Source organism: Agromyces indicus, from assembly GCF_031432295.1.
In the GTDB taxonomy this organism is placed as follows: Bacteria; Actinomycetota; Actinomycetes; order Actinomycetales; family Microbacteriaceae; genus Agromyces; species Agromyces indicus.
Genome location: NZ_JAVKGS010000001.1, coordinates 225480 through 340822, shown reverse-complemented (window position 1 = coordinate 340822; position 115343 = coordinate 225480). Strand labels below are relative to the sequence as shown.

General features: G+C 71.1%; 109 protein-coding genes, 1 tRNA gene and 1 pseudogene (1 of these 111 only partly in view). 75 read left to right on the top strand and 36 right to left on the bottom strand.

Going from position 1 to position 115343, the window contains the following annotated elements:
• The 6 genes from gyrA to dnaA form a co-directional block, all read right to left on the bottom strand.
• Positions 1-1326 carry the 5' portion of a DNA gyrase subunit A gene (gyrA, locus tag RH861_RS01570; protein WP_374760954.1) on the bottom strand. It extends 1197 nt beyond the left edge of the window, so only the first 1326 of its 2523 coding nucleotides appear in the window; it begins with the start codon at positions 1324-1326; the stop codon falls past the left edge of the window.
• A gap of 82 nt (positions 1327-1408) precedes the next feature.
• A complete protein-coding gene (gene gyrB, locus RH861_RS01565; RefSeq protein ID WP_310519449.1) occupies positions 1409-3403 on the bottom strand; it encodes a DNA topoisomerase (ATP-hydrolyzing) subunit B in 1995 nt (664 codons plus the stop codon).
• Between the two features lie 123 nt (positions 3404-3526).
• A complete protein-coding gene (locus RH861_RS01560; protein ID WP_067947547.1) occupies positions 3527-4006 on the bottom strand; it encodes a DciA family protein in 480 nt (159 codons plus the stop codon).
• Positions 3999-5225, bottom strand: a complete 1227-nt coding sequence (recF, locus tag RH861_RS01555; protein ID WP_310519448.1) for a DNA replication/repair protein RecF — start codon at positions 5223-5225, stop codon at positions 3999-4001. Before recF ends, RH861_RS01560 begins: the two co-directional genes overlap by 8 nt.
• Before the next feature lie 62 nt (positions 5226-5287).
• Entirely contained in the window at positions 5288-6442 is a 1155-nt protein-coding gene (gene dnaN, locus RH861_RS01550) for a DNA polymerase III subunit beta (protein WP_310520262.1), read from the bottom strand.
• 476 nt (positions 6443-6918) lie between these two features.
• Entirely contained in the window at positions 6919-8385 is a 1467-nt protein-coding gene (gene dnaA / locus RH861_RS01545; RefSeq protein ID WP_310519447.1) for a chromosomal replication initiator protein DnaA, read from the bottom strand.
• Between the two features lie 408 nt (positions 8386-8793).
• Here dnaA and rpmH point away from each other — a divergent pair, with 408 nt between their 5' ends.
• The 8 genes and pseudogenes from rpmH (at position 8794) to RH861_RS01505 (ending at position 17085) form a co-directional block, all read left to right on the top strand.
• Entirely contained in the window at positions 8794-8931 is a 138-nt protein-coding gene (gene rpmH / locus RH861_RS01540; protein ID WP_067947540.1) for a 50S ribosomal protein L34, read from the top strand.
• 7 nt (positions 8932-8938) lie between these two features.
• Entirely contained in the window at positions 8939-9346 is a 408-nt protein-coding gene (gene rnpA / locus RH861_RS01535) for a ribonuclease P protein component (RefSeq protein ID WP_374760940.1), read from the top strand.
• A pseudogene (gene yidD / locus RH861_RS01530) lies at positions 9309-9641 on the top strand (membrane protein insertion efficiency factor YidD); the annotation flags it as partial. The gene rnpA and the pseudogene yidD, both read left to right, overlap by 38 nt.
• Positions 9642-9866: 225 nt before the next feature.
• Positions 9867-10826: a membrane protein insertase YidC gene (yidC, locus tag RH861_RS01525; RefSeq protein WP_310519446.1), complete on the top strand. Its 960-nt coding sequence runs from the start codon at positions 9867-9869 to the stop codon at positions 10824-10826.
• Positions 10827-10831: 5 nt separating this feature from the next.
• A complete protein-coding gene (locus RH861_RS01520) occupies positions 10832-11329 on the top strand; it encodes a Jag family protein (protein ID WP_248599836.1) in 498 nt (165 codons plus the stop codon).
• Positions 11330-11357: 28 nt separating this feature from the next.
• Positions 11358-12014 (top strand): 16S rRNA (guanine(527)-N(7))-methyltransferase RsmG, encoded by a 657-nt coding sequence (rsmG, locus tag RH861_RS01515; protein WP_310519445.1) that lies wholly within the window; start codon positions 11358-11360, stop codon positions 12012-12014.
• 3224 nt (positions 12015-15238) lie between these two features.
• Positions 15239-16111, top strand: coding sequence for a ParA family protein (locus tag RH861_RS01510; RefSeq protein ID WP_231878575.1), 873 nt, complete (start codon positions 15239-15241; stop codon positions 16109-16111).
• Positions 16111-17085, top strand: coding sequence for a ParB/RepB/Spo0J family partition protein (locus tag RH861_RS01505; RefSeq protein ID WP_310519444.1), 975 nt, complete (start codon positions 16111-16113; stop codon positions 17083-17085). Before RH861_RS01510 ends, RH861_RS01505 begins: the two co-directional genes overlap by 1 nt.
• 30 nt (positions 17086-17115) lie before the next feature.
• Here the strand turns inward: RH861_RS01505 and RH861_RS01500 are convergent, their stop codons facing one another.
• The 6 genes from RH861_RS01500 to RH861_RS01475 form a co-directional block, all read right to left on the bottom strand.
• Positions 17116-18075, bottom strand: a complete 960-nt coding sequence (locus tag RH861_RS01500) for a D-alanine--D-alanine ligase family protein (RefSeq protein ID WP_310519443.1) — start codon at positions 18073-18075, stop codon at positions 17116-17118.
• Between the two features lie 17 nt (positions 18076-18092).
• On the bottom strand, positions 18093-19415 hold the full coding sequence (locus tag RH861_RS01495; protein WP_310519442.1) for an aminotransferase-like domain-containing protein: 1323 nt from the start codon (positions 19413-19415) through the stop codon (positions 18093-18095).
• A gap of 214 nt (positions 19416-19629) precedes the next feature.
• A complete protein-coding gene (gene trxA / locus RH861_RS01490; RefSeq protein WP_067947531.1) occupies positions 19630-19953 on the bottom strand; it encodes a thioredoxin in 324 nt (107 codons plus the stop codon).
• Positions 19954-20026: 73 nt separating this feature from the next.
• Entirely contained in the window at positions 20027-21034 is a 1008-nt protein-coding gene (gene trxB, locus RH861_RS01485) for a thioredoxin-disulfide reductase (RefSeq protein WP_248599832.1), read from the bottom strand.
• Between the two features lie 128 nt (positions 21035-21162).
• The gene (gene murJ, locus RH861_RS01480) at positions 21163-22785 is read right to left on the bottom strand and encodes a murein biosynthesis integral membrane protein MurJ (RefSeq protein ID WP_310519441.1); all 1623 of its coding nucleotides are present in this window, start codon (positions 22783-22785) and stop codon (positions 21163-21165) included.
• On the bottom strand, positions 22778-25045 hold the full coding sequence (locus RH861_RS01475; RefSeq protein WP_310519440.1) for a DUF6049 family protein: 2268 nt from the start codon (positions 25043-25045) through the stop codon (positions 22778-22780). The genes murJ and RH861_RS01475 overlap by 8 nt, the downstream gene beginning before the upstream one ends.
• Before the next feature lie 165 nt (positions 25046-25210).
• On the opposite strand from RH861_RS01475, the gene RH861_RS01470 reads away from it, so the two are divergent.
• The 11 genes from RH861_RS01470 (at position 25211) to RH861_RS01420 (ending at position 35872) form a co-directional block, all read left to right on the top strand.
• A complete protein-coding gene (locus RH861_RS01470; protein WP_310519439.1) occupies positions 25211-26644 on the top strand; it encodes a CCA tRNA nucleotidyltransferase in 1434 nt (477 codons plus the stop codon).
• A 210-nt stretch (positions 26645-26854) separates the two neighbouring features.
• On the top strand, positions 26855-27856 hold the full coding sequence (locus tag RH861_RS01465) for a hypothetical protein (RefSeq protein ID WP_310519438.1): 1002 nt from the start codon (positions 26855-26857) through the stop codon (positions 27854-27856).
• A 251-nt stretch (positions 27857-28107) separates the two neighbouring features.
• A complete protein-coding gene (gene rpsF / locus RH861_RS01460) occupies positions 28108-28491 on the top strand; it encodes a 30S ribosomal protein S6 (RefSeq protein ID WP_067947518.1) in 384 nt (127 codons plus the stop codon).
• Between the two features lie 5 nt (positions 28492-28496).
• Entirely contained in the window at positions 28497-29018 is a 522-nt protein-coding gene (locus tag RH861_RS01455) for a single-stranded DNA-binding protein (protein WP_067947516.1), read from the top strand.
• 73 nt (positions 29019-29091) lie between these two features.
• Positions 29092-29352: a 30S ribosomal protein S18 gene (gene rpsR / locus RH861_RS01450; protein ID WP_067947514.1), complete on the top strand. Its 261-nt coding sequence runs from the start codon at positions 29092-29094 to the stop codon at positions 29350-29352.
• 11 nt (positions 29353-29363) lie between these two features.
• Entirely contained in the window at positions 29364-29816 is a 453-nt protein-coding gene (gene rplI / locus RH861_RS01445) for a 50S ribosomal protein L9 (RefSeq protein WP_067947512.1), read from the top strand.
• 520 nt (positions 29817-30336) lie between these two features.
• Positions 30337-31710: a replicative DNA helicase gene (gene dnaB, locus RH861_RS01440; RefSeq protein ID WP_067947502.1), complete on the top strand. Its 1374-nt coding sequence runs from the start codon at positions 30337-30339 to the stop codon at positions 31708-31710.
• Between the two features lie 170 nt (positions 31711-31880).
• Positions 31881-33446: a Re/Si-specific NAD(P)(+) transhydrogenase subunit alpha gene (locus tag RH861_RS01435; RefSeq protein ID WP_310519437.1), complete on the top strand. Its 1566-nt coding sequence runs from the start codon at positions 31881-31883 to the stop codon at positions 33444-33446.
• 37 nt (positions 33447-33483) lie between these two features.
• A complete protein-coding gene (pntB, locus tag RH861_RS01430) occupies positions 33484-34896 on the top strand; it encodes a Re/Si-specific NAD(P)(+) transhydrogenase subunit beta (protein ID WP_374760939.1) in 1413 nt (470 codons plus the stop codon).
• 86 nt (positions 34897-34982) lie between these two features.
• Positions 34983-35588: a DUF308 domain-containing protein gene (locus tag RH861_RS01425; RefSeq protein ID WP_310519436.1), complete on the top strand. Its 606-nt coding sequence runs from the start codon at positions 34983-34985 to the stop codon at positions 35586-35588.
• Complete coding sequence (locus RH861_RS01420) at positions 35585-35872, top strand: ABC transporter ATP-binding protein (protein WP_310519435.1); 288 nt, start codon at positions 35585-35587, stop codon at positions 35870-35872. The genes RH861_RS01425 and RH861_RS01420 overlap by 4 nt, the downstream gene beginning before the upstream one ends.
• A gap of 25 nt (positions 35873-35897) precedes the next feature.
• On the opposite strand, the gene purB is transcribed toward RH861_RS01420, so the two are convergent.
• Both purB and RH861_RS01410 read right to left on the bottom strand, forming a co-directional pair.
• Positions 35898-37295 (bottom strand): adenylosuccinate lyase, encoded by a 1398-nt coding sequence (gene purB / locus RH861_RS01415; protein ID WP_310519434.1) that lies wholly within the window; start codon positions 37293-37295, stop codon positions 35898-35900.
• Positions 37292-37819 carry a low molecular weight protein-tyrosine-phosphatase gene (locus RH861_RS01410; protein ID WP_310519433.1) on the bottom strand — a complete coding sequence of 176 codons (528 nt, stop codon included), beginning with the start codon at positions 37817-37819 and terminating at the stop codon, positions 37292-37294. Before RH861_RS01410 ends, purB begins: the two co-directional genes overlap by 4 nt.
• 177 nt (positions 37820-37996) lie before the next feature.
• Here RH861_RS01410 and RH861_RS01405 point away from each other — a divergent pair, with 177 nt between their 5' ends.
• Both RH861_RS01405 and RH861_RS01400 read left to right on the top strand, forming a co-directional pair.
• The gene (locus RH861_RS01405; RefSeq protein WP_310519432.1) at positions 37997-38299 is read left to right on the top strand and encodes a hypothetical protein; all 303 of its coding nucleotides are present in this window, start codon (positions 37997-37999) and stop codon (positions 38297-38299) included.
• Positions 38296-39801 carry an alpha/beta fold hydrolase gene (locus RH861_RS01400; RefSeq protein ID WP_310519431.1) on the top strand — a complete coding sequence of 502 codons (1506 nt, stop codon included), beginning with the start codon at positions 38296-38298 and terminating at the stop codon, positions 39799-39801. The genes RH861_RS01405 and RH861_RS01400 overlap by 4 nt, the downstream gene beginning before the upstream one ends.
• A gap of 43 nt (positions 39802-39844) precedes the next feature.
• Here RH861_RS01400 and RH861_RS01395 read toward each other — a convergent pair whose 3' ends face one another.
• The gene (locus RH861_RS01395; protein WP_067947486.1) at positions 39845-40225 is read right to left on the bottom strand and encodes a phage holin family protein; all 381 of its coding nucleotides are present in this window, start codon (positions 40223-40225) and stop codon (positions 39845-39847) included.
• A 52-nt stretch (positions 40226-40277) separates the two neighbouring features.
• Here RH861_RS01395 and RH861_RS01390 point away from each other — a divergent pair, with 52 nt between their 5' ends.
• The 4 genes from RH861_RS01390 (at position 40278) to RH861_RS01375 (ending at position 45051) form a co-directional block, all read left to right on the top strand.
• The gene (locus RH861_RS01390; protein WP_310519430.1) at positions 40278-41387 is read left to right on the top strand and encodes a histidinol-phosphate transaminase; all 1110 of its coding nucleotides are present in this window, start codon (positions 40278-40280) and stop codon (positions 41385-41387) included.
• A gap of 16 nt (positions 41388-41403) precedes the next feature.
• Positions 41404-42537 carry a thiamine pyrophosphate-dependent dehydrogenase E1 component subunit alpha gene (locus RH861_RS01385; RefSeq protein ID WP_310519429.1) on the top strand — a complete coding sequence of 378 codons (1134 nt, stop codon included), beginning with the start codon at positions 41404-41406 and terminating at the stop codon, positions 42535-42537.
• A 92-nt stretch (positions 42538-42629) separates the two neighbouring features.
• Entirely contained in the window at positions 42630-43589 is a 960-nt protein-coding gene (locus RH861_RS01380) for an alpha-ketoacid dehydrogenase subunit beta (RefSeq protein ID WP_310520260.1), read from the top strand.
• A gap of 31 nt (positions 43590-43620) precedes the next feature.
• The gene (locus RH861_RS01375; protein WP_310519428.1) at positions 43621-45051 is read left to right on the top strand and encodes a dihydrolipoamide acetyltransferase family protein; all 1431 of its coding nucleotides are present in this window, start codon (positions 43621-43623) and stop codon (positions 45049-45051) included.
• 7 nt (positions 45052-45058) lie between these two features.
• Here the strand turns inward: RH861_RS01375 and RH861_RS01370 are convergent, their stop codons facing one another.
• Positions 45059-45556, bottom strand: coding sequence for a GNAT family N-acetyltransferase (locus RH861_RS01370; protein ID WP_310519427.1), 498 nt, complete (start codon positions 45554-45556; stop codon positions 45059-45061).
• Positions 45557-45683: 127 nt separating this feature from the next.
• Here RH861_RS01370 and RH861_RS01365 point away from each other — a divergent pair, with 127 nt between their 5' ends.
• The 16 genes from RH861_RS01365 to RH861_RS01290 all read left to right on the top strand — a co-directional run bounded on the left by RH861_RS01365 (position 45684) and on the right by RH861_RS01290 (position 59199).
• Positions 45684-46805, top strand: a complete 1122-nt coding sequence (locus RH861_RS01365) for a metal ABC transporter substrate-binding protein (RefSeq protein ID WP_310519426.1) — start codon at positions 45684-45686, stop codon at positions 46803-46805.
• A 4-nt stretch (positions 46806-46809) separates the two neighbouring features.
• Positions 46810-47583 carry a metal ABC transporter ATP-binding protein gene (locus RH861_RS01360; protein ID WP_067945707.1) on the top strand — a complete coding sequence of 258 codons (774 nt, stop codon included), beginning with the start codon at positions 46810-46812 and terminating at the stop codon, positions 47581-47583.
• A 37-nt stretch (positions 47584-47620) separates the two neighbouring features.
• On the top strand, positions 47621-48523 hold the full coding sequence (locus RH861_RS01355; protein ID WP_310519425.1) for a metal ABC transporter permease: 903 nt from the start codon (positions 47621-47623) through the stop codon (positions 48521-48523).
• Positions 48523-49365, top strand: coding sequence for a metal ABC transporter permease (locus RH861_RS01350; protein ID WP_310519424.1), 843 nt, complete (start codon positions 48523-48525; stop codon positions 49363-49365). The genes RH861_RS01355 and RH861_RS01350 overlap by 1 nt, the downstream gene beginning before the upstream one ends.
• On the top strand, positions 49362-49760 hold the full coding sequence (locus RH861_RS01345; protein WP_067945714.1) for a Fur family transcriptional regulator: 399 nt from the start codon (positions 49362-49364) through the stop codon (positions 49758-49760). Before RH861_RS01350 ends, RH861_RS01345 begins: the two co-directional genes overlap by 4 nt.
• 362 nt (positions 49761-50122) lie before the next feature.
• Positions 50123-51577 carry a quaternary amine ABC transporter ATP-binding protein gene (locus RH861_RS01340; protein ID WP_310519423.1) on the top strand — a complete coding sequence of 485 codons (1455 nt, stop codon included), beginning with the start codon at positions 50123-50125 and terminating at the stop codon, positions 51575-51577.
• Complete coding sequence (locus tag RH861_RS01335) at positions 51574-52563, top strand: ABC transporter permease (protein WP_310519422.1); 990 nt, start codon at positions 51574-51576, stop codon at positions 52561-52563. The genes RH861_RS01340 and RH861_RS01335 overlap by 4 nt, the downstream gene beginning before the upstream one ends.
• A gap of 216 nt (positions 52564-52779) precedes the next feature.
• Positions 52780-53676: a glycine betaine ABC transporter substrate-binding protein gene (locus RH861_RS01330; protein ID WP_310519421.1), complete on the top strand. Its 897-nt coding sequence runs from the start codon at positions 52780-52782 to the stop codon at positions 53674-53676.
• A 237-nt stretch (positions 53677-53913) separates the two neighbouring features.
• Positions 53914-54180, top strand: a complete 267-nt coding sequence (locus RH861_RS01325) for a hypothetical protein (RefSeq protein ID WP_310519420.1) — start codon at positions 53914-53916, stop codon at positions 54178-54180.
• A complete protein-coding gene (locus RH861_RS01320) occupies positions 54180-54821 on the top strand; it encodes a hypothetical protein (protein WP_310519419.1) in 642 nt (213 codons plus the stop codon). The genes RH861_RS01325 and RH861_RS01320 overlap by 1 nt, the downstream gene beginning before the upstream one ends.
• A gap of 188 nt (positions 54822-55009) precedes the next feature.
• Positions 55010-55246, top strand: coding sequence for a 50S ribosomal protein L28 (gene rpmB / locus RH861_RS01315; protein ID WP_067945718.1), 237 nt, complete (start codon positions 55010-55012; stop codon positions 55244-55246).
• Positions 55246-55413, top strand: coding sequence for a 50S ribosomal protein L33 (rpmG, locus tag RH861_RS01310; protein WP_021760158.1), 168 nt, complete (start codon positions 55246-55248; stop codon positions 55411-55413). Before rpmB ends, rpmG begins: the two co-directional genes overlap by 1 nt.
• Positions 55414-55416: 3 nt before the next feature.
• Complete coding sequence (gene rpsN / locus RH861_RS01305) at positions 55417-55722, top strand: 30S ribosomal protein S14 (RefSeq protein WP_067945720.1); 306 nt, start codon at positions 55417-55419, stop codon at positions 55720-55722.
• A 295-nt stretch (positions 55723-56017) separates the two neighbouring features.
• The gene (locus RH861_RS01300; protein ID WP_067945722.1) at positions 56018-56305 is read left to right on the top strand and encodes an HU family DNA-binding protein; all 288 of its coding nucleotides are present in this window, start codon (positions 56018-56020) and stop codon (positions 56303-56305) included.
• Between the two features lie 404 nt (positions 56306-56709).
• Positions 56710-58650, top strand: coding sequence for a bifunctional copper resistance protein CopD/cytochrome c oxidase assembly protein (locus tag RH861_RS01295; RefSeq protein ID WP_374760953.1), 1941 nt, complete (start codon positions 56710-56712; stop codon positions 58648-58650).
• Positions 58651-58653: 3 nt separating this feature from the next.
• Positions 58654-59199 carry a gluconokinase gene (locus RH861_RS01290; RefSeq protein ID WP_310519417.1) on the top strand — a complete coding sequence of 182 codons (546 nt, stop codon included), beginning with the start codon at positions 58654-58656 and terminating at the stop codon, positions 59197-59199.
• Here RH861_RS01290 and RH861_RS01285 read toward each other — a convergent pair.
• On the bottom strand, positions 59192-60244 hold the full coding sequence (locus RH861_RS01285; protein ID WP_310519416.1) for a hypothetical protein: 1053 nt from the start codon (positions 60242-60244) through the stop codon (positions 59192-59194). The two genes, RH861_RS01290 and RH861_RS01285, sit on opposite strands and share 8 nt — an antisense overlap.
• A 183-nt stretch (positions 60245-60427) precedes the next feature.
• Here RH861_RS01285 and RH861_RS01280 point away from each other — a divergent pair, with 183 nt between their 5' ends.
• Positions 60428-61744 carry an ATP-dependent DNA helicase gene (locus tag RH861_RS01280; RefSeq protein ID WP_310519415.1) on the top strand — a complete coding sequence of 439 codons (1317 nt, stop codon included), beginning with the start codon at positions 60428-60430 and terminating at the stop codon, positions 61742-61744.
• A gap of 90 nt (positions 61745-61834) precedes the next feature.
• Here the strand turns inward: RH861_RS01280 and RH861_RS01275 are convergent, their stop codons facing one another.
• Together RH861_RS01275 and RH861_RS01270 are read right to left on the bottom strand one after the other, a co-directional pair.
• On the bottom strand, positions 61835-62368 hold the full coding sequence (locus tag RH861_RS01275) for a hypothetical protein (protein ID WP_310519414.1): 534 nt from the start codon (positions 62366-62368) through the stop codon (positions 61835-61837).
• Positions 62369-62378: 10 nt separating this feature from the next.
• Complete coding sequence (locus RH861_RS01270) at positions 62379-62786, bottom strand: DUF4383 domain-containing protein (protein ID WP_310519413.1); 408 nt, start codon at positions 62784-62786, stop codon at positions 62379-62381.
• A 198-nt stretch (positions 62787-62984) separates the two neighbouring features.
• Here RH861_RS01270 and RH861_RS01265 point away from each other — a divergent pair, with 198 nt between their 5' ends.
• From RH861_RS01265 to RH861_RS01225, 9 genes are all read left to right on the top strand, one after another.
• A complete protein-coding gene (locus RH861_RS01265) occupies positions 62985-64316 on the top strand; it encodes a serine hydrolase domain-containing protein (protein ID WP_310519412.1) in 1332 nt (443 codons plus the stop codon).
• Positions 64317-64438: 122 nt separating this feature from the next.
• Complete coding sequence (locus RH861_RS01260; protein WP_310519411.1) at positions 64439-65278, top strand: class II glutamine amidotransferase; 840 nt, start codon at positions 64439-64441, stop codon at positions 65276-65278.
• Positions 65253-66965, top strand: coding sequence for an MFS transporter (locus RH861_RS01255; protein ID WP_310519410.1), 1713 nt, complete (start codon positions 65253-65255; stop codon positions 66963-66965). The genes RH861_RS01260 and RH861_RS01255 overlap by 26 nt, the downstream gene beginning before the upstream one ends.
• Entirely contained in the window at positions 66962-68398 is a 1437-nt protein-coding gene (locus tag RH861_RS01250) for a DUF2252 domain-containing protein (protein ID WP_310519409.1), read from the top strand. The genes RH861_RS01255 and RH861_RS01250 overlap by 4 nt, the downstream gene beginning before the upstream one ends.
• A gap of 90 nt (positions 68399-68488) precedes the next feature.
• On the top strand, positions 68489-70096 hold the full coding sequence (locus RH861_RS01245) for a sodium-dependent transporter (RefSeq protein WP_310519408.1): 1608 nt from the start codon (positions 68489-68491) through the stop codon (positions 70094-70096).
• A complete protein-coding gene (locus tag RH861_RS01240; RefSeq protein ID WP_248599303.1) occupies positions 70093-70260 on the top strand; it encodes a methionine/alanine import family NSS transporter small subunit in 168 nt (55 codons plus the stop codon). The genes RH861_RS01245 and RH861_RS01240 overlap by 4 nt, the downstream gene beginning before the upstream one ends.
• Positions 70261-70269: 9 nt before the next feature.
• Positions 70270-71109, top strand: a complete 840-nt coding sequence (locus RH861_RS01235; protein WP_310519407.1) for a phosphatase PAP2 family protein — start codon at positions 70270-70272, stop codon at positions 71107-71109.
• Positions 71099-71869, top strand: coding sequence for a phosphatase PAP2 family protein (locus RH861_RS01230; protein ID WP_310519406.1), 771 nt, complete (start codon positions 71099-71101; stop codon positions 71867-71869). Before RH861_RS01235 ends, RH861_RS01230 begins: the two co-directional genes overlap by 11 nt.
• Positions 71862-73625 carry a SulP family inorganic anion transporter gene (locus RH861_RS01225; RefSeq protein WP_310519405.1) on the top strand — a complete coding sequence of 588 codons (1764 nt, stop codon included), beginning with the start codon at positions 71862-71864 and terminating at the stop codon, positions 73623-73625. The genes RH861_RS01230 and RH861_RS01225 overlap by 8 nt, the downstream gene beginning before the upstream one ends.
• Here the strand turns inward: RH861_RS01225 and RH861_RS01220 are convergent, their stop codons facing one another.
• Positions 73626-74408 carry an SDR family oxidoreductase gene (locus tag RH861_RS01220; protein ID WP_310519404.1) on the bottom strand — a complete coding sequence of 261 codons (783 nt, stop codon included), beginning with the start codon at positions 74406-74408 and terminating at the stop codon, positions 73626-73628. It lies immediately after the preceding gene.
• Positions 74409-74542: 134 nt separating this feature from the next.
• Here RH861_RS01220 and RH861_RS01215 point away from each other — a divergent pair, with 134 nt between their 5' ends.
• From RH861_RS01215 to RH861_RS01180, 8 genes are all read left to right on the top strand, one after another.
• Positions 74543-74926 (top strand): SHOCT domain-containing protein, encoded by a 384-nt coding sequence (locus tag RH861_RS01215; protein ID WP_067949772.1) that lies wholly within the window; start codon positions 74543-74545, stop codon positions 74924-74926.
• The gene (locus tag RH861_RS01210) at positions 74926-76602 is read left to right on the top strand and encodes an ABC1 kinase family protein (RefSeq protein WP_310519403.1); all 1677 of its coding nucleotides are present in this window, start codon (positions 74926-74928) and stop codon (positions 76600-76602) included. The genes RH861_RS01215 and RH861_RS01210 overlap by 1 nt, the downstream gene beginning before the upstream one ends.
• A gap of 81 nt (positions 76603-76683) precedes the next feature.
• Positions 76684-76872, top strand: coding sequence for a hypothetical protein (locus RH861_RS01205; protein ID WP_310519402.1), 189 nt, complete (start codon positions 76684-76686; stop codon positions 76870-76872).
• 55 nt (positions 76873-76927) lie between these two features.
• The gene (locus tag RH861_RS01200; protein ID WP_310519401.1) at positions 76928-78595 is read left to right on the top strand and encodes an FAD-dependent oxidoreductase; all 1668 of its coding nucleotides are present in this window, start codon (positions 76928-76930) and stop codon (positions 78593-78595) included.
• A gap of 70 nt (positions 78596-78665) precedes the next feature.
• The gene (locus RH861_RS01195) at positions 78666-78827 is read left to right on the top strand and encodes a DUF8730 family Cys-rich protein (RefSeq protein ID WP_310519400.1); all 162 of its coding nucleotides are present in this window, start codon (positions 78666-78668) and stop codon (positions 78825-78827) included.
• A gap of 4 nt (positions 78828-78831) precedes the next feature.
• Positions 78832-79158 (top strand): hypothetical protein, encoded by a 327-nt coding sequence (locus RH861_RS01190; protein WP_310519399.1) that lies wholly within the window; start codon positions 78832-78834, stop codon positions 79156-79158.
• A 68-nt stretch (positions 79159-79226) separates the two neighbouring features.
• A complete protein-coding gene (locus tag RH861_RS01185; RefSeq protein WP_310519398.1) occupies positions 79227-79877 on the top strand; it encodes an RNA polymerase sigma factor in 651 nt (216 codons plus the stop codon).
• A gap of 1 nt (position 79878) precedes the next feature.
• On the top strand, positions 79879-80631 hold the full coding sequence (locus RH861_RS01180; RefSeq protein WP_310519397.1) for a hypothetical protein: 753 nt from the start codon (positions 79879-79881) through the stop codon (positions 80629-80631).
• Positions 80632-80694: 63 nt separating this feature from the next.
• On the opposite strand, the gene RH861_RS01175 is transcribed toward RH861_RS01180, so the two are convergent.
• Together RH861_RS01175 and RH861_RS01170 are read right to left on the bottom strand one after the other, a co-directional pair.
• A complete protein-coding gene (locus RH861_RS01175; protein WP_310519396.1) occupies positions 80695-82284 on the bottom strand; it encodes a PxKF domain-containing protein in 1590 nt (529 codons plus the stop codon).
• Positions 82285-82413: 129 nt separating this feature from the next.
• Positions 82414-83184, bottom strand: coding sequence for a DUF8692 domain-containing protein (locus RH861_RS01170; RefSeq protein WP_310519395.1), 771 nt, complete (start codon positions 83182-83184; stop codon positions 82414-82416).
• A gap of 165 nt (positions 83185-83349) precedes the next feature.
• Between RH861_RS01170 and RH861_RS01165 the strand changes: the two genes are divergently transcribed.
• Together RH861_RS01165 and RH861_RS01160 are read left to right on the top strand one after the other, a co-directional pair.
• Entirely contained in the window at positions 83350-85722 is a 2373-nt protein-coding gene (locus RH861_RS01165; RefSeq protein ID WP_310519394.1) for a molybdopterin oxidoreductase family protein, read from the top strand.
• Positions 85719-86180 carry a hypothetical protein gene (locus RH861_RS01160; protein ID WP_310519393.1) on the top strand — a complete coding sequence of 154 codons (462 nt, stop codon included), beginning with the start codon at positions 85719-85721 and terminating at the stop codon, positions 86178-86180. The genes RH861_RS01165 and RH861_RS01160 overlap by 4 nt, the downstream gene beginning before the upstream one ends.
• 9 nt (positions 86181-86189) lie before the next feature.
• Here the strand turns inward: RH861_RS01160 and RH861_RS01155 are convergent, their stop codons facing one another.
• Complete coding sequence (locus RH861_RS01155; protein WP_310519392.1) at positions 86190-86432, bottom strand: hypothetical protein; 243 nt, start codon at positions 86430-86432, stop codon at positions 86190-86192.
• 91 nt (positions 86433-86523) lie between these two features.
• A complete protein-coding gene (locus RH861_RS01150) occupies positions 86524-86904 on the bottom strand; it encodes a PPOX class F420-dependent oxidoreductase (RefSeq protein ID WP_310519391.1) in 381 nt (126 codons plus the stop codon).
• A gap of 163 nt (positions 86905-87067) precedes the next feature.
• Here RH861_RS01150 and RH861_RS01145 point away from each other — a divergent pair, with 163 nt between their 5' ends.
• Complete coding sequence (locus RH861_RS01145) at positions 87068-87928, top strand: universal stress protein (protein WP_310519390.1); 861 nt, start codon at positions 87068-87070, stop codon at positions 87926-87928.
• Between the two features lie 36 nt (positions 87929-87964).
• Here RH861_RS01145 and RH861_RS01140 read toward each other — a convergent pair whose 3' ends face one another.
• The 5 genes from RH861_RS01140 to RH861_RS01120 form a co-directional block, all read right to left on the bottom strand.
• On the bottom strand, positions 87965-89485 hold the full coding sequence (locus RH861_RS01140) for a SulP family inorganic anion transporter (RefSeq protein ID WP_310519389.1): 1521 nt from the start codon (positions 89483-89485) through the stop codon (positions 87965-87967).
• A gap of 151 nt (positions 89486-89636) precedes the next feature.
• Complete coding sequence (locus RH861_RS01135; RefSeq protein ID WP_310519388.1) at positions 89637-90785, bottom strand: sensor histidine kinase; 1149 nt, start codon at positions 90783-90785, stop codon at positions 89637-89639.
• On the bottom strand, positions 90782-91525 hold the full coding sequence (locus RH861_RS01130; RefSeq protein ID WP_310519387.1) for a response regulator: 744 nt from the start codon (positions 91523-91525) through the stop codon (positions 90782-90784). Before RH861_RS01130 ends, RH861_RS01135 begins: the two co-directional genes overlap by 4 nt.
• Positions 91515-92255, bottom strand: coding sequence for a cytochrome c biogenesis CcdA family protein (locus RH861_RS01125; protein WP_310519386.1), 741 nt, complete (start codon positions 92253-92255; stop codon positions 91515-91517). The genes RH861_RS01130 and RH861_RS01125 overlap by 11 nt, the downstream gene beginning before the upstream one ends.
• A 4-nt stretch (positions 92256-92259) precedes the next feature.
• Positions 92260-92790, bottom strand: a complete 531-nt coding sequence (locus RH861_RS01120; RefSeq protein WP_310519385.1) for a thioredoxin family protein — start codon at positions 92788-92790, stop codon at positions 92260-92262.
• Positions 92791-93009: 219 nt separating this feature from the next.
• On the opposite strand from RH861_RS01120, the gene RH861_RS01115 reads away from it, so the two are divergent.
• The 4 genes from RH861_RS01115 (at position 93010) to RH861_RS01100 (ending at position 97974) form a co-directional block, all read left to right on the top strand.
• Positions 93010-93618 carry a DUF305 domain-containing protein gene (locus RH861_RS01115; protein ID WP_310519384.1) on the top strand — a complete coding sequence of 203 codons (609 nt, stop codon included), beginning with the start codon at positions 93010-93012 and terminating at the stop codon, positions 93616-93618.
• A 101-nt stretch (positions 93619-93719) separates the two neighbouring features.
• On the top strand, positions 93720-95636 hold the full coding sequence (locus RH861_RS01110; RefSeq protein ID WP_310519383.1) for an alkyl/aryl-sulfatase: 1917 nt from the start codon (positions 93720-93722) through the stop codon (positions 95634-95636).
• The gene (locus RH861_RS01105) at positions 95633-97306 is read left to right on the top strand and encodes a SulP family inorganic anion transporter (protein ID WP_310519382.1); all 1674 of its coding nucleotides are present in this window, start codon (positions 95633-95635) and stop codon (positions 97304-97306) included. Before RH861_RS01110 ends, RH861_RS01105 begins: the two co-directional genes overlap by 4 nt.
• Positions 97303-97974 (top strand): GAP family protein, encoded by a 672-nt coding sequence (locus tag RH861_RS01100; RefSeq protein WP_310519381.1) that lies wholly within the window; start codon positions 97303-97305, stop codon positions 97972-97974. The genes RH861_RS01105 and RH861_RS01100 overlap by 4 nt, the downstream gene beginning before the upstream one ends.
• A 312-nt stretch (positions 97975-98286) precedes the next feature.
• Here RH861_RS01100 and RH861_RS01095 read toward each other — a convergent pair whose 3' ends face one another.
• On the bottom strand, positions 98287-98910 hold the full coding sequence (locus RH861_RS01095) for a TetR family transcriptional regulator (protein WP_310519380.1): 624 nt from the start codon (positions 98908-98910) through the stop codon (positions 98287-98289).
• Between the two features lie 78 nt (positions 98911-98988).
• On the opposite strand from RH861_RS01095, the gene RH861_RS01090 reads away from it, so the two are divergent.
• Complete coding sequence (locus RH861_RS01090) at positions 98989-99462, top strand: GNAT family N-acetyltransferase (RefSeq protein WP_310519379.1); 474 nt, start codon at positions 98989-98991, stop codon at positions 99460-99462.
• 29 nt (positions 99463-99491) lie between these two features.
• Here RH861_RS01090 and RH861_RS01085 read toward each other — a convergent pair whose 3' ends face one another.
• Complete coding sequence (locus RH861_RS01085; RefSeq protein WP_310519378.1) at positions 99492-100529, bottom strand: TerC family protein; 1038 nt, start codon at positions 100527-100529, stop codon at positions 99492-99494.
• A 198-nt stretch (positions 100530-100727) separates the two neighbouring features.
• Entirely contained in the window at positions 100728-101381 is a 654-nt protein-coding gene (locus RH861_RS01080) for a TetR/AcrR family transcriptional regulator (protein WP_310519377.1), read from the bottom strand.
• A 78-nt stretch (positions 101382-101459) separates the two neighbouring features.
• Here RH861_RS01080 and RH861_RS01075 point away from each other — a divergent pair, with 78 nt between their 5' ends.
• From RH861_RS01075 to RH861_RS01060, 4 genes are all read left to right on the top strand, one after another.
• Entirely contained in the window at positions 101460-102908 is a 1449-nt protein-coding gene (locus RH861_RS01075; protein ID WP_310519376.1) for a purine-cytosine permease family protein, read from the top strand.
• A complete protein-coding gene (locus tag RH861_RS01070) occupies positions 102905-104515 on the top strand; it encodes an amidohydrolase (protein ID WP_310519375.1) in 1611 nt (536 codons plus the stop codon). Before RH861_RS01075 ends, RH861_RS01070 begins: the two co-directional genes overlap by 4 nt.
• Positions 104516-104578: 63 nt before the next feature.
• Entirely contained in the window at positions 104579-105022 is a 444-nt protein-coding gene (locus tag RH861_RS01065) for a VOC family protein (protein WP_310519374.1), read from the top strand.
• 13 nt (positions 105023-105035) lie between these two features.
• Positions 105036-107270 carry a winged helix-turn-helix domain-containing protein gene (locus RH861_RS01060; protein WP_310519373.1) on the top strand — a complete coding sequence of 745 codons (2235 nt, stop codon included), beginning with the start codon at positions 105036-105038 and terminating at the stop codon, positions 107268-107270.
• Positions 107271-107282: 12 nt separating this feature from the next.
• Here the strand turns inward: RH861_RS01060 and RH861_RS01055 are convergent, their stop codons facing one another.
• Positions 107283-107594 carry a carboxymuconolactone decarboxylase family protein gene (locus tag RH861_RS01055; protein WP_310519372.1) on the bottom strand — a complete coding sequence of 104 codons (312 nt, stop codon included), beginning with the start codon at positions 107592-107594 and terminating at the stop codon, positions 107283-107285.
• Positions 107595-107809: 215 nt separating this feature from the next.
• On the opposite strand from RH861_RS01055, the gene RH861_RS01050 reads away from it, so the two are divergent.
• Positions 107810-110155 (top strand): arylsulfatase, encoded by a 2346-nt coding sequence (locus RH861_RS01050; RefSeq protein WP_310519371.1) that lies wholly within the window; start codon positions 107810-107812, stop codon positions 110153-110155.
• Between the two features lie 430 nt (positions 110156-110585).
• Here RH861_RS01050 and RH861_RS01045 read toward each other — a convergent pair whose 3' ends face one another.
• Positions 110586-111173, bottom strand: a complete 588-nt coding sequence (locus RH861_RS01045; RefSeq protein WP_310519370.1) for a hypothetical protein — start codon at positions 111171-111173, stop codon at positions 110586-110588.
• A gap of 351 nt (positions 111174-111524) precedes the next feature.
• Between RH861_RS01045 and RH861_RS01040 the strand changes: the two genes are divergently transcribed.
• The 3 genes from RH861_RS01040 to RH861_RS01030 all read left to right on the top strand — a co-directional run bounded on the left by RH861_RS01040 (position 111525) and on the right by RH861_RS01030 (position 113637).
• Complete coding sequence (locus RH861_RS01040; protein WP_310519369.1) at positions 111525-111881, top strand: YciI family protein; 357 nt, start codon at positions 111525-111527, stop codon at positions 111879-111881.
• 144 nt (positions 111882-112025) lie between these two features.
• Complete coding sequence (locus RH861_RS01035) at positions 112026-112376, top strand: YciI family protein (protein ID WP_310519368.1); 351 nt, start codon at positions 112026-112028, stop codon at positions 112374-112376.
• Between the two features lie 13 nt (positions 112377-112389).
• Positions 112390-113637 carry an RNA polymerase sigma factor gene (locus tag RH861_RS01030; protein ID WP_310519367.1) on the top strand — a complete coding sequence of 416 codons (1248 nt, stop codon included), beginning with the start codon at positions 112390-112392 and terminating at the stop codon, positions 113635-113637.
• A 184-nt stretch (positions 113638-113821) separates the two neighbouring features.
• Here the strand turns inward: RH861_RS01030 and RH861_RS01025 are convergent.
• Both RH861_RS01025 and RH861_RS01020 read right to left on the bottom strand, forming a co-directional pair.
• A tRNA-Ser gene (locus RH861_RS01025) sits at positions 113822-113894 on the bottom strand.
• Positions 113895-114027: 133 nt separating this feature from the next.
• Positions 114028-115218 carry a Fic family protein gene (locus RH861_RS01020; RefSeq protein ID WP_310519366.1) on the bottom strand — a complete coding sequence of 397 codons (1191 nt, stop codon included), beginning with the start codon at positions 115216-115218 and terminating at the stop codon, positions 114028-114030.
• Positions 115219-115343: the final 125 nt, after the last annotated feature.

Here is a 115343-nt window from a genome sequence, read left to right as displayed (position 1 = left end):
CTGGTACTCGGCGATCTGCTCCTCGAGCTCGGCGAGGCGGTCGATGATCTTCTGCCGCTCGAGGGCCGCGAGGCGACGCAGCTGCATGGCGAGGATCGCGTCGGCCTGGAGCTGGTCGACGTCGAGGAGCTGCATGAGTCCGGTGCGGGCCTCGTCGACGTCGGGCGACCGGCGGATGAGCGCGATGACCTCGTCGAGCGCGTCGAGCGCCTTCACGTACCCGCGCTGGATGTGCGCCTGCGCCTCGGCCTCCTTGAGGAGGTACCGGGTGCGCCGGACGATGACCTCGATCTGGTGGTCGACCCAGTGGGCGATGAAGCCGTCGATCGGCAGCGTGCGCGGCACGCCGTCGACGATCGCGAGCATGTTCGCGCCGAAGTTGTCCTGCAGCTGCGTGTGCTTGTACAGGTTGTTGAGCACGACCTTGGCCACCGCGTCGCGCTTCAGCACGATGACGAGTCGCTGGCCGGTGCGTCCCGACGACTCGTCGCGGATGTCGGCGATGCCGCTGAGCTTGCCGTCCTTCACGAGGTCGGCGATCTTGATCGCCAGGTTGTCGGGGTTCACCTGGTACGGCAGCTCGGTGACCACGAGGCACGTGCGGCCCTGGATCTCCTCGACGTTGACCACGGCGCGCATCGTGATCGAGCCGCGGCCCGTGCGATAGGCGTCGAGGATGCCGCGGGTGCCGAGGATCTGGGCGCCCGTCGGGAAGTCGGGCCCCTTGATGCGCTGGATCAGCGCCTCCTGCAGCTCCTCGCGCGTGGCATCCGGGTACTCGAGGTACCACTGGGCGCCGGCCGCGACCTCGCGCAGGTTGTGCGGGGGGATGTTCGTCGCCATGCCGACCGCGATGCCGACCGAGCCGTTGACGAGCAGGTTCGGGAAGCGCGACGGCAGGATCGTCGGCTCCTGCGTGCGACCGTCGTAGTTGTCGCCGAAGTCGACGGTGTCCTTCTCGATGTCGCGCACCATCTCGAGCGCGAGCGGAGCCATCTTCGTCTCGGTGTACCGGGGCGCCGCCGCGCCGTCGTTGCCGGGCGAACCGAAGTTGCCCTGCCCGAGCGCGAGCGGGTAGCGCATCGACCACGGCTGCACGAGGCGGACGAGCGCGTCGTAGATCGCCGTGTCGCCGTGCGGGTGGAACTGGCCCATGACGTCGCCGACGACGCGCGAGCACTTCGAGAACGCCTTGTCGGGCCGGTACCCGCCGTCGTACATCGCGTAGATGACGCGGCGGTGCACGGGCTTCAGGCCGTCGCGCACGTCGGGCAGCGCGCGCCCGACGATGACGCTCATGGCGTAGTCGAGGTACGACCGCTGCATCTCGAGCTGGAGGTCGACCTGGTCGATGCGACCGTGGATGCCGTTGCCCTCGCCGTTCTCGTCGGCGCCCGGGTTCACGATGTCAGATGTCAAGGAAGCGCACGTCCTTCGCGTTCTTCTGGATGAAGCTGCGGCGCGACTCCACGTCGTCGCCCATCAGGGTCGAGAAGATCTCGTCGGCCGCGGCGGCGTCGTCCATGGTGACCTGCAGGAGGGTCCGGGTCTCCGGGTTCATCGTCGTGTCCCAGAGCTCCTGGTGGTTCATCTCGCCGAGACCCTTGTAGCGCTGCACCGCGTTGTCCTTCGGGATCCGCTTGCCCTGAGCGAGCCCGTCCTCGAGCAGCGCGTCGCGCTCGCGGTCGGAGAAGACGTACTCGTGGTCGGCGTTGGACCACTTGATGCGGTACAGCGGCGGCTGCGCGAGGTACACGTAGCCGAGCTCGATGAGCGGCCGCATGTAGCGGAAGAGCAGCGTGAGCAGCAGCGTGGTGATGTGCTGGCCGTCGACATCCGCGTCGGCCATGAGCACGATCTTGTGGTACCGGACCTTCTCGGGGTCGAAGTCCTCGCCGAGCCCGGCGCCGAAAGCCGTGATCATCGCCTGCACCTCGGCGTTCGCGAGGGCCCGGTCGAGGCGCGCGCGCTCGACGTTGAGGATCTTGCCGCGGATCGGGAGGATCGCCTGCGTCTCGGGGTTGCGGCCCTGGACGGCCGAGCCGCCGGCCGAATCGCCCTCGACGATGAAGATCTCGGAGATCGACGGGTCCTTCGACTGGCAGTCCTTCAGCTTGCCGGGCATGCCGCCCGACTCGAGCAGGCCCTTGCGCCGGGTGGCCTCGCGCGCCTTGCGCGCCGCCAGCCGCGCGGTGGCCGCCTGCAGGGCCTTCCGGATGACCTCCTTGGCCGCGTTCGGGTTGCGGTCGAACCAGTCGCCGAGCTGCTCGCTCGTCACGCGCTGCACGTACGACTTGGCCTCGGTGTTGCCGAGCTTGGTCTTGGTCTGCCCCTCGAACTGCGGCTCGGAGAGCTTGACCGAGATGACGGCGGTGAGTCCCTCGCGGACATCCTCGCCGGAGAAGTTCGCGTCCTTCTCCTTCAGGAGGTTCTTCTCGCGCGCGTACCGGTTCACGAGCGTGGTGAGCGCTGCGCGGAAGCCCTCCTCGTGGGTGCCGCCCTCATGGGTGTTGATCGTGTTGGCGTAGGTGTGCACCGACTCCGTGTAGGCCGTGGTCCACTGCATCGCGACCTCGAGGGCGATGTGGCGCTCGGTGTCCTCCGCCTCGAACGAGATGATCTCGTCGTTGACGAGGTCGGTCTTCTTGGAGCGGTTGAGGTACTCGACGTAGTCGACCAGGCCGCGCTCGTACAGGAAGCTGTCGTGGCGGTGGCCCTGCTCGTCCTCCTCGCCGTCCGAGAGCTGCGAGATCTCGCGCAGGTCGGTGAGGTTGATGCGGAGCCCCTTGTTGAGGAACGCGTACTGCTGGAAGCGCGCGCGGAGCGTCTCGTAGTCGAACTCGACGGTCTCGAAGATGTCCTCGCTCGGCCAGAAGGTGATCGAGGTGCCCGTGGCATCCGTCGTCTCACCCTGCTCGAGCGGCGCGTCGGGCACACCGACCGTGTAGGACTGGCGCCACACGTGGCCCTGGCGCTTGACCTCGACCTGGAGGCGCGACGAGAGCGCGTTGACGACCGACGAGCCAACGCCGTGGAGGCCGCCGGAGACCGCGTACCCGCCGCCGCCGAACTTGCCGCCGGCGTGGAGCACCGTGAGCACGACCTCGACGGTCGAGCGCCCCTCGGTCTTGTGGATGTCGACCGGGATGCCGCGGCCGTTGTCGACCACGCGGACCCCGCCGTCGGCGAGGATCGTGACGTCGATGGTGTCGCAGTGGCCCGCGAGCGCCTCGTCGACCGAGTTGTCGACGATCTCGTACACGAGGTGGTGCAGGCCGCGGGGACCCGTCGAGCCGATGTACATACCCGGCCGCTTGCGGACCGCTTCGAGGCCCTCGAGAACCTGGATCGCGTCGGCGCCGTATTCCGGCGTCTGCTGGGCCTTCGTCGGTTCCGCTGTCATGGGTGAATCGGGCTCCAAACCGTCGTTCTGGCGACCCTTGATCCTATCAACAACGCGACCGGTCCAAGGCGCTCCGCGCCGATCTGCGGCCTCGTGAGCGCCCGAGTGACCGATTTTGCCCTCTCAACCGTAGGTGTCGCGCGGACCACGCCCTGGAACCGATCTGGGACCCCTTTTCCAGGTGGGGGCGTCCGGCCCTTGGAAGCGGATGTTCTCCACACCCGCGTTCGGGTACCGCTCGGCGATCGCGCGGAGCAACTCCGATCGCATCATCCGCAACTGGGTCGCCCACGCCGTCGACTCGCAGCGCACCTGCAGCATCCCGCCCTCGATCGCGATCGGCTCGGAGTGCTGCGCGATCTCGGGCCCGGCGATGTCGGGCCAGGTCGCGAGCAGCTCGTGCTGCGACAGCGGACCGCTCCAGCCGAGCTGCGCGGTGAGGGCGTCGATCGTCGCACCGAGCGGCTTCGGGTCGCGTCCGGGCGCGAACGGCTCGCTGCCGGCGGCCTCGCGCTGGCGCGTGCGCGCGCGGCCCGGCCGGATCCGCGGCTCGCCGCCGAAGATCTCGCGGAAGTGCTGGTAGGTGCGCGCCGCCTCAGACACCGGACGCCTCCGCTTCGAGCGTGACGTCGGCGCCCGGATCGGTCGGCGCACCGACCACGCGGCCCGCGTCGATCTGGATCACGCGACCCGCCAGGGGTTCGGGCACGTCTTCCAGCACGGCCGCGGTGATCAGCACCTGCTCGTACTCGCCGATCGCCGCCGCCAGCCGCTCGCGCCGGCGACGGTCGAGCTCGGCGAACACGTCGTCGAGCACGAGGACCGGATCGCCCGTGGCCGAATCCCGGCGGAGCAGCTCGGCCGACGCGAGCCGGAGCGCGAGCGCGAACGACCAGGACTCGCCGTGGCTCGCATACCCCTTGGCGGGCAGGCCGTTGAGCAGCAGGAGCACGTCGTCGCGGTGCGGACCGGCGAGGGTGACCCCGCGCTCGAGCTCGCGGCGCCGCAGCGCCGTGAGCGCGGCCGCGAACCGCTCGGCCGTGCCGGGTCGGTCGGCGGCGGCATCGAGGGCCGTCGTGGTGCCGCCGGATGCGGCATCCGTCGTCTCGTCGTCGGGATCGGCACCGTCGATCGACAGGACGGGCTGGAGTTCGGGGCGGTGGTCGGCGTCGACGATCGAGCGGTAGGCGGCGGCGAGCGGCTCGCGGAGCTCGTCGACGAGCTCGAGGCGGCGATCGATGAGCTCGGCGCCGAGGCCGACGAGGCGCTCATCCCAGATGTCGAGCGTCGTGAGCTGCGCTGCGGCGAGGCCGCGGGCGCGGGCGCTCTTCAGCAGCGAGTTGCGCTGCTTGAGCACGCGCTCGTAGTCGGCCATGACCCCCGCCAGGCGCGGGATGCGCTGCACGAGCAGGCCGTCGAGCATGCGGCGGCGCACCGACGGCTCGCCGCGGACGATCGCCAGGTCCTCCGGAGCGAACAGGACGGTGTGGGCGTACCGCGGCAGGTCGCGCGGCTTGGCCGCGGCGCGGTTCACCTGCGCCCGGTTCGCTCCCTGCCGGTTGAGCTGCAGCTCGAGGAGCACCTCACGACCGCCGTGCGCGAGGACGGCGCGCACCACCGCCGCGTCGGCACCCGCGCGGATCAGCGCCTGGTCGCTCGAGACCCGGTGCGAGCCGAGCGTCGCGAGGTAGCCGATCGACTCGACCAAGTTCGTCTTGCCCTGGCCGTTGCGGCCGACGATGACCGTCGCGCCCGGCTCGAAGGCGAGCTCGGCCGTGCGGTAGTTGCGGTAATCGGTGAGCGAGAGCCTGGCGACGTGCACGATGCGGCTCCCTTCCTGCGAACCACCACGCTACCCGGCCCCGCGGACATCGCCGCCGGCGGTCAGCGCAGGAGGAGGTTCGGCTGCAGCAGGTAGCGGTAGCTGTCGGCGCCCGCCTGCTCGCGCGAGGTCTGGCTCGTGATGAGCACCGGACCGGGCTTGTTCGGGTTCTCGGTCTTCGTGAACGAGATGCGCACGAACTCGCTCGGCACCGCCTGCAGGCCGTCGAGCAGGAACTGCGGCTTCAGCGAGACGACGGTCTCGTCACCGGTGAGGATCGCGTCGATCGACTCCGACGCCTGGGCCTGCTCCGAGCCGATCGCCTCGAGCGTGAGGCCGTCGGCCGTGAAGGTGTAGCGGAGCGCGGCCTCGCGCTCGAGCACGAGCGCGACGCGTCGGGTCGCCTCGATGAGCTCGGCCGTGTTCATGACGGCGTAGTTGTCGACGGTCTCGGGGAACAGTCGGCGCACGGGCGGGAAGTTGCCCTTGATGAGCAGGCTCGTGACGGTCTTCCGGTCGGCCGAGAACGCGATGAGCTCGCGGTCGTCGCGGCTCGTGATGGCGATGGAGAGGTTGCCCGAGTGGCCGAAGGTCTTGCCGACCTCCTGCAGCGTGCGTGCGGGCACGAGCGCGGTCAGGGCGTCGACGCCCTCGCCGGCCACGCCGCCGCCGTCCCACTCGATCTCGCGGATCGCGACCCGGTACCGGTCGGTCGCGACGAGGCTGACGTTGTTCTCGCGCACCTCGAGCTGCACGCCGGTGATGACGGGGGTCACGTCGTCGCGCGACGCGGCGACCGCGACCTGCGAGACGGCCGAGGCGAACTCCTCGGCCGGCACGAGCCCGGTCTGCTCGCCGATCTCCGGGATCGAGGGGTACTCCTCGACCGGCATCGACAGGAGGGTGAAGCTCGCCGAGCCGCACGTCACCGAGATGCGCGACTCCTCGGTCGACACCTTCACCGGGGCGTTCGGCAGGCGGCCGGCGATCTCGGCCAGCAGCCGCCCGGAGACCAGGACCGTGCCGGGCTCCTCGACGTCGGCCTTGATCTCGGTGCGCGACGACACCTCGTAGTCGAACGAGGAGAGGACGAGGCCGTCGTCGTTCGCCTGGATCAGCACCCCCGACAGGATCGGCAGGGTCGTGCGCTGCGGGAGCAGCTTGACGGCGAAGGACACGGCCTCACTGAAGACGTCGCGATTGACCTGGAACTTCACGGTTCTCCCGTCGTGGAGGTGCTGGATGGCTCCCATGCTATCCGCACGGTCACTCCGGACGCGGGGCATTTCCGCACGCACGCGCCCGAAGCGGAGCGCCGCCGTCCGAGGTTGTCGGACGCCTCGGACTAACCATCTGTCTCTTAACGGTGTTAACCGGTGTGGAAACTGTGGATGGCGTTCGGAGATGCCCGGAACGACGGGCCGAGCGGCCCGTCCGGGCTGTGCACGGTGTGTGGAGATCCCGGTGGCGAGGGCCCGACGTCTCCGACGCGTGTTCGGAGTTCTGCACAGGTCGACGCACGGTGTGCACAGTCGCGACGGGGTTGCTCGTTAACAATCCACAGATTGTCCACACCTGTGTGGAATTGGCTCAGGCGTTTCGCAGGTACGCCGAACGGGCCCCGTTCGACCCCGCTCGTCCGGCGGGGTCGAGGGGCGAGCGGATGCCGCCGGCATCCGCTCTACGGACGCGATCAGCGGAAGCGGGCCTGCTGCTTGATGCGGGCGGTGAGCTCGGTCACCTGGTTGTAGATCGAGCGACGCTCCTTCATGAGCTCCGAGATCTTCTTGTTCGCGTACATCACCGTCGTGTGGTCGCGGTTGCCGAACAGCTGCCCGATCTTCGGCAGGCTCAGGCTCGTGAGCTCGCGGCAGAGGTACATCGCGATCTGCCGCGCCGTCGCGACCGCCTGGGACCGGCTCGACCCGTACAGGTCGTCGACCGTGAGCTTGAAGTACTCGGCCGTCGCCGTGATGATGTCGACCGGCGCGACGACGTTGTCGGTGTCATCCGTGATGAGGTCCTTCAGCACCGTCTGCACGAGCGGCATGTCGACCGGCGTGCGGTTCAGGCTCGCGAACGCCGTCACCCGGATCAGCGTGCCCTCGAGCTCGCGGATGTTGCTCGACACCTTCGACGCCATGTACTCGAGGATGTCGTCGGGCACCTGGAGGCGCTCGTTCTGCGCCTTCTTGCGCAGGATCGCGATGCGGGTCTCGAGGTCGGGCGCCTGCACGTCGGTGATGAGGCCCCACTCGAACCGGCTGCGCATGCGGTCCTCGAAGCCGGTCAGGTGCTTCGGCGGCACGTCGCTCGTGATCACGACCTGCTTGTTGTGGTCGTGCAGCGTGTTGAACGTGTGGAAGAACGCCTCCTGCGTCTCCGCCTTGCCCTGCAGGAACTGGATGTCGTCGATCAGCAGGATGTCGATGTTGCGGTAGCGCTGCTGGAAGAGTGAACCGCGGTTGTTCGCGATCGAGTTGATGAAGTCGTTCGTGAACTCCTCCGACGACACGTACCGAACGCGGATGCCGGGATAGAGGCTCATCGCGTAGTGGCCGATGGCGTGCAGGAGGTGCGTCTTGCCGAGACCCGAGTCGCCGTAGATGAACAGCGGGTTGTAGGCCTTCGCGGGGGCCTCGGCCACGGCGACCGCCGCGGCGTGTGCGAAGCGGTTCGACTGGCCGATGACGAAGCTGTCGAACGAGTACTTCGGGTTCAGGCGCGCATCGCGCGGCCGGTCGGGGTTCGTCGGGCTGTCGAACACCGACTGGTGCGACGCCGGCAGCTCCACCGGGTCGGGCAGGCCGTCGGATGCCACGCCCCCGAGCCCCGCGCCATCTCCGAGCGCTCCGCCCGGGCCGGCGTGGTCCCCCGACGGGCGCGCATCCTCCAGCTCGGGATTCACGACGACGTAGAACGAGGTCACCGGCGACGGCGCGTCGATCGCGCTCATCGCGGAGAGGAGGGAGACCCGCATGCGCTGGTTGAGCATGCTCGCCGTGAAGTCGTTCGGGACCTCGAGGTAGAACGTGCCCGCCGCGATGCCCTTCGGCTCCACCAGGTTCAGGAAGCCCTGGAGCATCGGCGTGATCGCCTCATCTCCCGACAACCGGTCGAGGACCGTCGCCCACGTGTCGGAAATGGGCTGTTCTGTCATCGCTCCCCGCAATCTCGCACCGTCGTCCGGCCGCTCGTCGCTCCCCCGAACGACAGGTGGAGCGGCCCGAAGGCTCTGTTCACAGCGTTCTCCACGGCCTGTGAGCGAAGTTGCGAGAAGCGCGAGATTCCGCCGCACAGGCTGGGGATAACTGGGTTCACACGCTAGCGAATGCGAGTGCCCCCGACAAATGCCGATCGGCGGATCCACGACGCGCGGGCGTGTCGTTCCGCGTGGCAAGCTGGGGATCGGTGGAGAATATCCGGTTCGGGGTGCGCTCGGTTTGACCGCCGCATCCGCAGGCCGTAGTTTTAATCAGTTGACCGCAGCCCTTTCGGGCACCGAGTTTTCCCGCCGGCGCACCGTTGACGCGCCCGTCGAGGAGATCCCTGAAGCCGGAGAAGAAGAATGAGCAAGCGTACGTTCCAGCCCAACAACCGCCGCCGCGCCCGCAAGCACGGCTTCCGCGCCCGCATGCGCACGCGCGCCGGCCGCGCCATCCTGTCGGCCCGCCGCGCCAAGGGCCGCACCGAACTCTCCGCGTAAGCGATCGGTGCTCGCCAAAGCGAATCGCGTCACGAGCGCCGATGACTACCGGTCCATCGTGCGCCGTGGTGCGAAGGTCGCCGGTGCCCACACCGTGAGCTACCTCCGCTCACGGGAGTCGGGCGCCGACGCGCGCTTCGGCTTCATCGTCTCCAAGAAGGTCGGCTCGGCCGTGCGGCGCAACCTCGTGCGCCGCCGGCTGAAGGCCGCGTGCCGCGAGCTCGTCGACGGCGGCGTCTCCGCCGTCGACGTCGTCGTGCGCGCGCTGCCCACGGCGGCCGACGCCGACTTCCACGCCCTCCGGGCCGACGTGGTCTCGGCACTCCACGTGCACGAGCGGCGGTCCGCCTCCCGCTCGCGACCCGCCATCGCAGCGGATGCCGCAGCCCACCCCCTCGCAGCGAAAGACGCGTGACGTGCGAGACCTCGCCTGGTTCGTCTGGCTCCTGCCCCGCAACGTGGGCGTCGTGTTCATCCGCGCCTACCGCGCCGTGGTCTCGCCCCTGTACGGCGACGTCTGCCGCTACTACCCGTCGTGCTCCGCGTACGGACTGGGCGCGGTGCAGCACCGCGGACTCGTGATCGGATCCGCCCTCACCGCCTGGCGGATCGTCCGCTGCAACCCGTGGTCGCGCGGCGGCGTCGACGACGTGCCCATGCCGCGCGTGCGTCGGTTCCGCCTCACCCGCTTCGGGTTCGTGATCCCCGCCGGGTGGACCCCCGCTGCGCCGAGCGAAGGACGCCACGTCCGGCGCGTCCGCCACGGGCGCCGACGTGCTGCCGCGACCGCGGCGGGCGGGGTCGCCGCCGGGCCCGTCGGTGGCCACGCCGGTCACGCGCGCGCCGTCGCCGATCCCTCCGCTGCGGCATCCGTCACCCGCGACGCCGCGGACCAGGACCTCTCCCCCATGTCCCGAAAGGACTGACCCGCTCCAATGGACATCTTCAGCATCATCCTCTGGCCCATCAAATGGGTCATCGAGCTGATCCTCGTCGCGTTCCACTCGCTGTGGACGTTCGTGGGCCTGCCCTTCGAGGCCGGCATCACGTGGGTGCTCTCGATCGTCGGCCTCGTCATCGTCGTCCGTGCCGCGCTGATCCCGATCTTCGTGCGGCAGATCAAGAGCCAGCGCCGCATGCTCGAGGTCGCGCCGCAGCTGAAGAAGATCCAGGACAAGTACAAGGGCAAGAAGGACCAGTTCTCGCGCGAGGCCATGTCTCGCGAGACCATGGACCTCTACAAGCGGACCGGCACGAACCCGCTCTCGTCGTGCCTGCCGCTGCTGCTCCAGATGCCGATCTTCTTCGGCCTCTTCTCGGTGCTGAACGACGCCTCACGCAACGCCGAGCGCGGCGGTGTCGGCGTCCTCACCCCCGAGCTCGCCGAATCGTTCGCGAACGCGACGTTCCTCGGTGCGCCGCTCAAGGCGACCTTCATCGAGGCGATGAACGCCGGCGGACCGTGGCAGGTCATGGTCGTGGCCGTCGTCATGATCATCCTGATGACCGCGTCGCAGTTCATCACGCAGCTGCAGATCGTCTCGAAGAACATGTCGCCGGAGACCAAGGCGAGCCCCATGTTCCGCCAGCAGCGGATCCTGCTCTACCTGCTCCCCCTCGTGTTCGCCGTCTCGGGTGTCGCCTTCCCCCTCGGCGTCATGTTCTACTGGCTCGTCTCGAACTTCTGGACCATGGGTCAGCAGTTCATCGTCATCCGCAACATGCCGACGCCCGGCAGCGAGGCCGCCAAGGCGCGTGAAGCTCGCCTGGCCAAGAAGGGCAAGCTCGTCGTCGACGGTCCGACGGATGGCACCGCCTCGGACGAACCCGAGAAGAAGACCACCCAGCGTCAGCAGCCGGTCAGCAAGAACCGCGCGAAGAAGAAGAGGAAGTGACCCCGATGACCGACGTCAAGCCCGACGCCGCCAACCGAACCCTCGAGCAGCTCGAGGAGGAGGGCGACATCGCGGCCGACTACATCGAGGAGCTCCTCGACATCAGCGACCTCGACGGTGACATCGACATCGACGCCCGCAACGGTCGCGCTTACGTGTCGGTGCACGCTTCCGAGGGCGCGAACCTCTCGCTGCTCGCGAAGTCCGAGGTGGTCTCCGCCCTGCAGGAGCTCACTCGCCTGGCCGTGCAGACCAAGACGGGTGCGTTCTCGCGGCTCATCCTCGACATCGGCGGCTCGCGCGATGCCCGCCGTGACGAGCTCGGTCGACTGGTCGCACGCGCGGCCGAGCGCCTCGAGGAGGGGGCCGCTGAGGCTGCGCTCCCGCCCATGTCGTCGTACGAGCGCAAGCTCGTCCACGACCTGGTCGCCGAGCGCGGGCTCCACTCGGAGTCCCGCGGCGAGGGCGCCGACCGCCACACCGTGATCACGCGCATCGGCTGACCGCCGAACTCGACGTTTCACGTGGAACATGACTGACCACTCCCCCGACTGGCAGGACGCCCTCGAGCCGGAGCCGCCCTCGGCTGCGACCGTGTTCGGCGATCGGCTGCCGATCGTCCGGCAGTTCACCGAGCACCTCGCCCGTCACGGCGAGGAGCTCGGGCTCATCGGTCCTCTCGAACTCCCGCGGCTGTGGAGTCGTCACGTCGTGAACTCCGGCCTCGTCGCACCACTCCTGCGTGCTGGCCGCGTCGGCGACGTGGGCTCGGGCGCAGGGCTTCCCGGCCTGGTGCTCGCCATCGCCCGCCCCGACGTGCACCTCACGCTCATCGAGCCGATGGAGCGCCGGGTGGCGTGGCTCAACCGACAAGTGGACGAACTCGGCCTCGAGAACGTCGACGTGGTGCGCGCGCGTGCCGAAGAGGCGAAGCTCGCCGGCCGGTTGGATCAGGTGACGGCCCGAGCGGTCAGCGCACTCCGGACGCTCATCCCGATCACGGCCCCGCTGCTGGTGCCGGGCGGGGAGTTGCTGCTCATGAAGGGCTCCGGCGTGACCGGCGAGATGGGCGCGGCCGAGAAGGCGATCCGCCGGTTCAAGCTGCAGGACGTCGAGGTCCTCGTGCTCGGCGAAGGTGTAGTCGACGACGTGACCCGAGTGTTCCGGGCGCGCGTGCCCGCGGCATAAGGGATCGTTCGCTGCCGCATCCGGCGCCGTTTCACGTGAAACGGAAGCTGCTCAGCGGCGGCGGGGCTCGCCGTGGTGCGCTCGGGGGCGCGAGAGGGCCTCGCTGTTGGGCGCGATGACGGGGCGAGGTTCGGCGCAGTCGTGCGGTGTCGGCTGCACCGCGCGGCCGACTCGGGGTTCGTGCGTTCGCCGCGCCAGGCGAGCCCAGTGATCCTCCGTCGTGTCAGCGCATGGGGACCACGGCGGCCTAACGGTTCGCGAAGCGACTGTCGACACCTCCGCCTCGCGCCGTTCTCCGGGCGCGGGGCGACAGTTCCGCTCCGCCCCTCCCCAGGCGCGATCCATGGCGGCACCCCTGTCTCGGGACCCGGTGTACCGGTCTGTTCCATCTGGTCTGGCCGATGGCCTGTCGGGTTCAGGCGAGACGCGAGAGGTGTCGACGAGCCTCCCGGCTGCGCCCGATGCTGTGCTGCAGAGCCGCGGGCCAAGTGACGCCACCCCGTCCGCGCTCGGTGCCCACCACGCGGTGGTCGTGCCCACCGGAGTGTCGTCTCGCCCACGAGGCGTGAAGTCCACCGCGAGCGCGGGCCGTCCGGGATCGGCAGTCACGACCCGCCCGCCTCGGCTTCGGAGCTGCGGAACGCCGCGAGACCTGATGCATCGAAACGCTCTTGGGCGGTCGAGCCGGCGGAACCCGCTCCGCGCCCTCCGTTGGGCGCCCTCCCCTGCGGTGTGGCCTTCTTCCGCTTGCTGGCTCGCTCCGCCTGCGGCGGCCGCCGGCGGCGCGAGGCGCGGGACGTCCCGTCCGACTGTCGATCCCGCCGACCACGTGCTATGCCCGACTCGTATGGCTCCCGCCCGGTGCCCAGAACCCGCACGGGGCGATGGCTGTCCGGCCGCAGGGATGCTCGTCGATCGTCGCAGCGGCGCGCCGCACCGCAGGTGTCGGGGCGTAGCCGAGCTGTGAATGCCCGCCGATGCCCGCAGCGTGTGCCGGGGACCACGGCCCCTTTGCCTGGTCGCCCATTCAGTAGGGCTCGCGTCAGCACGCAGCGGGGCCATGCGTGCCTCCGTGGCCCGCGGAAGCCGGCTCGCCCGCTTGCCCCGTTTGAATCTGGGAACAAGGGGCTGTGTTCCGCGCGACAGCTGACAGCTGCGAAGACCGGCTTCGTTTCACGTGAAACACGCGGCACTGGGATGTGCACCGGTTGCCGGCACCACTCCTCATGGGAATCGCCGCGGCGCCAGTCCGCCCGACCGACTGCACCATGCGCGCCGCCGCTGACTCACTCTCCGGGCGCCCGCAGGCTTCCGGCCATCCGGACAACGCCGCACGAGCTCCACATCCAAGTACCGATCACGGCGGTCCCTTGACTGCGTCCGCTGGGCGGTCGGGCTCCTCTGGCCTGCGGAAGGCGCGAACCGGGGCCCTCGGCCGTCCACAGCAGCAGCGTTCGGAATCCGCGCCGTTTCACGTGAAACACGCGGAGGCCCGCCGCGGTCGGGTGCGCCCTCGCCCCACACGTTTCACGTGAAACGCCGTTGCCCGCGTCGCATGAACGCGCGAGCTCGCCCTCCCCCTCAGCCACCGGTAGGACCACGATTGGATTCCAGGTCGCGGGCGGTCGGCGGTCCACCACGCATCCGGTCATCCTTGGCGTGAACGCAGCGGCACAATACCCTGCACTCTCCGAAACGAACCGGTCGGGCGGGCTGCCGCGTCCACATCGGCCGAGCCCGCGCGTCGAAGCGAGGGGGGCTCTGGCGCCCGCATCACCGCCTCGAGTCCTCGCGTGACGTCGGTGGTTGGCTGATCCACGCAGCTGCGGGCCACGAGGATGCGTGAGGCGCCTTCCTCTCCCGTACGCATGGCGAGCTGTCCACGAGGTGTTCGTCGTCGGCCACGGCAACGGCATCGTGGCTCACCTGCTCGGGCTCTTCGCGCGGAGCGGAAGACGCCAGAAGCAGAGGCGCGCGACATCCGGTGCAACGTTTCACGTGAACGCCGGGGTCGCCGGGCGCTCGAAGGTTGAGGCACCGCCGGGATGGCGGACCGGCGCCGGGTGGCCGGGGCGTCGCCGTTCCCGCGTCCGATGCGACGGTTAGGCTTGGAACTCGAAGAACGCAGCCGGCCCGATGGCGGCGATCTCGACGGCAGGTCTGGAGTGGGAATGGCGAACGGTGGGGGACGCGGCTGGTTCCATCGACGAAAGCCGCGACCGGAGCCGACGCCAGCGCCCGCCGCACCCGAGCCGACCCGGATCGAGGCGTACGAAACGCACGGCGACGACGCGCCGTCCTCGGAATTCATGCCCACCGCCTACGCGGAACCGCGCGGTGATCGCCGGGCATTCGACGATCTCGTGAATCCATCGCGCAACGATGGAGTGTCGTCCAACGCGCCAAGCGCGCCGTCAACGGACGATCCGCCCCGGTCGACCGAGGCGACCGCCGGGGCGGGACCGTCCCCGACGGACGACACGGCCGCTGCTCAGCCCCCGTCTCCGGTCGCCGATCCCGAACCAAGGAGCACACCCGTCGAGGCCGCTGCGTCACCGCAGCCGGCGGCACCGAGGGCCGCATATGACTGGGATGCCGCCACCGCGGCCGCGCTCCACGACGAGGGATCGCCCAGCGCGACAGCGCCCACTCCCCTGCCGTCCAGCGCCCCCGACCGCCTGCTCGAGGAGATCATCCGGGAGATCGTGGGCGACGCGACGGCCGAGACGGTGTCGAGCCTGCAGCCGAGCCGCGACGAGCCCGACTCCCGCGAAGCCGCGGCTGAATCCGCTTCGGCCGCTCCGGCGCCGACCACCGTCGTCGCCTCGCCGGTGGCCGCTGACGACAGCGCCGTGCACCTGGGCGAGTCGCCGGAGGCCCCATCCCCGACCGCCGACGCCTCGAGCGCAGATCCCGCGGAGGACGCATCCGCCGCATCTCCCGCACTCCCCGCGGACGCGCCGACCACGGAAGGTGACGTCGTCGGTGAACGACCGGGGCCGCCGGTCGACATCGAGGTGCCCGTGACGGTGGCGCAGCCGGCGCAGCCGGTGGAGTACCCTTCCCAAGGCGAAGCGCGAGATGCGGACGAATCGGTTGACCGCCCGTCGACGACGGCGGGCACCGCCGAGGTGCTGCTGCCGTCCGCCGCAGCCCGCCCCGCGGGCGACACCCTCGCCACCGATGTTTCACGTGAAACACCCCACGCAGACGGAGGAACCCCCCTGGCCGATCAGATTGCCGACGAGACCCGCCGGCGCCTCGCGCTCGATGAGGCCGTTCTGCCCCTGCCCCCGTCGACGCGCGTCCTGACGATCTCGAACCAGAAGGGCGGCGTCGGCAAGACCACGTCCGCCGTGAACCTGGCTGCGGCCCTCGCTCGTGCCGGCGCCCGCGTGCTCGTGATCGACCTCGACCCGCAGGGCAACGCATCGACGGCCCTCGGCGTCGACCACCGGTCGGAGCGACAGAGTGTCTACGAAGTCCTCGTCTCCGACCTGCCCCTCGCCGAGGTGATCCAGACGTCGAGCGAGCACGAGCGGCTGGATTGCGTGCCGGCCACGATCCACCTCGCCGGAGCCGAGATCGAACTCGTGTCGTTGGTCGCGCGGGAGCAACGCCTCCGCCGAGCGCTCGATGCCCACCTCGAGACGATGGAGCGCCCGTACGACTACGTCTTCATCGACTGCCCGCCGTCGTTGGGCCTGCTCACGATCAACGCGTTCGTCGCGGCGCGCGAGGTGCTCATCCCCATCCAGTGCGAGTACTACGCGCTCGAGGGCCTGTCGCAGCTGCTCAGCAATATCGAACTGATCGAGAAGCACCTCAATCCCGAACTTCGCCTCAGCACGATCCTGCTGACCATGTACGACTCGCGCACCAACCTCGCGCAGCAGGTCGCGCAAGAGGTGCGCGACCACTTCCCCACCCAGACGCTCGACACGATCATCCCTCGGTCCGTTCGAGTGTCCGAGGCGCCGAGCTACGGGCAGAGCGTGATCAGCTACGACTTCGCGTCGAGCGGCTCGCTGTCGTACCGCGAGGCTGCCGCAGAGATCGCCCGGCGTGGTGCGTCGGAGAGCAAGGAGACCAACTGATGGCTACGAAGCGGACCGGCCTCGGCCGCGGTATCGGCGCGCTCATCCCCACCACCGACGACGCCCCGCGCGCCACCCGGCCGGTGGATGTCTTCTTCCCCGACAGCGAGGCCCCCAAAGCAGCTGTCGAGGCCGTCGAGAACGCCGCGGATGCCAACCTCGTGACCGTTCCGGGGGCGCACCTCGCTCGGCTGAACCCGCACGACATCGTCCCGAATGCCCAGCAGCCGCGCACCGTGTTCGACGAGGAGGACCTCGCCGAGCTGATCCACAGCGTCAAGGAATTCGGCGTCCTCCAGCCGATCGTGGTGCGACCCCACCCCGACCAGGCGGGCAAGTACGAGCTCGTGATGGGCGAGCGCCGCCTGCGCGCCACGAAGGCAGCGGGCCTCGACTCCATTCCGGCGGTCATCAAGGACACGGCCAACGAGGCGATGCTGCGCGATGCGCTCCTCGAGAACCTGCATCGATCGCAGCTGAACCCGCTCGAGGAGGCGAGTGCGTACCAGCAGCTCCTCGCCGACTTCGGCATCACCCAGGAGGAGCTGGCGACGAGGATCGGCCGCTCACGCCCGCAGATCTCGAACACCCTCCGTCTCCTCAAGCTCCCCGAGCCGGTGCAGATGCGCGTGGCGGCCGGCGTGCTGAGTGCCGGCCACGCGCGCGCCATCCTGGCGGCCGGCGACCCGGAGGCCATGCAGCGCCTGGCCGACAAGATCGTGAACGAGGACCTCTCGGTGCGGGCTGCCGAAGCCATCGTGGCCGAGAGTCCGAAGCCCGGGCGACCGAAGCCGGCCGCTGGGAAGCGTCAGGAGTTCCTCGACGACCTCTCGGGCCGCCTCGGTGACCGCCTCGACACCCGGGTCAAGATCACCCTCGGCGCGCGAAAGGGCCAGATCAGCATCGATTTCGCGACCGTTCAGGACCTCCGCCGCATCCTCACCGAACTCGGCGAGGACCTCGAAGGGCTCTGACCCAGACGGCCTCCGCGGTCCAGGCGGGAGCTACGCGTCGCGGGCGACCGCCGCGCGCACGAGTTCGTCGTAGACCGCCGACGCCGTCGCGCCGGACGCCTCGATGGCGAGCGGGAGCAGCGACGTCTCCGTGAGGCCCGGCAGCACGTTCGCCTCGAGGAACCACGGCGTGCCCTGTCCGTCGACGATCAGGTCGACGCGCGACAGATCCCTGAGCCCGAGCGTCCGGTGGGCCAGCAGCGCGGCATCCGTCGCGGCGTCGACGACCGCGTCATCGAGCCGGCTCGGAGCGAAGAACGTGGTTTCCCCCGCGTTGTAGCGCTCCTGGAACGAGTAGACCCCCGTCGTGGGCACGATCTCGACCGCCGTCAGCGCGCGCGCCTCATCGCCGGTCCCGATCACGGCGACGGCGATCTCGGTCCCCACGATGCGACGCTCCACGACGGCGACCTCGGCGTACGTGAATGCCTCGACCATGGCCCGCGGCAACTCCGTCGGGTCGTCCACGATGGAGACGCCTTGGGCCGAACCGCCCGACGCGGGCTTCACGACGAGGTCGCCCTGCATCGCCGCGCGCACGACTCGGAGCACGCTCGAGGCGCCGAGTTCGCGGAACGCCTCGTGCGACAGCACGATCGACTCGGGCACGGCGATGCCGGCCTGAGCGACGAGCGAGCTCGCCACGGGCTTGGACCAGGCGCGGCGGGCGGCCGCGCCCGTGGAGCCGACGGTCGGCACGCCGAGGGCCGCGAGCAGCTCGAGCAGGGAGCCGTCCTCGCCGCTCGATCCGTGCAGCGCCGGAAACACCGCATCCGGGCGGCGCTCGGCGAGGTACGGCAGGAGTCCGGCATCCGGATCGCGGACCTCGACGCGGTGGCCGGCCTCGATGAGCGCGTCGGCGACGCGGCGGCCCGACCGCAGCGAGACATCCCGCTCGTGCGAGATGCCGCCCGCGAGGACGACGACGGAGAGACCAGTGGATTCGCTCATGATCAGGGACTTCTCCGCTACTTGAGGTCGGTGGGCGGGGCGGGTTCGATGCCCGGGCGATCGGGCAGCTGCAGTGGGCCGGTGCCGGCGAACGTGTCGAGCAGGTCGAGTTCGCCATTGACCACCGTGGCCAGGCGGCGGATCCCGAGCCGGATCGCGTCGGGCGTGGGATAGCAGAACGAGAGGCGGATGGCGTGCCGACCGCGGCCGTCGGCGAAGAACGCCGTGCCGGGCGTGTACGCGACGAGCTCGCGCACCGCGCGGGGCAGCATCTGCTTCGAGTCGAGGACGTCCGGCAGCGTCACCCAGACGTAGAACCCGCCGTTGGGGTTGGTCCACGACAGCTGCGGCAGGTACTCCCCCAGCGCCTCGATCATCGCGTCCTTGCGTTCGCGGTAGACCCCGCGGAACGCGTCGATCTGGCCGCGCCAGTCCGCCTGCGACAGGTACTCCGAGACGACGAGCTGACTGAAGGACGACGGCGACAGGATCGCCGACTCCGCTGCGAGGATGAGCTTCTCGCGGATGGCGTGCGGGGCCAGCGCCCAACCCACCCGGAACCCGGGCGCCAGCGTCTTCGAGAACGACCCGAGGTAGATGACCCCCTCGGCGTCCATCGAGCGCAGGGCGTGCGGCGCCGGCTCGTCGAAGTGCAGCAGGCCGTACGGGTTGTCCTCCAAGACGAGGATCTCGTTGGAGCGGCAGATCTCGAGGATCTCCGGGCGCCGCTCGGCGGAGAGGGTGACCCCCGCCGGGTTGTGGAAGTTCGGGATCGTGTAGAGGAACTTGATCCGTCGACCCTGGCCGCGCAGGTGCGCGATGGTCTGGCGGAGCGCCTCGGGGATCAGGCCGTCGTCGTCCATCGCGACGTGGACCACCGACGCCTGGTAGGAGCGGAAGACGCCCATCGCACCGACGTAGGAGGGCGCCTCGGCGAGCACCACGTCGCCGGGGTCGAGGAAGAGCTTGGCGACGAGGTCGAGCGCCTGCTGCGAGCCGGTCGAGGTCACCACGTTGTCCACCGACCCGCGGATGCCCTCCAGCGACATCACCTCGACGATGTGCTCGCGCAGCGCGGGGATCCCCTGTCCGGACCCGTACTGCAGCGCCACCGGGCCCTGCTCGCGCATCACCTGCTCGAACGCCGAGGTGATGAGCTCCTGCGGCAGCGCCGACACGTACGGCATCCCGCCGGCGAGCGACACGACCTCGGGGCGGGAGGCGACGGCGAAGAGGGCGCGCACCTCGGAGGCGGCGAAGCCGGCGGCTCGCTCGGCATAGTTCGCATACCAGGGGTCGAGGTTGTTGCCGGTCCGCTGGGGCACTCCGTCAGGGGTCACTGCTGGTTCCGTTCTGCTCAGGGTTCCCATGCTAGTCAGCCGTCGGCGAGGGGCCCGAAGCGGATGCCGCTGCGTGACGCGGCGCGCGTGCATGCCGCACGCGGCATCCGTTCGCCCATGCCGAGAGCCGAGCGACGCCGATCGCCGGAGATGCGCGGAGACGACGACGGCCCGCCCCGGCGAACCGGGACGGGCCATGACGAGTGGAGCGGACTCAGCCGATGAACTCGGCCAGGTCGGCCTCGAGCGCGGGCTTCGGCTTCGCGCCGATGACCGTGTGCACGACCTCGCCGCCCTTGAAGACCTTCATCGCGGGGATGGCGGTGATCTGGTACTTCATGGCGAGGCCGGGGTTCTCGTCGACGTTGAGCTTGACGATGTCGAGCTTGTCGGAGTGCTCGGTCGCGATCTGGTCGAGGATGGGGCTCACGGCGCGGCACGGACCGCACCACTCGGCCCAGAAGTCGACGAGCACGGCTCGGTCGTTCTTGAGCACCTCCTGGTCGAAGGTGGCCTCGGTCACTGCACGTGCAGTCATGTGTCTCTCTCCTTTGCGTGAAGCGGATGCCGCCGGCGTCGGACGCCGAGCACGAATGCTGCGGTCGGAATACTCAGTCGACGCGCGCCAGGTCGGCGGCGACGGCCTCGTCCACCTCGATGGCCTCGGCCTCGGCGGCCGCCGGCTGGTCGTCGGTGTCGTCGAGCGCGGCGAGGTAGTGCTCGGCGTCGAGCGCCGCCACGGTGCCCGATCCGGCCGCCGTCACGGCCTGGCGGTAGGTGGGGTCGATGACGTCGCCCGCGGCGAAGACGCCCGGCACCGAGGTCCGCGACGAGCGACCCTGCACCGCGATGGTGCCCTCGTGCGTGAGGTCGAGCTTGCCGTGCACGAGGTGCGTGCGCGGGTCGTTGCCGATCGCCACGAACAGACCGTCGAGGTCGAGCGCGCGCTCCTCACCGGTCACGGTGTCGCGCAGGGTGACGCCGCTGACCTGCGCGTCGCCCAGGATGGCGGCGACCTCGGCGTTCCAGATGAACTCGATCTTGGGGTTGTCGAACGCGCGCTTCTGCATGATCTTCGACGCCTTGAGCTCGTCGCGGCGGTGGATCACGTAGACCTTGTCGGCGAAGCGGGTGAGGAACGTCGCCTCCTCCATCGCGGAGTCGCCGCCGCCGACGACGGCGATCGTCTTCTCGCGGAAGAAGAAGCCGTCGCACGTGGCGCACCACGAGAGGCCGTAGCCGGAGAGGCGCTCCTCCTCGGGCAGCCCGAGCTTGCGGTAGGCCGAACCCGTCGCGAAGATCACGGCGCGTGCCTCGTGCTCGCCGCCGTTGCCCAGCTTGACCCGCTTGACGGGGCCCTCGACGTCGAGCTCCACGACGTCGTCGTAGACGACCTCGGTGCCGAAGCGCTCGGCCTGGGCCTGCATCTTGCCCATGAGGTCGGGCCCCATGATGCCCTCGGGGAATCCGGGGAAGTTCTCGACCTCGGTCGTGTTCATCAGCTCGCCGCCGATCTCGACCGAGCTGGCGATGAGGAGCGGCTTCAGCTCGGCGCGCGCGGCGTAGATCGCGGCGGTGAACCCGGCCGGTCCCGAACCGATGATGATGATGTCGCGCAAACCCGCTCCTGTTCGTCCTGCGATGATTCGCGGCATCCTACCGAGCGGATGCCACGACTAGGTGAACACAGTCTAGGCGGCCGCTATTCCGGCCCACGGCGCGGCTCGCAGGCCGCTCCCAGCCTCGTTCAGCGGCGACGGAGGCGGCTGACGACGGGGACCGCGAGGGCCCGGAACTCGGGTGAGCGGAACAGCAGGAGGAAGGCCGCGTACAGCACCGCCATGACGGTGCCGACGAGGGCCATGGTCAGCAGCGCGCTGATGCGGTCGGACACCGCGAAGCCGCCCTCCTCGAAGCCGCCGAGCCACCAGACGAGGGCGACGCCCACGCCGGCGGGGACGATGAGCGCCGCCATCGCGCGCCCGAGCGACACGGCGACCGAACGGATGCCGATCGTCCCGAGGCGCCGTCGGAGGAGCACGAGCGCGGCGGCGAGCTGCAGGCCTCCCGCGATGGTCGTCGAGGCGGCGACACCCACGGCGAGCCATTCCTTGGGCAGCGTCGCGAGCGCCACGAGGGCGAGGGTGGTGAAGACGAGCACCTGGAAGAGCGTGAAGAAGAACGGCGTCCGGGTGTCGTTCAGCGCGTAGAACGTGCGCTGCACGAGGAACAGCACGCTGAACCCGACGAGTCCGATCGCGAACGCGATGATGACGTCGGCGACGGCGGCGACGAGCGCGAAGTCGCCCGACTGGAAGACGCGTGCGAACGGGTACGCGATGACGATGAGCGCCACGGAGGCGAACGCGAGCAGGGTCACGACCGTGCGGGCGGCCGAGGTCAGGTCGTGGAGCAGCAGTTCGTGTCGGCCGTCGCGCCCGTGCTCGCTCATACGCGTGAAGTAGGCGGTCGCGATAGACACCGTGATGACCGAGTGCGGGAGCATGAAGATCAGCCAGGCGGTGTCCATCGCCGCGTTCGCCGCGCCCTGGTTGGACGCCGTCGCGACCACCTGCGTCTGCACGATGCCCGCGGCCGTCGACAGCAGCAGCATGCCGAAGGTCCAGCCGGCCATGCGTCCCGCCGACCGCAGGCCGACGCCGCGCCAGTGGAAGTCCGGTCGGTAGCGCAGCCCGATGCGTCGCCAGAACCAGAACAGCGACACCGCCTGCGTCGCGATGCCGAGCGTGGCGGAGCCGGCGAGCGTCGCGACCATCGCGGCGGTCCAGTCGTCGGGCGTGCGCTGGCCGGTCGGGTCGAAGCCGAAGACGAAGCCGAAGATGAGGAAGCCGGCGATCGCGACGAGGTTGTTGAGCGCGGGCACCCAGGTGTACGGGCCGAAGTTGCGGCGGGCGTTGAGCACCTCGCCGAGCAGCGCGTACAGCCCGTAGAAGAAGATCTGGGGAAGGCTCCAGAATGCGAACGCCGTCGCGAGCGGCACGATCGACGGGTTGCTCCCGCCCCAGAGGAGGACGAGCAGGGGTGCCGCCGCGGTCGCGACGATCGTCGCCGCGCCGATCAGCACGAGCGCGAGCGTCAGCAGCTTGTTGACGTAGGCGGCGCCGCCGTCGGCGTGCACGCTCGCACGCACGATCTGCGGCACGAGCACCGCGCTCAGCACGCCGCCCGCGACGATGGCGAACAGGATGCTCGGCAGGCCGTTGGCGATGGCGAACGCGTCGGCGCTCTGCGAGTAGGCGACGCCGACCACTCCCGCGAGGACGATGGCCTTGAGGAACCCGAGCAGGCGCGACACGATCGTGCCGGACGCCAGGAAGAGACTCGCTCGGGCGATCCGGTCTTCAGCCATTCGGTCGTTCCTCGGTGGTCTCGGTGGGCTCGGGTGCTGCGGTGTCGAACGCTACCCTGCTCTCGGGCTCGGCGTCCGGACCCGCGGCGCCCGTCTCCGCCGGACCCGCGGCGCCCGCATCGGCGGCGCCCGTGGCACCCGCCCCGCGGTCACGTCGACGCCGGCGCACGCTGCGCAGCACGCCGATCGCGAACACCGCCACGGCGATCGCGGCGAGCACCGCCGCACCCACGCCCTCCCAATCGGCCTGCACGTTGGCGGGCACGATGACCGCGTCGCCGATGGGCGTGCCGTCCGGCGAGGCGAGCGAGACCTCGAGGTTCACCTCGCCGCTGCCGACGCCCGCGGCGACCGGAACGCTCACCGTGCTGCGCGTCTCGGGCTCGACGGTGACGTCGACGGAGTCCTCGACGATGAGCCGGCCGTTCGACGGGGCGACGGAGACGACCACCTCGACGGGGTACGGGAGTGCGTTGAGGATGGTGATCGGGATGCCGGTCTCGCTCGCGACGACCAGCACGGTGCTGCTCGAGACGACCGACACGGCGTCGGTGATGGCGCGACGGTCGACGAGCCAGCGCCCCACGGCGGCGGTCCACTCGGTCGGTTGCGGGATCCATCCCGTCGAAAGCAGGGCGAGCAGGTCGCGCCGGGTCGGCGCGGTGAGCACGCTCGGGTCGACGAGCACGTCGGAGAAGTCGGCCACGGCCTGCTCGGCGGTGAGCATGCGACCCACGTTGTCGAGGCGCTGCTGCGATTCGGACGTGGAGACGAGCGTGCGCTCGACGGGCGGCGCGCCGACGGTGTCCACGAGTGTCGCCGGCTGCGACCAGGGCGTGGAGGCCAGCGCCGACAGCGTCGCGGCGACGCGGTCCGAGCCGTCGCCTCCCGAGCGTCCGAACGTGCCGAGGACCGTGGAGACGCCCTCGTCGGCCGCCAGTGCGAGTTCCGCGAGTACCCGCGAGGTCGCGGCGCGCCATTCCGTGTCGGATGCCGCGTCCGCGGCCCGGCGGAGCGCCGGCGTCACCCGGGCGTCGGCGACGACCGCCGCGCGACCGTCGATCGTCGCGCCGGCGCTCACCGCGTCCTCGACGGGCTCGACGTTGCCCGGCGAGAGGATGGCGGTCGTGAGCCCCCCGGCCGCGAAGACGTCGAGGTCGCCCGATGCGACGGTGTCATCGGCCGGCCAGGCGATGTCGGTGCGCGTGAAGGTCCAGTCGAGGAGCGCCTCCGCGTCGGGGATCCGGCCGGGAGACGCGGTGGCGCCGTCCTCTTCGCCGCCCTCGGTGAAGTCGGCCGGGTCGATCGCATCGTCGAAGCCGAGCGGCTCGAGCGGCGCGTCCAGCCCGGCCTGCGCCTGCGCGGCGAGGTCGGCGTCGGCGTAGGCGAGTGGGAACACCTCGTTCGGCATCCGCTCGAGCTCGGCGAGCCACTCGACGGCGGTCTGCGGGGCGGACGAGCCGAGCACGCGGATCGACGCGGGGATCCGGGGATCGACGCCGATCGCGACGGCGGCGCTCGAGACCGCCTCAAGCTGGCGGGTGAGCGCGCCGGTCGGCGCCGTCCACGCCTCGAGTCGCTCCGCCGGGATCAGGCCCTCCTCGATCGGCGGCGTCGTGAGCGGGTACGCGAGCGCGAGGCCGACCGGGTCGGCGGCGGGGAGCCGCGAGTTCGCGAGCACCGACGTGGATGCGGCGACCGTGTCGCCGTCGATCTCGAGCGACGCGGCGACTCCCACGGCGGGCCAGGACTCCCCCGTGGCATCCGGTGGGATGGTGAACGTGAGCGTCGTCGCGGCACCGGCGGCCAGCGAGGCCGAGGCCCGCTCGGCGACGCGTCGCGCCTCGGGCCGTTCGGCGGAGTCGCCCGTGGACCAGGCGTCGACGTCCGCGGCGTCGGAGAGCGCCGACGTCGCGACGTCCAGCGCGATCGTGCCGGCGCCGAGCGCCTCACCGGTGCGGTTGACGACCTCGACGACCACGTCGATGCCCGCCCCCGCCGCGACGGCCGTCGCACCCGCGGGGGCCACGCTGACGCGCACCCCGTCCTCCGTCGCCTCGGGCGTCAGGCCCGACCCGTTCCGCGCGGCGGGCGCGACGACGCCGACGACGCCGAGGTCGCCGGGAACGACGCCGGCGGCGGCGGACGCGGCCGCGGCAGGAGCCGCGGCGCCCATCGCGACGAGCGCGGACATCGCCGCGGACGCGGTGAAGGCGAGGAGTCGGCGGAGGCGTCGAGGAGTGGTCGACTCGGCCGGCATGCGAGCGATTCTACGGCGTGACGTCCCGGAGCCCGTCGGGTGTGGATGGGGCGTCCGTCACCGTTCGCCTTGCGGCATCCGTCACCCCCGTCTCGGCGGCCCGCCCCCGGATCGCGGGCCGGGCGCGCGACGCACCGCCCTCGCCGCCCTGCCTAACATGGAGCAATGCAGAGCGTGGCGCAGGCCCTCGACCGCCTCAGTGGTCTCGCGGCCTCGCCGACCGTCGCGAAGCTCGCCGAGGCGTTCGCCGCCGCCGGGTACGAGCTCGCGCTCGTGGGCGGGCCGGTGCGCGACGCGTTCCTCGGTCGCGGCACCAACGACCTCGACTTCACCACGGATGCCACGCCCGACGGGATCCTCGAGGTCGTCAAGCCCATCGCCGAGGCGCACTGGGACATCGGCCGCGACTTCGGCACCATCGGGGCGAAGGTCCACGGCCACACGGTCGAGATCACCACGTACCGCGCGGACGCGTACGACGGCACGTCCCGCAAGCCCGAGGTCGTCTTCGGCACCTCGCTCGAGGACGACCTCGTCCGGCGTGACTTCACCGTCAACGCGCTCGCGCTGCGCCTGCCGCAGATCGCGCTGGTCGACCCGTCGGGCGGCGTCGAGGACCTCATCGCCGGCGTCCTCCGCACGCCGTCCGAGCCCGAGGTGTCGTTCGGCGACGACCCGCTGCGGATGATGCGCGCCGCGCGCTTCGCGTCCCAGCTCGGGTTCGAGGTCGAGGAGGGCACCCTCGCGGCGATGTCGGCGCTCGCCCCCGAGATCGATCGCATCTCGGCGGAGCGCGTGCGCGACGAGCTGTCGAAGCTGCTCTGCACCGACGCCCCGCGCCGCGGCATCCGCCTGCTCGTCGACACCGGGATCGCCGCGCGCGTGCTGCCCGAGATCCCCGCCCTGAAGCTCGAGATCGACGAGCACCACCACCACAAGGACGTCTACGAGCACTCGCTCACGGTGCTCGACCAGGCCATCGACTACGAGGTGTCGCGCGGTCGGCTCGAGTCGCCGGACCTCGTCGTGCGACTCGCCGCGCTGCTGCACGACATCGGCAAGCCCGCCACGCGCCGGCTCGAGCCGGGCGGCGCCGTGTCGTTCCACCACCACGACATCGTCGGCGCCAAGCTCGCCAAGAAGCGCCTGCGCGAACTTCGGTTCGACAACGACACCATCAAGGCGGTCGCGCGCCTGATCGAGCTGCACCTGCGGTTCTTCGGCTACACGGATGGCGCGTGGTCCGACTCGGCGGTGCGCCGCTACGTGCGCGACGCCGGCGACCAGCTCGAGCGCCTGCACATCCTCACGCGAGCGGATGTCACGACCCGCAACCGTCGCAAGGCCGACCGCCTCGGCTTCGCGTACGACGACCTCGAGGAGCGCATCGCCCGCCTGGCGGAGGAGGAGGAGCTCGCCGCGGTCCGCCCCGAGCTCGACGGGCAGCAGATCATGGCGACGCTCGGCATCCGCCCGGGGCCGGTGGTCGGCGAGGCGTACAAGTACCTGCTCGACGTGCGGCTCGACGAGGGCCCCATCGGCACGGATGCCGCGCGCGAGCGCCTCCTCGCCTGGTGGGCCGCCCGCGGCGACGCCTGACCCGCCCCCCGGCCCCCCGGCGCTCGCCCGACCCGACCGGGTCTGAGTGCGCAGGTTCGCGACGAGCGCGCAGGGCTGCGGTCGCGCGCCCGTCGCGGAGACGCGCACTCGCGCGCCCACCGCTCCTGCCCAACTCGGCATCCGCCGCAGGGGCGCACAGATGCCGCCGGGACGCCCGCGCCGGGCAGCGGGGCTCGCGAGCGTGGGCGCATGACGACTCACGAGTTCCCCGTTCCGATCTGCTACGTCGCCGACGAGCTGGGGTCGGGCCGATCCGCTCGGCGATTGCAGCGTGAAGCCGCGAACGGAGAGCTGCTCCGCATCCTGCCCGGGGCGTACGCCGAGCGCTCGGCATGGATGGCGCTGCCACCGGAGCAGCGGCACCTCCTGCAGATCGCGGCCACGCTTCGGCGACGCCCGGACGACCCCGTCGTGGTGGGCGAGAGCGCTGCCCTGCTGCTCGGGCTGCCGACGACGCGCCCGCTCCCCTCATGGGTCCACCTGTCGGCCACCGATCGCACGCCGCCCGCATCATCGACGGCCGTCCGGTGGTATCGCGGAGTCCTGCGGGACGACCAGGTGACTCGGATGCACGGGGTTCGCATCACCGACCTCGCGCGGACCACCGCCGACCTCGCCCGCTCCCGAGCGTTTCCGGCGGCGATGGCCGCCGTCGACGCGGCCCTACGACCTGCGACCCGCACGCTGCCGTGGAGGTTCGTCGACGGGCAGGTGCGGTCCGCCGATCCGATCCCGTTCGGCGGGGTGCGCCGGGATGACCTGGTCGAGCTGGTGGGATCGGCCGGACGCGGGACCCGAACGGCGCGCAGGGCGATCGAACTCGGCGACCCACTGGCGGCCAGTGCCGGCGAATCCCTCAGCCGGGCGCACATCCACCTCCTCGGGTTCCCGCCGCCGCTGCTCCAGCGCCGATTCGTCGACCCGGACGGTTCGGTCGCCGTCGTGGACTTCGACTGGCCGGAGTTCGGCGTCAGTGGCGAGTTCGACGGGTTCGTCAAGTACTCGGCGGACGAGTACCTCCGCGGCGCGCTCCCGGCGGAGGTGCTGTGGCGCGAGAAGGAGCGGGAGCGCCGCCTCAAGCGCCACCACGGACGCGAGGTCGCTCGCTGGACCTGGTCGGACGTCATCGGCGGGGCGGTCGGCCTGCGCGACGAGCTCATCGCGGCCGGACTCCCCTGCCGGCGGCGGTGAGTGCGCGCACGCGCGACGAGTGCGCGCCTCGTGAGCCGCGCACTCGTCGCGCAACCGCGCCCTCGCGAGCGGGGGCGGATGAGCGGGCGGGCGGGCGGAGGCGCGGGGGCGGATGTGCGCCGGGAGGCGGCATCCGTTACGATGTGAAGGTTGCCCGTGCGCCGAAGTCTCGGCCTCCGCGGAGCGACGCATGTACACCCTCCTGTCACAGACCGTCTGTGACCGCTGAGTCCGAAGGAGGTGGGTCTGTCATGCACCAGTACGAGCTGATGGTCATCCTCGATCCGTCGATCGACGAGCGCACCGTTGCTCCGAGCCTCGACAAGTTCCTCAACGTCATCCGCAACGACGGTGGCACCGTCGACAAGGTCGACATCTGGGGCAAGCGTCGTCTGGCCTACGAGATCGACAAGAAGTCCGAGGGCATCTACGCCGTCGTCGACTTCACCGCCGAGTCGAAGACCACCAACGAGCTCGACCGCCAGCTGAACCTCAGCGAGGCCGTCATGCGCACCAAGGTCCTCCGTGCGGAAGAGGCGATCGCCCAGGTCGCCGCCGTGAAGAAGGCGGAAGAGGCGAAGGCCGCGAAGAAGGCCGCCGCCGCCGCGAAGGCCCCTGCCAAGAAGGACGCCTAGTCCCCATGGCCGGCGAGACCATCATTACCGTAGTGGGCAACCTCACCGCCGACCCCGAGCTGCGCTACACGCAGTCCGGGCTCGCGGTCGCGAACTTCACGATCGCGTCGACCCCCCGCACGTTCGACCGCCAGGCGAACGAGTGGAAGGACGGCGAGGCCCTCTTCCTGCGCGCGAGCTGCTGGCGCGAGTTCGCCGAGCACGTCGCGGGATCGCTCACCAAGGGAACCCGGGTCATCGCTTCCGGGCGTCTCAAGCAGCGCTCCTACGAGACGAAGGAAGGCGAGAAGCGCACCAGCATCGAGCTCGAGATCGACGAGATCGGCCCGAGCCTGCGCTACGCCACCGCGTCCGTGACGCGCGCCCAGTCCAACCGCGGCGTCGGCGGCGGCGGCTCCTTCGGGGGCGGCGGCGCCAGCAGCCAGTCGGATGACGCGTGGGCGCCCAGCGCTCCCGCGCAGTCCTCGGGCGGCGGCGACGTCTGGAACACCCCGGGCACCAACTACGGCGACGAGACGCCCTTCTAAGGCCTGACGGCCGGCGACGGATGCCACGCGGCATCCGCTCGCACCCAGAATTCACACACGACAGGAAAGTTCAATGGCTGGAAAGAGCAGCGGCGACCGCCGCAAGCCTCGCGGCGGCAAGGGCGCGAAGAACGCCGCCCCCGCGAAGTCCGTCAAGGTCGGCGTCATCGACTACAAGGACGTCGCGACCCTTCGGAAGTTCATCTCGGAGCGCGGCAAGATCCGCGCCCGTCGCATCACCGGTGTCTCCGTGCAGGAGCAGCGCCTCATCGCCCGCGCCGTGAAGAACGCGCGCGAGATGGCGCTCCTGCCCTACTCGGGCTCCGGCCGCTAAGGAGCACGACAATGGCAAAGATCATCCTCACGCACGAGGTGTCGGGTCTCGGCACCGCCGGTGACGTGGTCGAGGTCAAGAACGGGTACGCCCGCAACTACCTCGTCCCCCAGGGTCTCGCGACGCCGTGGACCCGTGGCGGCCAGAAGCAGGTCGACCAGATCAAGGCCGCTCGCGCCGCGCGCGAGCTGCACTCCCTCGAGGACGCGCAGGCCCTCAAGGCCAAGCTCGAGGAGGGCAAGGTCAAGCTGACCGTCAAGGCCGGCCTCGGCGGCCGCCTGTTCGGTTCGGTCAAGACGGCGGATGTCGCGGCTGCGGTCGCCGACGCCGGCCTGGGCCAGATCGACAAGCGCAAGATCGAGATCCCCACGCCGATCAAGTCGGTCGGGGACCACGAGGCGACGGTGAAGCTGCGCGACGACGTGTCCGCGACGATCACCCTCCAGGTGGTCGCGGCCAAGTAGTCGCGAACTCTCACGCACGACGCGGCGGTGGGCGGAATGCCCCCGCCGCGTCGTCGTGCCGGGGGAAGGTCGGCCGGATTCCCCCGGACCGATGAGGCCGCGCGCTGGGCGATTCCTACACCCGCCGAGAACATGAGCGCAAGTCCGCATTTCGGGGACTATCCCCATCGTTGTGCACAGGTGCAACACCCGCGTCGGTGAGTTCTGAAGAATCTTTTCCCCCACAGATGTGGATTCCGGGAACCCCTGATCAGGTCAGAATTCAACCCGTGTCATTCACACGATTTCCACAGTTCTCCACAGGCGGAGTGCACATGTAGGGCGGCGTTTCGCCCAGTCTCTCCACAAAGTTATCCACAGGCCGTCTTGTGCCCCGCGACCCCCTTGCCTATGGTGAGTCAGCGTCAGCCGCCGAACCCCCCGAGTCGACTTCCGGCCGGGTGTGTGGGCGGGTCCTGATAGTCCTTGAATGAGGGCGACGAGCGGGCGCCCGCATGAGCGAGCGAATCGGAGGAAGCAGTTGTCGATCGCGCATCTCGGGCTCGCCGAACCCCTCGACGACCCCGACGCCCGCCGGGGTGAGCGCACGCCCCCGCACGACCTGCTGGCCGAGCAGAGCACGCTCGGCGGCATGATGCTCTCGAAGGACGCGGTCGCCGACGTCATCGAGACGCTGCGGGGCATCGACTTCTACGTGCCGAAGCACGAGGTCGTCTTCAACGCGATCCTCTCGCTGTACTCGCACGGCGAGCCGACCGACGTCATCGCGGTCACCGACGAGCTCACCAAGACCGGCGAACTGCATCGCGCCGGCGGCGTCGAGTACCTGCACACCCTCACGAGCCTCGTGCCGACGGCGGCGAACGCGGGGTATTACGCCGAGATCGTCGCCGAGCGCGCGCTGCTGCGCCGCCTGGTCGAAGCGGGCACTCGCATCGTGCAGATGGGCTACGCGGGCGAGGGCGAGGTGGTCGAGCTCGTCAACAACGCGCAGGCCGAGATCTACTCCGTCACCGGCTCGGTCGAGAGCGAGGACTACGTCCCCCTCACCGACGCGATCGGCACGGCCATCGACGAGATCGAGGCGGCCAAGCACACCGACGGCAAGATGACCGGCGTGCCGACCGGCTTCGCCGACCTCGACGACCTCACGAACGGCTTCCACCCGGGCCAGATGATCATCGTCGCCGCGCGACCCGCCATGGGCAAGTCGACGCTCGCGCTCGACTTCGCGCGGTCCGCCGCCATCACGCACGACCTCCCGACGATCTTCTTCTCGCTCGAGATGGGCCGCAGCGAGATCGCGATGCGCCTGCTCTCGGCCGAGGCATCCGTGCCGCTGCAGAACATGCGCAAGGGCACCGTCGACACCCGTGACTGGACCACGATCGCCTCCACCCGCGGGCGCATCAACGACGCGCCGCTCTACATCGACGACTCCCCCAACATGACGCTCGTCGAGATCCGTGCGAAGTGCCGCCGGCTGAAGCAGCGCGTGGGCCTGAAGATGGTCGTCATCGACTACCTGCAGCTCATGACGAGCGGCAAGCGCGTCGAGAGCCGTCAGCAGGAGGTGTCCGAGTTCTCGCGTGCGCTGAAGCTCCTCGCGAAGGAGCTCCAGGTGCCGGTGCTCGCGCTGTCGCAGCTGAACCGTGGTCCCGAGCAGCGCGCCGACAAGATGCCCGCGCTCTCCGACCTCCGCGAGTCGGGCTCGATCGAGCAGGATGCCGACATGGTGATCCTGCTGCACCGCGAGTCGGCCTACGAGCGCGACAGCCCGCGCGCCGGCGAGGCCGACCTGATCGTGGCGAAGCACCGCAACGGCCCCACCCGCACGGTCACGGTCGCCTTCCACGGGCACTTCTCGCGCTTCGCCGACATGGTGCAGGTCTAGCCCGCCGGCGGCGGCTCTTTCGCTGCGCGAAAGAACGGCCGGAGTTTCGCCGTCATCCCGCCGGAATCATGGAGTCGCGGCCATGCGGGGACATATGGTGATCCCTGCAGCAGTGCCGCCGTCCCCGTCGCCTCGACGCGAGCGGCCCGCCGCGACGAGGAGGAGAGCGAATGACGCGCATCGGCGTCGTCACCGAGCACGGCTCGGAGACCAGGGTCGCCGCCACGCCGGCGACGGTGAAGCAGTTGATCGGGCTCGGGTACGAGGTGGCGGTCGAGGCCGGCGCGGGCGAGCGCTCGTCGTTCCCGGATGACGCGTACGTCGCCGCCGGCGCCTCGATCGTGCCGGGCGTCGAGGCGATCACGAGCGACATCGTGCTCAAGGTCAACGCCCCGACGGACGACGAGATCGCGCAGCTCCGCCCCGGCACCACGCTGGTCAGCCTGCTCAGTCCGGCCCTGCGGCCCGACCTGCTCGAGGCGCTCTCGGCCCGCGGGGTCACCGCGATCGCGCTCGACGCGGTGCCGCGCATCTCGCGCGCGCAGTCGATGGACGTGCTGAGTTCGATGGCCAACATCGCCGGGTACCGGGCGGTCGTCGAGGCCGCGCACGAGTTCGGGCGCTTCTTCACGGGGCAGGTGACGGCCGCCGGCAAGGTGCCGCCCGCGAAGGTCCTCGTGGCCGGCGCCGGAGTCGCGGGCCTCGCGGCCATCGGCGCGGCCTCCAGCCTCGGCGCGATCGTGCGGGCGACCGACCCGCGCCCGGAGGTCGCCGACCAGGTGAAGTCGATCGGCGGCGAGTACCTGAAGGTCGAGGTCGACGAGGTCATGCAGTCGACCGACGGCTACGCGAGGGCGACGAGCGAGGCGTACGACCGGCGCGCGGCCGAGATCTACTCCGAGCAGGCCGCCGACGTCGACATCATCATCACGACGGCGCTGATCCCGGGCCGACCTGCTCCCAAGCTGATCACGGCGGCGGATGTCGCGAGCATGAAGCCCGGCAGCGTCATCGTCGACATGGCGGCCGGCATGGGCGGCAACGTCGAGGGCTCCGTCGCCGGTGAGCGGGTGGTGACCCCGAACGGCGTGGTGATCCTCGGCTACACCGACCTCGCGTCGCGCCTGCCTACGCAGGCGTCGCAGCTGTACGCGACGAACCTCGTGAACCTCGTGAAGCTGCTGACGCCGGGCAAGGACGGGCAGCTCGTGATCGACTTCGACGACATCGTCCAGCGCTCGGTGACGGTCGTGCGCGACGGTGAGACGACGTGGCCGCCCCCGCCCGTGCAGGTGTCGGCGGCTCCGGCGGCGGGGTCGGCGACGAAGGCGGATGCCGCGGCATCCGCTGCCGAACCGAAGCCCAAGCGGCAGCTCACGGCCGCGGGCCGGGCGGGGCTGATCGCCCTCGGCATCGCCGGGCTCTTCCTGCTCAACGCGTTCGCGCCGCAGCCGCTGCCGCAGCACATCACGGTGTTCGTGCTGGCGGTCGTCGCGGGCTTCTACGTGATCAGCAAGGTCGCGCACGCGCTGCACACCCCGCTCATGAGCGTGACCAACGCGATCTCGGGGATCATCATCGTCGGCGCGATCGTGCAGGTCACGAGCGACGTCCCGGCGGTCCAGGTGCTCGCATCGATCGCGATCCTCATCGCCAGCATCAACGTCTTCGGCGGGTTCGCGGTGACCCGGCGAATGCTCTCCATGTTCGCCAGGGGCGACCGGGTGAGCAGCTGACCGCGGACCGACGACGACGTCATCGAGGAGCCCCCCTGTGCCTGAGACCCTGACCCCCGAATCCATCGCCGGTGCCGCGTACATCGTCGCGGCGCTGCTGTTCATCCTGAGCCTCGCCGGCCTGAGCCGGCATGAGACCGCCCGAGCCGGTGTCGGCTACGGCATCGCCGGCATGGCCATCGCGCTGACCGCGACCATCTGGGTGACCGTGCAGGACGCCTGGGGCGAACCCGGCAGCCTGCTCGGCCTCGTCCTGCTCGTCGTCACCGTGCTGATCGGCGGGTCGATCGGCCTGTGGCGCGCCCGCATCGTCGAGATGACCGGCATGCCCGAGCTGATCGCACTGCTGCACAGCTTCGTCGGCCTCGCGGCCGTCATCGTGGGCTGGAACGGGCACCTCGACCCGCCCGCGCTCGAGGGGGCGCTCGCCGACATCCACCACGCCGAGGTGTTCATCGGCATCTTCATCGGCGGCGTGACGTTCACCGGCTCGATCGTGGCGTTCCTGAAGCTCTCCGCGCGCATGAAGTCGGCGCCGCTCGTGCTGCCCGGCAAGAACGTGATGAACCTCGGGGCGCTCGTCGTGTTCGTGGCGCTCACCGTCTGGTACGTCATGGACTCGCAGCTGTGGCTGCTCGTCGTGGTGACGGCGCTCGCGTTCGCCCTCGGCTGGCACCTCGTCGCCTCGATCGGCGGCGGTGACATGCCGGTGGTCATCTCGATGCTGAACAGCTACTCGGGCTGGGCGGCGGCCGCGGCGGGCTTCCTCCTCAACAACGACCTGCTCATCGTGACCGGCGCGCTCGTGGGCTCGTCGGGTGCCTACCTGTCGTACATCATGTGCAAGGCCATGAACCGGTCGTTCATCTCGGTTATCGCGGGCGGGTTCGGCATCGAGGCGCCCGCCAAGGGCGACACCGACCTCGGCGAGTACCGCGAGATCCAGGCGACGGATGCCGCAGAGCTGCTGAAGTCGGCCGAACGGGTCGTCATCACGCCGGGCTACGGCATGGCCGTCGCGCAGGCCCAGTACCCGGTCGCCGACCTCACCCACAAGCTGCGCGAGCGCGGTGTCGACGTGCGGTTCGGCATCCACCCGGTCGCCGGTCGCCTGCCCGGCCACATGAACGTGCTGCTCGCGGAGGCGAAGGTGCCGTACGACATCGTGGAGGAGATGGACGAGATCAACGACGACCTCGCCGCGACGTCCGTCGTGCTCGTCATCGGTGCGAACGACACCGTGAACCCCGCCGCGGCGGAGGACCCGGGAAGCCCCATCGCGGGGATGCCCGTGCTGCGGGTCTGGGAGGCCGAGAACGTCATCGTGTTCAAGCGGTCGATGGCATCGGGCTACGCCGGCGTGCCGAACCCGCTGTTCTACCGCGAGAACGCGCAGATGCTCTTCGGCGATGCGAAGGACCGCGTGGAGGACATCCTCAAGTCGCTCTGAGCCGCGCGGGCCCGCGCCGGACGTGAAGTCAGCGCCCAGAGAACGCGGCATAGGATTGTACGGTTCCCCAGTCGAAAGAGGTGGCCGTGGCCGTTGCCCGCGAAACCGCACCGGAACGCGCCGCCGCCTGGCTCGTGCCGGTCGTGCGCGGTGCGCTCGCACTGGTGCCCGCCGCGGTGATCACGTTCTCCCAGGACCACTCCCCCGCCCTCGGCCTGACGGTGTTCGGCGCCTGGGCCGTCGTCGCGGGCGTCGTCGCCGGAGCGCTCGCCGCCCGACTCGTGGCCGACCGCACCGCGCGGTGGGCGGCCGTCGGGAACGGCATCATCACGGCCGCCGCCGGGCTCATCGCTCTCGCGCTGCGCGACACCGCATCGAACGGTGTCGGCGCGTTCACCTTCACCGTGGCGGTGTGGGCGGCGCTGACCGGCATCATCGAGCTCCTCGCCGGGCTCCGCCTGCGCGACCGGTCGACGGCGGCGCGCGACTGGATCGCCGCGGGAGCGCTGACGGCGCTGCTCGCCCTCGTGTTCGTCCTCCTCCCGCTCGATCCCGTCACGGCGGTCGGCCTCCTCGGGGCCTACCTCGTCGTGCTCGGCGTGCTGCTGCTGATCGGCGGGTTCTCGATGAAGTGGGCCGCTGCCGAGCCGGTCGAGGCCGGCGGCGCGGCATCCGGAACGGAGCCCTCGTGACCAACCGCCCAGGCGACGAGCACCGGCCCAGCCGGCGCGACGTGCTGCGCCCCGCCGAGTACGTCGGCGGTGCGGCGATCGCGGCCGTCTTCACGGCCGTCATCGTGTTCTTCGGCACGCGCGACTGGAACCTGACGCTCATCACCGCGGGCGGCGTCTTCATCATCGTGCTGATGGCGCTCGCACTGCTCTCGATGGCGGTCAAGCCCAACCCGGGTGACCACGGCGACGGCACGGGCGGCGACCCGGTGCGCCGCGACCCGTCGGACGAGCCGCGGCACTGAGGGTTCTCGGTCCGCTCCTTCGGCGCTACTCCGCCGCCGCTGGGTCCAGGCGGTCCACGAGCTCGTCGGCGAGACCCACGTAGGTCGCGGGGGTCAGCGCGAGGAGGCGCTGCTTCGCGGCATCCGTGATCTCGAGGCCCTGCACGAACTCGGCCAGCTCGGCCGCTCCGATGCGCTTGCCGCGGGTCAGCTCCTTCAGCAGCGCGTACGGGTCGGCGATCGTCGAGTCGCCGGCGGCGACCTCGGCCCGGATGACGGTCTGGATCGCCTCGCCGAGCACCTCCCAGTTGGCGTCGAGGTCGGCGAGGAGCAGGTCGCGGTCGAGGTCGATCTCGCCGAGGCCGCGCAGGATGTTGTCGAGCGCGAGCACCGAGTGGCCGAAGCCGACGCCGATGTTGCGCTGCGAGCTCGAGTCGGTGAGGTCGCGCTGCAGCCGGCTCGTCACGAGCGTCGCCGCGAGGGAGTCGAGGACCGCCGACGAGAGCTCGAGGTTCGCTTCGGCGTTCTCGAAGCGGATCGGGTTGACCTTGTGGGGCATGGTCGACGAGCCGGTCGCGCCCGCGGCCGGGATCTGCCGGAAGTAGCCGAGCGAGATGTAGGTCCAGATGTCGGTCGCGAGGTTGTGCAGCACCCGGTTCGCGTGGGCGATGCGACCGTAGAGCTCGGCCTGCCAGTCGTGCGACTCGATCTGGGTGGTCAGCGGGTTCCAGGTGAGGCCGAGCGCCTCGACGAACTCGCGCGACACAGTCGGCCAGTCGACGTCGGGCGCCGCGACGACGTGGGCGGAGAAGGTGCCGGTCGCGCCGGAGAACTTTCCGAGGTACTCGGTCGCCTCGATCTGGCGGAGGATGCGCTCGAGGCGGTGCGCGAAGACCGCGAGCTCCTTGCCCATGGTCGTCGGCGTCGCCGGCTGCCCGTGCGTGCGCGACAGCATCGCCGCGTCGCGGTGCTCGTGGGCGAGCCCGATGAGCTTGGCGATGACGGCCCGGTACTTCGGGAGCCACACCTGGGCCACCGCATCGCGCACCGTGAGCGCGTAGGACAGGTTGTTGATGTCCTCGCTCGTGCACGCGAGGTGGGTCAGCTCGGCGAGGTGCGACAGGCCGAGCTCCTCGAGCCGGCCTCGCACGTAGTACTCGACGGCCTTCACGTCGTGGCGCGTGGTCGCCTCGAACCGCGCCAGCTCGTCGATGTCGGCCTGCCCGAACTCGGTCACGATCGCGCGGAGAGCCTGCTTCTCGGCATCCGTCAACGGCGACGTGCCGAAGAACCCGCGGTCGGTCTGCGCGATCAGCCACTCGACCTCGACGTGCACGCGTGCACGATTGAGTCCCGCCTCGGAGAGATGCTCCCCGAGGTCGCCGACCGCGGCACGGTACCGGCCGTCGAGGGGGCTGAGCGGCTGAGGAGGCAGCGAGGTCATCGGTTTCCTTGTCTGAGTGCGGGGGCGAGTTGCCGGAACAGCGCCGACGTCGACCGCTCTATCATCCCAAGAACCCGATCGAAGGTCGCATCGTCGCTGTAGTACGGGTCCGGGACGTCCTGGAGCGGCGACAGCTCCGGATCGAACTCGAGCAGCAGGCGCACCTTGTGCTCGTCGGGCAGGTTGCGGGCCCAGTTCCGCAGCACCCGCGACTGCCCGCGGTCGAAGGCGACGACGAGATCGAGCCGCGCGAAGTCGGCGGGATCGAACTGCCGCGCGCGGTGGCGGCTCCCGTCGTACCCGGCGCGTTCGAGTGCCGCGAGCGTGCGGTGGTCGGCGCGTTCGCCGACGTGCCAGTCCCCGGTCGCGGCCGACTCGATGGCGATCCGCTCACCGAGGCCCGCGCGGTCGGCGAGGGAGCGCAGCACCACCTCGGCCATCGGCGACCGGCAGATGTTGCCGGTGCACACGAACGAGACGCGGAAGCGCTGCGCGGAGTCCGCGCCGGGATCCGCTGGCGTCATGCCCCTATTGTGGACGAGCTCGCGCGGTTCGCACAGGTCCGGAAGGCTCGCTCGCCCCGCGGTGCCGTGGGGGCGCGCGGGCGCGACCCGTCCTCCACACGCGGCGCTGCGGACCGGCCCGCGCACCGACGCGGCCGATCTCGCCCCGGAGCCGGCCGCCGAACCGAGACTCGACGGGTGACCGCACCCATCGACGCCACGGCGGCAGCGCACGTCGCCGCCCTCACGACGCGCAGAGCCGAGGCGCTCGAGCGTGAGCTGTACGCGCTGCGGGTCCTCCGCGCCGAGATCCAGCAGCTCCGACCCGGGCTGCTGCTCGATCGACTCGACGGATGGCACGCCGGCGCGGCCGATCACTACGCCGAGCGCGTGCGCGACATCCGCCTCGCCCTCGCGGGTACCGAGCACGTGATGCACGATGCCGAGCACGCCCTCGCCGCCGGCGTCGACGCGCTGCGCCGGAGGGGCGCCGCGTCGTGAGCGACCTCACCATCCGCGGCGGAGGCGCGGTGTCGGTCGAGACGGAGGCGCTGACGGCCGAGGCGGTCCGCCTGGGTGTCGTGGGTCGCATCCTCGAGGGGTGGGCGTCCAGGGCCGGCGGGATCCAGGACCGCCTGACGGACATCGCCTGGGGCGACTCCGACCCGGGTCCGCAGATCGCCGCGCGCGAGCTCGACACCGCACTGGCCGGTTTCCGCACGGCGGCCGCCGACACCGCATCGTTGTCCTCCTCGCTCCACTGGAGCGCGGCGGGCTACGGCGCCGCCGAGTGGCTGGCCACGTTCGGCGGCGACCTCGGGGCGCGCATCACGGCGGGGATGCTCGGCATGACCGCGCCGGGACTGCTCCTGAGCGGGGCCTCGGCTGCGGTGCTCCTCGCTCCGGGCTTCGCGTTGGGCGCCGTCATCGCAGGGCCCGAGGGCGTCGCGGCAGTGAGCGCGCTCGTCGAGCAGCGAGGGCTCCCGATCCTCTCCGACCCCGCGTTCGTGTCGATCGTGCGCGCCGCCGGCGGCACGCTCGACGAGTTCATCGCCGGCCTCTTCCGGTCGGGTGGACTGTTCGGCGTCGGAGCGGCGCTCGGCGCCCCGGAGAACGCGGCGTTGCTGCTGGCGGCGGCATCGGCGGTCGGGCTCGTCACCGGGGCTCGGGCACTGCGGGAGACGGAGGTCCGGATCGACCGATGGTCCGCGACACCGGCTTCGACGGTGTCGCCGCTCGGACCGTCGCGTTCCGGCCCGCCCGTCGGCTTCGCCGACCTCGCCGAGCGCGTCCCCTCCGGACCGCCCGGCGATCCCCAGATCCGCATCGAACGGTACGAGGCGGCGGACGGACCCCGGTGGATCGTGTACTCGATCGGAACCGTCGACTTCGGCGCGCTCCCGCAGCACGAGCCCTACGACTCGACCTCGAACCTCCACATGGTGGCGGATGCCTCGGCGCCCGCCGGCGCCGTCGGGCTGCCCGCCCAGTCGGCGGCCGGCGAACGCGCGGTGCGTGCGGCGATGGAGGCGGCCGGGGTGGCCCCCGGCGATCCGGTGCTGCTCGCCGGCCACTCCGCCGGCGGCACCATCGCGGCCAACCTCGCGGCGGATCCAGAGCTGAACGTGGTGGGCGCCGTGAGCCTCGGCGGACCGGTGGCACAGGTGGCGAGCGGGTCGAGGCCCGTGGTGTCGGTCGAGCACGCGGAGGACCTCGTCCCGGCGACCGCGGGGCACGGCGTCACGGCCGACGGTCGGCTGGCGGTCGAGCGCAGCCTCGGGCGGCTCGAGCCGACCCTCGCCCATCCCCTCCCGGCGCACAGCCTGACGGCCTACCGCGAGACGGCGGTGCTGCTCGACGACTCCGACGACGCGCGGCTGGCCGAGTTCCGGAACCTCATCGAGGAACACACCGGCGGCGGGTCCGCCGTGACGACCGAGTGGCACGCCGAACGCGTGAGCCCTCCTGGGTCCGAACCGGGATCGGAGCCGGGGTGCCGGTAGCGCCCCGGGGAGCCTCGCCAAGAGGTCGTCAGTCGCGCCGTCGTCAGTCGCGCGGTCGCACGACCAGCCCGATGAGCCAGCTGATGAGTCCGAGCACGAGGGCACCGAGCACGCCCCACCAGAACCCGTCGACCTCGAGGCCGAAGCCCATGAGGTCGCTCAGCCAGTTCACGATCAGCAGCAGCAGCCCGTTGACGATGAACGAGATCAGGCCGAGCGTGAGCACGTACAGCGGGAAGGCGACGATGCGGATCAGGGTGCCGATCGTGGCGTTGACGATGCCGAAGATCAGCGCGACGAGCAGGTACGTGACCACGGTCGCGATGTCGGTGTCCTCGTATGGAACGACGCGCACGCCCGAGACGATGAGCGTCGTGAGCCACAGGGCGAACGCGGACACGATGACCTTCACGAAGAAGCGCATGCCTCCACTATGTCAGCGGACGCCGCGCGACCGAAGAGGTACGGTGGAATCCGTGACCGCACCGGAGCCCACGACCACGCACGTGCGCCTGCGACCCGAGATCGCCGCGCTTCCGCCGTACCGACAGGGCCGACCGGCGCCCGAGAACGGCTTCAAGCTCTCGAGCAACGAGAACCCGTGGGGCCCGGTGCCCGAGGTCGAGCGGGCCATCGCGGCCGCCGCGGCCGAGGTCAACCGGTACCCGGATGCCACGGCGCTGAGCCTCCGCGAGCGCCTCGCCGAGCGCTGGGCGGTCTCCCCCGACGAGGTCCTGGTCGGCGCGGGCTCCGTGTCGCTGCTCGCCCAGTTCGTGCTGGCCGCAGCGCAGCCCGGCGACGAGGTGGTCTACTCGTGGCGCTCGTTCGAGGCGTACCCCGGCCTCGTCACGGTCGCCGGCGCCACGAGCGTGCAGGTGCCCAACCGTCCCGACCACGGACACGACCTCGACGCGATGGCCGATGCCGTCACCGAGCGCACGCGGGTGGTCATCGTCTGCTCCCCCAACAACCCGACCGGCGTCGCCGTCACGCGCGAGGAGTTCGCGCGGTTCATGGAGCGCGTGCCCGCCGACCGGCTCGTCATCCTCGACGAGGCGTACGCCGAGTTCGTGCGCGACGACGCCGCGGTCGACGGCAGCGAGCTCACGGGGCGCTACCCCAACCTCGTGGTGCTCCGGACCTTCTCGAAGGCCTACGGCCTGGCCGGGGTCCGCGTCGGCTACGCGATCGGACCGGTGCCCATCCTCGACGCGGCGCGCGCGACGGCCATCCCGCTCGGCGTCACGGCGGTCGCCACGGCCGGCGCGGTCGCCGCCATCCAGCCCGAGGCCGAGGCCGAACTGCTGCGCCGCGTCGACGTCCTGGCGCGCCGTCGCGATGCGCTCCGCGCCGACCTGATCGCGCAGGGGTGGCCGATCCCCGAGGCGCAGGGCAACTTCGTGTGGCTGCCGACGGGCGACCGGACGGCCGAGGTCGCCGAGCGCCTCTTCGAGTCCGGAATCGTGGCGCGCGCCTTCCCGGGCGACGGCATCCGTGTCTCCGTGGGCGAGGAGGAGTCTGTGGACCTGCTCCTAAGGGTTCTCGGGGAGCTTGTCGGTCCTTCACAAGAAGGGCCCTCCACCTAGCGGGTACCGTGGAACGGTGGCAGCCCCCTCACGCGAGTTCACCGCCCCGACCCTCCAGCTCCTCACGCACGAGGGCGAGCTGCGGCCGTCGGCCGAGGCCGAGCCGTACCTCCCGATCATCGAGGCGCTGCCGGATGCCGCGCTCGAGCAGTTCTACCGCGACATGGCGATCTCCCGGCGCATCGACGTCATGGGCGCCAACCTCCAGCGGCAGGGTCAGCTCGCCCTGTGGGTCCCGAGCCACGGCCAGGAGGCCGCCCAGGTCGGGTCCGCGCGCGCCGCCCGGCCGCAGGACCACATCTTCCCGTCGTACCGCGAGCACGTCGTCGGCATGATCCGCGGCCTCGACCCGGTCGACATCGTCAAGCTGCTGCGCGGCGTGACCCTCGGCGGGTGGAACCCCGCCGAGAACGGCAACTTCCACCTGTACACGCTCGTGCTCGCGTCACAGACGCTGCACGCGACCGGCTACGCGATGGGCCTGCAGTTCGATCGCGCGACCGCCACCGGCGATCCCGAGACGGATGCCGCCGTGCTCGTGTACTACGGCGACGGCTCCACCTCGCAGGGCGACGCGAGCGAGGCCCTGGTCTTCGCGAGCAGCTACCAGACGCCGCAGGTCTTCTTCGTGCAGAACAACCAGTGGGCGATCTCGGTCCCCGTCTCGCGCCAGTCGCGCAGCCCGCTGTCGCTCCGCGGCGGCGGCTTCGGCATGCCCGGCATCCGCATCGACGGCAACGACGTGCTCGCGAGCTACGCGGTGACCCGGCAGGCGCTCGAGGAGGCGCGCGCGGGCGTCGGCCCGAGCCTGATCGAGGCCGTCACCTACCGCATGGGCGCGCACACCACCGCCGACGACCCGACGAAGTACCGCACCGACGACGAGGTCGAGTACTGGACGGAGCGCGACCCCATCACGCGCTACCGCACGTGGCTCGAGGCGCGCGGTGCGTCATCCGCCTTCTTCGACGAGGTCGACGCCGAGGCGACGGACGTCGCGGCCGACCTGCGTCGCCGCGCGCTCGACGCCACCGCTCCCCCGCGCTCGGCGATCTTCGAGCACGTGTACAGCGACCCGCACCCCGTGGTCGAGGCCCAGGCCGCGTGGCTCGAGGCGTACGAGAACTCGTTCGAGGGAGAAGGCCAGTGACCGTCGAGACCGTGTCCACGTCGGCCGAGACCGAGACCACGGGCGCAGCGGATGCCGCGGCGCCGGCGCTGCGCGGCGTCCACACGCTGTCGATGGCGAAGGCCATCACCGCGGGGCTGCGCGAGGCGATGCGCACCGACCCGAAGGTGCTCCTCATGGGCGAGGACATCGGCCGTCTGGGCGGCGTCTTCCGCGTGACCGAGGGCCTGCTCGACGAGTTCGGCGACCAGCGCGTGCTCGACACCCCGCTCGCGGAGTCCGGCATCGTGGGCACCGCGATCGGGCTCGCGATGCGCGGATACCGTCCCGTGGTCGAGATCCAGTTCGACGGCTTCATCTTCCCGGCATTCGACCAGATCACCTCGCAGCTCAGCCGGCTGACCCTGCGTCACGACGGCACGCTGTCGATGCCCGTGGTCATCCGGGTGCCGTACGGCGGGCACATCGGCTCGATCGAGCATCACCAGGAGAGCCCCGAGGCGTACTTCGCCCACACGCCGGGCCTCCGCGTCGTCGCGCCCTCCTCGCCGCACGACGCCTACTGGATGATCCAGGAGGCGATCGCGTCGAACGACCCGGTGCTGTTCTTCGAGCCGAAGAGCCGCTATTGGGGCAAGGGTCCGGTCGACCACGACCACTCCGGTCTCCCGCTGCACTCGAGCCGCGTCATCCGCAAGGGCGACGACGTCACGGTCGTGGGCCACGGCGCGATGGTCGCGACGCTCCTGCAGGCTGCCGACATCGCCGCCGAGGAGGGCCGCAGCCTCGAGGTCGTCGACCTCCGCTCCCTCTCCCCCATCGACTACGGACCGATCCTCGACTCCGTGCAGCGCACGGGCCGACTCGTGGTCGCGCAGGAGGCGTACGGGTTCGTGAGCGTCGGATCCGAGATCGCCGCGACCGTCGCCGAGCGCGCCTTCTACTCTCTGGAGGCGCCGGTGCTGCGCGTGTCGAGCTTCGACACGCCCTTCCCGCCCGCCGCGCTCGAGACCGAGTACCTCCCGAGCGCCGACCGCGTGCTCGAGGCCGTCGACCGCTCGATGGCGTACTGACCGCACCCGACGCATCACCCCGAGGAGCACCATGAGTGAGATCCGGTTCCCGCTTCCCGACGTGGGCGAGGGCCTCACCGAGGCCGAGATCGTCCAGTGGCGCGTCGCGCCCGGGGACCGCATCGCCCTCGACCAGGTCTTCGTCGAGATCGAGACCGCGAAGTCGCTCGTCGAGCTGCCCAGCGCCTACGAGGGCACGGTGGCGGAGCTGCTGGTCGAGGAGGGCCGCACCGTCGACGTGGGCACGCCGATCCTGGTCATCCGAACGGATGCCGCCAACGGCATGTCTTCTGCTCCGGCCGCGCCCGACGCCTCCGCGGCGACGGCTCCGGCTCCGTCCGAGGCTGCCGCGCCGCCTGCTGCGCCCGCGGCGGCGGCCGAGGAGGCCGGCGGGGCGGTCCTCGTCGGCCACGGCAGCACCGGTCCGACGAACAGCCGCCGTCGGCGGCATCCGTCACCCGGCGGGGCGCACGAGCACCTCGCACCGCCGGCGCCCGCACCGGCCGAGTCGGCGCCCGCGCGGCTGCCCGCCTCGGCGATCGCCGCCGAACCGCCCGTGGCGACGGCGCCGTCGCGCCCGGCGGAGCGCTACGACGCGGGTGTCCCCGTCATCGCGAAGCCGCCGATCCGCAAGCTCGCGAAGGATCTTGGCGTCGACCTGTCGCGCGTCACGCCGACGGGCCCGATCGGCGACATCACCCGCGACGACGTGATCCGCGACGCGCAACAGGCGAGCGTGTTCCGCAACATCCAGACGCCCGAGACACCGACCGATCGCGAGACCCGCATCCCCGTGAAGGGCGTGCGCAAGGCGATCGCGCAGACGATGGTCCAGAGTGCATACTCCGCGCCGCATGTTTCGGTGTTCGTCGACGTGGACGCCACGCGCACCATGGAGTTCGTCAAGCGCCTGAAGGCGTCGACGGACTTCGCCGGCGTCAAGGTCTCGCCGCTGCTGATCATGGCGAAGGCGATGATCTGGGCCGCCCGCCGGAACCCCACCGTGAACGCGCAGTGGACGGACGACGAGATCATCGTGAAGCACTACGTGAACCTCGGCGTGGCCGCCGCGACCCCTCGGGGACTCATCGTGCCGAACGTCAAGGAGGCGCAGGCCATGTCGATGGTCGAGCTCGCGGCAGCGCTCGAGCAGTTGACGCTCACGGCGCGCGAGGGCAAGACGCAGCCCGCCGAGATGCAGGGCGGCACGATCACCATCACGAACATCGGCGTCTTCGGCATGGACACCGGTACGCCGATCCTCAACACGGGCGAGGTGGCGATCGTCGCCCTCGGGACGATCAAGCAGAAGCCGTGGGTCGTGGACGGCGAGGTGCGGCCGCGCTACGTGACGACGATCGGCGGGTCGTTCGACCACCGCGTGGTCGACGGAGATGTGGCGAGCCGGTTCCTGGCGGACGTGGCGTCGATCATCGAGGAGCCGGCGCTCCTGCTCGAGTGAGCGGGGGCTAGAGCCGCAGCTCGTACACCACCGAGTCGTCGCTGCGGGCGACCTCGGCGAGGCCGGCGTGCTCGAGCACCCGGCGGGCGGGCAGGTTGGCGATCTCGCACTCGGCGCGGGCGATCCCCGCCCCGGTCGAACGGATGAGGGCGACCGCCTCGGCGACGACGTCGCGGGAGAGTCCCTCGCCGCGCACGGCCGGCACCAGGCCGAAGCCGAACTCGACCGCACCGCGGTCATCCGGCGGCCCGAACAGGTTGACGCCGCCGATCGCGGCCCCGTCCTCCGCTCCCCCGTCGGCGCGACGCACGAGGTAGGGGCCGAACGGCGCGGGGTCGCCGTTGCGCTGCACGGCGCGCACGTACTCGGCGAGCAGCTCGGGCTCGTCGGTGAACGAGTAGCCGCCCTCCCAGCCGTCGAGCGGGTCGACGTCGCCGGCGAGCAGGCGTTCGGCATCGGAGACGGTGAACGGGTGCAGGGTGATTCGGGTCGTGGCGATTTCCACGGCTGACACTCTGGCACGGACCACCGTCGTTCGGGAAGGTCGTCCACAACCCGGCGTCATGATCACGCGCCCGGTCTCGATGGCCTCTTGGTTGTGACAATCATTATCAATAAGCTATCCTCGACTCATGCCCACCGCACCGAATCGTCGTGTCCGCCTGCTCGCGCCCGCTCTCGCCGCGGCATCCGTCACGCTGCTGGCCGGATGCGCCACCGGCGCCGGTGCGTCGGGCGACGGCACGCCGACCGTCGTCGCGACGACGACCCAGGTGGCCGACTTCGCGCGCGAGGTCGGGGGAGGGGCCGTCGAGGTCACGCCGCTGCTCGGCGCGGGCCAGAGCGCGCACTCCTTCGACCCCTCCGCCGCGCAGCTGCTCGCACTCGGCGAGGCGGACGCCCTCGTGGTCAACGGTGCCGGGCTCGAGAGCTGGCTCGACGACGCGATCGCGGCGTCGGGCTTCGACGGCACCCTGATCGACGCGAGCACCGGCATCGAGCTCGCCGCGACCGACGAGCACGCCGAGGACGAGCACGCCGACGAGGCCCACGCCGAGGACGAGCACGCCGACGAGGCCCATGCTGAAGACGAGCACGCCGACGCGGCCCACGCGGACGACGAGCACGCCGACGAGGCGCACGCCGAGGACGACCACGACCACGGCCACGACCACGGCGAGGGCAACCCGCACATCTGGACCGACCCTGAGCTCGCCGAGACGATGGTCGAGAACATCGCCGACGGCCTTGCCGAGCTCGACGGCGTCGACGCCGACCTGGTCCGCGAGGGCGAGGCGGACTACCTCGACCGGCTCGAGGCGCTCGACGCCTGGATCGAGGAGAACGTCGAGCAGGTGCCCGTCGAGCAGCGGCTGCTCGTGACGAACCACGACGCCTTCACGTACTTCCTCGACGCGTACGACGTGACCTTCGTGGGCAGCGTCATCCCGAGCTTCGACGACAACGCCGAGCCGAGCGCGGCCGAGATCGACGCGCTCGTCGAGCGCATCCGCGAGACCGGCGTGCGAGCCGTGTTCTCCGAGGCGTCCATCTCGCCCAAGGCGGCGGAGACGATCGCGTCCGAGGCGGGCGTGACGGTCTACTCCGGCGACGACGCCCTCTACGGCGACTCGCTCGGCCAGCCGGGCAGCGAGGGCGAGACCTACCTGGGCAGCCAGATCCACAACGCGCGGCTGATCCTCGAGTCGTGGGGCGTCGAGCCTTCCGCGCTGCCCGACGTCCTGCGAGGATGACCGCATGAGCGAACCCGGTCCACCACCCGTGCTCTCCCTGACGGGCGCCGCCTTCCGGTACCCGGGAGGCGCCGGGGTGGCCGGTCTGCGGTTCAGCGTGCGGCCCGGCGAGGCCGTCGCCGTGATCGGCCCGAACGGGGCCGGCAAGTCCACGCTGCTGCGCGGCATCCTCGGTCTCGTGCCCCTCGTCGAGGGCGAACTGCGCTTCGGCGACCGAACGGATGCCGCTGACGGCATGATCGGCTTCCTTCCCCAGTCCGCCGAGGTCGACCCCGACTTCCCGATCAGCCTCGCGCAGGTGGTCATGCAGGGCCGGTACCGGCGCCTCGGACTGCTGCGCTGGCCCGGACGACACGACCGGGAGGTCGTGCGAAGCGTGCTCGAGACGGTCGGCCTCGCCGAGCTCGCGAACCGCCGGTTCGGCGAGCTGTCGGGCGGACAGCGGCAGCGCGGGCTGCTCGCACGGGCGCTCGCCTCCGAGCCGCGACTGCTCCTGCTCGACGAGCCGTTCAACGGGCTCGACCAGCCCAACCGCGAGGCGCTCATCGACACGCTCACGACGCTCAAGGCCGGGGGAGTGGCCGTGATCGTCTCGACGCACGACCTCGAACTGGCGCGCACCGTCTGCGACACCGCGCTCCTCGTCAACGGCGAGCAGGTGGGCTGCGGACGGGTCGACGAGGTGCTCACGCTCGAGAACGTGCAGCAGTGCTTCGACGGCGTGGAGGTCGAGATCGACGAGCACACGCTCGTCGTCCCCGGGCACGAGGGGCATTGATGCCGGTTCGGGAATGCACGCGGGGGAGTGGTCCGCGGTGACCGTCGGCGATGCGCTCTTCGGGGCCTTCGCGCTGCCCTTCATGGGGCGGGCGCTCCTCGTGCTGCTCGTGCTCGCGGTCGTGGCGGGCGTGGTCGGCGTGCTCGTCAACCTGCGCGGCCTCGAGTTCGTCAGCGACGGGCTCACGCACGCGGTCTTCCCCGGCCTCGCGATCGGCCTCGCCGTCGCCGGAACGGCCGGTCTGGTCCCGGGCGCGGCGATCGCCGCACTGGCCGGCGCAGTCGCCCTCACGATGCTCATGCGGGCCGGCATCGCCTCGGATGCCGCGGTCGCCGTCGTCCTCACGGCGACCTTCAGCGTCGGCGTCATCGTCGTGTCGCGCGGCAGCGACTACGCCTCGGCGCTGGAGGAGCTGCTCTTCGGCCGGGTGCTGACGATCGCGCCGACCGACGTGCTCCCGCTCGTCGTGGTGTCGCTCACCGCCGCGGCGATGGTCGGCGTGACGCTCAAGCAGCAGCTGTTCCGCGCGTTCGACCCGGCGGCGAGCCGCGCCGCCGGCGACCGCGGCCTGGCGCTCGACCTCGTCCTGAACGGCGCGATCGCGCTGGTCGTCGTCGCGGGCGCGAGCACCGTCGGCGCCCTGCTCGTGCTCGCCCTGCTCATCGTGCCGGGCGCGGCGGCCCGGCTCGTCACGCGCCGGCTGTGGTGGCTGTTCCCGGCCGCCGCCGCCGTCGGTGCGGTGAGCGCGTGGCTCGGCCTGGCGACCGGCTTCGCCATCTCGGTCGGCGCCGGCGTCGACCTGCCCGCGGGGAGCACCGTGGTCGCCGTCTTCGTCGCGGTGTACGCCGTCGTCCTCGCGCTGCGCCTGCTGGCCGACCGGGCCTCGCGGCCGAGGGCCGTCCGCCCCCGGGTGGCCGCGGCCGGCGCTGGGGAGCGGTGATGGGGTACTTCGAGCGCGCCATGCTCGCCGCCGTCGTCATCGGCGCCGGCGCGGGTTTCGTCGGCGCCCTCGTGGTGCTGCGCCGTCGCACGTTCTTCGCCCAGGCGCTCACCCACGCGACCTACCCGGGTGCGGTGCTCGCCGCGGCGCTCGGCGTGAGCGTTCCGCTGGGTGCGGCCGTGGCATCCGTCGCCATCGTCGGGGTCATGACCGCGATCGCGCGTGTCCGGCACCAGGGCGCGCAGGTCGCCGCGGGCATCGTGCTCACCGGCGGGTTCGCGCTCGGCGCCCTGCTGCAGTCGATCATCCCGGGGCTGCCGGTGCAGCCCGAGTCGCTGCTCGTCGGGTCGATCCTCACGGTGAGCGACGCGGACATCCTCCTTGCGACGGTCGTGCTCGTTGCGTCCGTCGCGATCGTCGCCGCCTTCGGCACGCGGATCGTGTTCTCGACCTTCGACCCGGCCGGCTACCGGGCCGCGGGCTTCCGCGAGTGGCCCGTCGAGCTGCTCGTGCTCGGGCTCACCGCAGCATCCGTCGTCAGTTCGCTGCCCGCCGTCGGCGCCATCCTCGCCATCGCGCTGCTCGCCGCGCCCGCCGCGGCCGCGCGGCTCGTCATGCCCACCTTCCGGGGCGTGCTCGTCGTCGCCCCGGTGATCGGCGCCGCGTCGGGCGTGATCGGCGTGCTGGTCTCGCGCTTCGCCGCGGTCGCCGCCGGGCCGTCGATCGTGCTGGCCGCCACCGCGTTCCTGCTCATCGCGTTGGCCGGCTCCAAGCTTCGGCGACTACCCTCGAGGCGGGCTCCCATCCCCGTGGAGACCGCGGAGGACGCACGGATCGCATGAAACGCAACACCTGGCAGCGCGAAGCGGTGCGCGAGGCACTCGACGCCACCGACGGGTTCATCAGCGCGCAGTCGCTGCACTCGGCCCTGCACGCGAGCGGATCGCCCATCGGCCTCGCGACCGTGTACCGCGCGCTCGGCGACCTCACCGCCAGCGGCGACGCCGACTGCCTGCAGTCGCCCGAGGGCGAGGCGATCTACCGCGCCTGCAGCACGGGCCACCACCACCACCTGATCTGCCGCAACTGCGGGCTCACCGTCGAGATCGCCGCCGACGAGGTCGAGGCCTGGGCCCACCGCGTCGCCGGCGAGCACGGGTTCACCCGGGCCGCGCACGTCGTCGACGTGTTCGGGCTCTGCGCGGAGTGCTCGCGAGCGCTCGACGCCGACCGCTGACGCCGTCGCGACCACGAAATCCCTGATCAGAGGGCCAGCGCGCCCGCTCGGTTTGAGGTGCGGGTCGAAACGTGGCTACGGTGGACGACGGTCCAGCACGGACCATGACGCCCAGTCCGCGCCCCTGATCCACCGGCTCACGCCGACGGGATCCGGGTCGTACGGTTCCGCGTGTGGCATCCGATCCCGATGACCGGATGCGCTGGATCGCGGCGCTCGCCCCGGCACCCTGCACCCCCTCGCCGGAGCTCGAAGCCCGCCTCCCGGATCGCACGGAACCCGGCCGTGACCATGAGCACGCTCCTGCGCCGGCCTCGCATCCGGTCGCCTCGGCGTGAGCGTGCGATGGAGTGCCTGCCCCCATGCTCGAACCCCGCACCGTCGAACACCCCGCCGCCCCCGCGGCATCCGTCGACCCAGCGGCGACCGCACCCTCGGCGGCCGCCGACGCGGCGCCCGCCCCCACGCCGCAGCCCGACCTCGCGCCCGCCCTCGAGGTGCGCGGCCTGACGCGCTTCTTCGGCCGCCGGCCCGCCGAGGCCCTCGCCCGCCTCCGCGCCGGCGCGACGCGTGCCGAGGTCGCCGACCTCGGCACGGCCGCGGTCGTCGACGCCGACTTCGACGTGCGACGCGGCGAGATCTTCGTCGTCATGGGCCTGTCGGGCTCCGGCAAGTCCACCCTCATCCGCATGCTCAACGGCCTGCTCGAGCCGACCGCCGGCTCGGTCACGGTCATGGGGGAGCCGATCACCGGCGTCGCCCCCAAGAAGCTGCGGGCCGTGCGCCGCGACCACGTGTCGATGGTGTTCCAGCACTTCGCGCTGCTCCCGCACCGGACCGTGCTCGACAACGCCGCCTACGGCCTCGAGATCCAGGGCGTGGATGCCGCGGAGCGCCGTGAGCGCGCCGAGCGCGTGCTCGAGCGCGTCGGCCTCGCCGGCTGGGGCGACAAGCTCCCCTCCGAGCTCTCCGGCGGGATGCAGCAGCGCGTCGGCCTGGCGCGGGCACTCGCGGCCGACACCGACATCCTGCTCATGGACGAGGCGTTCTCGGCGCTCGATCCGCTCATCCGCCGCGAGATGCAGGAACAGCTCGTCGAGCTGCAGCAGGAGCTCGGCAAGACGATCGTGTTCATCACCCACGACCTCAACGAGGCCATGTTCCTCGGCGACCGGATCGCCGTCATGCGCGACGGCCGCATCGTGCAGCTCGGCACGGCAGAGGAGATCCTCACCGACCCGGCCGACGACTACGTCGCGCAGTTCGTGCAGGACGTCGACCGGGCGCGCGTGCTCACCGCGGGCAGCGTCATGGAGGCGCCCCGCGCCGTCGTCTCGGCGACCGCGGGTCCGCGCGCCGCGCTCCGCGTCATGCGCGACCTGCAGACCTCGACGGTGTTCGTGGTGGCCCCGGGCCGCCGGCTGCTCGGCATCGCGCAGGACCGCGACGTGCTGCGGCTCGTGCAGCGCGGCGAGAAGCGGCTCGACGAGGCGGTGCGCGACCTCGCGACCGTCGGCGTCGATGAGCAGCTCGCCGACCTGCTCGGCAGCTCGGTCGAGCAGGAGATCCCGCTCGCCGTCGTCGACGACCGAGGGCGCCTCGTGGGCGTCGTGCCGCGCGTGACGCTGCTCGCCGCGCTCGGCAACGTGCCGGCGACGACCGACGAGCTCGCCGCGGTGCCGCCCGCGACGGTGCCCATCGCGGTCATCACCGCGACGCTGCAGCGCACGGAGCCCGTCGAACCCGATCCAGCGCCCGGCCTGGAGGCCGCGATCGCCGCCCCGGATGCCTCCGCGATCGAGGGGAGTCGCGCATGATCGACTTCCGCCTGCCGCTCGGCGAGATCGCCGAGGCCGTCATCGACGTGCTGACTGACGCGCTCGCCGGGTTGTTCGCCGTGATCCGCGCCGTGTTCGCGGGGTTCTACGACCTCGTCGACCTGGTGCTCTCGACCCCGCCGTTCTGGGTCGTCATCCTGGCGATCGCCGCGCTCGCGTGGTTCGCCAAGGGCTGGAAGCTGGCCCTCGGCACCGTGCTCGGCTTCCTGGTGATCGTGGGCGTCGACCAGTGGGAGAACGCGATGGACACGCTCGCGCTGGTGCTCGTCTCGAGCGCCATCGCGGTCGTCGTCTCGATCCCGCTCGGCGTGCTCGCCGCGCGCAGCGACATCGCCAGCCGCATCATCCGCCCGGTGCTCGACTTCATGCAGACCATGCCGGCGTTCGTGTACCTCATCCCGGCGCTGATCCTGTTCCGCGTCGGCGTCGTGCCCGGCATCGTCGCGACGATCGTGTTCGCGATGGCGCCCGGCGTGCGCCTGACCGAGCTCGGCATCCGCGGTGTCGACCGCGAGGTCGTCGAGGCCGGGCACGCCTTCGGCTCGTCGCCGTGGCGCATCCTGCGCCAGATCCAGCTGCCGCTCGCGATGCCGTCGATCATGGCCGGCGTCAACCAGGTCATCATGCTCTCGCTCTCGATGGTCGTCATCGCGGGCATGGTCGGCGCGGGCGGCCTCGGCGGCGACGTCGTGCAGTCGCTCACGCGGATCGACGTCGGCCTCGGCTTCGAGGCGGGCCTGTCGGTCGTGATCCTCGCGATCGTGCTCGACCGCATCACCGGCGGACTCGGCGGGCGGGCGCGCCCGGGCGGCGCTGCGACCCGGCGCCGCCTGCCGTTCGGTCGGCGATCGACGGATGCCGCGGAGTCGACCGATGCGTCGAAGGTCGCCGACCTCGACGAGGCCGACGGCTCCGGCATCCCGGTGAAGCACTCGGCTGCGAAGTCGCCCGTCGGCGTGAGGTAACCAGGCCATCCGGTCACCGCGCCGCCCTGCGGCACGGCGGTGCCCGGCATGCCGGTGACGCGATTCCTCGAGTGGGCGATCCTGGCCGCCCGGCCCGCGGAAGCCCAACCGACTTCGCCCACTCGAGGGGAATCCGTCACTCCGGAACCCGCGCGGAACCGCGCGGAACATCCCCAACACCCGTGCCACAGCACACGGGAGGAAAGGAAGCATCACATGCAGAAGCGCACCACGCGCACCCTTCTCGCCCTCGGCGCCACCGCCGCACTCACCCTGACCGGCTGCTCGGCCGGCTCGGGCGAGGCGGACACGCTCGAGAACGGTGACCAGAAGGACCTCACCATCGCCGTGTTCAACGGCTGGGACGAGGGCATCGCCGCGAGCGAGCTCTGGAAGAGCATCCTCGAGGAGCAGGGCTACGACGTCGAGCTCGAGTACGCGGACGCCGCCCCGGTCTTCCAGGGCCTCAGCGACGGCGACTACGACGTGACCCTCGACACCTGGCTGCCCATCACGCACGCCGACTACGTCGAGCAGTACGGCGACGACATCGTCGACCTCGGCGCCTGGAACGAGGACGCCAAGCTCACCATCGCCGTGAACGAGGACGCGCCCGTCGACACGCTCGAGGAGCTCGCCGAGAACGCCGACGCCTTCGGCAACCGCCTCGTCGGCATCGAGCCCGGCTCGGGCCTCAACCGCGTCACGACCGACGAGGTCATCCCGACCTACGGCCTCGACGACATGGAGTACCTCACCTCGTCGACCCCGGCGATGCTCTCCGAGCTGACCGCGGCGACCGGGGCCGGCGAGAACATCGCCGTCACCCTCTGGCGCCCGCACTGGGCCTACGATGCGTTCCCGATCAAGGACCTCGAGGACCCCGAGGGCGCGCTCGGCGACGCCGAGGGCATCCACTCGTTCGGCACCGCCGACCTCGAGGAGACGCACCCGACCCTCGCCGGCTGGCTTCAGGACTTCCAGATGGACAGCGAGCTGCTCTACTCGCTCGAGAACGCCATGTTCAACGAGAACGACACCGACGACTACGGCCCCATCGTGGAGCAGTGGATCGCCGACAACCAGGAGTACGTCGACTCGCTGACCTCCTGAGGTCGGCCCGCGCCGTGACGGCGCAATGAGTCGAAGAGCGGATGCCGCGGGCGCACGTCGTGCCCGCGGCATCCGTCGTCTCCGCCCGTGGGTCCACCTGTCGGCAGGGCGGCATCCGTCGTATCGTGTGCGTGGAGCGACGGGGGAGGGGCCCCGTGGCGCAGCACGCCGATCCGCGAGGGGTGGGCGGGCGGACGCCGGTACCGGGGGAGCGGGCTCGACGAGGGGGTGGCGACAGTGCGGTTCCTCCAGCAGGGCGAGGCGAGGAACCGGACCCTGTACGACCTCCAGGACCGAGTGCGCATCCAGGGCTGGCTCGTGCCCGCCTCCCTCATGCCCGACGACCTCGCCGATCTCACGGTGCAGCGCATCGGCGTCCGGGACCGGCTGACGATGGACCTCGCCTCCGACCTGCTCGACGACCTCCGTGACGCTCCGCAGTACCTCGAACGGCTGACGGCGCCGATGCCGGATGCCGGGCGGCGCTCGGCGTTCCACCGCTGATGGCGGGCTCGCCGGGCGGGACGGCGTCGCCGGAACGGCGGCTCCGTCGCCGGGCCGCGGGCTTCATGCTGGGCTCGGCGTGCTTCTTCCTCGGTGCGCTGCCGGCCTACGCCTCGTGGGTGGGACCGGTCGGGGCGAACGCCACGTTCGCGCTGGGGTCGGTGCTGTTCCTCGTCTCGGGCGCCGTGCAGCTCGGCTCGCTCGGCTGGCGCCCGCCGGACCACGACGCGCCGTCCTCGGCACGGATCGGGTGGTGGTCGGTCGCCGTGCGGCTGGGCGGCACGCTCCTCTTCGGCGTGAGCACGCTCCGGGCGCTCGGGGCGGCGCTCGCGAGCACGGACACCGACGAGGCGGGCTGGGTGCCCGACGTGTGGGGCTCGGCGGCGTTCCTCGTGTCGGGCGTGCTGGCCGTGGTCGCGGCGGCCAGCGTCGAGCGCGGGGCGCGGTCGACGGCCCGGTGGACCGCCTGGCTGGCCGTACTCGGCTCCGCGGCGTTCGTGGTCTCGGCCGCCGGCGCCTACGTTCCCGCGTACGACGACGACCCCGTCAGTCCGCTCGCTCGGAACCTCGGGACCATGGTCGGGGCACTGTGCTTCTTCGCGGCCTCGGCGCTCGACTGGCGCGGCTCGAACCACCGGTGAGGGGCGTTCCGGGCAGCCGTTTCGGCCGGTCAGGGCCGATCTGGTAAGCTCGACGTTTGGCTGGGCGCTTCCACCGCCCGGACCGTGGATGAATCCCCCTGTATCTACCGCGCGAGCGGAGGGGCTCGTCTGCAGACAAGTGACCTTGGGAGGGGCCGTCCGGCCCCTCGGTATTGGAGGAAAGACCAATGGCAGCAGTGTGCCAGGTGACCGGAGCCGTCCCCGGCTTCGGACACAACATCTCGCACTCGCACCGCCGGACGAAGCGCCGCTTCGACCCGAACGTGCAGAAGAAGACGTACTACGTGCCCTCGCTTCGTCGCAACGTCACCCTGAACGTGTCCGCCAAGGGCATCAAGGTGATCGACGCGCGTGGCATCGAGGCGGTCGTCCGTGACATCCAGGCTCGTGGGGTGAAGCTCTAATGGCGAAGCAGCAGGACATCCGTCCGATCATCAAGCTCCGTTCGACGGCCGGCACCGGGTACACCTACGTGACCCGCAAGAACCGTCGCAACAACCCCGACCGCCTCGTGCTCAAGAAGTACGACCCCGTGGTGCGCAAGCACGTCGACTTCCGAGAGGAGCGCTAGGACATGGCCAAGAAGAGCAAGATCGCGCGCAACGAGCAGCGCAAGGCGGTCGTCGACCGCTACGCGGCGAAGCGCGCCGAGCTGAAGAAGACGCTCGTCGACCCGAACGCCACCGAGGAGGCCCGCGAGGCCGCCCGCATCGGCCTGCAGAAGCTGCCCCGCAACGCTTCGCCGGTCCGCGTGCGCTCGCGTGACGCCATCGACGGTCGCCCCCGCGGCAACCTCTCGAAGTTCGGCATCTCGCGCGTCCGCTTCCGCGACATGGCGCACCGCGGCGAGCTGCCCGGCATCACCAAGTCGAGCTGGTAAGCCCGAGCGGCATCCGCTTCCGAGAGGGGCGTCCCGGATCATCCGGGGCGCCCCTCTCGTCGTCTGCGCTCGCGCCGTCGACGGGTCGCCGTGCCCCTCGCCGACGATGCACCGCTTCGGCGCCATCCGTCAACCCCCGCCCGAACCACCCGCGAAACCCCGGAAATCCGCGTGTTTCCGCGGGACTCTGCTACATTCGAGGCGGCCTGAACGGCCACGGGGGCGATCGAAGGTCGACTCCGCGTATCCACACGACAGCTGTAGACACACAGCGAAGGTCCGAGGAGGACATTCAATGGCTGACAAGTCGCTCAACAAGTCCGAGCTCGTTGCCAAGATCGCTGCGGCGACGAACCAGAGCCAGAGCACCGTCGACTCCGTGCTCAACGGGTTCTTCGACGCGCTGGCCGACTCGGTCGGCTCGGGCACCAAGGTCTCCATCCCGGGCTGGCTCGCCGTCGAGCGCACCCACCGTGCCGCGCGCACCGGCCGCAACCCGCAGACCGGCGAGACCATCCAGATCGCCGCCGGCAACTCGGTCAAGGTCACCGCGGGCTCGAAGCTGAAGGCCGCCGCGAAGTAACTCGCGCGCGTCGCACGACGCACTCCGAGACTCCCGAAGGGGCGCCCGGTTCCATCCGGTGCGCCCCTTCGGCGTACCCGCGGCGGCGCCGCACCGCCGCACCGCCGCCGCACCGCGCCGCACCGCCGCCGCACCGCCGCCGCCGCCGCGCCGAGCGCGCAGAGCCGCGACGAGTGCGCGCTGAATGCGCCGCGCGCTCGTCGCGCATCCGCGCACTCGGCGCCCTCAGCGCACCCGGCGCGTTCAACGCGGCCGAGGCAGCGGCACCGGGGCGAGCGGATGCCGCGGCGCGGGCGGAGCGCCCCGCGAGGCGCTTCCCAGCCCACGAGACGTAGGCTCGTACGGTGACCCGTTCCGTCCGCGTGCTCGGCCCCGCCGCCCTCGTCGCCGTCGCGCTCGCCGCGATGATCGCCGGGCTGGCGTTCGGCGGGGGAGCGGATCCGTACCCGATCCAGGACCCCGGCCCGGTGGCGCGCTGGGGCGTTCCCACGGCGAAGCTGTTCGTGAACCTCGGCGCCGCCGGGATGATCGGCGCGCTGGTCCTCGCGGTCTGGGCGCTGAGCCCGAAGCAGCGCGAGTTCGACCTCGCGCTCGACGTGGCCGCGGCATCCGCTGCCGTGCTCACCGTCGCGAGCGCCGCGACCGGGGTGCTCACGTTCCTGCTCGTGACCGGGGCGCCGTTCGAGCTGAGCGACCGGTTCGGCGCGCAGCTCGGCCAGTTCGCCACGTCGATCGAGCTGGGGCGGGCGTGGCTCACGACGACCCTCGTCGCCGCGGCCGTCACGGTGCTCTGCTTCGCCGTGCGCAACCACACGGCGCTGGTGTTCGTGACCGTGCTCGCGGTGGTCGCGCTCGTGCCGATGGCCCAGCAGGGCCACGCGGCGGGCACCGCGGGCCACTCCGAGGCGGTCACCGCGCTCGGCCTGCACCTCGTGTTCGTCGCCGCCTGGCTCGGCGGGCTCCTCACGCTCGTGCTGCTGAAGTCGCGGCTCACGGGCGACCGCCTGCCGATCGTGCTCGCCCGGTACTCGACCGTCGCGCTGGTCTGCTTCATCGTCGTCGCGATCTCCGGGTATGCGAGCGCCGCGCTGCGCATCGGCACCTGGGACCAGCTGATGAGCGACTACGGCCTCCTCGTCATCGGCAAGGTCGCGGCACTCGTCGCCCTGGGCCTCTTCGGGGCGGCGCAGCGGCGCGTGATGATCGGGCGGATGCTGCGTCCGGGGTCGGCCCAGGTGGCCCGCCCCGAGGCATCCGTCACCCGCACTTTCTGGCTGCTCGTCGTCGTCGAGCTCGCCTTCATGGGCATCGCGTCGGGCGTCGCCGCGGCGCTCGCGCGCACGGCCACGCCCGTCGCCGAGGAGACCTCGGGCGGGCTCGCGCGCACCCCCGCCGAACTGCTGACCGGCGAGCCGCTGCCGCCGCCGCCGGACGCGATCCGCTACCTCACCGAGTGGAGCCCCGACCTGCTGTGGCTGCTCGCGTGCGGGTTCGGCATCTTCTTCTACGTCGCCGGGGTCGTGCGCCTCCGCCGGCGCGGCGACGCCTGGCCCGTGTACCGCACGGTGCTGTGGGTCGCGGGCATGCTGCTGCTCGCGTGGGTGACGAGCGGCGGCGTGAGCGCCTACGAGGAGTACCTCTTCTCGGCGCACATGCTCGCCCACATGATCCTGACCATGGCGGTGCCGGTGCTGCTCGTGCCGGGCGCGCCCGTGACGCTCGCGGCCCGCGCCATCCGGCCGCGCAAGGACGGCAGCCGCGGCGGTCGCGAGTGGATCCTGCTCGCGGTGCACTCGAGGTTCGCGGGCATCATCGCGAACCCGATCGTGGCGGCCGTGCTCTTCGCCGGGTCGCTGTGGGTGTTCTACTACTCGCCGCTGTTCCGGTGGACCATGGAGGACCACATCGGCCACACCTGGATGGTGGCGCACTTCCTCATCACCGGGTACCTGTTCGTGCAGTCGCTCATCGGCATCGACCCGGTGCCGTACCGCCTGCCGTACCCGTTCCGGCTCGTGCTGCTGCTGGGCACGATGGCGTTCCATGCGTTCTTCGGCCTGTCGATCATGATGAGCTCCGGCCTGCTGCTCGCGGACTGGTACGGCGCGATGGGCTGGGGCACCGACGCGCTCGCCGACCAGCAGCTCGGCGGCGGCATCGCCTGGTCGATCGGCGAGATCCCCACCGTGGCGCTCGCGATCACGGTCGCCATCCAGTGGGCGCGCAGCGACGCCAAGGAGACCAAGCGGCGCGACCGCCACGCCGAACGCACCAACGAGGCCGAGCTCGAGTCGTACAACGCGCAGCTGGCCGCGCTCGCCGCACGCGACGGCAAGGGCGAGTGACGGATGCCGCCGGCTGAGCGTCCCGCGACCGAGCCGGTCCGCCGCATCGTCGTCATGGGCGTCGCGGGCGCGGGCAAGACGAGCGTCGGCGTCGCGCTCGCCGACCGGCTGGGGCTCGACTTCATCGACGCCGACGACCTGCATCCGCCCGCGAACGTCGAGCGGATGCGCGCGGGCCGGGCCCTGACCGACGCCGAGCGGATGCCGTGGCTCGACCTCGTCGGCACCGCGCTCGCCGATGCGCGCGCGCCGGGCGTCGTGATCGCCTGCTCGTCGTTGCGCCGCGCCCATCGCGACCGGTTGCGGGCCGCGGCGCCCGACACCGCGTTCGTCGCGCTCGAGGGAGATGAGGCGCTGCTCCGCGAGCGCCTCGGCGGGCGGGTCGGGCACTTCATGCCCGCGACCCTGCTCGCGTCGCAACTCGACGCGTACGAGGTGCCGGATGCCGATGAGCGGGCGGTGCGCGTCGGGGTGACCGGCGGGGTGGACGAGATCGCTGCGACCGCGGCATCCGCCCTCGACCGGATGGCCGGCCCGGGCGCTACTTGAGCTGGATCGCGATGGAGCCGTCGGGGCGGACGCGTGCCTCGAGCGCGAGCATGAAGCCCTCGTCCTGCTCGAAGTTGTAGAACGTGCCGTCGAACAGCGACTGCGCCTCGAACGCGACCCGGGCGACGCCGGGCGTGGGCGGCATCTCGAACGCGGCCTCGCCGGGCACGAGCGTCACCGCGGGCGATTCGACGATGGTCCAGACCGGTTCGGTCACGACGCGGTCGTCGACGTCGACGCCGAACGGGCAGCCGGCCGGCTTCAGCACGGGCTGGGTCGCGCACTGGTCGACCAGGTACTCGTCGACCTTCGCCTGCACGCGCTCGACGAACTCGTCGGTGGGGAGCGCGTCGACCCGCACCTCGGCGGGCGTGCCGGGCGTGGTGGCGAGCGGGGTCGGAACCGCCTCGAGCAGCGTCGATTCGTACCCGAACTCGTAGACGGCGGGCGCGACGGCGAGGTACGGCGCCTGCTGCGTGAACCCCAGCAGCTCGTCGCCGGTCTTATTGGCGCGCGTGTCGAGGGTGAGCGAGCCCACCGTGAACATGGGACTGTGCGCCGCCGTCACCTGCACGACGGTCAGCGGGCTCGTGGCGAACTCCCACCGGTTGAGCACGCCGTAGAGCGGTTCGATCGGCTTGACCTCGAACGTCGTCTCGACGATCGACGACTCGAGCCGGTAGCTCACGGTGACGGTGCGCGCTCCCTGGTCGCCGGATGGCTCATCACCGAGCACCCGCACGTCCTCCGGACCGGACCGCAGGACGCCTGAGCGCAGCATGGCCGTCGAGATGTCCTCCGGCAGGCCCGCGCCCGCGAGATCGGCGGGATCGAGCCGGACGCCGGGGGTCGCGGCGGCGCTCACGATGTCGTCGCGCGCGATCGCGTCGAGGTAGCGCTCCACGAACGCCGACGCGCCGTACAGGCTCTGGTTGAGGCCGCCGAGGGCGGCGAGCATGGCGCCGCCGAGCAGCACCGCGAGACCCGCCCACCCGGCGATCGCCGCCGGTGACAGGCGCCCACCGCGTCTGCCCGAGCTCCCCACCCGGCAAGTCTAGACACGGTCGGCTGGGCACTCGGGTTGTCCACAGCGCAACGCGCCCCGTGAACGGATGCCGCAGCGGCGGGCGCCGGGCCCCATGCGCCGGTCTACAGTGAAGACGCCGACCCGCCGCGGTGGCGCCCGCGGCGCGGCGTCCGTCACCCGACCCGCCCCGGAGGACCACCCGTGCAGCCTGTGATCCTGACCGCCGAGCAGCAGGCGGTGTTCCGGGCGATCGAGCACACGCGCGAGCACGTGTTCGTCACCGGTCGCGCGGGCACGGGCAAGTCGACGCTGCTGAACCACCTGAACTGGAACACGTCGAAGCAGATCGTGATCTGCGCGCCCACGGGGGTGGCGGCCCTGAACGTCGGCGGTCAGACGATCCACTCGCTGTTCCGGCTGCCCATCGGGGTCGTCGCCGACGCCGAGATCGACCAGAACGACACGGTCCGGAAGATCCTGAATGCGATGGACACGCTCGTGATCGACGAGGTGTCGATGGTGAACGCCGACCTCATGGACGCGATGGACCGCTCGCTGCGCCAGGCCCGGCAGCGGCCGCACGAGCCGTTCGGCGGCGTGCAGGTGGTGCTGTTCGGCGACCCGTACCAGCTCGCGCCCGTGCCCGGCTCGGGCGACGAGCGGCGCTACTTCGCCGACACCTACCGGTCGATGTGGTTCTTCGACGCGAAGGTGTGGCAGGAGGCCGACCTGCGGATCTTCGAGCTCGGCGAGATCCACCGGCAGCACGACGACGCGTTCAAGCACATGCTCAACGCGGTGCGGCACGGCATGGTGACGGCCGAGATCGCGGGCGTGCTGAACGACACGGGCGCGCGGCGTCCGCTGCCCGAGCAGGGCGCGATCACGCTCGCGACCACGAACGAGACGGTGAACCGCATCAACCGCACGGCGCTGCACCGGCTGCCCGGGCATTCCCTCGCCAACGAGGCCGACGTGAACGGCGAGTTCGGCGGCCGCGGCTACCCGGCCGACGAGAAGCTCGAGCTGAAGGTCGGCGCGCAGGTGATGTTCCTGCGCAACGACACGGGCGGGTGGGGCGAGGCGCCGCGCTGGGTGAACGGCACCATCGGCACGGTCACGTCGCTCGACCGCGAGGTGCGCGTCGAGGTCGACGGCGAGGAGCACGAGGTCGAGCCGGCGACGTGGGAGAAGTACCGCTACACGTGGGATCCGGTGGCGAAGAAGCTCGAGCGCGAGATCGTGGCCGAGTTCACGCAGTTCCCGCTCCGGCTCGCCTGGGCGGTGACGATCCACAAGTCGCAGGGGGCGAGCTATGACACCGCGATCGTCGACCTCGGCTCGCGCGTGTTCAGCCCGGGGCAGACCTACGTGGCGCTGTCGCGGCTGACGTCGCTCGAGGGGCTCTACCTCGCCCGGCCGCTCGTGCCGCGCGACATCATCGTCGATCGCGATGTGGAGCGGTTCATGTCGGGTGCGGCGCGCGACCTCGGCACGGCCGACGAGCTGCCCGCCTGAGCTGCGGCTCGACGCGGGGACGGACGGGCGGACGTGAGGGAGCGGCCGGGGGCGTCATCGCCACGCACCCCCGGCCGCCGTCGGAGCGGGTCAGTGTCGATGACCCGGGTCGTGGGTGCCGTGCTCCCCGTGGGGCACGGCGAGTTCGCCGGCTTCGGTGGCCGCGAGCGCGGGCGTGGCGAGGGCTGACACGAGCGCAGCGCCGACCATGAGCCCGATGAGCCCGAGCCGGGGGTGCGCCTCGGCCGAGGCCCGGGCGTCCGCGGCGGCCGTCCGCCGGCCGCGGCGGCGTCGCAGGTCGAGTGCGGCCGAGAGTGCGACGGTGGCGATGAAGACGGATGCCGCGGCGAGCGGCCCGCCGGGGATGCCGGTCGTCGCGCCCGCGGCGACCGCGCCGCCGGCGGCGAGCAGCGCGCCCACACACGTGCCGAGCGTGGACCGCGGGGCCAGGGCGCGCCCGGCGCGCAGCGACAGGACGCCCCAGCCGAGCGCGGCGATGCCGAGCCCGGCCAGGGCGACCTGCGTCGCACCCCCGGCACCGGCCGCCAGCGCCGCGAGCACGAGGCCCGCGCCGAGGGCGCCGAGCATCGGCCAACTGCGCGTGATCGCGGCCAGTGCGGTCATGGCGGGCTCCCTAGGCCGTCGCCACGCGTGCGGAGCGCTCGGCTCCGAGACCGACGCCGAGCAGCACGATGGCGCTGGCGAGGTGGAGGAAGTGGTCGGCGGTGTTGAGGGCGAGGATGTTGGCCGCCGTGCCGGCGATGAAGAAGCCGACGATGCCGAGCAGCAGGTAGGCGGCCCCGACCGTCGTGTTCGTCGCCTTCGCCGCGGCGACATCGGAGAGCCCCGCGATGAGCAGCGCGGCGCCGATGGCGAGGTGCGCGATGTTGTGGAGCGGGTTCACCGCGAAGATGCCGAGCAGCAGGCCGCCCTCGGTCGCGATGAAGTCGACGCCGCCCGTGACGCTGAAGCCGAGCAGTCCGACGAGGACGTAGACCGCACCGAACACGGTGGCGGCGATGCGGTTGGGTGAGTTCTTCATGGCGATGCCTCCTTGTCGTCGCGCGGCGTTCGCCGTGCTGGTCGTGGTTCGGCGCGCCTGCGCAGACGGATTGGCCGCCGGTTCGGGGGACACCGTCCGGCGGCCCGGCGCCCCGGCGTGGCCGAACCGTGACGTGCCGATCAGGGCGACGCCGGTCGAGCGGGTTACAATCGCTGCGGACACACGGCGGGGGGCTCGGTGGCTTCAGGAGCAGGGCGCGTTCGGCGGAGGATCGCCGCGGCGGTCGCGTCCGCCTGCGCCGCCCTCCTGCTCGCGGGCTGCACGACGCCCTCGCAGGCCATCACCGAGTACGACCAGGTCGATGCGGAATTCGCTCCGGAGGTGGTCGAGCGTCTCGAGGCCACGCTCGGGGAGGCCGTGCGCCTGAGCGGGTCCAGCGGCGCGGTCGCGGGCGTGTGGGCACCGTGGGCCGGCGCGTGGACCACCGGTATCGGCACGGTCGACTTCGGCGAGGGCGCACCCGAGGTCACGCCCGACACCCGCTTCCAGCTCGCCACCGCGACCGGGGCGATCACCTGCGCGCTCATGCTCCGCCTCGTCGACGCCGGCGTCGTCGCGCTCGATGACCAGGTCGGCACGATGGTGCGCGGCGTGCCCGGCCTCGGGGGGATCACGCTCGAGCACCTGTGCCGCCACCAGTCGGGCATCGCCGACTACTACCCCTCGCTCAGCCGGTTCTTCGTCGGCAACCCGCAGCGCGTGTGGCCGGCGACCGAGCTCGTCGCGAGCGGCATGGCCGCGAGTCGCCGGTTCGACCCGGGCACCGGATGGGCCGAGTCGCGGACCGGCGTCATGCTGCTGGCCACCGCGCTCGAGCAGCACACCGGCCGCACCTGGGCCGACCTCGTCGACCAGTACGTCTTCGAGCCGCTGGACCTCGACGAGACGAGCATTCCGCCGGCGCAGGCCACCGACCACACCGGGGCGCTCGGCGGCTACGCCGCGGGCGTGCTGCCCGACGGCAACCGGGACTGCGAGGTCGTGATGGACGTCTCGGACCGCTCGAGCTCGATCGGCGGCACGGCGGCCGGGGCCTACTCGACGCTCGAGGAGGCGAAGCGGTTCAGCGAGGCGTTCGCGAACGGCACCCTGTTCAGCGAGAACACGGCGCGCAAGGTCTGGGCGACGACGCCCTTCGGCGGCGACGCGCCGGCGTGGCAGTCCCAGGGCATCGGCGCCCAGCAGTACGGCCCGATGCGCGGCCTCGCGGGCGTCACCACGGGCGCCCTGACCGCCGTCTTCACGGAACCCGAGACCGGCCTCACGGTCGTGGTCGCCCTGAACAACTCCTCGTCGGGCGGCACGCTCGCGCGCGAGGCCGCGTTCGCACTGGCATCCATCGCCTCGAAGGCGACGGCGTCGGGCGAGGAGACCCCACCGCTCATCGAGCTCCCGTGGTCGTACGAGCAGGCGGTCGAGCGGATGACGGAGGCCGCCGTGTGCCCGCTGCCGGCCGAGGTCGAGGCGACCGAGGAGACCCCGGCCGAGGAGCCCGCCACCGACGGGTGACCCGTCCCGCCTCCCGCTCGCCTCGTGTCGGTGGGGACTTTCGGCCCGCCCGAGGGCCCGGCCACGCACGAGACTGACCGGCAGCGACGCCCGTGCGGACGTCGCGGTCAGGAGGGACGCCCATGTGCCGGTGGCTGGCCTACTCGGGGGAGCCGCTCCGGACGTCCGCGGTGCTCCTCGACGCGACCCATTCCCTCGTGGCCCAGTCGTTGGACTCCCCGCTCGGCGCCGAGACCGTGAACGGCGACGGCTTCGGGATCGGCTGGTATCCGCCCGGCGCGGTCGCCGGCAGCATCCCCGCGGTGTTCCACAGCACGGAGCCCGCGTGGAACGACGAGAACGTGCGCGAACTCGCGCGCGCGATCGAGAGCCCGCTGTTCTTCAGCCACGTGCGCGCCGCCGCGGGTCCGCCCATCCAGCGCACGAACTGCCATCCGTTCCGCTGGGAGAACTGGCTGTTCATGCACAACGGGTTCCTCGCGGAGTTCGCGAAGGTCAAGCGCGACCTCACCTTCGCGATCGACCCGTCGCTGTACCCGCACGTGACGGGCACCACCGACTCGGAGGTCCTCTTCCACCTGGCGCTGACGTTGGGCCTCGCCGACGACCCGGTGAAAGGGCTCACCGCGGCGGTCGACCACGTCGAGCGCGTGGGTCGCGAGCACGGCATCCTCTTCCCGATGCAGGGCACCGTGGCGGTGTCGGACGGTGCCACGATCTGGGCGCTCCGCTACTCGTCGCAGGGCCGGTCGCGGTCCCTGTTCCACTCGGCCGACATCCCGACGATCCGCGAGATGTACCCGGACGCCGAGCGGCTCTCGCAGTTCGGCGATCACGCGCACGTCGTCGTGTCGGAACCGCTGAACGACCTCCCGGGAGTATTCCTCGAGGTACCCGAGTCGACCATCGCCGTCCTCGACCGAGAGGGATACCACCATGAGCCCTTCCGATCCGCCGCCTGACGCGGCATCCGCCCCGCCGGCACCCGACACGACGACGGATGCCGCGAAGACCTCGTGGACGGTCGTCATCGCCCTCTCCGCGGCGCAGTTCGTCATGGTGCTCGACAGCACGGTCATGAACGTGTCGATCTCGCAGGTGGTGAGCGACCTCGACACGACGGTCTCGGCGATGCAGGCCGCGATCACCTTCTACACGCTCACCATGGCCGCGCTCATGCTCGTCGGCGCGAAGCTCGGCGACGTCTGGGGCCGGTTGCGGGCGTTCGTGATCGGCTCGATCGTCTACGCGCTCGGCTCGCTCACGACGGCCCTCAGCCCGAACATCGTGGTGCTGTTCCTCGGTTGGTCGGTGGTCGAGGGGATGGGCGCGGTGCTCGTCATCCCGGCCATCGCGGCGCTCATCGCCGACAACTACACCGGTCGCGCCCGGGTCACGGCGTACGCCATGATCGGGGCGGCATCCGGTGCCGCGGTCGCCGCGGGCCCGCTCATCGGCGGGTACCTGACGACGTACGCCTCGTGGCGGTACGTGTTCATCGGCGAAGTGGTCGTCATGGCGGTCGTCGTGCTCTTCGCCCGACGCATCGTCGATCGGCATGCGGCCGTGCGCATGCGGATCGACCTGATGAGCATCGTGCTGTCGTCGGCGGGGCTCGTGCTCATCGTGCTCGGCCTCCTGCAGAGCAAGACCTGGGGCTGGATCCTGCCGCTCGACTCGCCCGAGATCAACGGCTTCCCGATCGCCCCGTTCGGCATCTCCCTGACGACCTGGTTCGTGCTCGCCGGCGGCGTGCTCATCGCGCGGTTCTTCCGGCGCCAGCGACGGCTCTTCGAGGCGGGCCGTCCGCCGCTGCTCGACGTGACCCTGCTGTCGATCCCGCGGCTGCGGAGCGGGCTCGGCGCGCTCGGCGCCCAGTACGCCGTCACCGCGGGCCTCTTCTTCATGATCCCCGTGTACCTGCAGATGACGCTCGGGCTCGACGCGCTCGAGACGGGACTGCGGATCTTCCCGCTGTCGATCTCGCTGATCCTGTTCTCGTTCGCCGGCACCCGGCTCTCGAACCTGTGGTCGCCGCGCACCATCGTGCGGATCGGGCAGGTCGTGCTCGCGGCGTCCGCGGTGGTGCTGCTCGCCTCGGTCGACGTCGAGCTCAAGGTGCCCGCGTTCGGGATCGGCATGTTCACGGCGGGTGCCGCCCTCGGGCTGCTCGCCTCCCAGCTCGGCAACGTCAACATGTCGAGCGTCGGCGTGGAGAAGTCGAGCGAGGTGGGCGGCATGCAGGGCGTGTTCCAGAACCTCGGCTCCTCGCTCGGCACCGCCCTCATCGGCTCGATCCTGATCGGGGCGCTGGCGACCGCGTTCGCCGGGGGCGTGGCCTCGAGCGAGCTTCCCGACGACGTCAAGCAGGAGGTCGCGACGGCGACCGCGGGCGGTGTCGAGCTCGTGCCGGCGTCGTCGGTGCAGCAGATCGCCGAGGACGCGGGGCTCTCGGAGGACGACGCGGAGGCGCTGACCCGGACGTACGGCGAGTCGCAGGTGCAGGCGCTCCGCATCGCGTTCGTGGGGCTGATCGCGATCGCGCTCGCCGCGCTGCTGTTCTCGAGGAACATCCCGAGCGAACGACCCGTGCGGCCGTCGTCGCGGACGCGGACGCGGACGACCGAGGTGACGGAGGAACCACGATGACCGAGACGGATGCCGCGTTCGATCCGGCACCCCGCGACGACTTCGCCGCGCGCGCCGAGGCGGGGCGGTCGGCGCGGAGGCGCGCGCCGAGGTCGTCGCACGCCGGCTGGGCTCCGCCCGCCGACCGACCGGACCCGGTCGCCCTCCTCGAGGAGCAGGCGGTCACGCGCGTGCCCGAGCTGGTCCCCATCCGCTACGCCCGCATGGCCGTCTCGCCGTTCACGTTCTACCGCGGTGCGGCGCTGATCATGGCGTCGGACCTCGCCGGAACCCCCGCATCCGGGCTGACCGCGCAGATCTGCGGCGACGCGCACCTGTCGAACTTCGGCGTGTTCGCCACGCCCGAGCGGGACCTGATCTTCGACATCAACGACTTCGACGAGACCCTGCCGGGTCCGTGGGAGTGGGACGTCAAGCGGCTCGCGGCGAGCTTCGAGATCGCCGGTCGCCACCGCGGCTTTTCCGCGGCCGAGCGCCGTCGCGTCGTTCTCGAGGCGGTCGCCGGGTATCGCGAGCGGATGCGACGGGCGGCCCGGTCGGGCGTGCTCGCCGCCTGGTACGACCGGCTCGACGCCGACCGCATGGTGCAGTGGATCCGCGAGGAGCGCGAGGCGAACCGGGTCGGCAGCAGGCAGGTCAAGCGGACGCAGGCCGCCCTCGCGAAGGCGCGGACGCGGGACAGCGTGCGCGTGTTCACCAAGCTCGTGGAGGTCGACGACGGCCGCATGCGGATCCGGTCGGAACCGCCGCTCATCGTCGCGATCGAGGATCTCGGGCTCCAGCCCGGCACGGGCGAGGCCGTCGAGGGCTGGATGCGGAAGATGCTCGCCGAGTACCGGTCGACGCTGCCCCTCGAGCGGCACCCGATCGAGGAGTTCCGTTACGTCCACCTGGCGCGCAAGGTCGTCGGGGTCGGCAGCGTCGGCACGCGAGCGTGGATCGTGCTGCTGCGCGGTCGCGACGATGGCGACCCGCTGATCCTCCAGGCGAAGCAGGCCGAGGCGTCGGTGCTCGAACGTTTCCTGCCGCCGAGCCGCTACGACCAGCACGGCGAACGGGTCGTGCGCGGCCAACGGCTCATGCAGGCGGCGAGCGACCTGTTCCTGGGCTGGCAGCGCATCGTCGCGCCCGACGGCGTCGAGCGGGACTTCTACCTGCGCCAGCTCAACGACTGGAAGGGTTCCGCCGACGTCGAGGTGATGCTGCCGCGTGGTGCCGAGCTCTACGCCCGTGCCTGCGGCGAGACCCTGGCGCGCGCCCACGCGCGGGCGGGGGACCGTGTCGCGATCGCCGCCTACCTCGGCGGGTCCGACCGCTTCGACCATGCCATCGCGGAGTTCGCGATCGACTACGCCGACCAGAACGAGCGCGACTACGCGACGTTCCGCGAGGCCCTGGCATCCGGTCGCCTCGTCGCCGCCGACCCCGTCTGACGCGGCCGCCGCGTCGGCAAGCGGATGCTGCGGCACCCGCCCCGCCCTTGGTACGGTGCAGGCAGCCAGTCGCGAGCCTTGGGAGGTGCGATGTCACAAGCGGGCGTCGAGCAGCACGGACAGCATCGGCAACCTCGGGAGCAGTGGACCGGCCAGGTGGGCTTCATCCTGGCGGCCATCGGCTCGGCGGTCGGCCTCGGCAACATCTGGCGCTTCCCCGGCGTGGCGTACGAGAACGGCGGTGGCGCGTTCCTCATCCCGTACCTCGTGGCGCTCATCACGGCGGGCATCCCGATCCTCTTCCTCGACTACGCCGTCGGGCACCGCTTCCGGGGCTCCGCGCCGACCGCGTTCCGGCGCCTGGGCGGTCCGCGCGGGCGGTCGCTCGAGGCGCTGGGATGGTTCCAGGTCGCGATCTGCTTCGTGATCTCGCTGTACTACACGGTCGTGATCGCGTGGGCGCTCAGCTACTTCGTGTTCTCGTTCGATCTCCGCTGGGGCGACGACACCGCCGGCTTCCTCGTCGGGGACTACCTGCAGGCGAGCGATCCGGGCTTCAGCCTGTCGTTCGTGCCGAGCGTGCTCATCCCGCTCGTCCTCATCTGGGTCGCCGTGATCGTGGTGCTCGCACTCGGCGTCGCTCGCGGCGTCCAGCGCGTCAACGTGATCTTCCTGCCCCTGCTCGTGGTGGCCTTCGCGGCGCTGGTCGTGCGCGCGCTGTTCCTCGACGGCGCAGCCGAGGGCCTCAACGCCCTCTTCACGCCCGACTTCGCCGCGCTCGCCGACCCGAACGTGTGGATCGCCGCTTACAGCCAGATCTTCTTCTCGCTCTCGATCGCGTTCGGCATCATGATCACCTACGCCTCGTACCGACGCCGTCGGTCGAACCTCACCACGCCGGGCCTGGTCGTCGCGTTCGCGAACTCGTCGTTCGAGATCCTCGCGGGCATCGGCGTCTTCGCGACGCTGGGCTTCTTCGCGTTCCAGCAGGGCGTCGCGGTGGGCGAGCTCGAGGGCCTCACGGGCGTGGGACTGTCGTTCATCACGTTCCCGGCGATCGTCTCGCAGATGCCGGGCGGGCCCATCTTCGGCATCCTCTTCTTCGGGTCGCTCGCCATGGCCGGCTTCACCTCGCTGCTCTCGGTCCTGCAGGTCGTGTCCGCGGGCTTCCAGGAGAAGTTCGGCCTGTCGCCGCGGCAGGCGGCCGTGCGGGTCGGGGTGGTCGCCGCCGTCCTGTCGATCCTGCTCTTCTCCACCACGACGGGCCTCCTGGCGCTCGACACCGTCGACAACTGGGCGAACAACATCGGCATCGTCCTGTCGGCGATCCTCGCGAGCGTCTTCGCGTTCTGGGTGCTGCGCAAGGGCCCGGAGCTGCGCTACCACCTCAACAGCGTGTCGACCTTCCGCGTGGGCGGCATCTGGACGGTGCTCGCGGGCATCCTCGCGCCGGTGATCCTCGGGTACATGCTCATCTCGCGCATCGTCTCGCTCATCGTCGACGGCTACGCCGGCTACCCGCAGTGGTACCTGCTCGCGCTCGGCTGGGGCGCCATCGCCGTGATCGTGGCGGGTGCGGGGCTGCTCACCGTCCTCCGGTGGCGGCAGAACCCCGACGACTTCCGAGCCTGGCCGCCACTGCCCGACCACACTCCGCCGCACCATGCGGCCGCGCCGACGAAGGGAGGCCGTCGATGACCGGCATCGCGATCTTCTTCCTCGTGCTCGCCATCGTGCTCGTCTGGGGCGGGTTCACCGTGAGCGTGCTCTACCTCAGCCGCCGGCCCGACCGGCACGACTTCCCCCCGGGAGGCGAGGACGACCACCGCGAGGACATCGCGCCGGTCGAGCGCGACACGTAACGTGTCTGCATGAGTTCGAAGTCCGAGACCGACGCCACGAGCGGCGGCGACCCCGCGGCATCCGCTGCCGAGCAACGGAAACAGAGCAGGCTGCGCCGCTTCCACGAGCGGTTCATGGTCGAGGAGCGCTACGTCTCGCCCGGCGGCAAGCGCAACCTGTACCTGGTCGCGATCCTGCTCGCGATCGTCGGCGTCACCGGCTTCCTCATCGTGCTCGACTCGATCCTCGAAGCCGACGACCTGTCGTTCATCGACGAGCCCATCGAGCGCTGGATCGAATCCGGTCGAGACGACTGGCTCACCACGCTCATGATCGTGCTCGCGATCGTCTTCGGTCCGATCGCGATGCCGATCATCATCCTCGTGACGACCGTCGTCTGGGGCGTGCTCGCCAAGCACGCGTGGCGCCCCATCCTGCTCGCAGGCGGCATGATCCTCGGCGTGATCATGGTCCAGCTCCTCGCGCCGATCATCGCGCGGGACCGGCCCCCGGCGGCCGACATGATGATGGGCTACGACCCGACGTCCTCCTTCCCGTCCGGGCACGTCATGGGCGTCGCCGACTTCTTCTTCATCGGCACCTACCTCGTCTTCTCCCGCCACCGGCGCCCCCTCATCACGGTGCTCGCCTTCGCCGCGGCGGCGTTCGTCGTGCTCCTCACGGCCGCGTGCCGCATCTACCTCGGCTACCACTGGCCGACCGACGCGCTCGGGTCGATCATGCTCTCGCTCGTGGTGCTCGGCATCGTCATCGCCGTCGACACGTGGCGCACCGTCCGCGTCGGGTCCCGCGAGCAGGTCGAGGCGTCGGACGCACGACCCGAGGCGTGGGGGCGTGATGAGCGCTGAGCACGACGGCGAGTCCACGTCCGGGGCCACCGCGGGCGCGGCATCCGCTTCGGAGGAGGGACCGTCGCTGCCCGCGCACCACGCGCCGGCACCGGTGCGGGTCAGTCGCCGGCCGTGGATGTGGACGGGGCTCATCGCGCTCGCCCTCGTCGCCGCACTCGGCGTGGTCATCGTCGTGAACCAGGCCCGCGAACCGTTCCAGTTCGAGTCGGCGCTCATGAGCGCGATCGTCGCGATCCGCACGCCGGGCGTGACCGCCGTGGCCGCGGCGTTCGACTTCCTCGGCAGCGGGCGCGTCTCGAGCTTCGTGGTCCCGGCCGTCGTCGTGATCGGGTTGCTGCTGTGGCGACGGCCGTGGGCGGCGGGCTTCTTCGTCGCGGCCGTCGCCGCGAGCGGCATCGTCACGCAGCTCGTCAAGGTCACCGTCGGACGCGTGCGACCGGAGGACATCCTCGTGCACCCCGACTTCGGGTCGTTCCCCTCCGGACACGCCTCGAACGCCGCCGTGATCGCGATGGCGCTCGGGCTGATCTTCCTGCGCACCTGGGTCTGGATCGCGGGCGGCCTCTACACGCTGCTCATGATGGCCAGCCGCATGTACCTCGGCGCGCACTGGGTGTCGGACGTCGTGGGCGGCGTGCTCGTCGGAGCCGGCGCGGCCCTCATCGTGTGGGCCGGCTTCTCCGAGCGGCTTTACCGCGAGAACCGGCTCCCGCATCCGCCGATCTGGCAGAAGGTCGAGCGGACGCACGGTGACTGAGCGGATGCCGCGCTGGATGCCGCCCGGCATCGTGACGGCGCGGCACTACCGGCGCGAGTGGCTCTGGCCCGACCTCCGCGCCGGCATCGTCGTCACCGCGCTGCTCATCCCGGCGGGCATGGGCTATGCGCAGGTCGCCGGGCTGCCGCCCGAGACCGGGCTCTACGCGACCATCGTGCCGCTCATCGCGTACGCCCTCGTGGGGCCGTCGCGGATCCTGGTGCTCGGCCCGGACTCGGCGCTCGGCCCGATCATCGCCGCAGCCATCGTGCCGCTCGCGCTGGGCGACGACGATCGCGCCGTCGCGCTCGCCGGGCTGCTCGCCGTCATGGTCGGCGCCATCCTGCTCCTCGGCGGCGTCCTCCGCCTCGGGTTCGTGACCGACCTGCTGTCGAAGCCGATCCGCGTCGGGTACCTCAACGCGATCGCGTTGATCGTGATCATCTCGCAGGTCCCCACGCTGCTCGGGTTCTCCACGGACGCCGACTCGCCCATCGGCGAGATCGCCGGGACCTGGATCGGCGTCTCCGGCGGCGAGGTGCAGTGGCTGCCGCTCGCGTTCGGCCTCGGGTCGCTCGCGGTGATCGTGGCGCTCACGCTCGTGAAGTCGCCGGTCCCGGGCGTGCTCGCGGCCGTCGTCGCCGCGATGGCGCTCACCGCCCTGCTCGGCCTCTCGGACGAGCTGCCGGTGGTCGGCGCGCTGCCGCAGGGCCTGCCCGCGCCCGCGCTCGGCGGCCTGCAGTGGGCGGATGTCGCGGCGCTGGCGCTGCCGGCGGCGGGCATCGCCCTCGTGGCGTTCGCCGACGCGGGCGTGCTCTCCCGCACGCTCGCGGCCAGGCGCGGAGAGACCGTGAGCGGCAGCCGGGAGATGGCCGCGATCGGCACGGCGAACCTCGCGGCGGGCGTGTTCGGCGGCTTCCCGATCACCGCCTCGTCGTCGCGCACCCCCGTCGCCGAGCAGGCCGGGTCGAAATCGCAGCTCACCGGGGTGGTCGGGGCGGTCCTGCTCGTGGCGTTCATGCTCCTCGCACCGGGCCTCACCGAGTTCCTGCCGTCCGCGACGCTCGCGGCGGTCGTGATCTTCGCCGCGTCGCGCCTGATCGACGTCCGCGGGTTCCTCCGGCTGGTGCGCATGGACCGGGTGGACGCGGCGCTGTCGGCCGCCGCGTTCGTGGGCGTCTTCGCGTTCGGCGTGCTCGAGGGCATCGCGGTGACGATCGGGCTCTCGCTGCTGGCGTTCGTGAACCAGTCGTGGCGCCCGTACCGTGCAGAGCTCGGCCGCGTATCGGGACTCCGCGGATACCACGACCTGTCGCGGTACCCGGAGGGCGAGCGCATCCCCGGCGTGGTCATCGTGCGGTTCGACGCCCCGCTGTTCTTCGCGAACGGCGGGCTCTTCGACGACTTCGTGCGCTCGCGCGTCGAGGCCGCCGGGTCCGGCATCCGCACCGTCATCCTCGCCGCCGAGCCCATCACCGACGTCGACACGACCGCGGCCGACGAGCTCGTCGAGCTCGACGAATGGCTCGCCGCGCGCGGCATCCGTCTCGTCATCGCCGAGATGAAGGACCCGGTGGTGGACGTGCTGGGCGACTACGGGCTGACGCGTCGATTCACGCCCGACCGGTTCGCGCCGACGGTCGGTGCGGCCGTCGACGAGGTCACCGGCACGCTGCGCGGCGACCTCGAGGGCACGAGGTGGGAGCAGGACGGGCCGGACGGGCCGGACGACGCCGACCGCAACAACCGCGCCTGATCACCAGGTCGAGTCGCCGCGGATGACGACGTCGGAGCCGCCGTCGATGAACACGACCTGACCGCACAGGTGGCCGTTCTCCTCGCTCGTGAGCCACGCCAGCAGGTAGGCCGCGTCGCGGGGTTCGAAGATCCCGCCGAGCGGCATGGGGACCATCTCGAGGATCGCCGTCCGCGCCTCCTCGGTGCTCGTGTACTGCTCGGTCATGGGCGTGACCACGACGCCGGGAGCGATGGCGTTCAGCGGGATCCCGGCGCCGGCCCAGTCGGGGGTCGCGGCGTTGCGGCGGATCCAGCGGGACAGCGCCGCCTTCGTGGTCGCGTAGATCCGGTTGGCGACCTCGGGGGCGGATGCCTCGAGCTCGGCGCCGCGCGCCATGGCCGCCTCCTCGTTTCCGGCGAGCAGGGCTTCCGTGAGCGCGTCGTCGGTGGGGAACAGGGAGGCCATCGACACGGTGGCGACCGCCCGGGGTGCGGGCGAACCGGCGAGCAGCGGACGCAGTCCCTCGAGCGTGGCGACCGCGCCGAAGTAGTTCACGGCCACGGTCGCGGCGGTGGGCGTGGCGAGGCCCGCGTTGGCGATCACCGCGTCGATCGCGCCGCCGCTCAGTTCGCGCACCCGCTCGACGAGCTCGGCCCGGCCTGTCGCCGATGCGAGGTCGACGTTCACGTCCGAGCCGGCGAGGTCGACGCCAATGACGCGATCACCGCGTTCGACGAGCAGGTCGGCGGTGGCCAGGCCGATGCCGCTCGCGGCTCCGGTGATGACGTAGGTGCGGGGCATGGGGGGCTCCTTCCGGGGGCGATGCCGTCACGCTATCGACGGGGGAGCGGCGCCATCCGGGACCAAAGACCGTCCGCACGACCGCCTCGGGAGTAGCGTGTGCACCAGTCGGAGGCGACCGGAGGGAGCCGACCATGGACCTGTGGAGCTGGATCTGGTTCTACTTCTGGATGTTCGCGTACCTCGCCTACCTGCTGGTGCTCGTCTACATCGTGATCGACATCTTCCGCGACCATTCGCTGAACGGGTGGATGAAGGCGCTCTGGCTGATCCTGCTGCTGTTCCTGCCGTGGATCACGGGGCTCGTGTACCTCATCGTGCGGGGCAAGGGCATGGCCGAGCGGTCGGCGCGCAAGCAGGTGGAGTACCAGGAGTACAGCCGGGAGGAGATGCGCGCGATCTCGTTCGCCAGCCCCACCGAGGAGATCGCCAAGGCGCAGGCGCTGCGTGACCAGGGCGTCATCAGCGACGGCGAGTTCGAGGCGCTGAAGGCGAAGGCGCTCGGTTCGACGTTCTGATGGCGGAGCGCGAGGAGCGGCACCACAACGCGCGGTACCGGGAGATCGCGGCGACCCTCCGTCGCCACAGCCTCGGGTTCCTGGCGGGACTTCTCGGGCTTGGGCGGTTCGTGCCGCGCCGCCGGTCCGCCGAGTCCGACGGCGCCGCCGATCCGGCGTTCGTTGCCACGTCGCCCGCACACCTGCGGCTCGCGCTCGAGGAACTCGGGCCGACGTTCATCAAGCTCGGGCAGCTGCTCTCGACGCGATCCGACCTCCTCCCTCCCGCGTTCGTCGATGAACTGGCGAAGCTGCAGGATGCCGCGCCGCCGGTCGCCACCGCCGACATCCGCGCCGTGATCCGCCGGGAGCTCGGCGCCGAGCCGGAGGAGCTCTTCGCCGAGTTCGACGACCGGCCCCTGGCATCCGCGTCGATCGGGCAGGCGCACACGGCGACGCTCGACGACGGCACCGCGGTCGTGGTGAAGGTGCGGCGTCCCGGCGCGGTCGCGCAGGTGCTCGAGGACCTCGAGATCCTGCAGAACCTCGCCGCCCGGGCCACTCGTCGCTGGGGGCCCGCGCGCGACGTCGACGTGTCGGGCGTGGTGGAGGAGTTCGCGGAGACGCTTCGCGCCGAGCTCGACTACCTGCAGGAGGGGCGGAACGCGGAGCGGTTCGCCGAGAGCTTCCAGGCCGAGGACGACGTGGTGATCCCGCGGGTGTTCTGGGAGCACACGACCTCGCGGGTGCTGACCCTCGAGCGCATGCGCGGCATGAACGTGGGGGACGCCGCGGCGCTCGACGCGGCCGGGGTCGACCGGAAGCGCGTCGCCCGGCGCGGCGCCGAGATCGTGCTGAAGATGACGTTCGAGGACCGCTTCTTCCACGCCGACCTGCACCCGGGCAACCTGTTCATCCACGCCGACGGCACCATCGCCCTCATCGACTTCGGCATGGTCGGCGCGATCGGCGAGGACCTCCGGGGGCACCTCAGCGCCCTGTTCGTCGCGCTCGTTCGCGGCGATCCGGAGATGCTCGCGGGCGCCCTCACGGGCGTCTCGGTGGGCTCGGCCCCCGTGGACCGCGAGGTGCTCCGCGAGGACCTCCGGGTCTTCCTCGCCAAGTACCGGTTGCGGTCGCTGCGCGAGACGCCGTTCGCGCGGATGATCGCGGACCTGTTCGCCATCCTGCGCGCCAACCGCCTGCACCTGCCGCGCGAGATGGCGCTGCTGTTCAAGGCGCTGCTGCTCATCGAGGGACTCGCGCTGCGGCTGGACCCGGAGTTCCGGCTGGGGGAGTCGCTGGAGCCGTACGCCCAGCGGCTCGCGCGCGAGCGGGTGAGCGCATCGGTTCTCGCGCGGCGGATGGCGCGGGCCGGCATCGACCTCGGCGAGCTCGCGCTGGAGGCGCCCGGCGTGCTGCGACGGCTCATTGACGCGGCCGACGGCAGCGGCATGCAGGTGCACCTGCGCGCGGCGGAGCTCGAGCCGCTCGTGGCGCGCACCGAGCGCATCGGCAATCGGCTCGTGGCGGGCATGATCAGCGCCGCGCTCATCACCGGCGTCGGCAGCATCGTCACGAGCGAGCGGCGCTTCCGGCGCTGGGAGGGGACGCTGCTCGGCACGGGGCTGGGTGTGCTCGGCACGCTCGGCGGCTACCTCGTGGTCACCGCGGCGCGTCGGCGTCGGCCGCGCTAGCCGCATCCCCTCCGTTCCGGGGGCCCTTCGGCCCGGCACCGAGCGGATGACGCGGCGTACCGTCGGCGGCGGAGGTGCATCATGGGCGACAGGGGGTCACGGGCCGGCGCGGCGGGTGGCGGCGGGATCTACTTCCTCACCGTCATCGGGGCCTGGGTCTACTTCTTCTCGCGCGCGGACAGCTTCTGGGAGTTCGTGGGCGCGTTCTTCCAGGGCGTGTTCTGGCCCGCGTTCATGGTCTACGAGGTCTTTGCCGCGCTGAGCGGCTGAACGATACCCCTGGGGTGTTTTGACAATACCCCGGGGGTATCCGTACGATGGGACCATGACTTCCCAGCGGTACCTCATCATCGGCGGTGTCGCCGGCGGCATGTCCGCCGCGACCCGCCTCCGCCGGCTCGACGAGCACGCGCAGATCACCGTCCTGGAGCGCGGTGGCTACGTGTCGTTCGCCAACTGCGGGCTGCCCTACTACCTGGGCGGCGTCATCGAGGAGCGCTCGAGCCTGCTGCTCCAGACGCCCGAGTCGCTCGGCAGCCGATTCGGCCTCGACGTGCGCGTGCTCACCGAGGCCGTCGCGATCGACCGCGCCGCCCGCACCGTCACCGCGCGTGATCTCGCCACCGGCGACGAGACCGTCCTGCCGTACGACGCCCTCGTGCTCTCGCCCGGATCCGTGCCGATCCGCCCGCCGATGGAGGGCGGCGACCGCACGCTGACCCTCTGGAACATCGACGACGTCGACACGGCCATGGCCCGCCTCGAGGTGCAGCCGCGCACCGCGCTCGTGATCGGCGCCGGCTTCATCGGGCTCGAGATGGTCGAGAACCTCGTCCACCGCGGTCTCGAGGTCACCCTCGTCGAGCTCGCCGAGCAGGTGCTCCCGCCCATCGACCCGGAGATGGCGGGCCCGGTCGCCCAGCGCCTCATCGACGCCGGCGTCGACGTGCGCCTCGGCACCAGGGTCGTCGCCATCGGCGCGGACACGGCGACGCTCAGCGACGGGTCCACCGTCCCGGCCGAGTTCGTGCTCGGCTCGGTCGGCGTGCGCCCCGAGACGTCGCTCGCCGCGGCGGCCGGGCTCGAGCTCGGCGAGCGGGGCGGCATCCGCGTCGACGAGCACCTGCGCACGAGCGACCCGCACATCTGGGCCATCGGCGACGCCGTCGAGAAGGTCGACGCGATCACCGGCGAGCCGCGCATCGTGGCGCTCGCGGGCCTCGCGAACCGCCACGGCCGCCTCGCCGCCGACGCGATCACGGGTCGCGAGATCCGGGTGCGCGACGCACTCGGCACTGCCGTGGTCGGCGTCATGGGCCTCACCGTCGCCACCACCGGGTGGAACGAGAAGCTGCTGCGTGCGCGGGGGCGCGACATCCGCGTGTTCCACACGCACCCCGCCTCGCACACGGGCTACTACCCCGGCGCCGAGGGCATGTCGCTCAAGCTGCTCGTCGACGCCGGGACCGACGCCATCCTCGGCGCCCAGGGCGTCGGCGGCGAGGGCGTCGACAAGCGCATCGACGTCATCGCGACCGCGATGGCCGGCGGCCTCACCGCCTCCGAGCTCGCCGACCTGGAGCTGGCCTACGCGCCGCAGTACTCGTCGGCGAAGGACCCGGTGAACATGCTCGGCTACGTCGCCATGAACGCCGCCGATGGCCTCACGCCGTCCATCCAGTGGCACGAGGTCGATGCGGCCGTCGACGCCGGCGCGACCGTGCTCGACGTGCGCAACCCGGGCGAGGTCGCCGACGGCGCCATCCCCGGCTCCCTGCGCATCCCGCTCGACGAGCTCCGCGACCGCCTCGACGAGCTGCCCGAGGGTCGGCTCATCGTGCACTGCAAGGTCGGCCAGCGCGGCCACACCGCCGTACGGCTGCTCGCGCAGCACGGCCGCGACGCCGTCAACCTCGACGGCGGCTACCTGACCTGGAAGGCGGGGATCGACGCGCGCGAGCTCGTCGCCGATGCCGCGGAACTCGCCGCCTGACGCCCACTCTCGCTGGTCGAGTAGCGCCGAAGGCGCGTCTCGAGCCCCCGCAACCCGAAGGAGAACCACCATGTGCCGAGCCACCACCTGCCGCACCTGCGGCAAGACCACCTGGGCCGGCTGCGGCCAGCACGTCGACCAGGTCATGCGCGGCGTCCCGCGCGCCCAGCGCTGCGCCGGGCACGAGGACGAACCGTCGACCGGCTTCTTCGCGCGCCTCTTCGGACGCTGATCCGATGAACGCCCGCGACGAGGTGCGGCGGCTGCGGGCGCCCGCCGCCGAGGCGTGGGCGGCGACGATGGGGGATGTCACGTCGTGCGCCCTCGCCAAGGACGGGCGCTCGTACCCTGCGGGCAAGTACCACGAGGGTCGCGTCGCCGCCCTCGGCGAGTGGATGCGGCGACTGACCCCCGAAGCGGATGCCGCAGCGGCCCGCCAGGTCGCCCGTGGCCTCGCCGCCGACTGGGCGGCACGGATGCCGCCCGGCGGCGGCGCGAACCGCGACTGGGAGAGCTATCGTGCGGGCGGCCTGGCGGCGCTCGACGAACCCCTCCCGGAGTAGGCGGGTCCCGCCCCCGCCCTGTGGACGGTCAGCGACCGTCCAGCCGGGGCTCGCCTACACTCCCTCGGATGACCGAACACGACGGCGCCGTCGCGCCATCCGCTCTCGGATCATCGGCCCGACCCCGGCCCGGCGCGTACGCTGCCGGGCCCGAGGCCTTCACGTCGCTCGTGCTCGCCGCGCAGGCGGGCGCCCAGTGGGCGTGCACCGACCTCTGGGTCGCGTACGCGCCCGCGGTCGCGGCGTTCCTCCGCGCCCGCGGTTCGCACGAGCCCGACGACCTCACGAGCGAGGTCTTCCTCACGGTCTTCGACCGGCTCCACACGTTCGAGGGCGGTGAGGCCGACTTCCGGTCGTTCGTGTTCACGGTCGCGTACCGCCGGCTCACCGACGAGCTGCGGCGTCGGGGTCGTCGCGGCGTCCACGAACCGTTCGACGCCGACGCCGACCCGCGGCGCGTGCCGAGCGCCGAGCACGACGCGCTGCGCAACCTCGGCGACGCCGCCGCGCTCGAGCTGCTCGACGGGCTCTCGCGGGACCAGCGCGACGTCATGGTCCTGCGCGTGGTCGCCGACCTCACCGTCGAGCAGGTCGCCGAGGTCCTCGGCAAGCGGCCGGGGGCGGTGAAGGCCCTGCAACGGCGGGCGCTCGAGACATTGCGCAGAAAAGTTCGTCCGACCCGTACCCCTGCACGGGGTTCCGACGATGGCAGGGAGTGAGATGAGGAACCGACGGATCACCGACGACGAGGCAGTGGCGCTGCTTCGCGGGCAGGCACCCGCCGCCCGCGACGACCTCGCGCCGCTCGCCGACGCGCTCGGCGCACTTCGCACGGCGTCCTCCGACGCGCCGCCGCGGCCCACTGCCGCGCTGGCGAGTCGCCTCGACCTCGACCGAGCGTCGTGGATCTCGACTCCCCGCACAGAGGACCCGACCACGGCGCCGACCCTGTCGACTCGATCGACGGCGCCGAGAAGCAGGAGAAGGAACATGGCAATCGAGTGGTTCGCAGGACTCGGCATCGCGGCGAAGATCGCGATCGGCGCCTCCGCCGCCGCGGCGGTCAGCGTGAGCGGCGCGGGCGCCGCGGGCGCGGCCGGGATGCTGCCCGCCCCGGCGCAGCACGTTTTCGACCAGGTGACCGGCGGCGGCGCCGTCGACACCGTCGTCGAGGAGGGTCGCGAGACCGGCGACATCGCGCGTGAGACCGCAGGCGACGTCCGCGACCGTGCCGAGACCGCTCGCGAGGGCGCGCTCGACGACGCCACCGGCACCGTCAAGGACGGCATCGGCGAGGTCGGCTCGGCGGTCGACTCGGTCGAGGAGCAGGCCACCACCGGCATCGACTCGGCACGCGACGCCGTCGAGGGCACCGCGGACGAGGCCGAGGACGCCGTCGACCGCGCCGGCAGCACCGTCGAGGACCGCGTCGGCTCCGCCACGGACGCGGCGAAGGACCTCACCGGTCGCTGATCCGCCACCACGCGAACGAGGGCCCCAGCCGGATGGCTGGGGCCCTCGCTCATGCAGGACTCGCTACTTCAGGAGCTTGAAGTCCGCCGTGTGCGTGGTGCCGTCGATCAGCTTGACCTGCAGCGTGCCGCACTTGCCGGCCCAGTTCTTGTCCGTCTTCCAGACGTAGTTGTACTGGTTCGTGAGCGGGTCGTAGCTGAGGCTGCTGCCGCCGGCGGTCGAGACCGTCACCTCGATCGGGTCGACCGTCGCACCGGCGGAGCAGGCGATCCACTTGAGCGTCGGCGCCCCGTCGAGGATGCCGAGACCCTGGTCGCCGCCGAGGCTGAACTTGATCGGCACGGCGCTGCCGGCCTTCACCGAGTTCACCACGTTCCCCATGTCGACGGGCCGGAAGAACCCGGTGAAGTCGTAGACCACCGAGTACTCGCACTCGTTGGACGCGAGCGACGTATTGCCTGCGATGTCACTTACCGCACCCGCCGGGACCGTGAGCGTCTTCGCGCCCACGCTCGACGTGCTCACCGCGATCGAGCCGCTGTCGGCGCCGGCGAGGCCGGAACCGGGCGACGGGTCGTACGCGGTCCACTGCGCGTCGGGCACGGCCTCACCGAGGAGGAACGGCCCGACCGGGCAGCTCAGCTGGACCACGGGTGGCGTCTTCTCCGTGACGAAGTACTCGCAGCTCGTCTCGGCCGACGTGTTCCCCGCATTGTCCTCGGCGGTGCCGGCCGGCACAACGAGCGTCGCGGAACCGTATGCCGTCGTGGGCGCGAGGATCTGCCCGCTCGCTGCGGTCTTGAGGCCGGAGCCGCCCTCGTCGGTGGCGGTCCAGTTCCCGTAGACCTCCGCGCCGATGAGGATCTCACCCGTCGGGCAGGTGACCTGGACGACGGGCGGGATGTCCTCGGTGACGAAGTAGCCGCACGATTGCGCGGCCGACGGGTTCCCGGCCGCGTCGGTGACGAGGCCGGCGGGCACCGAAGCCGTGGCCGCTCCGTACGTCGACGTGTCGAGCGGAACCGAGCCGCTGGTCACTGCGCCGCTCGGGAAGCCGGTCTCGTCGGTGGCGCTCCAGGTCGCGGACGCGGTCGAGTCGAGCATGACCTCGTCGGTCGGACAGGTGAGCGTCACGACGGGCGCCGTCGTGTCCGGCTGCGTACAGCTGTTCACCGCCCAGCGAACGCTGAGCGTGACGGTGTCGGTGTGGGTCCCACCCTTGGTGTTCGTCCCGGACGCCCGGTAGCTCACCGTGCCAGTGAAGCTGCCCGCCGTCGTGGTGTCGACCGTGATGGTGGACGTGGCCGCGTCGGACATCGTGTTCGTCGAGGACGTGACCCAGTTGCTGGGCGTGGTGATCGTCGAGGGTGACGGATCGCTGGCGCTGACGTTGCTCTGCGAGGTCTTCGTGATCGACACCGCGGTGCTGTTGGCGAACACGGGGCTGTCGGTGCCGCCACCGCCCGGCGTGTTCCCCTGGCGCCGCAGCTTCAGGTCGATGGTCGCCGACAGGCCTTGGCCGCAATCGACGGTGCCGAGCTGCAGGTTGGGCCCTGCCAGCAGCTCGTCTTCGGCTACGAGGGTGTCGGCATACGCGATGCCTCCGCCGGCGAGCATCATCGCTCCGGCGACGAACGCCGCGGCGATCGTCATGCCCCTTCGTTTCATCCTGTTCTCCCCACGCTTCACCCCCGCGCCTCGGGTCGGCGCAGTGAGTGTGCCAAACGTATGCGGATGGATGTGTCCGGCGGCATCCCCCGTGAGGGTGCCAAGTGCGGGGCGTCAGCGAACCGTGGTGACCGTGCGAGCCCGGCTCGCGGCATCCGCCCGATCGCCGTCGCTGCGGCTCGCGGTCGCACTCGCGGGCCCCAGCGCGACGAGTGCACCGCGCACGAGGAAGACGCTCCACGCGGCGAGGCCGAGCAGCTTCGCGCCGTCCTCGACGAGCACCGACGCCGCGGTTGCAGGTTCGGCGAGCACGTCGACGATCGCGGAGGTGCCCAGGCCGAGCAGCGCGAGGATGAGCAGCCCGACGTCGAGGTGCCGCAGGATCGGGGTGCGGAAGCGCCACAGGTAGGTGGCGAAGCCGACGGCGTACGCGGCGGCGATGGCCTTCGGCATCCATGAGGCGAACGTGGCGCCCTCGTGCAGCAGCAGCAGGTCGTCGAGCGCGACGACGAGGCTGGCGACGCCGCCCCACGCGAGTGCGCGGCGCAGCCGGTGGCGACGAGCGGATGCCGCGGCGGACCCGATGAACGCGGCGCCGGCGCCGACCGCCATCGCCAGGATGCCGACGTTCGAGACGAGTCCGTGCGCGGTGTGCGCCGAGCCGCGCAGCACGGCGACGGCCTGGCTGTCGCGCACGAGGTCGGTCGGCGGCAGCCACGGCTGGGTGACGACCGCGACGATGATGACGGCCACGGGCGCGACCGCGGCGGCGTACGCGAGCGGCGGGGTGCGGTCGACGGCGCCCGCGGTCACACGTACGAGGCGGCGAACGGATGCCACGGGGCCGGCGGTGCGGCCGGGCGCGGGCGTGGGGCGCGTGGGCACGTCGGCTCCTCTCGTCGGGTCGAGCGGCGTGCGGCGGGCGAAGTGGGGGGTCCGGCGGGGTCGGGGGTGCGCCGGAGCAAGGGGCCAGTCTACCCGCGGCAACTCGGGTGCAGCCCGGGCGCAAGGGGGTTGTCACCGGGTGCGGCGCAGGCGAACCATCGTCCCGTGACCGAACGACGAACCGCCGACACGGCGAGCACGCCCGACCGGATCCAGGATGTCTGGGGGCCGCGGCGCCCCTTCGCACGGAGCTCGCACTGGCCGGAGCGGATCGACCAGCAGCTCGCCGAGGGCGTCGCCGAGGAGGACGTGGATCGCTGGGTGCGGTCGGCGTGCGTCCTCTGCAGCAACGGCTGCGGGTGCGACATCGCCGTGAAGGACGGCCGGATGGTGGGGGTCCGCGGCCATGCGGACGACCCGGTGAACCGTGGGCGGCTCGGACCGAAGGGGCTCTTCGCGAGCTGGCAGGGCATGGCGAACCGCGACCGGCTGACCACGCCGCTCGTACGCCGCGACGGACGCCTCCAGCCGGCGAGCTGGGACGAGGCGATGTCGCTCATCGTCGAGCGCAGCCGCGCCCTCCTCGACGAGATCGGGCCGCTCAGCCACGGGTTCTACACGAGTGGGCAGCTGTTCCTCGAGGAGTACTACGCGCTTGGCGTCATCGGCAAGGCGGGCATCGGCACGCCTCACATGGACGGCAACACGCGGCTGTGCACGGCGACCGCGGCGTTCGCGCTCAAGGAGTCGTTCGGGGCCGACGGGCAGCCCGGCTGCTACGGCGACATCGACGAGTGCGAGGCCCTGTTCCTCTACGGCCACAACCTGGCGGCCACCCAGACGGTGACGTGGGCGCGCGTGCTCGACCGCCTCGAGGGGCCCGAACCGCCCGTGCTCGTCGTCGTCGACCCGCGTCGCACGCCCGTGGCCGAGCGGGCGACGGTGCACCTCGCGGTGAAGCCCGGCACGAACCTCGCGCTGATGCTGGCGCTGGTGCGCGAGGTGCTCGCGAACGGGTGGGCGGATGACGCGTGGCTGGCCGAGCACACCATCGGCCTCGACGAGCTGCGCGGGCAGGCCGAGCCCTGGACCCCGGAGCGCGCCGCGGAGGAGTGCGGCGTCGACGCCGGCGACATCCGCGAGGCCGCCCGCATCTTCGGCACCACCGGCCGGGTGCTCTCGACGGTGCTGCAGGGGTTCTACCAGTCGGCGCAGGCCACTGCGGCATCCTGCCAGGTCAACAACCTGCACCTGCTGCGCGGCATGATCGGCCGCCCCGGCGCCGGCATCCTGCAGATGAACGGGCAGCCCACGGCGCAGAACAACCGAGAATGCGGCGCCGACGGCGACCTGCCCGGCTTCCGCAACTGGGAGAACCCGCGGCACATCGACGAACTCGCCGAGCTGTGGGGCGTCGACCCGCTCGTGATCCCGCACTGGGCGCCGCCGACCCACGCCCTGCAGCTGTTCCGGTGGGTCGAGCAGGGGTCGATCCGGTTCCTGTGGATCTCGGCGACGAACCCGGCGGTCTCGCTTCCGGAACTGGCCCGAATCCGCGACATCCTCGTCAAGCCCGAGGCGTTCGTCGTCGTGCAGGACCTCTACCTCACCGAGACGGCCGCGCTCGCCGACGTGGTGCTGCCCGCGGCCGGCTGGGGTGAGAAGACCGGAACGTTCACGAACACGACCCGGACGGTGCACCTGAGCGAGCAGGCCGTCGACCCGCCCGGCGAGGCCCGGTCGGACCTCGACATCTTCCTCGACTACGCGCGGCGCATGGACTTCCGCCGCACCGACGGCCGTCCGCTGATCGACTGGCACGGTCCGGAGGACGTGTACCGGGCGTGGCAGGAGTGCTCGCGCGGTCGGCCGTGCGACTACACCGGCATCTCGTACGACGACCTGCGCCGGGAGGGCGCCATCCAATGGCCCCGGCGGGAGGGCGAGACGACGAGCCCCGAGCGCCTGTACGCCGACGGGCGCTTCCCGACGCACCGCGATGAGTGCGAGAACTACGGCCACGACCTGCTCACGGGTGCGGATGTCGGCGGCGAGGCGTATGCGGCGCTCGCGCCGGACGGTCGCGCCATCCTCCGCTCGGCGCCGTACACCGGACCGCACGAGTCACCCGACGAGGAGTACCCGTTCCGCTTCACGACGGGTCGCGCGATCCACCACTTCCACACGCGCACGAAGACGGGCCGGTCGCCCGAGCTCGATGCGGCCGCGCCATCCGTCTGGCTCGAGATGTCGGCGACGGATGCCGCGGAGCGGGGGCTCGACGACGGGGACCTCGTCGAGGTGCGGTCCCGTCGGGGGCGGATCGTGGCGCCGCTCCGGGTCAGCGGCATCCGCTCGGGCACCGTGTTCGCGCCGTTCCACTACGGCTACTGGGATGCGCCGCCGGGCGCGGAGGAGCGGCGACCGACCGCCGCGAACGAGCTCACCATCACCGAGTGGGACGCCGTCTCGAAGCAGCCGGTGTTCAAGACCGCCGCCGTCCGGGTGGCGCTCATCGAGAAAGGGGAGCGGCGATGAAGCTGCCCGTGTACCTGGCGCTGCTCGACGAATCGGAGCGGACCCTCGCCGACGCCTACCGGCAGGTCGCGCGGGGCCACGGCGACGAGCCCGACGTGCACTTCCTCTGCCTGACGATGTCGGCGCAGTGCGACGCGCACCGGCGGCTGCTCGCCGGCATCGTCGAGCGCTACGGCGAGACGCCGGAGGACGATGAGCCCGAGCGCCTGCACGCCGAGGGCATCGCCGAGCCGCGTACCGGACCGCTCGGCATGCTGCGCGACCTGCAGGACCTCTACCTGCTCGCGAGCCTCACGGACGTCACGTGGATGATGGTGAAGCAGGCCGCCCAGGCGCTGCGCGACGAGGCCCTGCTCGAGGTCATCGGCCATTGCGAGCACGAGATCTCGGTGCAGCTCGCGTGGCTCACGTCGCGGATGAAGCAGTCGGCGCCGCAGATCCTCGTCGCGACGCGGTGACCGCCGACGTCACGCGGCGCGGCGGATCTGCTCGACGCACTCCTCGGCGGCGGACAGGCTCGCGACCTCGGTGACGCCCCCGAGTGGCGGAACGAGCGAGAGGACGACGTAGTGGTCGCCGACGGCCTCGATGTGCGCCAGCAGGCATCGGGCATCCCACAGCGGGAACGACGGGTCGATCGCGCGCCATGAATCGGCTCCGGCCCGGTACAGCGCGACGCGGGATGCTCCTGGGGGTTCCTGCTGCGTCATGGGAGCTCCAGCCTCGTCGCGGACGGTGGGCCTCGACCCTACGAGCGCGGCTCGAGCGCGACGAGATGGTTGACAGGTGGGGGAGGAGCAGTCACTCGTCGCGCATGCCGGAGGAGCCGAGCACCCGCTCGACGGTGAGCTCGAGCACGACCCGGCGGGGGTTGGGACGCGGCTGGCGGTAGCGGGCGGCGTACAGCTCGACCGCGACCGCGACGGCATCCGGGTCGTCGAGGACGCGGACCGGGCCCTCGAAGCTGATCCACCGGGCGCCGTCGACCGTGTTGACGCTGGCGCGACCGCTGCGTTCGGCGTTGAGGAACTTCTGCGACCCGCGGCTCCCGATGACCCGGACGATGCCGTCGAGGTAGGTGATGCCGACGGGTACCGAGTGGATGCGGCCCCGTCGGTCGAGCGTCGAGAGGGTCGCGAGGTGGCGTTCGGCGAGGAATTCGCGCGCAGCATCGGTGATCACTCGTGGCACTCCGTGGGTCGCGGGCGGGGATGGCCGCCGTTGTCCAGTCTGCCATCGGGATGCGCCCGGTTCGGTGCCGTGCCGGCCCGGGACCTTCGGCACTGCGGTGCGGCATCCGCACCCGGCACGATCGAGGACGGACGTTCGGGACGGACGGAAGCGGATGACGACGACGAGTGCGGGAGGACGACCGGTGCGCGTGCTGTTCGGATACGACGCCTCGCGAAGCGCCATGGATGCGGTCGAGACTGCGGCACGACTCCTCCCCGGCGCGTCGGCGACCGTCCTCTTCCTGTGGGAGCCGCCGTTCGCCTCGGCCGAGCTGCGGCAGCGGCTCGCGAGCCGGGCGCAGAGCGTCGACCGGCTCATCGACCTCCTCGAGGACGAGGGACGCGCGGAGGCCGAGCGCCACGTCGCCCAGGGCGTCGTGCTGGCCAGCACCGCCGGGTGGGACGCGGCGCCGCGGCTCGAGCGGAGCTTCAACGAGGGCTACCAGATGGCCCGGATCGCCGAGCAGGACGCCTTCGACCTCATCGTCGTCGGCTCGCGGGGGATGAGCGGCGCGCAGGCGATGCTCGGCAGCACCTCCGACCTGATCGTGCACGTCAGCCGCGTGCCGGTGCTGGTCGTCCCCGCCGCGCTCATGTCCGCGGAGCGGGCCGCCGCGGGCTCCGGGCCGATCCTCATCGCGTTCGACGGCTCGCCGGGCGCCGAGGCCGCTGCCGCCGCCGCGCAACGGCTGTTCCCCGGCCGCGAGCTCGAGCGGGTCGCCACCGTGCCCGAGGGTGAGGCGCACCCCGAAGGCGAGGCGACGATGGTCCCGCTGCGCGGCCGCGCCGGCAGCGCGCGTGCCGTCGCGGGCACGCTCGCCGAGTACGCCGCGGAGCGCGGAGCCGCGGCGATCGTCGTCGGCTCGCGCGGCCGGTCGGCGAGCCGGGAACTGCTGCTCGGCAGCGTCGCCAAGGCGGTGCTCCACCATGCGCACCGCCCGGTGCTGGTCTTGCCGCACCCGCGGTCCCCCTGAGCCGCCGCGCGTCGAGTCGACACGGGGAGCGGACCGCTAGTGGCCCGCTCCCAGCTTGCCGGCGAGGCGCCCGTGGAGGGTGGTGCTGGCCTCGTTCATGCCGACGATGACGGCGCGCTTGCCGTGGTGCTCGTACTTGTTGGTGATGGTGTCGAGTGCGGCGACGGTGGAGGCGTCCCAGATGTGGGAGTCGGACATGTCGATGACGACCCGCTCCGGATCGTCGGCGTACTCGAACTGGGTGGTGAGGTCGTTCGACGACGCGAAGAACAGCTCGCCCGTGACCGTGTAGTACGCCGTCGGCACGGGTTCGTCCTGCTCGACCCGTCGTTCGACCGTCGCGAAGTGCGCGACGCGGCGGGCGAACGCGATCATCGCGACGACCACGCCGGCGATGACGCCGATCGCCAGGTTGTGGGTGATCACCACGATCGCGACGGTGGTCACCATCACGGCGGTCTCCGACTTCGGCATCCGCTTGAGCGTCGACCAACGGATGGAGTGCCAGTCGAAGGTCGCGACCGACACCATGATCATCACCGCGACGAGCGCGGCCATGGGGATGATGGCGACGACGTCGCCGAGCACCACGACGAGGATGAGCAGGAAGACGCCGGCGAGGAACGTCGAGATCCTGGTCCGGGCCCCGGAGGCCTTGACGTTGATCATCGTCTGCCCGATCATGGCGCAGCCGCCCATGCCGCCGAAGAGGCCCGAGAGCACGTTCGCCGCACCCTGACCGAGCGCCTCGCGGGTCTTGCGGGAGTGCGTGTCGGTGACCTCGTCGACCAGCTTGGCGGTCATGAGCGACTCGAGCAGGCCGACGAGAGCCATCGCGAGCGAGAACGGGGCGATGATCGTGAACGTCTCCCACGTGAGCGGCACGTTCGGGATGAACAGCTCCGGCAGGCTCTGCGGCAGTTCGCCCTCGTCGCCGACCGTCGGCACGGTGATCGCGCTCACCACGACGACGGCGGTGATCAGCACGATCGCCACGAGGGGTGCCGGCACCACCTTCGTGAGCCGCGGCATGAGCACCATGATCCCGATGCCCGCCGCCACGAGCGGGTAGACCAGCCAGGGCACGCCGATGAGGTGGGGGATCTGCGCTGAGAAGATGAGGATCGCGAGCGCATTGACGAAACCGATCATCACGCTGCGCGGAATGAAGCGCATCAGCTTCGCGACGCCCAGTACGCCCATGGCCAGTTGGAAGACGCCGGCGAGGATGACCGTGGCGATGAAGTAGTCCATGCCGTAGTCGCGGGCCACCGGCGCGATGACGAGCGCCACGGCGCCGGTCGCAGCCGTGATCATCGCGGGCCGGCCGCCGAGGAACGCGATCGAGACGGCCATCACGAAGGACGAGAAGAGGCCGACCCGCGGATCGACGCCGGCGAGGATCGAGAAGGAGATCGCCTCGGGGATGAGCGCGAGGGCGACCACGAGACCGGCGAGGACCTCGCGGGTCAGGATGCGGGGCGTGCGCAGCGCCGTGAGGACGGATGGTTCGGGCCGGTAGCGCGAAGGCGCATCGGCACGCTGAAGGATGGCCATGTCGGTCTCCTCGTGGGTGGGGCTCTCAGTGGGCCGGGATTGCAGTCGTGGGAGCGCCCCGTCGCGCGAGCCGACAGCGTCGGCGAGGCCGGGCGAACCGGCCTTGCACCAACCTACCCTGCTCGCCTGATCGGCTCCATCGGGCGCCGCATCACGACCGGGCGGCGTCGGCCGGCGGCGCCGGCAGCTCGAACAGTACGCGCGCGCCGCCCTCCGGACGGTTCTCCGCCGTCGCGTCGCCGCCGTGGGCGCGGGCGATGCCGCGGGTGATCGCGAGTCCGAGCCCGGCTCCGCCGGTGACGTCGAGCCGGTGCGGGGAGCGGGCCGTCGAGCCGCGCCAGCCGGCCTCGAACGCCGATGCCGTCTCGCCGTCGCCGAAGCCCGGGCCGTCGTCGTCCACCGTGACGCGTACGCGTTCGCCGTCCGTCCGAACGCTCACGTCCACGTGCCCGCCGGCGGGGACGTGCTGGATCGCGTTGGCGAGCACGTTGGCGACGGCGCGCGCGAGTTGGCCGGGGTCCGCATCGACCACGGCGGCGTCGGAGGCGGTGACCTCCAGTCGGATCCCGGCCGCGTCGGCGAGCGACCGCAGGTCGGCGGCGGCGTCGCTCGCGAGGTCCGCGAGGGAGACGCGCTGCCGTCGCGGAGCGAGCGTCCCGGCGTCGATCTGGGAGACGGCGAAGAGATCGGACACGAGGGCGTCGACCCGGTCCACCTGGGCGGTGATCCGGGCGAGGTAGCGGTCTGGGTCGGCGGCGAGGCCGTCCTGCAATGCCTCGGCCTGCGCCCGGATCCCGGCGAGCGGTACGCGCAGGTCGTGTGCGATGCGGGTGACAAGCTCGCTCCGCGCCTGTTCCTGTCGGGTGATCGCATCGCGCGCGGCCCGCAGCCGGGCGTCGGATGCCGCGAGCTGGTCGAGCACGTCGCGGAACTCGCGGACCGGCAGCGGACGGTCCGTCACGGGCACGTCCCGGCCGAGGTCTTCAGCGACCGACCGGAGCTCCCGCGCCGAACGCGAGATGCGCGACCCCAGGATCATCGCCGTGATCACGGCGACCGTGCCGCTCGTGAGCGCGATCGCGATGGTCACGCGCGCGTCGTACTCCGACAGGTACATGGCCTGGGCGGCGATGAGGACACCGGCCACGACCGCGGCCACCGCTGCGACCACGACCGTCACGAGGTGCACGACGATCGGCGCGCGGGCGATCGATCGCAGGACCAACCAGGCCGCTGCGCCGACGACCGCGGCGATCGCCGCCGACAGCGCGATCACCAGGAGGAGGTCGGAGGCCGTCATGACGCGTCCTCCGGCGGGTCGAACCGGTACCCGTAACCCCACACGGTGACGAGCAGGCGCGGGTCGGCGGCATCCGTCTCGATCTTCTCGCGCAGCCGCCGGACGTGGACCGTCACGGTGGACAGGTCGCCGTGACTCCACCCCCACACCCCGGCGAGGAGGTCCTCGCGAGAGAACACCGTGCCCGGTCGACGTGCGAGGAACGTCAGCAGCTCGAACTCGCGCTGCGTGAGGCTGAGGCGGCGAGCGCCGAGGTCGACCGTGCGCGCCCCGACGTCGATGCGAAGGGGTCCGCGCTCGATCACCGCCGACGGCGAGCCCGCCGTGGCCGCGCCCGCCGTCTCGACGGCGAGGGCGCGGCGGAGCACCGTCCGCACGCGGAGGGTCAGCTCCCGCGGCGAGAACGGCTTGGCGAGGTAGTCGTCCACCCCAGCCTCCAGGCCCGCGATGCGGTCGTCCTCGGCGCCGAGCGCGGTGAGCATGATGACCGGCACGGCCGACGACGCGCGGATACGGCGGCACACCTCGATCCCGTCGAGCCCTGGGAGCATCCGGTCGAGCACGACGAGGTCGGGACGGTCGCGCTCGACGCGGTCGAGCGCGGCGAAGGCGTCGGCGGCCTCGGCGACGCGGAACCCCGCCTGTTCGAGGTAGCTGCGGCACACCTCGAGCACGGTCGGGTCGTCGTCGACGAGCAGCACGAGGCGCCCGTCGAGCAGCAGGTCCGCGTCAGCCGCCACCGATCACCTCCTCGAGGCGTGCGATCGGATCGTACAGCCCGGCGTCGAGGATCCACGTCTGCAGCTGCTTGTCGAAGCCGGTGACGACGATGACGCCGACGGCGATGAACACGACGCCGATCGCCCGGCGGAACCATCCGTCGGGGTTCGCCAGCCACCCGAGGCGGCGCACCAGGCGGCGGCCGAGCAGGGCGATGAGCAGCAGCATCCCCGCGAGGCCGACCGCGTACGCGATGACGTACGCCACGCCCTCGGCGAACGAGACGGGCAGCACGGCCGCGACGATGAGCGCGTAGGTCGGGCTGCAGCTCGAGAACACGGGTCCGAGCGCGGCGCCGGTGAGGATGTCGCCGCCCACGCTCTGCCGGCGGACGGACCGGTCGAGCATCGCGCCGCTGCGCGCGCCGAGGCCGAGCGCGGTCGAGGCGCGGTCCCACAGCTGCGGGAACAGCAGGTCGACCCCGAGCAGGATCACGATGCCCCCGGAGACCATCTGCCACACCTGCGGCGGCACCCCGAGCAGCGCGGTGGTCGCCTTGAGCAGCAGCGTGAAGGCGACGACGGATGCCGCGAGCGACCCCGCGATGACGTACGGCCGCCACCGCGCCCGGCGCGCATCGCCGTCCTGCACGATGGCGCCCCCGACCACGACCGGAAGGAGGGGGAGCACGCACGGCGCCGCGACCGTCAGGACGCCCGCCGCGAGCGCGAGGGTGAGTGATGCGGTCATGGGATCACGGCATCGCCGCGGTGAGGGACTCCACCGACGGGTCGTCGTACAGCACGACGCTCGAGATCTTCTCGCCGGCATCGTCGACGAACACGATCGTCGTCTGCAGCGTCACGCCGTACTTCTGCCGCAGGTCGGTGCGCGAGTCGCAGTCGACCTTGAAGACGGTGAGCCCGTCGGGTGCGCCCTGCGCCTTCAGGTCCTCGTCGAGCGCCCGGCACTTCGGGCACCAGCTCGCGTGGAAGAACAGCGCTTTCGGGCCGGCGGTCGCCTCGATCGCACCGTCTTCGTACTCGAGGTAGGCGCCTTCGGCCGGTGCGGCCGCCGCATCGTCCATCGGCTCGGCGGACGCCTCGGGGGTCTGGGACGCGTCGTCCATGGGCTCGGACGTCATCGCATCGGATCGCGACGTGGCCGACGGGTCGGCGCCCGCGCCGGAGGCATCCGTCGTCGCGCACCCGGTCAGCGCCAACGCGCCGGTGAGCAGCAGGACCCAGCCCACGCGGACGACCCGACCGTCTACTCGTGCGCGCATCATGACCCCGTTCCGCGGGCGCCCTCGGCCCGCTCCGATCCACACGCTACGCGCGGGCAGGGGCCGGTGTCCCGGCCGGGCGATTACGAAACCCTGACGGATGCCGCGGCCGGACCCCCGTCGGGGCTACCAGCGTCGACCCGGTCGCCGCAACGCCCTTGCCGCCTCCCTGACGACCTGATCGCGTGGATGCACCCGATACCCGGAGGTGCGAGCACCATGTCCACAGCAAAGTCGAACGAGTCCCAGCACGAGTCCGAGCGGGAGCAGGACTCGAAGGACTCGAAGCACACCGTGAAGACGTACCTGCGATTCGCCGCGATGATCCTCACCTCGATGGTGGTGATGTACTTCGTGATGTTCGCCGGTTCATGGGAGTGGACGCACATCCGCTTCAGCCAGAGCCGCATCTTCATGGCCATCACCATGGGCGGCACCATGGGGCTGGTCATGCTCGCCTGGATGCTCGGCATGTACCGGAGCACGAAGGGGAACATCGCCGTGATCGCGGCGAGCGTGCTGCTCATCGGCGGCGGGATCGCCCTCGACCGCAGCCAGACCACCGTGAACGACACGTCGTTCATGCGCGCCATGATCCCCCACCACTCGCTCGCGATCACGCGCTCGGAGCGCTTCCAGAACGAGGACGTCCGCGTGTGCGAGCTCGCCGTCGCGATCAGCGAGGCGCAGCGCCGCGAGATCGACGAGATGGATTGGCTCATCCGCGACATCGAGGAGAACGGCATCGCGGCGACTGCGGAGGAGGCCGAGGCGCGGGCCGTGCCCGACTTCACGCGGTCGGCCGACCGGGAGTGCCCCGCCCGCTGAGGCGGAGCGGCGTCCTACCGGACCCTGTTCTCCGGGCGGCCCCCTCGCTATCGTGAGCGCTGGGGGGCCGGCATCCCGCACGGCCCGTCAGGGGGACGGGAATGGCAACGGGGGAAGCGTCGGGACCGAAGCCGGCGACCGAGCACACGAAGGCGGCCAACCGCGCGGCGCGCGACGGGCTGCCGCTGGACGATCGCCGCGACTACGAGGATTCGGCACGCGGCTTCATCGGCACGCTGGACGATCCGGTGATCCGCGACGCCGACGGCAGGCCGGTGATCGACGTCTCGGCGCACGCGTTCCTGGCCGAGTCGGATGACGCGCCCGACACGGTGCACCCGAGCCTGTGGCGTCACGCCCGGGTGAACAACCACCACGGCCTCTTCGAGGTCATGGACGGCGTGTACCAGGTGCGCGGCCTCGACCTGGCCAACGTCACGTTCGTCGAGGGCGACACGGGCGTGATCGTGATCGACCCGCTGTCGTTCGTCGAGACGGCGGCCGCGGCGCTCCAGCTCTACCGTCGGCACCGCGGCGATCGACCCGTCTCGGCGATGATCTACACGCACAGCCATCCCGACCACTACGGCGGCTCGCGCGCCATCGTCGACGGGGGCGGCGACATCCCGGTCATCGCGCCCGACGACATGCTCGCCGAGGCGGCGGCCGAGAACGTGTACGCCGGCACGGCGATGACGCGGCGCGCCATCTACATGTACGGTCCGATGCTGCAGCCCGGGCCGCAGGGGCACGTCGACGCCGGCCTGGCGAACGCGCTCGCGAACGGCGGCGGCTCGACGCTGGTGCCGCCGACCGACCTCATCACGCGGACGGGCGAGCGACGCACGATCGACGGTGTCGAGATGGTCTTCCAGATGGCCCCCGGCACGGAGGCGCCCGCCGAGTTCCTGGTCCACTTCCCGCATCGGCGTCTGCTGTGCGCCGCGGAGGACGTGAACCACCTGATGCACAACCTGTACACGCTGCGCGGGGCGCAGGTGCGCGACGCGGCGACGTGGTGGAAGACGCTGAACGAGACCATCCGGCTGTTCGGCGACGACACCGACGTGATCGTGGCGCAGCACGGCTGGCCTCGGTGGGGCACCGACGACGTCCGGGAGTACATCCGCGACCAGCGTGACCTGTACAAGTTCATCCACGACGAGACGCTGCGCCTCGCGAACCTCGGCGGCACCATGACCGAGATCGCCGAGCAGCTGCGGCTGCCCGCGAGCCTCGACCGCCAGTGGTACAGCCACGGCTACTACGGGTCGCTGAACCACAACGCCAAGGCCGTGTACCAGCGGTACCTCGGATGGTACGACTCGCATCCCGCGCACCTGCATGCCCTGCCGCCCACCGAGTCCGGGCGGCGTTACGTCGAGTTCATGGGCGGGGCGGACGCCGTCATCGACCGGGCCCGGGCGTCGTTCGACGAGGGCGACTATCGCTGGGTCGCCGAGGTGCTCACGCACGTCGTCTTCGCCGACCCCGGAAACCGGGAGGCCGCCGAACTGCAGGCCGACGCGCTCGAACAGCTGGGCTACCAGGCCGAGAACGCGACGTGGCGCAACGAGTACCTGATGGCCGCGGTCGAGCTCCGGAACGGCGTGCGCGACCTCGGGAGCATCCAGCTCGCCACACCCGACGTGTTCGCCGCGATGACGACCGAGATGATCCTCGACTTCGCGGGCATCAAGTTGAACGCCGAGCGAGCGGGCGACCTCGCCGCCGCCGTGGTGTGGACCGTCGAAGACACCGCGGACGGTCCGGTGGACTACCTGCTGGAGGTGCGCAACGGCGTGCTCGTCTACACGGCCGGAGCGCGGCATCCTGCGGCGGATGCCTCGGCGAGATCGACGAAGGGCGCACTCGCCGAGGCGCTCTTCGGCGGTCGGCCGCTCGACGAGCTGGTCGCGGCATCCGACATCGCGATCGACGGCGACGCCGATACGGTGGCTCGGATCTTCGGCCTGCTCGACGACTTCCCACTGTGGTTCGAGATCATCCGGCCGTGAGGCGGCGGCCGTTCGCCGGCCTCACGCGACGGAACCTCGGCACCGAGCTGGTCGCGGGGGTGACCCTGCTCGCCATCGCGGTGCCGCTGAACATCGGCTATGCGCAGATCGCCGGCCTGCCGCCGACCGCGGGGCTGTACGCGCTGATCGTGCCGACGATCCTCTACGCGCTCGTGGTGTCGTCGCGCCAGGTCGTGGCGTCGCCGGATGCCGCGGCCGCCGCCCTCGTCGCCTCGTCGATCGGCGGGCTCGCGGTCGCCGGGTCGGCGGACTATGCCGCGCTCGCCATGGCGCAGGCGATCATCAGCGGCATCCTGTTCGTGCTGCTGGCCGTGTTCAAGCTGGGGTTCCTCGCGAACTTCCTGTCGAAGCCGATCCTCGTCGGGTTCGTGGGCGGACTCGCGCTCGACATCCTGGTGAGCCAGGTGGCGAAGATGCTCGGCGTGGGCATCGACTCGGGGGCGGAGTTCCCCGAAAAGCTCGTCGAGCTGGTGACGCAGCTCGGCACGACGAACGGATGGTCGGTGCTCATCTCCGCCGCCGCCGTCGCGGTGCTGCTCGTCGGGCGGCGCCTCGCGCGTGCGGTGCCATGGGCGCTGATCGTGCTCGTGGCCGCGACCGTCGCGGTCGTCGTGGGTGGTCTCGAGGAGCGCGGCGTCGCGGTGCTCGGCGAGGTGCCGGCCGGACCGCCGGCGCTCACCTGGCCGCTCCTCGACTGGGCGACGTGGCTCGCGCTCGTGCCCTCGGCGATCGCGCTCACGCTCGTGACGACGGCGGAGGGGCTGCTCGTGTCGCGGTCGTACGCCGAGAAACGGCGCTACCGGTTCCGCGCCAACCGCGACCTGCTGGCGTTCGGCGTGGCCAACGTCGCGGCGGGCGCGCAGGGCAGCTTCGCGATCGGTGCGTCGACCTCGCGCACGGCCGCCGTCGACCAGGCCGGCGCTCGCACGCAGTTGCCGTCGGTCGTCGTCGCGGTCGGCACGCTGCTGCTCCTGCTGTTCGGCACGGCGTTGCTCGCCGACATCCCGTCGCCGGCGATCGGGGCCGTCGTGGCGGTCGCGATCCTCCCGCTGCTCGGTATCGGCGAGTTCCGCGATCTCTGGCGGCGCGACCGCTTCGAGTTCGCCATCGGGGCGGCGTGCTTCCTCGTGACCCTGCTCGTCGGCCCGATCGCCGGGATCCTCGTGGCGGTGGTGCTCGCGCTCGTGAACCTCGCCAAGCGCGCGGCGAACCCCGCCATCGACGTGCTCGAGCCGGGTGGCGAGCCGACCGATTCGCTGCTCGACGCGGCGCCCCGCGGTGCGGTGACGGCGCCCGGCGTCATCGTCGTCCGCCTCGCGGCGCCGCTCTTCTTCGCGAACGGCGGCGTGTTCGCCGATGCGGTGAAGCGCGCGGTCGACGCGGCCGACGCGACCGGGAACGGTCCGGTCCGGCATGTCGTGCTCGACCTCGAAGCGGTGACCGACGTCGACGTGACCGGGGCCGAGAGCTTCCGATCGCTCCTCGACTGGCTCGAGCGCCGCGAGATCGGCGTCGCGCTCAGCCGCGTCCGCCCCGGCATCCGCGAGCGTCTCGTCGCGCTCGGCGTGCCCGGCCCGCCGGACGTCTACGACACGAACCGCGCGGCGATCGCCGCGCTCGCATCGCCCCGTACGGAGGACGGAACGTGAACGAGGTCATCGGCGACATCCTGCCGCTCGCGCTCGGCGTGGCCATCAGCCCCATCCCGATCATCGCGGCGATCCTGATGCTGCTCTCGCCGCGGGCGCGGGGCACGAGCCTCGGGTTCCTGGCGGGCTGGGTGGTTGGGATCGCCGTCGCGGTGACGGTGTTCACGCTGCTCGCGTCGGTGATCCCCGAGCAGGATCCGGAGGCGTCCACGCCCGTCGCCGGCACCGTCAAGATCCTGCTGGGTCTCCTGCTGCTGTTCCTCGCGCTGCGGCAGTGGCGCGGACGCCCGAAGCCCGGCGAGACGGCGGCCCTGCCGAAGTGGATGGAGGCCATCGGGGAGATGACCGCCGGACGCGCCTTCCTCCTCGCGTTCGCGCTCGCGGCGATCAATCCGAAGAACCTCATCATGGCGGCCGGCGCCGGCGTCCTCATCGGCAGCGCAGGCGAGGGCGCCGGCGGGTCGACCGTCGCGATCGCCGTCTTCACCGTGCTCGCGGCGAGCTCGGTGGCGATCCCGGTGGTCGCGTACCTGCTCGCGTCCGAGCGGATGTCGGCTCCGCTGGAGTCGCTGCGTCGGTGGCTCGTCGACCACAACGCCGCGGTGATGGCGGTGCTGCTCCTCGTGATCGGCGTCGTGATGATCGGGAAGGGGATCGGGAGCTTCTGACCGGCGTGGGAGGCGTTGCATCTCGGCCGAGGAGGGCCGTCTCATCTTCTCCATGGTCCCGTCAAGGGTGCTCCCGGGATTCGCCGCAGGCGCGACGGTCGACGAGACTCGACCGGTCGACGCGGAAGAGTGGGGAATCTCCGTCTCGGCATTTCAGAAGGCGGGTCGGCACGCCAGCGGTCGGGGGACCAGCAGCGTTCCGGCCCGCCGTCCAGAGGCTCGGCGCTCGGCGTCGCGGTGCGCGACGAAGGCCCCTGAACCGATGTCGATGCCGTTCGCGGGCGAACCCGAGGCGGGGTTGGACCCGGATCGTCACCCGTGGGCGCGGTGGCGGCCTGCAGGCGCCCGCCGGCTGCCGATCCCCTCGATCGCCATGGCGAGGGCGGTCTCGAGCGGACGGAGGTCGCCGCGTGATCGGGCGAGGACGAGCCCGCCTTGGTAGGCGGCGAGGATGGAGTCGGCGAGGTCGTCGGCGGGGAGGTCGGTTCTGGCCTCGCCACGGCGCTGCAGCTGCGCGATCCATCCGCTCATGAGCTCTCGCCACTGCGCGAAGCCGGCTTCGAGTGCCGAGGCGGCGTCGGCGTTGCGATTGGACAGTTCGACGACGAGGGATCCGAGCGGGCACCGCATGACGGGGGACCGCTCGTGCTGCAGCACGGCTTGGCGGGCCCACTCCTGGAGATCGGCGAGCCGGTGCAATCCCAGTTCACGCTGCGGCGCGAGGGTGCCTTCCACCTGATGTCGGATGACCGCGCTGACGAGGTCGCCCTTGTCGGTGAAGAAGTGGTACAGCTGGCCCTTGCCGGTGCCGGAGGCGGCGATCACGTCGCCGAGGCCCGTCGCCGAGACGCCGCGCTCGTAGAAGAGCTCGGCTGCGGCGTCCACGATCCGTGCCCGCGTGCGGCGGCCCTTCTCGGTCGTCGGTGCCGTGCTCATCCGACCATCCTCCTCGTTGCGCCCTCGTCCGTTCCGAAGTATTGTACCGATCGGTACAGTCTATCGAAGGAGCGCCGCATGATCCGAGAAATCCGCGCCACGGATGCCACGGAGATCGTCGACGTCGCGGTCGCCTCCACCCTGTTCGCGCCCGAGGACCGGCCCTTCGTGCAGGAGATCGTGGACGGCTACCTGGCGACCGGGGCTCCCGAGGGGCAGCGGATGCGCGTCGTCGAGATCGACGGACGCATCCACGGGGTCGTGTACTACCAGCCGAAGCCGGCGGCCGCGGGCGTGTGGGACCTCACGATGATCGCCGTCCCGAAGGCGGCGCACGGGCGCGGTCACGGCTCCGAGCTGATGCGGCACGTCGAGGCCGAGCTCCGGGAGCAGGGCGAGCGCCTGCTCATGGTCGAGACCTCCAGCACCGACGCGTTCACCGCGACCCGCGGGTTCTACTCGGGCCTCGGCTACGAGGAGGTCGCGCGGGTCCGCGATTACTGGAGCGACGGAGACGACCTCGTCCTGTTCCGCAAGGACCTGCGTCGCTGAAGCCGACAGCGGACCGGATCACGCGGGGGTCAGCGGACGGCGCGGTCCTCACGAGCGTCCGTCTCGGTGACCCCGGCCGCCACCCGATCGGCCGCCGGGATGCGGCGGGCACCGCGCGTCTTGACGATGCTCGCGACGGTGGCCACCGCGATCGTCACCGCGATGAACAGCAGTGACAGCCAGATCGGGACCTCGGGGATCACCGTGATCGGCTCGCCGCCGTTGATGAACGGCAGCTCGTTCTTGTGCAGCGCGTGGATGAGCAGCTTCACGCCGATGAACGCCAGGATGACGGCCAGCCCCTGGGCGAGGTACACCAGTCGTTCGAGCAGGCCGCCGATCAGGAAGAAGAGCTGCCGCAGCCCCATCAGCGCGAACACGTTCGCCGTGAACACGATGTACGCCTCTTCGGTCAGTCCGTAGATGGCCGGGATCGAGTCGACGGCGAAGATGAGGTCGACGAAGCCGATGGCGATGATGGTCAGCAGCATCGGCGTCACCCATCGCCGGCCATCCATCCGCACCGTGAGCTTGTCGTCGTGGTACTCGTCGGTGACCGGAAGGCGCCGGCGGACGAAGCGCATGAACCTGCCGTCGGCCGGGTTCGAGCTGTCGTGCGCGAACGCCTGGTGCCAGGCGAGGTACAGCAGCAGGGCGCCGAAGAGGTAGAAGACCCAGGTGAAGTTCTCGATCAGGGCGGCACCGACGGCGATGAAGATGCCGCGAAGGACCAGCGCGATGACGATGCCGATCATCAGCACCTTCTGCTGGTAGATCTTCGGCACGGCGAAGCTCGCCATCACGATGAGGAAGACGAACAGGTTGTCGATCGACAGCGCCTTCTCGGTCAGGTAGCCCGCGAAGTACTCGCCCCCGAACGTCCAGCCGGAGACCACGCCGATGCCGACGCCGAACAGCAGCGCGAGCGCGATGTAGAACGCCGACCATCGGGCCGACTCCCCGATCGTGGGCTCGTGGGGCTTCCGCACGTGGGCGAAGAACTCGTAGACGAAGAAGACGATCGTGACCGCGATCGTGATGGCCCAGACGAGCGGGGTGACATTCAAGAGGGACTCCAAACCTGGCGTGACGGATCGACGCCAAGGTCTCCTCCATCCCCGCGATCAGGGACCGATGGCCCGGGATGCGACGTGCATCCGTAATGACGAGCGACCGTGCCGGAGTACTCCCCTCGGATGGCCCAGTCTAAACGTGTGCGCTGCGCGAAGCCCGGAGAACTCTGAGCGTGTGCGGCGCCAGGGGCTTCACTCGATCGGATGGCGCAGCGCCCCGACGGCCGCGCGGAGCGTGCCGGGGTCCAGGCCGAGCGCCCAATCCGCCATGTCGGCCACGACGTGCTCCTGCGCCGGATGCACGGTCTCCGAAGCGCTGTTGACGTACGACCCGCTGCCGTCCACGGCGATGAGGATGCGGATGCAGGCCGCCTCCGCGTCCGCGACGGGGAAGCGGCTGGTCCGCATGCCATCCTCGATGATCTCCGTGAGGCGTTCCCGGTCGAGGGCATCCTGCTCCTGGAGCGCCGTCTCGAGCGCGGGACTGAATCGGGACAGGTGTCGCGCGTTCAGCCACAACCGGGCGAGCGGCGTCGACGCGCCGCTCTCGACATGGGCGATGAAGTGCGCCATCCGGTCCAGCGGTTCGCCGGATGTCGGGAAGAACTGCTCCCGTTCGTGCACCGCCGCCCGCACGAACGCCTCGATGACGAGATCTTCCGCGGCGGGGAAGTAATGGGTGATCAGGCCGGGCCGGACGCCGAGCCGCTCGGCGACAGCTCGCAGCGTGATCCGTTCGAGCCCGCCCTCGAGCGCGATCGCGGCGGCGTGCGTCAGGATCTCCTCCCGCCGTTCCGCCGGGGGCTTCCGGATTCGAGTCGCTGCAGGACTTGACGTCACGTCCATCAGCCTATTGAATGACTGACCAATAGTCCATTGGGCACGTGACCAATAGCAACGATGCTTCCCGTGAAAGGCGCCCCCATGACCCAGACCCCGCCCGCGCTGCACGCACCGCCCCACCCCGACGAGTTCGTCGACGCGCCATCCCGCCCGGAGACGCGCGGCATCGAGCTCGTCAGCGATTCGGAACGACACGGTCGCGCCCGCGACCTGTTCTTCGTCTGGGCGGCGCCGAATGTCAGCATCCTGAACCTCACCATCGGAGCCACGCTCATCCTGCTCGGACTGGAGGTCTGGCAGGCGCTCGCCGTCATCGTCGCGGCGTCACTCCTGTGGGTCTTCCCCGGACTCATCGCCGGAAGCGGACCCGCGGCCGGCACGTCCGGGTCCGTCGTGACCCGAGCCATGTACGGCATCATCGGCAACCGGCTGTTCGTGGCGTTCGTCGGATGGTTCATCGGCGCCGTCTTCCTGTCGCTGACCTGGCTCGCGTCCTCGTTCATGGGAGCCGACCTCCTCCGACGGCTCGGCATGGACGACCCCGTGTGGGTGCCGATCGGCGTGACGGTCGTGGTCGCCACGATCACGATCGTCGTCGCCATCTTCGGCCACGGGCTCATCGTCCGCGCCTACTCCTACATGGCCGCGGCGCTGTTCGTGATCTTCCTCGTGGTCGCGGGCTTCATCCTGCCGACCGTCGACTGGCAGTACACCGCTCCCGAACCTCTGACCGGGGCCGCGCTGTGGTCGTCGCTCACGATCGGGTTCACCATCCTCGCCTCGACACCGCTGTCGTTCATCAACAGTCCCGACATCGCGCGGTACCTCCCGCGTTCGACGAAGCCCTCGCGCATCGCCCTCGCGACGGGGTTCGGCGGCGCCGTCCCCTTCATCGCCTTCACGAGCGTCGGCGTGCTGCTCGCCACCGGGATGAGCGCGGCCGCCTTCGACGGCGGACTCGACGCCGCCCTGCTCGACCTCCTGCCCGCGTGGCTCGGTCCCGTCCTCGTGGTGGGCGTCGTGATCAACACCATCGCGCTCAACGCCATGACCACGTACACGTCGAGCATGGCGTTGCAGGCCATCGGCTTCCGGCTCCGTCGCATCCCGGCCGCGATCATCGTGGGCGTGGTGGGAACGGCCCTGACGATCTACCTCGTGCTGTCGTCGAGCCTGCTGGAGGCGGCGAACCTCATGCTGCAGTTCCTGGTCATCGTGTCGGGACCCGCGATGGCGATCTTCGTCGTCGACGTGCTGCTGCGCCGCTACGCGTACGACGGCGCCGAGCTGTTCGACGACCACCCGGGAGGCCGGTTCTGGTACACGAGGGGATGGAGCGTCCCAGGCGTGGCCGCCCTGCTCCTCGGTGGGCTGGCGACGGCGCTCTGCCTGGCCACGAGCGTCTGGGCGGGCCCCGTCGCGGAGGCCACGCAGTTCGTCGACCTGTCGGTGCCCGTCGGCATGCTCGTCGCCGGTGCGCTCTACGCGGGCCTGCTGCGCACGCCGCTCGGAGGGAGGGGCCGCCCGTGATCACCCGGTACCTCAACGGGCGCGTCTTCACTGCCGACCCCGCCGCGGAACGTGCGTGGGCGGAGGCGTTCGCCATCCGCGACGACACCATCGTGTTCGTCGGCGCCGACGACGACGCGCCGCCCGCCGACGTCACGGTCGACCTGCGCGGCCGGCTCGTGCTCCCGGGATTCACGGACGCCCACACGCACCTGCTCATGATGGGGGCCGCCCTCGCCCAGGTGCACCTGACCGACGCCCGGTCGCTCGACGAGATCCAGGCTCGCCTGCGCCGGGCGCGCGAGGAGGATCCCGAGGCGACCGTGCTGCGGGGCCGAGGGTGGCTCTTCGACTCGGTGCCCGGTGGCGCGCCCACGGCCGCGATGATCGACGCGGTCGTCGCCGACATCCCCGTCTACCTCGACGCGAACGACTACCACTCGTGCTGGGTGAACTCCGCGGCGCTCGCCGAGATGGGCATCACGCGCGACACGGCCGACCCGCTCGGCGGCGAGATCGCCCGGGATGCGCGGGGCGAACCGACGGGACTGCTCTACGAGACCGCGGCGATGCAGTACGCGTGGGCGCAGCGGGACGCGGCAGCGACCGACGAGGACCGCGACGCGGACGCGCAGCGCGCCATCGACGCCTACCTGGCGAGCGGGGTCACCGGCGTCGTCGACATGGCCTTCGACGAGTTCGGCCTCGCGGCGTTCGAGCGCGCCCGCGCCCGCCACGGCGGGGAGCTGCCGCTCCGCGTCGCCGCGCACTGGATCATCGACAACACCGGTGACGAGGCCGCGAACCTCGCCCAGGTCGCACGCGCCGCCGAGCTGGCCGCCGACCCGTCGTCGCCCTGGTTGCGGGTCGTGGGGATCAAGCTCATCCTCGACGGCACCATCGACGCCTGCACCGCCGCCCTGCGCCATCCGTACGCCGACGGATCGAACGCGGAACCGATCTGGCCGCTCGAACACCTCGAGCCCGTCGTCGTCGCCGCCGATGCGGCCGGCCTGCAGGTCGCCCTGCATGCGATCGGCGATCACGCGAGCGAGATCGCGCTCGACGCCATCGAACGTGCGATCGCCGTGAACGGCGAACGGAACCGTCGCCACCGCATCGAGCACCTCGAGTACGCCGCCCCCGGTACGGCCGAGCGGATGGCGCGACTCGGCGTCACCGCCTCGATGCAGCCGGTGCACGCCGACCCCGCGATCTTCGCCAACTGGGCCGAGATGCTCGGCGACCATCGGGTCGAACGCGCATTCCCGTGGCCCGAATACGAGGACGCGGGAGCCCTGCTCGCCTTCTCGACCGACGCGCCGACCGCGCCGCATGCCGCCCTGGCGAACATGTACGTCGCCTCGACGCGCGCCTCGGCGCTCGACCCGTCGGTGCCGGCAGTCCATCCGCAGTACGCGCTGCCCCTCGACCGAGCGCTCGGCCATGCGACCCGGGACGCCGCGGCATCCGTCGGCGACGGCGACTGGCGCGGCCGGATCGCACCGGGCTACGCGGCCGACGTCGTGGTGCTCGACACCGACCCGTTCGAGCGCGGACTGCACTCGCTCTTGGAGGCGCAGATCGTGGAGACGATCGTCGCCGGTCGCACGCGGTTCCGACTCTGAGACGGATGCCGCCAGGCACCACGCGGTGTCGGAAGGCGAACCCTGCTCGATAGCATGCGGCGCATGGCCATACGACTCGAGAACGTGGGGATCGCCGTCCGGGATCTCGACGCGACGATCGCCTTCTTCACCGACCTCGGCCTCCAGCTCGTCGGCCGCGACGAGGTGAGCGGCGAATGGACGGACACCGCGGTCGGCCTGGATGGCAACCACGCCCGCATCGCGATGCTGCAGACGCCGGACGGCTCCGGTCGGCTCGAGCTGTTCGAGTACCTCGACGGGCTGGCGATCGAGACGCAGCCGACGCTCCCCAACGAGATCGGCATGCACCGCGTCGCCTTCTCGGTCGACGACATCGACGAGGCCCTCGCGATCGCGTCACGGCACGGCTGCCATCCCCTCCGCGGCGTGGCGGAGTACGAGGACCTCTACAAGCTCACGTACGTCCGCGGCCCCAGCGGCATCATCGTGATGCTCGCTCAGGAGCTGAAGCGCGACGCCGGTTGACGGGATCAGGCGCATGGGGGGCAACGTGGGCGACGACATCCCGGGCCGTGGGTATGACGAACTGATGCTCGAGGCGAAGACCACCGCCACGGCTCTGCGTCCCAGTGGCGTCAGTCGGCGGCACCTGATCGACTCCGCCCGCCGCAGCGGGGCCCGGGTGGTGAGCGTGGTCGCACCCGCCGGGTACGGCAAGTCCACGCTGCTGGCTGAATGGGCAGGAACCGACGACCGACCGGTCGCGTGGGCGTCGGTCGATCGGCTCGATGACGATCCCGCTGCGCTGCTCACCCTTCTCGCTGCAGCGGTCGCGCGCGTCTTCCCCTCCGCCACCCGGTTGGTGGATGAGATGCGCGGCCTCGGCCCTGCGTCCCTCGGGCGTTCGGCGCCGCTGCTCGGCGCGGCTCTGGCCGCCGCCTCGCAGTCATTCGTCCTCATGATCGACGACCTCCAGGAAGCGGATTCCCCGGCATGCCGCGATGTCCTCGATGTCGTCGTCGCGGGAGTGCCCGCCGGCTCCCAGGTCGTGTTCGCCAGTCGCCACCAACCGGTGAACCTGGCCCGTCGACGGGCTGCGGGCGACCTCTTCGAGATCGGGGTCCAGGACCTCCGGCTGGATGCATCGGGGGCGCGGGCGATCTTCGGCGATGCCGAGGTGGAGATCACGGACGAGGAGCTCGCGCATGTGGTGCGCCGATGCGAGGGCTGGCCGACGGGACTTTTCCTCGCCGCGACCATCAGTCGGGGAGACACGAGCGGGTGGTCGATCACGGGGGATGACCGGTTCGTCGCCGACTACCTCTACGAGGAGTGCCTGACCGCTCATCCCGAGGTGATGCGCAGCTTCCTGCGGCGCACTGCGATCCTCGACCAGCTCTCCGGTCCGGTGTGCGACCACCTGCTCGACGACACGGGTTCGAGCGATCGACTCCGCGAGATCGAGTCGCTCGGCCTCTTCCTCATTCCACTCGACCGTCGCCGAGGCGTGTTCCGGTACCACGCCCTGTTCCGCGAGTTCCTCCTCGGCGAACTCGATCGGAGGGATGGGCCGATGGTCGAGAGCCTGCATCGGCGGGCCGCCGACTGGAATGAGCGGCACGGGTCGCCCGGTCAGGCGATCGAACACCTGCTCGCGATCGGCGACAAGGATCGATCCGTCCACTTGGTCACGCAGCTCGCGCTCCCGACGTATCAGGAAGGCAGGGTGGCCGTCGTCGGCCGGTGGATGTCCGAGCTCGGCGATGAGGCGATCATCGGGTACCCGCCGCTGGCCGTGCTCGCCGCCTGGACGGCGCTGCTGACCGGCGACAGCTCAGGCGCCGAACGCTGGGCGAGCATCGTCGAGACGTGCGCGTACGACGGTGAAGCTGCCGACGACCAGCCGACCTTCGAGTCCGGACGGGCCATGCTGCGCGCCGCCATGTGCGCGGACGGGGCCGAACGTGCGCTGTCGGATGCGGAGTTCGGTGCCGCGAGCGAGCCGAGCTGGAGCCCGTGGCGTGATCAGGCGCTCCACCTCGTGGGTGCGGTGCGCCTGCTCGTTGGCGATCACGATGGCGCACGTTCGGCGTTCATCGAAGCGACGGCCCAGGCGGAGTCGATGGGCAACGCCGATTCGATCGTTCTGAGCGAGGCGGAGCTGGCGGCGATGGACATGGACGACAACGCCTGGTCGGACGCCGAGCGCCATGTCGACGCCGCCCTTCATGCCATCGATGCGCATCATATGGAGGGGTATCTGACGACCGGACTCGCGCTCGCGACCGCGGCGCGCGCTGCGGTGCACCGAGGCGACTCGGACGACGCTCGGCGACTGCTCGCACGCGGTATGCGAGCGCGTGCGCAGACCACGCATACGATGCCGTATCTCGCGATCAAGGTCCGCCTGCACCTCGCACGCGCGTTCATCCCACTGGGCGAGCGCACTTCTGCGATGCACCTCATCCGCGAGATGGAGGAGATCCTCGGCAGGCGGCCGAACCTCGGCCTGCTGGGCGGACAGGTCGCCGAATTCCGGCGACGCGTCGGGACGGCACAGCGCCTCGACGGTGCCGTTCCGCTGAGCCCCGCCGAGCTCCGCCTGCTGCCGTACCTGCAGACCCACCTCACCGTGCGCGAGATCGCCGACCGGCTGTTCATCTCACGGAACACGGCCAGTTCCGAGGTCGGCTCGATCTACCGGAAGCTCGGGGCGACGACTCGAAGCGAGGCCGTCGCCCGCGCGATCGCGATGGGATTCCTCGGCGACTGATCCGGGAGCGAGTCAGGATGACTCGAGCAGGTCGTCGTAGCCCAGCGCGAGTGCCAGCCTCGGCGCAGCCGCGACCGCTCTCGCCATCCCGACGACCGGGATGACGGCCGTGAGCACCTCGACCATCTCCTGATCGGTGGCGCCTTCGCCGATCGCGGCGTCGACCTCGGACCCGAACGACGGTTGGGCTCCGCCGACCGCGACGAGTGCGGCGATGCGGGCCAGCGCCAACGTTCGTCGGTCGACGGTACGCTGCGGATCGAGGTCGTCGCCGCCTCGCTCGGCGTCGAGGGCCAATCTCCTGAGCCGTTCGATCGGTTCCACGAGCCGTCCCTCCGTTGCGATCGGCGCTCTCGCCCAGAGCATCGAACCGCTCTGGCTCGCCAGCCGCATCACCCACTTCGCATGATCGAGTCCGCAGCTGCGGTCACCTCACGCGATCTGCATGATGCGTTCGGACGGTGTGCGCGTTATCGTCACCCGCAACGGGGGTGTGCGAGGGGGCCGCCTCCGTCATCCCGGGACGGAGGGGTTGGGAAATGAGCAGTACGCCGAACGGTTCGGTCATCGGTCCGCCGCTTCCGCCCGCGACGAACCTCCCGTTCGCACCGCCCGCCTCGGGCAGCGTGGCAAGGCGCACCATGCAGGAGTCGACCTACAGCCCGGTGCCGCCTCCGCGGCACCTGCCGCCGGATGCGCCGAACGTGCTCGTCATCCTCATCGATGATGCCGGGCCGGCGTTGCCGAGCACGTTCGGCGGTGCCGTCCGGACGCCGACGCTGGATCGAGTCCGGGCCAACGGGGTGGGCTACAACCGCTTCCACACCACTGCGATGTGCTCACCGACGAGAGCGTCCCTCCTCACGGGACGGAACCACCACCGGGTGGGGTCGGGCCAGATCGCCGAGTTGGCCAACGACTGGGACGGCTACTCGGGCCACATTCCCAAGAGCAGCGCCACCGTGGCGGAGGTGCTCCGCCAGTACGGGTACGCCACCGCTGCGTGGGGCAAGTGGCACAACACCCCCGCCGAGGAGACGACGAAGGCGGGTCCGTTCGACCGGTGGCCGACGGGATACGGGTTCGAGTACTTCTACGGGTTCCTGGCCGGTGAGGCGTCGCAGTACGAGCCGAACCTCGTCCGGAACACCACATCCGTGCTGCCACCCGGGACGCCCGAGGACGGGTACCACCTCAGCGAGGACATCGCCGACGACGCGATGGCGTGGCTCCGGAACCACAAGGCGTTGAAGCCGGACCAGCCGTTCTTCATGTACTGGGCGACCGGTGCCATCCACGGACCGCACCACATCATGAAGGAATGGGCCGACAAGTACGCCGGCGCGTTCGACGACGGCTGGGACGCCTATCGGGAACGAGCGCACGAGGGCGCGAAGGCCGCCGGATGGATACCCGAGGACGCCGAACTCACCCCTCGCCCCGACAGCCTGGCGGCATGGGAGGACATCCCCGATCACCAGAAGCCGTTCCAGCGACGGTTGATGGAGGTGTGCGCCGGCTTCGCCGAGCACGCCGACGTGCAGGCCGGGCGCGTGATCGACGAGGTGGAGCGGCTCGGATACGGCGACGACACGATCATCATCTACATCTGGGGCGACAACGGCTCGTCCGGCGAGGGTCAGAACGGCACCATCAGCGAGCTGCTCGCGCAGAACCTGATCCCGTCGACCGTCGACCAGCACATCGCCGCGCTCGAGGAGCTCGGAGGCCTGGATGCGCTCGGTACCCCGGCCACCGACAACCAGTACCACGCCGCCTGGGCCTGGGCCGGGTCGACGCCCTATCAGGGCATGAAGCTGCTCGCTTCGCACCTCGGCGGTACTCGCAACCCGATCATCATCCAGTGGAACGGACGCATCGCGCCGGATGTGCTGCCGCGGAGCCAGTTCCATCACGTCATCGACGTGGTCCCGACGATCTACGAGATCATCGGCATCTCGCCTCCCGAGACGGTCAACGGCGTCCCCCAGGATCCGATCGACGGCGTCAGCCTCGCCTACTCGATCGATGATCGGGACGCACCCGGACGTCGTCGGACCCAGTACTTCGAGATCATGGGCAGTCGCTCGATCTACGCCGATGGCTGGATGGCGTCGGCGACAGGGCCGCGGCTGCCATGGGTGCCGGGCGCGCCACCCGGGATCCGTACGTGGACGCCCGATCAGGACCGGTGGGAACTCTACGACCTCGAGCACGACTGGAGTCAGTCGCGTGATCTCGCCTCCGAGCACCCGGAGAAGCTCGCCGAGCTGAAGGAGCTCTTCGCGATCGAGGCGGCCCGCAATGACGCCCTGCCGATCGGCGGCGGGCTGTGGGTCCCCGTGATGCATCCCGAGGACCGAATCAGCCCGCCCTACACCGAGTGGGAGCTGAGCGGCGACACCGTTCGGGTTCCCGAGTTCTGCGCCCCGGCGCTCGGCAATCGGCCGAACACCGTCACGATGCGCGTGCGGCTCGGCGAGCGCGCGAACGGCGTGCTGTACAAGCTGGGCGGCGCGGGAGGCGGGCTGACCTGCTTCTTAGCCGACGGCGTGCTCACGTACGAGTACAACCTGTTCCTGATTCAACGGACCGTCATCGCCTCGGCGTCGCCGATCCCGGCGGGCGAGATCACGATCCAGGTCGAGACCAGCTACGTGGAGCCCCGTCCGGGTGGCCCGCTCCGCGTCGTGCTCCGAATCGACGGAGACGAGGTGGGGTCGGGGACCGTTCCCGTGAGCGCGCCGCTGCTGTTCTCGGCGAACGACTGCCTCGACATCGGTCGCGCCTACGGGGGAGCGGTTTCTCGCGCGTACGCCGACCGCATGCCGTTCGCGTTCGACGGTCGCATCGATCACGTCCACATCGCCTACGGGGTGCGCTGAGACTACGGACCATCGCGCGGAGGCGACCGACCCACGGCGCTGATGGCCGGACGTCGACGTCCCGTCACCGCGGACGCCCCGGCGCGGACTGGCGCGCGTCCACCGGATCGCAAGCGGAGCCGGTCCGCGCGGTGCCCCGAAGGCGAGCGACCTCGGCCTCGAGCTCATCCACGTAGTCGAGGAGCGCCGTGACGAGGTTGCGCACTCGCCCGATCTCGGCGGCGAGCCCCCTCCCGGTGTCTCGTGCTCCGCTTCCATCCACCGCCATGGTCGTCCCCTCACTCCCAGCGTCGGGGACATTGTCACGGCTCGACCCACCGTGCGCGTCACGCGTTGTGGGTGAATCCCTGCTGTCTCGTCCCGCTGACGGAGTGATCGTGATGGCGCCTCCAGCACCGATCACGGCGCCGATCGCGTGACCCGGCTACCCTCAGATCCTGATCGGGAAGGTCGTCAGGATGATCAAGCCGATCACGGCCACGACGATGGCGAGGCCGAGCAGAGTGCGGCCCACCCATGGGGTGAGTTCCCGCTGTGACATGGCCGTCAGGAAGAGCACGAGTGCGAACAGCACGGTCAGCAACGAGTAGTCGTCACCGCGCTGGTTGTTCTCGAGTGCTTCCTCGAACTTCCTGTCCGCGAGCGCGGAGAAATCCTCGGCCTCTGTGGTGCCTTCTGGCACGTACTCCACCCGCGCGAAGGGACCGTTCTCGACCTCCCCATCCGCGACCCAGGCGTCGTAGGCCACCTGGAACTCCGGGGTGAACCGCTCGCTGATGTACTCGGCAAGCTGCACGTTGCCGTCACCGCGGGCCTCGACGTAGGCCGCGTAGATGGTCAGGTCGAACGCACGCGCCGACCGAGCTTCACCCTCGGCATTCGCCGCTTGGATCCGGGCGGCGGAAGCCTGGCTGAACGCGATCGACATCTCCCCGCCCCATTTGGAGGCCTGGAATCCACACCACGCGGTGAGTACCGCGATCACCGAAAGCAGGAACACGCCGATGATGTCGATCACGCGCTGTCCCGGATCGGACTTTCGTTCTTCCGTCCCCGACATGCCGCCGTCTCAACCGAACGGCTTTGCTTCGTCGGCGAACTCGACCTCGTCCATACCGGCCGCGTGGACGTCGACCGATCCCTGCTCTCGCATCCGATGCCCCCCGCTCTGCACCATAGACCGCACATCGGGATCGCACCAGACCTCCGGAGATTCATCTCCTCCGCTGCCCGCGTGCCCCGATAACGCGGGGGTGGGACTCGCATGAAACGAGTTCAGGCGTGGTTGTCGATTTCGCGGGCGGACGTTCGCTGTCTCTGTGACGGAGCCGGACAGGCCGGCCCGCGACCCAGTGCAGGAGGCTGTTCCATGTCCCAGTTCGCGATCCTCATCTACGAAGACCCGTCGTTCTATGAGACCATGCCGCCCGAAGGGTGGGCCACGGTGGTCGACGCGCACCGCACGTTCACCGAGCACGTCGCCGAGCTGGGTGGGTCCCTGACGGGCGGCGGGGCGCTCGCGCCAGTGACGACGGCGACCACGATCAAACGTGGCGACACGGCGACGAACGGTCCATTCGTCCGGAGCAGGGAGGCCCTCCTCGGCTACTACGTCGTCGAGGCGCGCGACCTCGACCACGCCGTCGAGCTCGCCAAGCTGTGCCCCGCCTCCGGCGGCGGCGTCGAGGTCCGACCGCTCGTGGACACGGCGACGAACCCGTTCTGATCGCTCCGGGGCTGGTGTCCCCGCCTTCGAAGCCGACAGGGATCACGCGGGCGAAGAAGAAGATCTCCGAAGCGTCCGTGTCGAATTCGTGCTTGCCCGTTCGCTGTAGGGATGAAACGGTTCCCATGACGGAAGGACACGACCGTGAAGTACGTCATCATGTTCACCACCACGCCCGAACTCGACGCCGCGGCGTCGCCCGAGCACCTCGAGCAGGCCTATCGCCGCACCTACGACTGGTTCGGCGCGCACCGCGAGGTGATGACGGAGTCCGGCGCCCAGCTGCAGCCGGTCACCACCGCGACCACGGTCAGCCACGGCGGTGACGAGCCGGTCGTGGCCGACGGGCCGTTCTCGGAGGCGAGGGAGGTCATCGGCGGATTCCAGGTGATCGACGTGCCCGACCTCGATGCGGCGATCGCCATCGTGAAGACGTGGCCGCTGCTCGAGCTGCCCGGCGTCGCGGTCGAGATCCGCCCGATCGTCGTCTACTGAAGCCACGTCGACCGTGAACGAAACGGATGGCGCGGCCGCGGAGTCGGGCCGGGGGCACGCCGCGGCATCCGATCGACTCCTCGCGAGGGTGATCCGCGAGGAGTCCGCGCGGATCGTCGCGGCGCTCACGGGATGGCTCGGGAGCCTCGACCTCGCCGAGGAGGCGGTCGCCGAGGCGATCGAGGAGGCCGTGCGCCAGTGGCGCACGCGCGGGGTGCCCGCCAATCCCGGGGGGTGGCTGACGCAGGCGGCCCGCCACAACGCCCTCGACCGCCTGCGGCGCGAGAAGCGGTACCGCGAGAAGCTGGCCCTGCTCGCCGATCCCGCCGAGGCCGCCCCGCTCACCGGCGAGCCGGACGAGCGACTGCCGCTCCTGTTCGGCTGCTGTCACCCCGCCATCTCCCCGGACGCGCAGCTCGCCCTCACGCTCCGGGCGATCTGCGGCCTCACGACCGCGCAGATCGCGCGAGCCACCCTGGCGCCGGAATCGACGGTCGCGCAGCGGATCGTGCGGGCCAAGCGGAAGATCGGTGCGACCGGCATCCCATTGCGGATCCCCGAGGGGTCCGAGCGGGCCGCGCGCCTGGACATCGTCCTGACTGTAATCTCCGTGATGTACAGCGAGGCCCACCTGGTCGCGGGTGGAGACGCGGCTGCGGACCGCGACCTCGCCGACGATGCCGTGTGGCTCGCGCGCGTCGTCGCACATGAGCTGCCGCGCGAGGCGGAGGCGCAGGGACTGCTCGCACTGCTGCTGTTCCATCGAGCACGCGAAGGGGCACGCGCCGTCGATGGCGAGCTCATCCTGCTCGCCGATCAGGACCGGGCGCGGTGGGATCGCCGGCTGATCGCCGAGGCGCAGGCCGTGCTCGAGACGGCGGCGAAGCTCCGCCGCCCGGGACGATGGCAGTTGCACGCGGCGATCGCCGCATGCCACTCCGATACGCGCGACGGCGGCGACACCGATTGGCTCCAGGTGCTCACGCTCTACGACATGCTGCTGGCGTACGACCGCTCGCCGGTCGTGCGGCTGAATCGCGCGGTGGCGCTCGCCGAGGTCGACGGACCGCAGGCGGCACTGGACGAGGTGGATGCGCTCGGACGCGCCCTCACGGGGTACCACCTCTGGCACGCCGTGCGCGCGCGGATGCTCCGGCACCTCGGCCGTCGGGACGAGGCGATGGCCGAGGACCTGCGCGCCCTGGAACTCACGGCCAACGACGCCGAGCGGCGCCTGCTGGCGGCGCGGGTCGATCGCTGAGGCGGGCTCTTCCCCCTGCCACCGGCCCGTCGTCGACCCGCTGAGACGACCGCCGTGGCCCGCGGCGCGTGGAGAGAGCGGCTACCGCACTGGCGACCCACCTGGAGGAGGTCGCTCCCTGAGGGCGTTGACGGCCGTGCCGGACTGCCGCAGAAACGAGGTCTGACCAAGGGGATTCGCGAAGAGCCGATGACGGGAATCGAACCCGCGCTGTCTGCTTGGGAAGCAGAAGTTCCTAAGTGCCGGTTCACAGTGGCTCACTCGGGTTCACGAGCCGCGGAATCACGCGGAATATGAAGCAGAGGGAGCGTAGGTGTGCTCGGCAAAACCGTGAGTTAACCGTGACAAGCCGCCATCGACGGTCAGCCGGGCATGCGCGCCGTGCGGTGTCTATCTCCTGTCCTGGGTGAGGACGGTGAGCACAGTCGGCGCGTAGAAGCGGCGGTTGTACGCGTTCGGGTCGACTGCGGCGAGGATGCCGAGTTCGACGAGTTGCCCGACGAGCTTGTTGGCTCTGCCGTAGGACAGGCTCAGTTCGGCCTCGACCTTCCGTACGGTGAAGGAGGGGTTGGCGACGGCCAAGTCCACGAGGGCGTGTGCGCTGTCCGCGCGGAGGTTGGACGCCCGGATGCGTTCCTTGAGCTCGGTCTGGACGGCGACGAGGGCGCGCATCTGGTGGTGGGTCTGGTCCGCCGCGCTCTGGAGGCCGTGAGAGAAGAATCGGATGAACCCGTCCCAGTCGGCTCGGGTGCTGACGGCGAGGAGCCGGTCGTAGTAGTCGGAGCGGCGCGCTTCGAACCATGGCGAGACGGTGAGGGTGGGCTCGCTGAGTACCCCGGTCGACTGGAGGTGCAGCACGATGAGGAAGCGGCCGAGGCGCCCGTTTCCGTCTCGGAACGGGTGGAGCGTCTCGAACTGGTAGTGCGACATCGCTGCGGCGACGACGGGATCGATCTGGTCCGAGTGGTCGGTTCGCATCCAGTCGATGAGGTCCCGCACGCCGGTCTCCAGCGCGTATCCCGGTGGGGCGGGGACGAAGCGTGCGGCGTGGACGGGGAACCCGAACGGGTCAGCATCCGGCCGGCGGCCGATGACGACCTGGCTGTTCCGCACCCGCCCGGAAACTTCATGCAGGGGCGTGCCACGCATGAGGATGCCCTGAAGCTCGCTCAGCAGCGGCAGTGACAGCGATTGTCCGCTGGCGATTCGGGCGAAGCCGAGGTTCGCCATCCGGACGTAGTTGAGGACCTCGACCAGTTCCGCGGTCGCTGGGGCGTCCTCGTCCGCGGTGAGCACCTCGGTCAGGGGTGCGTACGTGCCCTCGAGCGCTGAGGTGCTCTGCGCCTCCCGACGCAGCGTCGGCGAGCGAAGCAAGGTCGGGTTCGGAAGCTGTCTGGCCGTACTGTCCAGCGCCGCCAACGCAGCCCGAGCATTCGCGACGGCCAGATGGGTCGCACCCGTGAGCGGCGGCATCTCATCCGGCAGCGGCTCCGGAAGGAATGCTTGGTGCGTCCAAGCCCCGAGCACCGGGTCCGTGCCGCTGACCGGCACAAGTGCGCCAGTGCTGTCGTTCTGGAACATTGCGAGATCCACAGTTGCACTCTAACCGCCTTTGAGTGACATTGTGCGGACCGGATCGCTTCTCAAGGGAGATTCTTGCTCCCAGGGCATTGATCCGCTACCGGTCTGGAAGCTTGCACGGCCCG

Coding starts and splice junctions, on each gene's coding strand:
- gyrB (WP_310519449.1), bottom strand. CDS start 3,403: ATGACAGCGGAACCGACGAAGGCCCAGCAGACGCCGGAATACGGCGCC.
- dnaA (WP_310519447.1), bottom strand. CDS start 8,385: ATGACAGAACAGCCCATTTCCGACACGTGGGCGACGGTCCTCGACCGG.
- rpmH (WP_067947540.1), top strand. CDS start 8,794: ATGAGCAAGCGTACGTTCCAGCCCAACAACCGCCGCCGCGCCCGCAAG.
- yidC (WP_310519446.1), top strand. CDS start 9,867: ATGGACATCTTCAGCATCATCCTCTGGCCCATCAAATGGGTCATCGAG.
- RH861_RS01520 (WP_248599836.1), top strand. CDS start 10,832: ATGACCGACGTCAAGCCCGACGCCGCCAACCGAACCCTCGAGCAGCTC.
- rsmG (WP_310519445.1), top strand. CDS start 11,358: ATGACTGACCACTCCCCCGACTGGCAGGACGCCCTCGAGCCGGAGCCG.
- RH861_RS01505 (WP_310519444.1), top strand. CDS start 16,111: ATGGCTACGAAGCGGACCGGCCTCGGCCGCGGTATCGGCGCGCTCATC.
- RH861_RS01500 (WP_310519443.1), bottom strand. CDS start 18,075: ATGAGCGAATCCACTGGTCTCTCCGTCGTCGTCCTCGCGGGCGGCATC.
- trxA (WP_067947531.1), bottom strand. CDS start 19,953: ATGACTGCACGTGCAGTGACCGAGGCCACCTTCGACCAGGAGGTGCTC.
- murJ (WP_310519441.1), bottom strand. CDS start 22,785: ATGGCTGAAGACCGGATCGCCCGAGCGAGTCTCTTCCTGGCGTCCGGC.
- RH861_RS01475 (WP_310519440.1), bottom strand. CDS start 25,045: ATGCCGGCCGAGTCGACCACTCCTCGACGCCTCCGCCGACTCCTCGCC.
- RH861_RS01470 (WP_310519439.1), top strand. CDS start 25,211: ATGCAGAGCGTGGCGCAGGCCCTCGACCGCCTCAGTGGTCTCGCGGCC.
- RH861_RS01465 (WP_310519438.1), top strand. CDS start 26,855: ATGACGACTCACGAGTTCCCCGTTCCGATCTGCTACGTCGCCGACGAG.
- rpsF (WP_067947518.1), top strand. CDS start 28,108: ATGCACCAGTACGAGCTGATGGTCATCCTCGATCCGTCGATCGACGAG.
- RH861_RS01455 (WP_067947516.1), top strand. CDS start 28,497: ATGGCCGGCGAGACCATCATTACCGTAGTGGGCAACCTCACCGCCGAC.
- rpsR (WP_067947514.1), top strand. CDS start 29,092: ATGGCTGGAAAGAGCAGCGGCGACCGCCGCAAGCCTCGCGGCGGCAAG.
- rplI (WP_067947512.1), top strand. CDS start 29,364: ATGGCAAAGATCATCCTCACGCACGAGGTGTCGGGTCTCGGCACCGCC.
- RH861_RS01435 (WP_310519437.1), top strand. CDS start 31,881: ATGACGCGCATCGGCGTCGTCACCGAGCACGGCTCGGAGACCAGGGTC.
- purB (WP_310519434.1), bottom strand. CDS start 37,295: ATGACCTCGCTGCCTCCTCAGCCGCTCAGCCCCCTCGACGGCCGGTAC.
- RH861_RS01410 (WP_310519433.1), bottom strand. CDS start 37,819: ATGACGCCAGCGGATCCCGGCGCGGACTCCGCGCAGCGCTTCCGCGTC.
- RH861_RS01395 (WP_067947486.1), bottom strand. CDS start 40,225: ATGCGCTTCTTCGTGAAGGTCATCGTGTCCGCGTTCGCCCTGTGGCTC.
- RH861_RS01380 (WP_310520260.1), top strand. CDS start 42,630: ATGGCGAAGGCCATCACCGCGGGGCTGCGCGAGGCGATGCGCACCGAC.
- RH861_RS01375 (WP_310519428.1), top strand. CDS start 43,621: ATGAGTGAGATCCGGTTCCCGCTTCCCGACGTGGGCGAGGGCCTCACC.
- RH861_RS01365 (WP_310519426.1), top strand. CDS start 45,684: ATGCCCACCGCACCGAATCGTCGTGTCCGCCTGCTCGCGCCCGCTCTC.
- RH861_RS01360 (WP_067945707.1), top strand. CDS start 46,810: ATGAGCGAACCCGGTCCACCACCCGTGCTCTCCCTGACGGGCGCCGCC.
- RH861_RS01350 (WP_310519424.1), top strand. CDS start 48,523: ATGGGGTACTTCGAGCGCGCCATGCTCGCCGCCGTCGTCATCGGCGCC.
- RH861_RS01345 (WP_067945714.1), top strand. CDS start 49,362: ATGAAACGCAACACCTGGCAGCGCGAAGCGGTGCGCGAGGCACTCGAC.
- RH861_RS01340 (WP_310519423.1), top strand. CDS start 50,123: ATGCTCGAACCCCGCACCGTCGAACACCCCGCCGCCCCCGCGGCATCC.
- RH861_RS01335 (WP_310519422.1), top strand. CDS start 51,574: ATGATCGACTTCCGCCTGCCGCTCGGCGAGATCGCCGAGGCCGTCATC.
- RH861_RS01330 (WP_310519421.1), top strand. CDS start 52,780: ATGCAGAAGCGCACCACGCGCACCCTTCTCGCCCTCGGCGCCACCGCC.
- RH861_RS01320 (WP_310519419.1), top strand. CDS start 54,180: ATGGCGGGCTCGCCGGGCGGGACGGCGTCGCCGGAACGGCGGCTCCGT.
- rpmB (WP_067945718.1), top strand. CDS start 55,010: ATGGCAGCAGTGTGCCAGGTGACCGGAGCCGTCCCCGGCTTCGGACAC.
- rpmG (WP_021760158.1), top strand. CDS start 55,246: ATGGCGAAGCAGCAGGACATCCGTCCGATCATCAAGCTCCGTTCGACG.
- rpsN (WP_067945720.1), top strand. CDS start 55,417: ATGGCCAAGAAGAGCAAGATCGCGCGCAACGAGCAGCGCAAGGCGGTC.
- RH861_RS01300 (WP_067945722.1), top strand. CDS start 56,018: ATGGCTGACAAGTCGCTCAACAAGTCCGAGCTCGTTGCCAAGATCGCT.
- RH861_RS01295 (WP_374760953.1), top strand. CDS start 56,710: ATGATCGCCGGGCTGGCGTTCGGCGGGGGAGCGGATCCGTACCCGATC.
- RH861_RS01290 (WP_310519417.1), top strand. CDS start 58,654: ATGCCGCCGGCTGAGCGTCCCGCGACCGAGCCGGTCCGCCGCATCGTC.
- RH861_RS01275 (WP_310519414.1), bottom strand. CDS start 62,368: ATGACCGCACTGGCCGCGATCACGCGCAGTTGGCCGATGCTCGGCGCC.
- RH861_RS01270 (WP_310519413.1), bottom strand. CDS start 62,786: ATGAAGAACTCACCCAACCGCATCGCCGCCACCGTGTTCGGTGCGGTC.
- RH861_RS01260 (WP_310519411.1), top strand. CDS start 64,439: ATGTGCCGGTGGCTGGCCTACTCGGGGGAGCCGCTCCGGACGTCCGCG.
- RH861_RS01255 (WP_310519410.1), top strand. CDS start 65,253: ATGAGCCCTTCCGATCCGCCGCCTGACGCGGCATCCGCCCCGCCGGCA.
- RH861_RS01250 (WP_310519409.1), top strand. CDS start 66,962: ATGACCGAGACGGATGCCGCGTTCGATCCGGCACCCCGCGACGACTTC.
- RH861_RS01245 (WP_310519408.1), top strand. CDS start 68,489: ATGTCACAAGCGGGCGTCGAGCAGCACGGACAGCATCGGCAACCTCGG.
- RH861_RS01240 (WP_248599303.1), top strand. CDS start 70,093: ATGACCGGCATCGCGATCTTCTTCCTCGTGCTCGCCATCGTGCTCGTC.
- RH861_RS01235 (WP_310519407.1), top strand. CDS start 70,270: ATGAGTTCGAAGTCCGAGACCGACGCCACGAGCGGCGGCGACCCCGCG.
- RH861_RS01230 (WP_310519406.1), top strand. CDS start 71,099: ATGAGCGCTGAGCACGACGGCGAGTCCACGTCCGGGGCCACCGCGGGC.
- RH861_RS01220 (WP_310519404.1), bottom strand. CDS start 74,408: ATGCCCCGCACCTACGTCATCACCGGAGCCGCGAGCGGCATCGGCCTG.
- RH861_RS01215 (WP_067949772.1), top strand. CDS start 74,543: ATGGACCTGTGGAGCTGGATCTGGTTCTACTTCTGGATGTTCGCGTAC.
- RH861_RS01210 (WP_310519403.1), top strand. CDS start 74,926: ATGGCGGAGCGCGAGGAGCGGCACCACAACGCGCGGTACCGGGAGATC.
- RH861_RS01205 (WP_310519402.1), top strand. CDS start 76,684: ATGGGCGACAGGGGGTCACGGGCCGGCGCGGCGGGTGGCGGCGGGATC.
- RH861_RS01200 (WP_310519401.1), top strand. CDS start 76,928: ATGACTTCCCAGCGGTACCTCATCATCGGCGGTGTCGCCGGCGGCATG.
- RH861_RS01195 (WP_310519400.1), top strand. CDS start 78,666: ATGTGCCGAGCCACCACCTGCCGCACCTGCGGCAAGACCACCTGGGCC.
- RH861_RS01190 (WP_310519399.1), top strand. CDS start 78,832: ATGAACGCCCGCGACGAGGTGCGGCGGCTGCGGGCGCCCGCCGCCGAG.
- RH861_RS01185 (WP_310519398.1), top strand. CDS start 79,227: ATGACCGAACACGACGGCGCCGTCGCGCCATCCGCTCTCGGATCATCG.
- RH861_RS01180 (WP_310519397.1), top strand. CDS start 79,879: ATGAGGAACCGACGGATCACCGACGACGAGGCAGTGGCGCTGCTTCGC.
- RH861_RS01175 (WP_310519396.1), bottom strand. CDS start 82,284: ATGACGATCGCCGCGGCGTTCGTCGCCGGAGCGATGATGCTCGCCGGC.
- RH861_RS01160 (WP_310519393.1), top strand. CDS start 85,719: ATGAAGCTGCCCGTGTACCTGGCGCTGCTCGACGAATCGGAGCGGACC.
- RH861_RS01155 (WP_310519392.1), bottom strand. CDS start 86,432: ATGACGCAGCAGGAACCCCCAGGAGCATCCCGCGTCGCGCTGTACCGG.
- RH861_RS01145 (WP_310519390.1), top strand. CDS start 87,068: ATGACGACGACGAGTGCGGGAGGACGACCGGTGCGCGTGCTGTTCGGA.
- RH861_RS01140 (WP_310519389.1), bottom strand. CDS start 89,485: ATGGCCATCCTTCAGCGTGCCGATGCGCCTTCGCGCTACCGGCCCGAA.
- RH861_RS01135 (WP_310519388.1), bottom strand. CDS start 90,785: ATGACGGCCTCCGACCTCCTCCTGGTGATCGCGCTGTCGGCGGCGATC.
- RH861_RS01125 (WP_310519386.1), bottom strand. CDS start 92,255: ATGACCGCATCACTCACCCTCGCGCTCGCGGCGGGCGTCCTGACGGTC.
- RH861_RS01120 (WP_310519385.1), bottom strand. CDS start 92,790: ATGCGCGCACGAGTAGACGGTCGGGTCGTCCGCGTGGGCTGGGTCCTG.
- RH861_RS01115 (WP_310519384.1), top strand. CDS start 93,010: ATGTCCACAGCAAAGTCGAACGAGTCCCAGCACGAGTCCGAGCGGGAG.
- RH861_RS01110 (WP_310519383.1), top strand. CDS start 93,720: ATGGCAACGGGGGAAGCGTCGGGACCGAAGCCGGCGACCGAGCACACG.
- RH861_RS01095 (WP_310519380.1), bottom strand. CDS start 98,910: ATGAGCACGGCACCGACGACCGAGAAGGGCCGCCGCACGCGGGCACGG.
- RH861_RS01090 (WP_310519379.1), top strand. CDS start 98,989: ATGATCCGAGAAATCCGCGCCACGGATGCCACGGAGATCGTCGACGTC.
- RH861_RS01080 (WP_310519377.1), bottom strand. CDS start 101,381: ATGGACGTGACGTCAAGTCCTGCAGCGACTCGAATCCGGAAGCCCCCG.
- RH861_RS01075 (WP_310519376.1), top strand. CDS start 101,460: ATGACCCAGACCCCGCCCGCGCTGCACGCACCGCCCCACCCCGACGAG.
- RH861_RS01065 (WP_310519374.1), top strand. CDS start 104,579: ATGGCCATACGACTCGAGAACGTGGGGATCGCCGTCCGGGATCTCGAC.
- RH861_RS01060 (WP_310519373.1), top strand. CDS start 105,036: ATGGGGGGCAACGTGGGCGACGACATCCCGGGCCGTGGGTATGACGAA.
- RH861_RS01050 (WP_310519371.1), top strand. CDS start 107,810: ATGAGCAGTACGCCGAACGGTTCGGTCATCGGTCCGCCGCTTCCGCCC.
- RH861_RS01040 (WP_310519369.1), top strand. CDS start 111,525: ATGTCCCAGTTCGCGATCCTCATCTACGAAGACCCGTCGTTCTATGAG.
- RH861_RS01020 (WP_310519366.1), bottom strand. CDS start 115,218: ATGTTCCAGAACGACAGCACTGGCGCACTTGTGCCGGTCAGCGGCACG.